The following is a 115,343-nucleotide window of genomic DNA, read 5'->3' as shown; positions in this document are numbered from 1 at the left end:
CTGCCGGTCGACGGTCGGGGTGGTCGGTGCGGCGATGCGGACGCCGAGTCCTTCCACTTGGGGACCGAGCCTGCGGCCGAGGGACCGGAGAATGGGTTCGCGCAGATCGCGTTCGATGGCCTCTTGAGCCAGCGACGAGGGCACGGAGAGCAGGGCGAATCCCTGTGCGACCGTCAGCGGCTTGACCAGCTTCAGCCAAGCCTGCTGTGCTCGGGTGACCGGAGGAATGGCGCCGTCCGGTGACCCGGTGGTGAGTTCGGTGACAACCTCGGGCCACACCGTGGCCAGCACGTTCTGCTCGTCGTCCATGCAGTTTCCTCCCCGGAGTAGGTCGATAGGAGCAGACGGCCGGGGCACGCGTGGAGTGTGCTGCTCGGGGGCGGTCCCGTGATCCTCTGCGTACGTCCGTAACCGGTTCGGACGCTGTCCGGGTCCCCCATCTGGACAGCGGCGTGGCACCGTCGGCCCTACGAATATGCCACTCCAGGGGTCTTTCCACACAATTATCCACAGATGTGGAGAACCCTGAAGAACTGTGGAACGCGCGCACGCGCGGAGAAGGCGACGCTGCGACCTGCGGTTCTGCAGCAATCAACTGGCTACGTACGTTACTGGTCCGCGGCGGACGATGGCTAGGGGTGTGGACGAACTCACGGTCATTGCCGGAACGCCTGATTGCGGGAGGCCGATTCTGCTGGTCGAAGCGTCCAGGCCGGACCGTGGGGCCGAGTTTGACCCGTCCCTGGACGATCAGTACCCTCGTACAGTCACCCCTTGGTGCGGTGGCGGTCTTGTGCTGACCGCGTTTAGGTCGTGATCGACCGACTGTGCGCCAGGACCGACGCGCGCCGATGATGACCAGACCTGCGATTCATTCGCGCAATACACGTATCACCGACAAGCTTCGGGCACTACCTGGTGCCCGCCTACTCGAGGAGTGTTGACCGTGGCCAAGGGCAAGCGGACGTTCCAGCCGAACAACCGTCGTCGGGCGCGGGTTCACGGCTTCCGCCTCCGGATGCGCACCCGTGCGGGCCGCGCCATCGTCTCGGCGCGTCGCCGCAAGGGCCGCGCTTCCCTCACTGCCTGACCCTCGCTCTCGGACGCTCGGGTGTTGCCTGAGCCGTATCGGTTGCATCATCGTGCCGACTTCTCCCGGACGGTGCGCCGCGGCCAGCGAATCGGGAGGCGTGATCTGGTCGTGCATGCGCTCGCGCACGGGTATGACGGAATCGTGGGCGCGAATGGACGACACGATCAGATCCCGGACGATGTGCTGGTCCGTGTAGGCGGACCGCGCTTCGGGTTGATCGTCAGCAAGGCGGTGGGCAACGCGGTGATTCGACATCGCGTGGCCCGCCGCCTGCGTCATATGTGCGCCCAGGTGGTCTGCGAGTTGCCGTCCGGGACCGATGTCGTGATCCGTGCGCTCCCTGGCGCCGCTACGGCCTCCTCGGAGGACTTGCTGCGGCAGCTGCGCACGGCACTGCGCAAGCTCGGCGTGGGCGCCGCGGGCGTGTCGACGGGCGGCCCGGTATGAGCCTTTGGGCGAAAATCGCCAGACTGCCCGTGAACGTGCTGATCTTTTCGATCGAGCTGTATCGGACCTACGTCTCCCCCACCCGCATGCCGGTGTGCCGATTCACCCCGACCTGCAGCGAGTACGCGGTCACCGCACTGCGCACCCGGGGCCTGTTCGTCGGGCTCGTACTGACGGTCGTGCGCTTGGCCAAATGCGCACCCTGGCACCCTGGTGGGTGGGACCCCGTCCCGGAGCGGAAGCGGAGCGGACTTCGCACCGACCCGGCAGGCGGGGCAGCGACCGACACGGCGACGCAGGAATCGAGCCTGCCCGCCGGTCCGCGGTCGGAGCCGAACGCTTGTAAAGGATCGCCGCACGCGGTGATCGGCGACACGAACGACGGGAGTGCATAGAGCCGTGCTCGACTTCATCTATTACCCGGTGTCCTGGATCCTCTGGTTCTGGCATCGGGTCTTCGGGTTCGCGTTCGGCGCGGACAACGGTCTCACCTGGGCGCTGGCCGTGGTGTTCCTGGTGTTCACCCTGCGCCTGGTGCTCTACAAGCCGTTCGTCAAGCAGGTGCGCACCACCAAGCAGATGCAGGAACTGCAGCCGCAGATCAAGGAGCTGCAGAAGAAGTACAAGAACGACCGCCAGAAGATGGCGCTCGAGATGCAGAAGCTGCAGAAGGATAACGGCTTCAACCCGCTGATGGGTTGCCTGCCGATCCTCGCTCAGGTGCCGGTGTTCCTCGGGTTGTTCCATGTGCTGCGCTCGTTCAACCGCACGGGGCACGGCCTCGGACAGCTCGGCATGACGCCGGAGCAGAACGCGAACACCGCGAACTACGTCTTCAGTGCGGCCGATGTCCAGTCGTTCTTGAGCGCCCGCATCTTCGGCGCGCCGATCTCGGCGTTCATCACCACGCCGGTCAACGAGTTGCAGGCCTTCGCCAACTACGGCGGCGTGCCGAGCAAGTTGAGCATCGCGCTCGTCGCCATCCCCCTGATGGTCATTGCCGGTCTGGCGACCCACTTCAACGCGCGCGCGTCGGTCGCGCGGCAGACGCCGGAAGCCGCGGCCAACCCGCAGGCCGCCATGATGAACAAGCTCGCGCTGTGGGTGTTCCCGCTCGGTGTGCTCGTCGGTGGTCCGTTCCTGCCGATCGCCATCCTGCTGTACTGGGTCTCGAACAACATCTGGACCTACGGGCAGCAGCACCTCGTGTTCGGTCGCATGGCGAAGGAAGAGGAAGCCAAAAAGCAGGCGAAGCTGGAGCAGCGCGCGCAGAACGCGCCCAAGCCCGGCGCTAAACCGGTCAACGTGAAAAAGAAGCCGGCATCCACCGCCGCTGCCGATACCGCCGCTGCCGATACCGCCTCGGACGAGGACACCCCGGTCGCGTCGTCGAACGGTACCGCGAAGCCGTCGAAGCAGTCCGCAGGCCAACGCCGCCCGGCTGGTCAGAAACGACCCGGCAACCGGGGTAGGGCGAATCAGAAGCGCAGGCGCTGATAGCACGAACGGTGGGCCGAGCCCACTTCTCTATCGCTGAGCAACCCTTGATCGCGAATACCGCCCGGCGGCGATTGCCCGGCGCGCGCGATGAGCAGATGAAGGAAATCAAATGACTGTTGAGACCGACGGAGGGGACGCCACCGTGGCGACGACGACGGCGAGCGCCGGAGCGGACACCGGCGATGTCGTGAACGATGCCGAGGAAGCGTTGATCGAGGAAGGCGAGATCGCAGGCGACTACCTCGAGCAGTTGCTCGACGTGCTGGATTTCGACGGCGACATCGATCTCGACGTGGAAGGCGATCGCGCCGTGGTGAGCATCGACGGTGGACGCGATCTGACAAAGCTGGTGGGTCGCAATGGCGAGGTGCTCGACGCGTTGCAGGAGCTGACTCGTCTCGCTGTCCAGCAGGCGACCGGGGTGCGTAGTCGGCTGATGCTGGATGTCGCGGGCTGGCGGGCCAAGCGGCGGTCCGAGCTGAGCGAGCTCGGCGCGGCCGCGGCGCAGCGGGTGCTGGAATCCGGTGAGCCGGAATCACTGGCTCCCATGACCCCGTTCGAGCGCAAGATCGTGCATGACGCGGTGGCCGCCGTCGAGGGCGTCAGCAGCGAGAGCGAAGGCGTCGAGCCGAACCGGCACGTGGTGGTCGTTCCCGGCTGAGTCGCGGCATTCCGAAGCCAGCGGCATGTTTCGCGGCCCGGACGGATAGTGGTTGGATAGGGCCTCTGGTCTTCGGACCGGGGGCCTTGTTCGTGTCCGGAGCCCGATTGCTCGCTCGTAGATCGACCCGAGTTCGGAAGGATGTTTCACGTGGAACGAGATCTCGGTGGAACCACCGCGGTACCCGCGGAGCTGGAACCACCCGCGTCGGCGGCCACCGTCTTCGGCGACCGACTCGATCTCGCGCGTCGATATTGCACAGCCCTCGCGACCGCGGGCGTGGAGCGCGGGTTGATCGGTCCGCGCGAGGTGCCCCGCCTGTGGGACCGCCACCTACTCAATTGCGCGGTGCTCGGAGAGTTGATCGCCGAGGGCGCGTCGGTGGTCGATATCGGCAGCGGCGCGGGACTGCCCGGCATCCCCCTCGCGATCGCTCGGCCTGATCTTCGGATCACCCTGGTCGAACCTCTGCTGCGCCGAACCATCTTCCTGAGCGAGTTCATCGAAGCGGCAGGGCTGGACGTGATCGTGGTCCGCGGGCGCGCCGAACAGTCCGGTGTGACGAAGGAGGCCGGTGGCGCGGACGTTGTCACGTCCCGTGCGGTAGCCCCTCTCGGGAAACTCGCGCAGTGGTCCCTCCCCCTCCTCCGCGATCATGGGCACATGCTCGCCCTCAAGGGCGCCAGTGCGGCAGAGGAGCTGGACCGTGACGGCGACGCACTGGCGAAAGCTGGAGCCGGTAATGCCATCGTGCTGGAATGCGGGGTCGGTTTAGTGGATACGCCCACCGTGGTGATCAGCGCCGAGCGGCTCCCCCGCGCGGAACGGACTTCCCGTCGGCGGGCCGAACGAGCCGTCGAACGTTCAGGCAAGACGGTTCGGAAGGCAGCGACAGAGCGTGGGCGCAAGCGTGCCGCACGCAAGGCCGAGTAGCAGCTTCGGGCGTGAAGGTTTCCGGCGTGAAGCGAGACCAACGGGCGTTTCGTCACCCTGACGGAATGGTGAATCCAACCGTTGCTTAAGTGGGTGGAGGAGAGTGCGGCGCCCGTCCGCCAAAGGGCGTACTGCCCTGCCGAGGTCACGCAGCGGGTGGGGTGGCGGCTCCGACCGCTGGTTGCAGTGGGCGCTGCCACGTTCGTGCACCGCGCGGATCGCTCGTTCGGACGCTTCACGTAAAACTGAGGGGTTCGATCGGATCCGTTCCACTGTCCTCGGCTGACCAGCGGCCCGGTGAGCATGTGGCGTTCGGTGAAATCAGTTCCTCGACCGCGGCCGTATCGGTGAGGTCTAAGAGCCGGCGCGGCGGAGCCGATGTTTCACGTGAATCAAGGTGGGCGCCTCGGCGGGGCGAGGGCTTCGCCGGAGCCTACGACGTGCATCCCGTGCGCCGTCCGGACGAATCAGCATCCTCAGGCAGCAGTCGAGGCATGGCGGGAGTTGTCCCCCAGCCGTGCGGGCTTCATAGCGACGACGGGCCGTGCAGGTTTCTCGCGGCTATGGCCGTAGCAAGATGCGGCTACTCGAATCCCTTTGTCTGGCCGCACTACGATCAATGTTCCACGTGAATCATGCTGGGCTCTCGACTTGCATCTGACACCCAGTGCCTCAAGGGATCGGACGTCGCGTTTACCGAAGCAGTCGCGTCACCGCCGCCACATCGAACTCTGGCGACTTGTGAGCGGCTCGATCGCCGCAACAGGCAGTCGCGTCGGTCTCGCATCCTATGTGTTTGTGCTTCCTGAGACGCGGTGGAGACTCGTGCGCTGCGATAGATGGCGAAGAAGTGCGGCCCGGACAAATTGTTCCAGACCACACGAAGCGGGTCGCCGGTTAGAGAAGGGCCACCCGACGATCGCGTATGGCCGCGAAGAACCATCGGCGAGACCCCGAGCGGCAGACGTGATTACCCAAGTATGACAAACGTGGTCGGAGGCCAAGCACCGTCGACGCAGGGGCAGACAGCGAACTCTCTCTATATATAGAACAGTGCCGACGAAGCCGCGCACGACAGACGGGAACTTCTGACGCGCATCGTGGTCGGCCACCGCGATGTCCAGCACACGCGACTCCCCTCGTCCGGCGGCAATCGCGCGGACAACGCGAAGCGCCGAGGAGCGCCTTGCCGAACGAGCTTCTATCCGAGACGATCCGGGACCTGCCCCGGCCAAACCACCCCTGCGGGTGATCATTCGGCATACGCAGCTCCGCGTTCGACCCGGCGTCAGCTGCTGACCACCTAAGGTGCGGTGCGGGGGCAATGTTTCATGTGAAACAGCCCGCGCGGCGTAGTGATTTCGTGCGGATTTGCGTGTCACTCTGCGCGTCGCCGCGATTCAGCTTTCTTAAACCGCTCAGTGCTGGCAAGCTAGTGGGCGTCGGGCGTGAGCGTAGGTGCCACGGAGGGATCTGGTTGTCACAGCGGCGAGAAGCTCCGCTCGGTCGATCGGGCGCCGCGGACCCGGTTGTGCATCGTGTTCGATCCGACAAAGGCTGTTGCAGACACGGCGCCGATCCGTCTCGTCGCGCGTACGTGTTCTGAAGTTTCTCGGGTTAGGAGCTGTCTATGTCGAGCGGTCCGGCGAATGTTTCACGGGAAACAACGTCGCGCGTGCCGGGGATGCTGGACTCCAGCAATTTCGACGCGGATGCATTCGGAAGTACACCGTTCGGGCACATCTCGCCCAGTGAGACCCCGATAGCTGCCGAAGCGCAACGTGCAAGTCAGGTCCTCCATCCAGGAAAGGTGACTGTGCCGAAACCGCACGAGCAACGGATCATCACGATCGCCAATCAGAAAGGCGGCGTCGGGAAGACGACCACCGCGGTCAATCTGGCGGCCGCTCTGGCGCATCAGGGTATGACGGTGCTCGTGATAGATCTCGATCCCCAGGGAAATGCCAGCACCGCCCTCGGCATCGAGCACCATTCAGGCGTCCCCTCCAGCTATGAGCTGCTCATCGGCGAGGTCTCGGTCCGGGATGCTATCCAGACGAGTCCGCACAGTGAGCGTCTCCTGTGCATCCCCGCGACCATCGATCTGGCGGGTGCCGAAATCGAACTCGTGTCGATGGTGGCCAGGGAGGGCCGGCTGAAAGCCGCAATCCAAGAGGCGAATATCGCCGGATACGACATCGATTATGTGATGATCGACTGCCCGCCGTCCCTGGGTCTACTGACGGTCAACGCACTCGTCGCGGCGAAGGAGGTGCTGATCCCGATTCAGTGCGAGTACTACGCGCTGGAGGGCGTCGGCCAGTTGCTGCGCAATATCGGCCTGGTGCAGGCACACCTGAACCCTGAACTGCACGTCTCCACCGTGATCCTCACGATGTACGACGGACGCACCAAGTTGGCCGATCAGGTCGCCGAGGAGGTCCGCGGACACTTCGGTGATGTCGTACTGCGATCGGTGATTCCGCGCAGTGTGAAGGTGTCGGAGGCGCCCGGTTACGGCATGACGGTGCTCGATTATGATCCAGGCTCCCGGGGCGCGATGAGCTACCTGGATGCCGGACGCGAGATGGCGGCCCGCGCGGTGGCTCCGCGCGTCGCCGCGACGAAGTCGGCGGAGTGACTCGGCCAGTGGTGTCGATGCTCGGCACAGTCCGGTTTGGTGGCGGAACGAGGAAGGGGTCGGTAGACCGATGAGTCAGGCGAAGAAGGGTGGGCTCGGGCGCGGTCTTGCCGCGCTGATCCCGACGACACCGACGGCATCACCGGGCCTCAGCAGTGCCGCTGCGAGCGTTATCGGTCTGGACCCGGTCGGGCCGCAGCCGCCCTCCACCTACCTGCATCGGGTGCCCGATCCCGCCGACAACGCCGAACTCGAGGCCGGCGGCGCCGTCTACCGGGAGATCCCGCCGGACCAGATCGAGCCGAACCCGAAGCAGCCGCGCACGGTTTTCGAAGAAGACGCACTGGCCGAGCTGGTGCATTCGATTCGCGAGTTCGGTCTGATGCAGCCGATCGTGGTGCGCCGGACCGAGCCGGGCGTTGACCGCTATCAGCTGGTCATGGGCGAGCGGCGCTGGCGGGCCTGCCAGGAGGCGGGGCTGGCCGCGATTCCCGCGATCGTCCGGGAGACCGCGGACGAGTCGATGTTGCGCGATGCCCTCTTGGAGAATATCCACCGGGTGCAGCTGAATCCGCTCGAAGAGGCGGCGGCCTATCAGCAGCTGCTGGAGGAATTCGACGTCACCCACGAGGAATTGGCTGCCCGAATCGGCCGCTCTCGCCCGGTTGTGACGAATATGATCCGTCTACTGAAGTTGCCGATCCCGGTGCAGCGCCGGGTCGCGGCGGGCGTACTGTCCGCCGGACACGCGCGAGCACTGCTCGGTCTCGAAGCGGGTGCGGACGCTCAAGAGGTGCTCGCCGCCCGAATCGTCGCCGAGGGACTCTCGGTCCGGGCTACCGAGGAAGCCGTCATGCTGGCGAACCGAGAGCAGGACGCGGCCGCGCCCTCTCCCGTCGTCCGCCGCAAGCCGATCGAGATGCCAGGCCTCCAAGCTGTGGCCGATCGGTTGTCCGGCTCCTTCGACACTCGGGTCCTGGTGAGCATGGGCAAGCGCAAAGGCAAGATCGTCGTCGAATTCGGGTCGGTCGAGGACCTCGAACGGATCGTCGCCCTGATGGAGCAGAACGCACCTACCGTGTGACAGAAGTGACCAAAATAGACTTGTGGTTTCCATAGGTGCGGGTTCCGGGCCGAAACGTCACTGTGACGGCAGGAATTCGCACGGCCGTGGAGCGCGCTTCGCTTCCCGGCGAAGCAACACAAGTTCTTCTGACCAACAGCACAGCGACATGGAATGAGGCAGGTCCCGTTGATCGCTTATTCTTGCTGGCGAGCAAACATTGATGCGACGTGAGCGTGGATGAATCGGACAGCTGGAGGCTGAGCAGAGCGGTGTCGACCAGCGTCACAGCACTAACCCTTGGCGGACTGGAGAAGCTTCCCGCGCATGCGCGGCGCTGTGTCTTCTGGGAAATGGATCCCGCGGTGGCCGAGGATTCGCGCAACTTCAGCGATCCGGTATTCGAGAAGGAAGCCTGGCTGTCCACAGTCATGCTGGAGTGGGGTTCGTGCGGGCAGGTGGCGAACGTCGACGGCAACGTCGTCGGTTGCGCCTTCTACGCACCGCCGAGCGCGGTGCCCCGGGCCGGCCTCTTCCCCACCTCCCCAGTCAGCCCGGATGCGATCCTGCTGACCACGCTGCGGTCCGAATTTCCCTATCATGACGCGGATGTCGCCCACCGGCTGATTCAAGCCGTGGTCGCGGACCTGGTTCGCCGTGGCGTGCGCGCTCTGGAAGCATTCGGAATCCGCACCCACCCGGCGACGCAGGCCCTCTCGGAGCGGTCCGGCTCGATGACATTGCTCGAGCGAATCGTCGCTCCGATCAAGAGCGCGAGCGCCACGACCGAGTGCTCACCCGAGAGCTGCATGATCGACGCCGACTTCCTGGAGGATGTCGGCTTCGAGATCGTGGCCCCGCATCACCGGTTCCCACGGTTACGGTTGGAGCTCGACTCGGACCACGGCTGGAAGGAAGACGTCGAACGGGCGTTGGATCAGCTGCTGGCCGCGGCGTCGATGACCGTGCCGACTCGCATCGGAGCACGCTGAGCGAAACATCGAAACGCCCCCTGGCCGATTGACAGGGCCAGGGGGCGCTTCGAAGGATAAAAGCCGACGCTACATCCGGTCCGCGGCGGCCAGTTCCTCGGCCAGCAATTCCGCGAAAGTGTACGTACCGGTCGGCTGGTCGTCCTGCCCGAGCAGGTACAGCCGCTTCACCGAGATCAGAATGGCTTCGGCGATCACGTCGCGCATGCGCGGGTTCGTGAGAACCGAGGCGTCGTATTCGTTGGTCAGATAGCCGATATCCACCTGCACCGTCGGCATCTTGGTGAGACGCAACAGATCCCAGGTGCGCGCGTGGGTACGGCAGTCCTGCAGGGAGGTTCGGGCGACGACCTCGCGCTGAATGAATCCGGCCAGCACCTGTCCGATCATGGACACAGAGCCGTGCGAGTTGCCGAAGTAGAACCCGGCTACGCCGTTGGCCAGCGGGCTCGGATTGGCGGCACAGCGCAGCGAGATCATCAGATCCGCGTCGAAGGCGTTGGACGTATCCGCGCGCTCGGCATCGGTGGGGTTGGCGCCCCACGGACGCGACAGGAAAGTCTCCATACCCGTGGCCGCCATCCGTCCCTCCAGACGGCTGGCCAAATCCCACAGGATCTCCGACTCATAGACGTCGCCGTACTCGGTGGGTACGGCGCATCCCTTGTCCGGCCCGCCGAGACCAGGATCGATGACAATCCGCTTGCCCGTCAGCTGCGGTCCCGCCCGGTGCACCACTTCTTCCTCGGCGATCCGGTGCGGATTACCTCCGGTCACCCTGGCGCCGAGCAGATCCAGCGAGCGCAGGGTGTCGGGACCGCAGATGCCGTCGGCCGATAGGCCGATCTCCCGCTGGAAGGCGGTCAGCGCGTCGTGGGTGTGCGGACCGAAGTAGCCGTCGACCCGGTGCACGTAGAAGCCGAGGTCCTGCAGCCTGCGCTGGAGGGTGGCCACGTCGTCGCCGTACAGCGGCGCGGACAGCTGATAGATCAGCGTGCGCGCGCCGAGCCGGTAGGACGCTTCCTTCAGTGCCCGGTAGGTCGCCGGACCGACCACACCGTCGACGAGCAGACCGCGATGCTGCTGGAACGCGCGAACCGCGGAATCGAGGTGGTGGTCGAAGGACACCTCCGTGTCTTTCCAATATTCGCGTGCGTCCGCCTGATCGGTACCGACGTGCGCGTGTAGGAACCCAAGGCTTGCCAGGGTGCTCCGAACCTCTGCTACGGCTGGACCGGAATCGCCGTGACGAAGTCGGTGCATGCGTGAGAGCCCTTTCCTTCCGTCAACCCGCGGGTACCCACTCATGCGATGGGATACACCTTCGCACGACAGGAGCGTCGGTCGATTGTCTCAGACCTGGACCGGGTTTCGACAATCCCGGGGTCCAGGGCATCCTACGGCGCGTCGTCGGATCGCGTCGTCAGATGACGTCTTCGAGTTCGCGCAGAAGAGCCGCCTTGCCCTTCGCCCCGACGATCTGCTTGACCGGCTTACCGCCGCGGAACAGCATCATAGTGGGCAGTGAGAGGATCTGATAATCGCGGGCGGTGCTCGGGTTGGCATCCACGTCCAGCTTCGCGATGGTCAGCTTGTCCGCGTGCGCACCGGCGATTTCCTCCAGGACGGGCGCGACCATCTTGCACGGTCCGCACCAGTCGGCCCAGAAATCGACGAGGACGGGCTTCTCACTCAACAGCACGTCGTCGGCGAAGGACGCGTCGGTGACGACAACCGTGTTGGCGGACTTGGACATGGGTGTTCTCCTAGCGATACAGCGAGATGAGAGATAGGTGACTTGTCCGGCGCGAGGCTCAGCTGGCGGGGACGGTCACCGATTCGCCCGCGTGGGCGAGGGTGTTCGAGGTGATGTCGCCCTGCTCGGCCAACCAGCGCTCGGCGTCGATGGCCGCCCGGCAGCCGGTGCCCGCGGCGGTGATCGCCTGGCGGTACGTGTGATCGACCAAATCGCCCGCGGCGAAGACGCCGGGGATGTCGGTCGCGGTCGTTGGGTCCTTGACCAGCACATATCCCTCGTCGTCCAAGGCGACCTGGCCCCGGACGAGCTCGCTGCGCGGGTCGTGGCCGATCGCGACGAACAGGCCGGTGGCGGCCAGCTCGGAGGTCTCGCCGGTTCGGGTATCCCGGACGGTCAGGTGGGTGACGCTGTTCTCCCCGTGCACCTCGACCACCTCGGCGTTGAGCACGAACTTGATCTTCTCGTTCGCCTTCGCGCGCTCCAGCATGATGCGGGAGGCGCGGAACTCCTCGCGGCGGTGGACGATGGTCACGCTGGAGGCGAACTTGGTCAGGAAGGTCGCCTCTTCCATGGCGGAGTCGCCGCCGCCGACCACCACGATGTCCTGGCCCTTGAAGAAGAAGCCGTCACAGGTGGCGCAGGCGCTGACGCCGCGGCCGAGCAACCGCTGTTCGCCCGGGACGTTCAGGTAGCGCGCGGCCGAGCCCATGGCGAGGATGACGGCGTAGGCCTCGAAGGTCTCGCCGCCGGCGACGACCTTCTTGATCGGGCCGGTCAAGTCGACGGCGTCCACGTCCTCGGTGCGGATGTCCGCGCCGAACCGCTTGGCCTGCTCGCGCATCTCCTCCATGAGATCCGGGCCCATGATGCCGCCACGGAAGCCGGGGAAATTCTCGACCTCGGTGGTGGTCATCAGCGCACCGCCGAACTGGGTCCCCTCGAATTGCAGCGGCTGGAGCTCGGCACGGCCTGCGTAGACGGCGGCCGTGTAGCCGGCAGGTCCGGAGCCGATGATGATCAGGTCGCGAACTGGCGCGCCGGTGTCGCTTCTTTGCTCGCTACGCTCGCTCATGGGGCCCTTCCGGGAGGATTCGATCGGACGTGTCGGTCAACAACAGGGTAATGGCTGTTGTTCCCGCGTCGGCGGGGTCACACCGCGCGGGTGGTCCAGATCGCACAGTCAGCCGATGTCCTGCAGCGCTTTGCGTTGGGGATCGCCCGTACCGCAACCGGTTCCGACGACCAGTGCGGTGATCTTGGGCGGCTGTGGACCGTTGAGCAGGATGAGCACCGCGTTCCCGCCCTGGAATCTGATGTCGGTGGAACCGAGCACAGTGCGGTCGAGACCGTTGGCCCGGACACAACGCTCGAGGGCGTCCCGGCCGGCCAGCGAGCCGGTGACCGTGTGACGGCCGAGCGCGCTGAGGGCCGCGGTGGCGGTGAGATCCTCACCCCATTCGTCGTTCCCCGTGGTCGGCTGCGCGGTGGGCGTGGGAGCGTCACCGCCGCGCCACGTCGACACCCAGACGCCCGCACCCGCCACCGTGACGATCGTCGCGGCCGCCGCGGCGAACCAGCGCCATCTGCCACGGCGACGCTCGTCCAGATCCGTACGCGGGGAACCGGAAAACTCTGCTCCGCTATCGGATTCGCCTGCCCACGCGCGCGGAAGCTCGTGAACCGTAGCGTCGGGTGCGTCCTCCGATGGCTCGAGGTCGTCGACGAACAGAGCGAGCCGGGCCAGCACGTCCTCCGGCATCGGGTGAACGATGCGCTCATCCGCGCCGAGGGCGCGCAGGTCGGCGGTGACCTCGTCCAAGGCGCGCAGGTACCGCATGGCCTCCTGGTCGCGCGAGACCACAGGCCACAACTGCTCGCGCTGCTCCGGTGTCACGTTGTCGGCGTGCAGGTCAGCCAGCAATTCGGACGTGAACGGGGGCTGCGGCACGGACCGGGTAGCCATCGCACCTCCGTTGTTCGCATCTGACATCGCGGGGATCCCCTCGCCGCCGGGGCCTGCCTCTGAATCGTTCAGAGGTTCGTCACTATTAATGACGCATCCCAACTACCTCCGGTTCCCCGGATCACGCAGATAATCCAATCGCTCTTTCAACCGCTGCCGCGCGCGGGCGCACCGGCTCTTGATCGTTCCCTCGGGCACGCCGAGCAATGCGGCCGCCTCGGCCACGCTATACCCCTCCACGTCGACCGCGACGAGCGCGGTCCGCTGATCCGGCGGCAACGAGAACAGCGCGCGATCGATGTCCATGGACATCTCCACCCGGGCCATCTCGTCGCGGTCGTCCTTGGGCTCGGGCATCGACTCCGGCGACAGCGACAGCGCGTATCTGGTCTTGTTGCGGCGGATCCGGTCCAGACAGGCGTTCACCACGATCGCATGCAGCCAGCTGCGTACCTCGGCCTCCGCGCGAAATGAAGCAGCCGTGCGATGCGCCGACAACAGTGCGTCCTGCAGCGAATCGGCCGCGTCCTCGCGCGTGTAGGACGTCCGCAACGCGGTCTGCCACAGGTGGTCGTTGTGCCTGCGCAGCAACTCGGCGAACGCGTGGCGCTGACCCCGCACATGCGCTCGCAGCAGTTGCACGTCGGTGGCTTCACCGAGTACGAGGGAACGCTCGTGACACATCACCGGTCGCGACGCCCCCCTGCCGAGCTCCTCGTTCACTTCGGACGACAAATGCCAACCCCTTGGACGGCCCTCACGGCGGCAACGGGCCCGATCGACCATCACCGAGACTTCGCAGCATCCAGGAACGAAACGCCAGAACCTGGGAAGCTCCCCTGCTGAGAGCGCCCGAAGATCATATCGCCCGTAACGTTTTGGCAGCAACCAAGTGCTCGGGCCGGGTACGGAGGAACGCGCGACGTTCGATGGGTGCGCTATGCGCTGTGAATGACCCACACGATCGACGGTGCGGGGGGAAATGGCCGGGCTACGGCGCGGCGTCGAAACGAATATCGGAAATCGCGGTCTGGAACTGTCCTCCGGAGTTCCCCAGCCCGGTGATCCAGACGAGAACGTAGCGGGCGGCCTGGTCGGCACGCACCGGGATGTCGGTGACGCCGTCGTCCAGCCGGGCGGACCCGATCAGCTGGGTCTGATCCAGCGTCGGCGAGCCGGTGGGCGAGGTGCGGATCTCCACCGACGTGCCCGCGCTGGGCGAGTTGATCGAGACGTTCGTGAGCTTGGCCGGGGCAGGCAGTGTCGCCAGCAGCCCGACGCCCTTCTTGAGCGCCGGGAACTGCTGGAAGTACTGATCGGTGCGCCACTGCGTGCCCGGATCGTTGTCCAGCACCGCATGGACGTTGGAGACGCCGTCGGCGGTGCCCTCCGGCGAGAACACCGACACACCGGTCACCGGGACCGGCGCACCGGTCGAGGTGAGGTTCGGGCCCGCGGCGGCGGGCGTCGGCACCGGCTGGTTGTTCGTCGTCAGGCCGATATTGCGCTGCTCGTTGAGCGGGGCCTCCGAAGCGCTCGGCGCGAACACGCTGACCATCCACCAGATCACGATGCCGACCACCAGCGCGGCGAGAATGCCGAGGCCGACCATGATCCACATCATCCGCTGCGAGCGTTCGCGTTCGGCCGCGAGGAGTTCCGGATCGGCGAGCGAGTCGTCCATGTTGGCCGGCGCGCGCTGGCCCAGGCGCAGCACCGGGATGAAATCGGTCTTCTGATCGACCACCGACGCCTGCTCCAGCACGTGCTGGACCGTCGCCGCCGTCCGCACGCCCTTGTTCGACTCCAGCGAGCGCACGGCGACCGCGGAGATCTCGAACGGCACCTCCGGACGGATCTGGCGTGGCTCCACCGGAGTGCCGTCCGGGCCGAAGTCCGCGAGCCGAAGCCCGCCGACCGTCGCCGCCGTGCCGGTGACGCCACCCGAGCGGATCGGCCAGCGGGCGGTGATGAGCGCGTAGAGCATCGCACCGAGGCCCCGTACGTCGGACTGCGCGTCGGAGTCCGACAGCGTGCCGGGGAAGGCGAGCACCGCATCGCCCGAGGCGCTGATGCGCACCCGGTCGGGATGATCGATGGACAGCGATCCGCCGCCGCGGTGCGCGAGCTCGGCCGCGGAGGCGAGGGCGCGGATGGCGCGCGCCGCGCCGATCGGCGAAGGCACCGTCTCGGCCATCTCGCGCAGCGAACGACCCGGCGTCCACTCCGCCACCACGATGCCACCGGAGCTGCCGCGCACCACGTCCAAGACGCGGGCGAGGCCGGGCGAGTTGATCCGGCCCAGGCGCAGCGTCCGGGACAGAATCGCCTGCGGGCCGTCCTGCCCGGAGTTCTCCGTCGCCTTCTGGTCGGCGTCGACGAAGGTCAGCGCGACCTCGCGATCGAGTTTGATGTCCAGCGCCTGCCAGAACTTCAGGCCGCGGGCGCCGCCATGGCTGGCGAGCAGACGGTAGCGGCCGCCTGCCACCGAAGCGCCCGGGATCAGCTTGGGGCCGCGCGGGATTCGCCGGGCGCCCAGATTCTCGCCGCCCATCGGCGGCATCTCCGGCGAGCCGATGGGGATCATCCCGGTGTCGTACATCGGATCGCGCGGCGGCAGCTGATTCTCCTGCGATCTCGGCGCGTCCTGATCCGGTGCGGCCGTGCCCGGCTGCTTGTTCGCGTACGCGGGATCCGACGGCTCCCCCGCGGTCGGCGGTACATCGGTGGACAGTCCGCCGGGCGTGGTCGCAGAAGAATCGGCGGCCGGGACGCCGCCCACCGCGTCGTCGCTCACCCTCGGTCCTCCTTCGCCCTGGTATGTCGAGGTTCCGGCGAATTCGCCACTTGTGCTTCTCTGCCGAACAGGGTACGGGAACTCACCCATGCCGGTGCGGTCAACGGCATCGGGTCTGATCACAGGGAGCACCATGGTCTGGGCGTCCATGTACGGATCGAACCGCGGGTATGCCAGGTAGGGATCGGGCCTGCGCAGGACCTGCGTGACGTAGGGATCCTCGGCCGGGCTCTCCAGGTCGAGATCCGGCGCGGGCGGAGTCCAGCCGAGGCGCCGCGAGATGGCCACGGTGATGGCGACGATCTCCGGAATCCCGGCGAGTCGCATCAAGCCGAAGGCCACCGCGAACATGACGATCGCGGTGATCGCCACCCGGATCAGTGAACCGGGGCCACCGAAGGACGCGGTGAGCCGATCCAGACCGAGTACCCGGTCCACGATCCACATCACCGCGCCGCCCGCGAGTGACGCAAGCACGACACGGGTCACTGTGCGGCCGACATTGGCCATCCGGAGATCGCCGAGACTGCGGTGTAGCAGGTAACCGCCCACCACGGCGCCGACCGCGAAGCCGAGGCCGTTCGCGACGCCGAGCGCGATCACCACGTGCTCGGCGTCGGTGACGACCGGGGCCAGCGCGGAGAAAATGATCTTGGCGGTGGTGATGCCGAGGATGATCCAGGTGGGCGTCCACGCCTGCTCGCGGGCATAGAACACGCGCAGGTGGATCAGCACAAGCGAGTACGGGATGAGCGTGAACGCGGACCAGCTCACCGCCTGACCCAAACGCTCGGCGTCCTCGGCGAAGCGCGCATATCCGAACAATGCCTCGCCGACCTGCGGCCCCGCCAGTGTCAGAAAGGTGATGACGGGGACCAGCGCGATCATGGTCAACCGGGTGGCGACCGACAGATCGTCCACGACGGCAGGGGTGTCGTCCGCTGCGGCATTCCGGCTCAACCGCGGCATGATCGCGGTGAGCACAGTGACGCCGAGCACTCCGTACGGAAGTTGCAGCAGCAGCCAGGCATTCTGATAGATCGCAGGCCCGGCCGCGTCGGTGTGCGACGAGATGTTGTTGGCGAAAACCAGACCCGCCTGGCTGATCAGTACATACAGAATGATGGCGGCGCCCATCCTGCCGAATTGCTTCAGACGGGCATCGATTCCCCAGAGCGGCCGCAGGTCGATCCCTTGTCGGCGAATGGCGGGCATCAGGCTGAGCGCTTGTGTCACCACACCGAAAGTGATGCCGATACCGAGTACCAGAAGCTTCGGATCGCTCATACGAACGGGATCGAGGGTGATCTCGCCGGGCGTCAGTGCGTAGAGACCGAGCACCGTCAGGACGACGAGATTGTTGAGCACGGGAGCCCAAGCACCTGGCTTGAAAACCTGTCGCGTATTCAGGATTGCGGTGAGCAGTGCCGACATGCCGTAGAACAGGATGGCGGGCACTAGCAGAAACGTGAGCGCTGTGGTCAGCGCCGTATTCACCTGCCCGTCGGACGATACGAAGACATGGGTCGCCAACAGAGGCGCCGCCGCGACGGCGAACAGCGTCGCTACCGCCAGCACCGTGAACGCTGCGGTGACCAGACGCCGCACGAACATGGCGCCACCGTCGGCATCCTCTTGCTCGGCCCGAACCAGCGTCGGCACGACGATCGCGGTCAGTACCGCACCGAGCACTAGTTCCGAGATCATGTTCGGAATCAGGCTGGCTGACGCGAAGGCGCTGGCAATCGCCGGCCCGAGCACGGTGAGCAGCATCAACTGCTTACCGAACCCGGTGATTCGGCTGACCAGCGTCGCGAACGCGATGGACCCGGTGTCGCTCAGCAGCCGAGAGTTGGAGTTCTGCTTCGGCTTGTCGGGCTTCGGCGCCACCTGGGCGGCGGGCCACTCCTTCGTCCGCGGGCGATCCGGTTCCACGGGCTCGTGCCGGACCGGGGCGGCCGGACGTTGGCGCGGCGGCGGGAACTGCTGTGGCTGCGGCGGAGCGTAGCGCGGCGGTGGCACCCGCTCGGATTCCGGCGCGACGGCAGGCATCGGCCCGGACCGGGGTGGACGCGGCGCTGCGGGAATCGGGCCCGACTGCGGGGGCCGCGGCACCGCCGGTATGGCGCCGGACCGCGGTGGACGCGGGGTGGCCGGGATCCCGCCGGACTGCGGGCCACGCGGTGCGATCGGCGGCGGCGCCTGCCGGGCGGCGCCTGCGGGCGCAGGACCGGGACGAGCGAGCCCGGGCGGAACCGGTCGCGGTTGTCCCGGACCGGCGGCAGGCGGCGGAACGGGATACGGCCGTGGGTTCGGCACGGGACCGGGGCGCGGCGGCGGTGGTACGGGCGGCCTGGGCTGCGCGGGTGGCGGCGGCGGTGCCATGCGCTGGTCCGGCCGCTGCGGCGCCGCCGGAGGACGACTGATCTGCGGCACCCGCGGGGGCTGACCATCGGGATGAGCGCCGCCGTTCAGGCCGGGCTGCTCGGCTTCGTGCGGGGCTGGGTTGCGTTCCCACGGAGCGACCGGCGCCCGACGAACCGGCGGGCCGTCGAGTCGGTCGTTTGGTCGAGGGCGATGAGCCGATATGTCATCGTCGCTCATCATGCCTCCTGTACCAGCCGGGATGTCCGCACCCCCATCGGTGCGGTGAGCCGCGACTCGCCGCAACGGTCCGCCGTGGTCGGCGAACATTCTGTCCATGGCCCCCCTCCGGATCCAACCGGCCCGGGGACACTGTGATTGTCCTCCACCGTGCCACACGACACCCCGGTACCCCACATCGACGCAGGTAGCAGGCGTTCACGTGGCCCCGGCGAAGCGGGACCGGTCACCGTGTCTCCTGCAGCCGCTCCTGCTCGCGCTCTTGTTCCTGCGCGCGCAGAACGCGCAGGCGCGCTCGCCGGTACCGGTTGACCCGCCGCCTGGTCCCCGGATCGAAGCCCTCGTCGGCCGGATCGGGCTGCCCGCGGAACCGGCGCCACAAACGGCGACCGGCCAGCAGGAGCAGCAGGAGTGCGGCGCATCCGGTAATTATCGCCAACGCCTTGCCGTAGGCATTCGAACGCACCGAGACCTGGGTGGGATTGCCGAGCGCGACGCCTTCCGGCGTCGCGAGCGAGATCGGAATGACCAGGTTCCGGCTGTCACTGACCTCCGTCGGGATCTGGAACGATCGGGACCCGTTCGCCGGGAGCTGTTGTTCGCCGGGGTCGGTGATCTCCGTCTCGGCCGGCGCCTCGATCCGGAATTTGACCCGGATCGCCACCGGCAGGTCGTTGCGCGCGACCAGCAGCAGAGGGCTCTGCTCGGATGCGAGCGTGTACACACCGCCGGGCGGAAGCACGGTGACGGAGCGATAGAGCTTGTCCATCGTGCGCGTGTTCTGGTCAAGCCGCCGCTGGGCGAACGTGTCCGGCGGCGCGGCGTCGCCCGCGCGCCGATCCGAGAGGCTGAGCACGCGCAGCAGGTCGTCACGCAGCGGCGTCAGGAAATCGTGGGGGGTCGGTTCGGCCTCCGGCACGTCCACCAGCGCGCGCATCATCTCGGTGATCCGACGGCTCTGCTCCCGCACGGGCGGCAGGAACCGGTCCGGCACCGCGTCCTGCGCCGCCTGGGACAGATAGTCCAGCTCGTAGGGCTGCGGGTCCGGTGGCAGCGCCACCAGATCGTGGAAGGGACGGGCGGTGGCCAGGTTGCCGCGCAGCAGCTGGTCGACTTGGCGCAGCAGTGCGGTCGCCTCGTCCCGGTTCGCACCCCACTGCTGCGGCGGGACGAGCAACAGCGAACGTGACCGGTTCGCTCCTGGGTGCAGCGCGCTCCAGGAGATCGCTCCGAGAGCATCCTGCAAGCGTGCTGCCCGCGAGTCGTTGGTGACGTCGTAGCGCACCCGGGACGGGGTGAACGGCGGGGTGGGCGGATTCGAGCCCACCGCGGCGAGCGCCGTCGCCGACCAGATGTCGAACGTCACCGCGTGCAGGGCGGGGTCGGCAGCGGGTGCGGGTGAACTCGCGACGGGTGGCGCCGGAGTACCCGTGGCCTGGGGTGCGGGCGCCGGTATGGCCGGCTGGCTCGCGGTGATCTCGGGCAGCCGCACCACTTCCGGGGTCGTCGGCTCCGCGGTGGTGGCGACCTCGTTCGCGCTGGTCGTGGCCTGGCCGCTTTCGCTGCTCGACTGCGCCCAGTCCACGCTGCCCTGCGCAACAGCCGCCGTCGAGGCGAGTACAGCGGTGCCGAAACCGTGACTGCGCAACAGGATGCCCGCGCCCTGGTCGACACTGCCGGAATCCGGCAGGCTGACCCCGCGCACCGACCGGGTGGACAGGATCGAGTCGATGATCTCGGCCGGTTCGTTGATCGCGCGCGCCGACAGCGCCGGATCGTTGACCGCGGCCAGCGCGGTGAGATCGACCTGCGCGAACGGCAGCGCGACGGTGCACATCGAGCCGGCCAGCGCACGCAACCGGTCCAGCCAGGTCTGCGCCTGTTCGGCGCCCGCGCCCGCTCTGGTCGCGCCGTCGGGATCGGAGGGGCTGGCCAGCACCCGATAACCCTTGGTCATCGCGCGTACGGTCAGCAGCAGGTCGGGGTCGACGGCCAGGCACACGGCCGAGGCCAGATCGGCGTTGCCGCGGCCCGCGCCCGGGTTCAACGTCCCCTCCAGCGCGGCCAGCAGCTGATCGAGACGACCGCCCTTGCCGAGCGAAGCGGCCAATTCGTCGTCGGTGAGTTCCACCTTGCCGTCCACGCTGCCCGGACGACCCCCGACCTGCCTCGGCCGATCGGCCAGCGGCCACAGCAGCGTCGTCGCCACGGGAGCATCGGTGGGCGCGGGCACCGACGGAGCCTCATCACCGGGGGCGGGCGGCACGCCGAGCACCGGGAGCAGGAACCTGGCGTCGTCGAGCCTGGCCTGCGTGCCGTAAGCCGGTTCGCCGTTGACGTTCAGCAGCAGCGGGTAGACGCCCGGTTCCGTGATGCGCAACGACGTGGCGCCGCTCTCCGAGCGCAACGGGATGCTCAGCGTGAATTGCTTGCGCTGGCCGGGATTCAGCCGCTGCGCGATGTCCTCGAAGTCGCCGTTCACATCGTAATTGACCTCGTCGAGGCGCAACGTGGCGCGCAACCCGGCCGGCGCGGTGATCGCCGCCGCCCGCTGGAGGCGGATGCTGACGTCGTCCACCACGCGGTCGCCGATATTGGTGACCGTGCCCGCGACCGTGAGCTGCGAGTCGCTGCTGGTGGTCACTGTGGTCGGCGTCACCGAATCGAGGGACAGCTTCAAGAATTTGGGATTCGTCGAAGTGCCGGATCCTACGGGTTGCGCCACGGACGACGCGGAATCGAGCAGTGGCAGCGTCGTCACCGGGCCGAGGATGGTCAGGACCGCTACGAAGATCCGGAACAGTCCACGCGTCATCGCTTGCCGGTCTCCATCCGGTCGATCAGCTTGTTCGCCATCTCCGCCAGCCGCCGCTCATCGGCGTAGGCCAGCCGAGAATCCAGTTCACTCAACGGGACCCAGGCGACCTGGGTCACTTCCACGTCGGCGTCGGACAGTTCACCACCGACCGAACGCAGCAGATAATGATGCACCGTTTTGTGTACCCGCCGACCGTCGGTCACGAACCAGTAATCGATGCTGCCGAGTTCGGCGACCACGACACCGTTGATGCCGGTCTCCTCGGCGACCTCGCGGATCGCGGTCTGCTCGGCGGTCTCACCTTCTTCGATATGTCCTTTGGGCAGCGACCACAGTAACCGCCCGCGGCGATCGGTGCGTCCGATGAGCGCCGCGCTCCGTGATTCCCGAGGGCCGTCCAGGCCGTCGACGACCAGCCCACCCGCCGAGGTTTCCCGCACCGTGCGCATCCGCGGCTTCGCGGCATTGGCGGCCGAACCGCGGCGCCGAGGCTGGCGGCGTCGACTGTTCGCGCGATCGGCCGGAGACACCTGGCAATCCTACTGTGTTTGTTTTCCAGCGCCTGCGGCGCTGGGTGTTCGCGGCCCCCTGGTGGCTCGCGTCAGAGCGACCACCGCTGGCGACTTCGTCGCGGACGCGGCGGTCGCTCGGACGTGAGCCGGGCCGCGAACGGCGCATGCTCGGTCGCGTTTCGCTCGGAACACGTGGTCGGGGTGAGCTGGGTGCGCGGGTGTGCGAGGTCGCGATATCGGGGTATCGGCGCACAGTGGCGGACAGTGCGTCGGCCGTTACGCGCAGTCCGCCTGGCGGCCGGCGTGCTCTGGGCCTCGAGGTTGCGAGCGATATCCGGGGATCTGGTGGCTGCTGGTCGGTACGGGTGGTGCGCGCTGTGCGGACCTCGCTGGCTGGGCTCATGTCGCTGTCCTTATATATCTGGACTGCTGCGGGGGCCTGGGCTGCGATAACCGTTGTCCCGGCTCGGTAAGCTGCTCATTCGTGGTTTCGCCGAAGTCCAAGGACGCTGCGCTGGATAGACGTACCCGATTGCTGGCCGCCGCGGCGGTGACGCTCGGGGGGCTGGCGGATGTGCTGACGCCGCTCGGTGAGATGTTCGCGGCGCGCGGGCACGAGCTGTACCTGGTCGGCGGGAGCGTGCGGGACGCGGTGCTCGGCCGGTTGGGGACCGATCTGGACTTCACCACCGACGCGCGGCCGGAGGTGGTGCAGGACATCCTGCGCGGGTGGGCCGACCATCTGTGGGACACCGGCGGCCTGGCGTTCGGCACGGTCAGCGCGGCCAAGGACGGCCAGCAGCTGGAGATCACCACGTTCCGCGCGGACAGCTACGACCGGGTGTCCCGCAATCCGCAGGTGACCTTCGGCGACACGCTCGACGGAGACCTGGTGCGCCGCGACTTCACCGTGAACGCGATGGCCGTGAAGATCGGCGCCGACGGTGCGCTGGAGTTCATCGATCCGCTCGACGGTATGACCGCCCTGCTCGACGGCGTGCTGGACACCCCTGCCGCGCCGGAGGATTCGTTCAACGACGATCCGTTGCGGATGCTGCGCGCCGCGCGGTTCGTCTCGCAGTTGGGGTTCGAGCCGCATCCGCGGGTGCGGACCGCGATCTCCGCGATGGCCGACCAGATCGACCGCATCACCGCCGAGCGGGTGCGGGTGGAACTGGACAAGTTGATCGGAGGCGCGCACCCGATCGACGGCATCAACGTCATGTGCGAGACCGGGCTGGCGCAGCGGGTGTTGCCCGAGGTGCCCGCGATGAAACTGGAGATCGACGAGCACCACCAGCACAAGGACGTCTACTGGCATTCGCTCACCGTGCTCGAGCAGGCCATCGACCAGGAGGAAGGCGACCCCGACCTGGTGTTGCGCTGGGCCGCGCTGCTACACGACATCGGCAAGCCCGACACCAAGCGCAACGAGCCGGGCGGCGGCGTCAGCTTCCACCACCACGAGGTGGTCGGCGCGAAGATGGTGCGCAAGCGGATGCGGGCGCTGAAGTACCCGAAGCAGTTCACCGAGGACGTCGCCCGGCTGGTGTTCCTGCACCTGCGCTTCCACGGCTACGGCAAAGGCCAGTGGACCGACTCGGCGGTCCGCCGCTACGTCACCGACGCCGCTGACCTGCTCCCCCGTCTCCACAAACTCGTCCGCGCCGACTGCACCACGCGCAACAAGCGCCGGGCCGCCGCGCTGCGCGCCACCTACGACGAACTCGAGGTGCGGATCGAGCGGTTGCGCGAGCAGGAGGATCTGGCCAAGGTCCGCCCCGATCTGGACGGCAACGCGATCATGGAGCTGCTCGGCCTGCCCCCGGGGCCCGAGGTCGGGCGGGCATGGCGCCACCTGAAGGAACTGCGTTTGGACCACGGCCCGCTCACCCGGGACGAAGCCGAGGCAGCGCTGCTCGAATGGTGGAAGACGCAGAGCTGATCGGGTCAGAAGACGATCAGGGTGGTGCCGGCCAGGATCGCCGAGCGCATCTGGGCGAGATCGAACGACCCGGCGATGTCCGGCAGTTCGACGCGGAAACGGATCAGGTCGCCCTCCCGCACGGCGCGCACGATCCGCGCGTTTTTGGGCAGGTGCTCGAGCGGCACGGCGGGAACGTCGATCATGCGTCGCGGAATGCGGACGCCGAACCAGGTCACCCGGCGGACGGCGATATCCAGCCGGTTGTCTGTGACGGACGCCTCCACCAGGGCGGTGACCAGCCGGCGTCGGTGCCTGGCGCGGATCAGTCCGCTCGGGTGCACGTCCAGGTCCCAGTCCAGCGGCTGGGTGTTGAGCCACCCGACCAGCGCCGCCGTGGTGACGGTGCCGATCAGATCGAGCCGGGCGGAGCGCACCTTGGTCGGTACGCCCGGGATCAAGCGGACGCCGTGGGCGATCACGGTCACGGCCTCGATCGGGTGATCGTCCCAGCGCAATCGCGACAGCACCGTCTTGGTCTGGAAGTGCGCGCCGCGGCGGCGCACCTTCAGCACCTGCAAGGTGGCGTGCAGGTCGTGGCCGAGCAGGGTCGCGCTGACCTCCTGTCCCCCGAACCGGCTCAGGATGCCCTCGCTGAGCATGGTCATCAGAACGTCCGGCAGCAGCGCCGTGACGGTGCCCGCGCCGAGGTCGGCGACCGGATCCATCCACGCCGTGCTGAGCGCGACCCATTGCTCCAGCCAGGATTGATCGAACAGGCGTTTGCCGAGATCGACGGCCCGCAGCGGCGACCAGGACTTCGGATCGAAATACGTGGCCATGATTGGATCGAGCGTACTTGGCGCGGGCGCCCGAGCTCGCGCGCTGTGACCCAGGTCGCGCGGACCGGACGTCCTTGCCCAGGGGAACGCCCGGGCAGGAGAATCGGAAGGCCTGTCACACACTGCTGGGAGGACGCACATGGCGCTGGATCTGAACAGTGACCTCGGCGAGGGATTCGGGCCGTGGACGATGGGCGACGACGCCGCCATGCTCGACATCGTCACGAGTGCGAACATCGCTTGCGGATTCCATGCCGGCGACCCTTCGATCATGCGCAGGACCTGCGCTCTCGCGGTGGCGAAAGGGGTGCGGATCGGCGCCCACGTCGGGTATCGCGATCTGGCCGGTTTCGGTAGGCGAGAGATCGCCGTGGCGCCGGCCGCACTGCGTGACGAGGTGCTGTATCAGATCGGCGGCCTGGACGCTTTCGCGAAGGCCGCCGGGGATCGCGTGCGCTACGTGAAACCGCATGGCGCGCTGTACCACTCGGCCGCGCGCGATCGCAGCCTGGCCGACGCGGTGCTGGCCGCGATGGTGGAGTACGACCCGCGGCTGGCGATGCTCGGCCCGGCCGGCACCGAGCTGGAGGCGGCCGCGGAGGCCACCGGAGTACGGTTCTTCGGGGAAGGCTTCGCCGACCGTGCCTACACGCCGGACGGATCGCTGGCTCCGCGTGGCACGCCCGGAGCGGTATTGGGGCCGCGGGAGGCGGTCGCCCAGGCGATTTCGATCGCGAAGTCCGGGGCCACGCGGACGCCCGACGGCTCAGGGGAGGTTGCCGTGCGTGCCGCCAGCATCTGTGTGCACGGTGATTCCCCGGCGGCGGTGGAGATGGCCCGGCACATCCGCACCGCGCTGGATGAAGTCGGCGTGCCGGTGGAGCCGTTCGGCTGAGGTCGGGTCATGCGGGCAAAGGACGCGGTGACGCGCGCGCAGCGGCGAGCGGCCGAGCAGGCGATCCGCGCGGCGGGCGATCGGGCGCTGTTGATCACCCCGCAGCGGCGGGACATGGTCGCGGAACTCGTAGCGGCGCTGCGGGCTCGCCCGGTCCCCGGCGTGCAGGACCTGCTGCCCGCTGCGGAAACGGTACTCCTGACGCTCGATTCTCCCGGTGACGCGGAAGCGGTCCGCCGGGCGCTGACGACGCTGCTGGTCGCACTGCACGCGGAGCGGCCTGTTTCCCGTGGAACATTGCCCGACAGCGCCTTCCGAGCCGATCCGGTGTCGATCCCGGTGCGCTACGACGGCGCCGACCTCGACGAGGTGGCCCGGATGCTGGAGGTCACGCCCGCGGAGGTGATCGCCGCGCACACCGGCACCGTGTGGCGATGTGCCTTCGTCGGTTTCGCGCCGGGCTTCGGCTACCTGGAATCGCCCGACGGCCGGTTGTCGGTTCCGCGCAGAGCGCAGGCGCGCACGTCGATTCCGGCGGGCGCGGTCGCGCTCGCCGGTGGATACAGCGCCGTGTACCCGCGCAGCACACCCGGTGGATGGCAGCTGATCGGCACCACCGACCTCAGGATGTGGGATGCGGAGCGCGACCCGCCCGCGCTGATCCGCGCGGGCGCCACGGTGCGATTCATCGATGCGGGTGACGGTCGATGATCGTCGTGGAAAAGGTCGGACCCCTCGCCACCATCCAGGATCTCGGACGGCCCGGGTGGTTCGATTCCGGTGTCGGCGCCGCGGGGGCAGCGGACCGCGGGTCGCTGCGGCTGGCCAATCGCCTGGTCGGCAACCCGGAGGGACATGCGGCCGTCGAAGTGCTGCTCGGAGGACTCGCGCTGCGCGTGGAGGAACACGTCATGCTGGCGGTCACGGGCGCGCCGGCGCCCGTGACCGTGGACGGCAGACCGGTGGGTCACGCGAGCGTGCTGGAACTCGAACCCGGGCAGACGCTCCGGCTCGGCTACGCGTCCGTCGGGCTGCGCAGTTACGTCGCGGTGCGCGGCGGCATCGATGTGCCGGAGACGCTCGGCTCCCGCAGCCGCGACACCATGTCGGGCCTGGGGCCGGAGCCTTTGGTGAAGGGTGATCGCCTGCCGGTCGGGCCTTCTCCGCGAACGATCCCGGTCGTGGATGTCGCCCCGGTCGCGGAGCTGCCCGCCGGCGTCGTCACCGTGCGGGCCGTGCCCGGACCGCGCGACGACTGGTTCACCGACGCCGCTGCCCTGTTCGTGGGCGAGTGGGAGGTTTCCGCCGACACCGACCGGGTCGGCGCCCGATTGGCCCGCCGCACCGGCCCGCCTTTGTCGCGCAAGGTCACTCGCGAACTGCCGACCGAAGGCATGGCCCTCGGCTCCATCCAGGTGCCGCCGAGCGGACAGCCGGTTGTGTTCCTCGCCGATCACCCCGTCACGGGTGGCTATCCGGTGATCGGGGTGGTGGTGGACGCGGACGTCGACGCGATCGCGCAGACTCGGCCCGGTCAGCCGGTGCGGTTCGTGCGTGCGGGCTGACCCTGGTTCGCGCTCGGCTCCAGCCGGGCGTGCATGAGGTACACGTTGTAGGTGTCCCACGCCGAGAGCATGAAGTACAGGTCGTCGCCGGTCGACCACGGATGGATGAATCCGCCGTAGGACTTCGGGTAGTCGGCGGTGGACACCAGTGGGACCGCGTCCGTCCACGCGCCTTGCGGGCTCGCCGCAGTGCGCAACACGATCGCGCCGCGCGCCGAATCGAGGTAGACCATCTGCCACTGCCCGGTCTCCCGGTCGTAGCGCACCGACAGTTCGCTGGCCATGCCGAGCACCAACGGGGTGGCCTGGTTCTCGGCGGCGGGCGCCCAGGCGCCGCCCACCCAATACTGGTAGGCGGACTTGTTGAGGATCTCGTTCTGGGGCACACGGGCCAGTGCGATCGTGCCGATGCGCCCGTTGGGTGTGCCGAACATGTAGACGTAGCCGCCCTGTGGCACCATCGCCGCGACCTGGAACTTGCCGAGACCGAACAGGTTCTCCCACTTGGCATGCTGGTCTTTGCGCCAGGTACGCCCGTGGTCGTCGGAATAGGCGATTCCGCCGTAGTTCGTCCACCACAGGCCGGGGATGCGGCTCCACCTGTTCACCGACATGTAGCTGAGGTACTGCCGGTTTCCGACGGCGAACCCGGAGGTCGGGATGGTGGTGGTCTCCCAGTTCTTGATCTTGCGGCTGCCCAGGATCTCCGCGGCGTGGCAGCGGCTGTCCTGGGCGAAGGTGTCCAGCGTCAGACCGTCGGACAGCTCGCGGTCGGTGCTGAAACCGATGACATTGCTGCGCCAGTCCTGGTCGTCGTTGCCCGCGCCTCCGACGCCCCAGCCTTCGCCGAAGGTGTCGCCGAAGACGACGGCGACCTCACCAGGCGCCGTCTCCCACATCAACCCGAGATCGGTGCCGTCGACCTGCCAGCGCATGTCGGTGCGGTTCTCCGAGCCGTGCCCGGTCACCTGTCCGACCAGCCGGACCGACTCGACGACGGGCGCGGCCACCGGGGCGGTGAGCGGTCCCGGTTCGGCCGGATGCACCACCTGCGGTGGGGCGGGCTGCGGCTCCTCGCCTTGGCCGCCGGGCACCGGAACGGGAATCGGCTCGACCTCCGGCTTGAACTCGACGCGCGGAAGTTTCACGGGCGCACCGGAACCCGAACCGCTACCCGAGCCGGAGCCGGAAGCGCTGCCCGAGGCCGAGCCGGAGGAGCCGGTCCCCTCATCCGCGCCGGTCTCGGGCGTCGGGCTGGGATCCGGATCGGGCTCGGGGTGCTCGGGATAGTCCCTGATGTCCGGGCATGGGTTGTCGCACGGATTCTCGGGCAGCGGATCTGGAACGATCCGTGTGTTGTCCTGCGGCGGGTCGGGCACCGGAACGGGGGTGAGTTCCGGGATCGGGACGGGGATGTCGATCTGCGGCGGCAGCGGGGGCGGAGGCGGTTGCGCGGGATCGGGCTCGCGATTCAGCGGATCGAACCCGACTTCACCGCAGCTGTTCACCGGCGGCGGCGCCCACGGAAGCGGTGCGGCCTGCGCGGCGGGCATCGGCACGGTGAGGGCGGCGACGAGCAGTGCGCCGAACAGGGCCGGTGCACGAGGTGAGGTGATCGCGGAGGTGCGCATCAGGTCGGCCCGGCCGCGGTCGTCAAGCGATCGGATGCACGGTGGCGGATCGAGTTTCACACGCGCCCAGCAGTTCTCGTACCACATCGGGGTTGTGCACCGGAAAACCCATGTCGTATCGACTCCTGTCGGTCGGCCGCTGACAGGCCAACTTACCGGAACAACGGCCGCGATCGGGGGACGGCGAATCGAAAAAGCCCGCGTGATGGAACCGCCGCCGCACCGCGTGCGTCCAAGGACGTATGGACGAGATCGAGTACGTGTTCGGTACCGGTGACGGCTCCGTGCACGTCTGGACCAGCGAGGCCGACCTGGAACTCGGCGGCACGGGCGCGGCCGACGCGGTGCGGCTGGACTTCGACGGGGACGGTATCGCCGACGACGCGCTATGGGATCCGGCCGGTTCGGGCCGGGCCGGCGTCGCGGCGCTGGATCTCGACGACGACGGTGTGCTCGACCATTTCTTCACCGATCCCACCGACCTCGGCACATGGAACCACGAGATCACCGGTCTGCCCGCGGATGTCGCGAGCGAGCCGCTGGACTGGATCGTGCGCACGGACGCGGACGCGCCGGATCGACTGCTCGGCGACTCGCGACTACCGGATTCGCAGGCGGGATACGAGCACGCGGACGCCGGCGCGCTGCCCGAGCATCTCGCGGACTGGCTCTACCGTGCCCGGCGTGACGCCGGCGACGATTTGTTCCTCAATTGACCGCGCGGCGGCGCGTGTTCACCGCAATGGCCGCGATGCCCGTGGCGTAGACGCCGGCGCCGGTCAGCACCACGACCGCGGATCGGCCGTCGTCCGGGATGATCGCCGCCGCGGCCGCGATCGCCAGCACGAACGTGATGTTGAAAACGGTGTCCTGCAGAGCGAACACCTGGCCGCGGCGAGCGTCGTCGATATCGATCTGCATGGTGGCGTCACCGGTCAGCTTGATCGTCTGTCCGGCCAGACCCAGCAGGAACGCACCCGCCAAGAGCAGTTCGTGCGCACGCTGCACCGCGGCTCCCGCGTCGGCGAACGCGATCGGCGTCACCAGGGTCAGTTGCACCAGCATGGCGGTGACCAGCCCGGCGACGACGGTGCGTGCCCGCCCGAGCCGGGGAATGAGCAGCGGCGCGACGACGGCGGCCACCAGCATGCCCCCGGCGGTGGCGCCGATCGCGACGCCGAAACCGACCAGGCCGCCACTGAGTCCGGTGCCGTCCACCGGGGTCTGGCGCAGAACCAGCACCATGATCAGCGTATTCACCCCGAAGACGATCCGATGGGTACCGATGCCCAGCATCGCCGTCGTGACCGCCCGTGACTCCCACACCGCCATGGCGCCGGTACGCAGACCGGTGGCGATCGCGTGGACCGTGTTCTCGCCCTTCGCCGCATCCGGCGCCGGGCCCAGCACGTGCCGCGGGAACCCCGCCGCCAGCGCCGCGCCGAGCAGCGACCCGGCGCCACTGATCGCGACCGCGACCGCCGACGCGAAGTCGCCCGCTCCGATCAGGCCGATCACGCCCACCGCGATGGCCGCGCCCGCGCCCGCGCACCCGGAGGCGACCGTGGCCAGCACCGAGTTCATCGGCACCAGCCATGTCTGCGCCAGCACCCGTGGCAGCGCGGCCGAGACGCCCGCCAGGACGAATCTGCTGACACCCACCACCGCCAAGGCCAGCAACAGCAGCGGCGTCTCGCCGACTCCGGCGAGCAGCCCTACGCTGACCAGCGCGATCAGCGCGGCGCGCAGTACGTTGGCCGCCAGCAGCACGGCGCGCCGGTCCCAGCGATCCAGCAGTGCGCCCGCATAGGGGCCGATCAGCGAATACGGCAGCAGCAGCACCGCGAATCCCGCGGCGATGGCCAGCGGATCGGTCTGCCGCTCGGGGTTGAACAGAATCGCGCCCGACAGCGCCGCCTGGAACATCCCGTCGCCGAACTGCCCGGCGAAACGCACCACCGCCAGTCGCGCCACGCCTGGGCTTCGCCGAAGTGTGGCGAGCAGTCCTTCCGGCCGTTGCTCCGCGGGAGTGAGGCCTTCGGCGTGACCAGTCGACACGTCCGCGAGACTACTGTGTGCGCCGACGCCGTCGCACGCTCGCGCGTCGGCAGGGCCGGCGGATCAGACCCGGTCGACCAGCGCGCTCACCGTCGCCCGCATATCCGGCGCCATCGGCAGTTCGTCGAGTGCGCTCGCGTCGATCCAGGCGAACGCGTCGTGCTCCCCCGGGGCGAGGGCGACATCGCCCGGTTCGGCCTCCGCGACGAAGCTGTATTTCCGCACTTTCGCCTTCGTCCGCGTGGCGTAATCGAATCCACCGAGGAAGTCGATGACCGCGCGCAGCCGCAGTCCCGTTTCCTCCAGCAATTCGCGCGCGACGCACTCGGCGAATGATTCCCCCGATTCGACCCCCCCGCCGGGCAGTTCGTACATGCCGCCGTGATAGTCGTCGGCGACCCGGCGCACCACCAGAAGCCGACCCTCGCGGAACACCGCGACGCCGATCACGAAATGCGCGATGCCGTCGACGCGCGCTTCGCTGCGGAGTTGCTGCTCCAGCCGAGCGAGGTCATCGGGGTCCAGCACGTCATTACCTCCGGTTGGCGTTGGGGCGCTGGGCAATCGGGGTCGGGCCGCGATATCCGACGAGGTGGCCCGACGTTTCGACGTACCGGTTGGTTCTGCTCGCCTCCCGTTCACCTTCCGGTCGCTCGCGTAAAATGCCGAGTGCGGCACAATTTACTAGGAATGCGGAGTACCGCGGCGGAAGAACTCCTACCCTGAATGGCGATCGGTGCACGGTCCCGAGAGGAGGACCATGATGTCCACACTCACGACACCACACATCGATGTCCACCGTGGCGGCGACCGCATGAAGACGCGGGTCTCCTGGCTGGATTCGAAGCATTCGTTCTCCTTCGGGGAACATTACGATCCCGACAACACCCACCACGGCCTGCTGCTGGTCAACAACGAAGACGTCGTCTCCCCCGGCCAGGGTTTCGACACCCACCCGCATCGCGACATGGAGATCGTCACCTGGGTGCTCGGCGGCAGTCTGGTACACCAGGATTCTCTGGGCCACAGCGGCGTCATCTATCCCGGGCTGGCCCAGCGCATGAGCGCGGGCACCGGCATCCTGCACTCGGAGAAGAACGACTCGTGGCGCCTGGACGGGCACCTCCCCGAACACGAGGAGCCCGTGCATTTCGTGCAGATGTGGGTGGTGCCCGACGAGCCGGGGCTGACCCCGGGCTACGAACAGCTGGAGATCGACGACGAACTCGCGGGCGGAGGTCTGGTCACGGTCGCCTCGGGGCTGCCCCGCTACCGTGATCGGACCGCCATCGCCATCAACAGCAGCCATTCGGCGCTGCACGTGGCGCGCATGGCGAGCGCGGAGCCGGGCGCCGAGCAGGCCGTCGACCTGCCCGATGCCCCGTACCTGCACTTGTTCGTGGCGCGCGGTGAGGTGGACATGGAGGGAGTCGGGCCGCTCTACGAGGGCGACGCTGTGCGTTTGACCAGGTCGGGCGGCCAACGTGTGGTGGCGCGGCAGCCTTCGGAGATCCTGGTGTGGGAGATGCATGCTCGGCTGGGCGCCCAGTAGCCGGTTCGTATTAACAAACGTCCGTTGGGCGGGCGATCAGTAGGCGACGCCGCGCACCCTCGGACCACCTCGTCCGGACCGAGCAACGCGAGGCACCGACGGAGAGGAAGTCCATGTCGCAATATCCGCCCCCGCCGCCCGGCCAGTATCCGCCGCCGGGTCAGTATCCCCCGCCGCCCGGCGGCCAATACCCAGGCCAGCCGACCTATTGGCAGGAATCGCCGAAGGGCAGGGGCCTGGCGATCACGGCGCTGGTGCTCGGCATCCTCGCGTTGCTGTTCTTCTGGACGATCATCGGCGGCTATGTCTGCGGCATCTTCGCCGTCATCCTCGGCATCGTCGCGGTGTTCAAAGCCCGCGCGGGCACCGCGGGGGGCATGGGCATGGCGATCACCGGCGTCGTCCTCGGCGTGCTGGGCATCGTGGGAGCCGTCCTGCTCACCATCGTGGGCTACAACTTCTTCGTCGACTCGGGTGGCAAGGACTTCGTGGACTGCGTGAACAAAGCGGGCGACGACCAGGCCAAGATCGAGCAGTGCGAGCGCGACTGGAACGAGAAGCTGCAGGACAAATACAGCATCACGCTTACTCCGGCGCCCGCGCCGACGCCCCGCTAGCCGCCGCGCACGCCCGGGTCGTGGCGATCACCTCGGCGAATTCGCGCCGGAAGTCCCCGTCCGGCGCCACGACCCAGGTACGGTAGCCGCCGTGTTCGTCGGTGGGTGACGGCAGCACGATGTGGCTGCCGGGCAGGCCGATCGAGGCGCAGACCCGGAACAGGTCGGCGAACAGCCCGGTGTCCAGATACGAGTTGTCGGTGGGGCCGGTCAGGAAGGTCCAGCGATCCGCGCGCGGATGCGCGATGATCGGCCCCGGGCGAGGCTCCGGCCCGGAGGTCAAGCGCTCGCGTACCCGCCTGCCGACCTCGGCGGGCATCACGACCGCGCCGACCGAGCCGACCTCCAGCATGATGCGACCCAGGATCGGGTCTACGAGACCGTACAGGCCGTTGCTCTCGCGATAGCGACGGCAGCGAGCGAACGCGTCCTGGATCGAGGGGAAGTCCGTGGACGCGAGATGTCTGGCCGATTCGATGCGCGATGTACTCATGTCGAACAACCTCGCCTCGCTGTGGTGGACGCGTGCTCGGAAGAATCGATCGCTGCCTCGACCCTAGTCCTGGCCAAGTCGCTTGACAATAGTCACTCACAGCGGGCGCCGAGGTGGGCGTAGCATCCCCACCCATGGCGCCCGTCTCCCCCACCGTTGCCCGCTGGGAGCTGGTGCTTCGACTGCGTGAACTGCGCGAACAGCGCGGGTTCGACTCCGCGGGTTTCGCCCGGCGAGTGGGCTTCACCCCGGCCAACTGGTCGCACGTGGAGAAGGGCCGCCGAGTGCTCACCACCAAGACCATCGGCCCGGTGCTCGAACTGCTCGACGTGGAGACCGAGGAGCGCGCGGAGCTGCTGGCCTTGCTCGAGGCCAGCAAGCAGCGCGGCTGGTGGGCGAAATCCTCGGCGCTGATCGGCCCGGAGCTGCAGCGGCTCTACGGCATGGAATACGGCGCGCAGAGCATTCGCAGCTACGACAGCCTCGTCGTGCCGGGCCTGCTCCAGACCGAGGACTACGCGCGCGCGTTGATCAGCGCGGACGTGATGATCCGGCCGGTCCAGGTCGAGCAGCTGGTGGCGATCCGGATGCGGCGCCAGGAGCGGTTGCGCGGCGCGGAGCCGGTGGAGCTCACCGCGGTATTCGGCGAGGGCACGCTGCTGCAGCAGACCGGCGGCCCGGACGTGCTGCGCGGGCAGTTGACCTATCTGGCCGAGTTGATCGAGGAACTGGACACCGTGGAAGTGCGCGTCATTCCGTTCGCGGCCACCGCGGGCGCGGTGCTCGGCGGCTCCAGTTTTCACCTCATCGACTTCGCCGGCGAGCAACTGCCCACCTTCGGCTGGGTGGAGAGCGCGGTGTTCGGCGGGGCAGTGGAGGACCCGGATCTGGTCCGCGATCTGCGCTTCGCATACCTGCGCGCGGTAGAGCAATCCCTGTCACGAGCGGAGTCATTAGCCCTGATCAGGCGCTATTCCCGCGTGTAAAATCCTGCCCATGGCCACCACCGCACAGCCGGTACGCACCGGCTGGTTCACATCGACCAGATCGAACAACGGCAACCAATGCGTCGAGGTCAGGTTCGCTGGTGACGCGGTGCTCATCCGTGACAGCAAATTTCGCCGCAACCCGGCAAACCGCCCCGCCGAAGAGCCCGTCATCACCGTCACCGGAGCCGAATGGACCGCCTTCCTGGACGCGGTGCGCACCCGCGGGCGATCGAACGGCGAATTGAGCGCGCATCCCGCAGCCGACGGCCACATCGCACTGCGCCACGGCGGAACCACTCTCACCTACACCCCGGCGGAGTGGGACGCGTTCTTACTCGGCGCGCACGACGGCGAGTTCGATCGCGTCGTCTCGCCTGCCTGATCTCCCTGCTCGCTACCCCCGGGCCCGCCGCGCCCGGGGGCCGGTCGGCGCGCTTGTCGGCATACTGGACACCGTGACTTCCGAACTGACCCGACCTTCCGGTATCGATCTGTCCTACCTCGACGAGGACGTGCGGGTGCAGGACGACTTGTTCGCGCGCGTCAACGGCAAATGGCTGGCCGAGCACCAGATCCCTGCCGACCGGGCCGTGGACGGCGCCTTCCGCGCGCTCTACGACCAGGCCGAGCTGGACGTGCAGGCAATCATCCAGAATGCCGCGGCCGCCGGCGCCGAGCCGGGCAGCGAGGCCCGCAAGATCGGTGACCTGTACTCCAGCTTCATGGACACCGACGCGGTGGCCGCCGCCGGTCTCGACCCCATCGCGGCCGAACTAGCGGCCATCGCCGAGGTCGCCGACAAGGGGGCTTTCGCGGCGTTGCTCGGCCGGTTGCAGCGCACCGGTGTCGGAGGCGCCGTCGCCGTTTTCGTCGACACCGACGACAAGGACTCCAACCGCTATCTGGCGCACGTCAGCCAGTCCGGCATCGGCCTGCCCGACGAGTCGTACTACCGGCAGGACGAGTTCGCCGAGATCCGCGCGAAGTACATCGCGCACATCGGCCGCATGTTCGCCCTCGCCGCCACGGATCCGCACGTTGCCGGGCTGCTGCCGGACGATCTCGACACCGTCGGCGAACGCGTCTTCGCGCTGGAACGGAAGCTGGCCGCCGGGCACTGGGACGTGGTGCGCCGCCGAGACGCGGAACTCCGGTACAACCTGACCACCTTCGCCGCGCTGGCCGGAGACCATCCCGAATTCGACTGGGCAGCTTGGACTTCCGCGCTGGCCGAGGGTGTAGACGGGGCCGGACCGGAGCTGTTCGCCGAGTCGGTGGTGCGTCAGCCGGACTATCTGCGCACGTTCGCGCGGCTCTGGGCCGAGGAGCCGCTCGCGGACTGGCAGGCGTGGGCGGCTTGGCGGGTGCTGCGCTCGCGTGCGCCATATCTGACCGAGGCGGTGGTCGAGGAGAACTTCGACTTCTACGGCCGCACGCTCACCGGAGCCGAGGAGAACCGGGAGCGCTGGAAGCGCGGGGTCACGCTGGTGCAGGACCTGCTCGGCGAGGCGGTGGGCAAACTGTATGTGGCCGAGCACTTCCCGCCGGCAGCCAAGGCCCGCATGGTCGAGCTGGTGGCCAATCTCCAGGAGGCCTACCGCCGCAATATCGCCGAGCTGGAGTGGATGGGTCAGGACACCAGGGTCGCCGCGCTGGCCAAGCTGGAGAAGTTCACCCCGAAGATCGGCTACCCGGACAAGTGGCGAGACTATTCCGGCGTGGTGATCGACCCGGCCGATCTGGTCGGCAACTACCGCAGGGGTTACGCGGCCGAGCACGATCGCGATCTACGCAAGCTCGGCGGTCCGGTCGACCGCGACGAGTGGTTCATGACTCCCCAGACGGTGAACGCTTACTACAACCCGGGCATGAACGAAATCGTCTTCCCGGCCGCCATCCTGCGGCCGCCGTTCTTCGACATGGACGCCGACGACGCGGCCAACTACGGCGGGATCGGCGCGGTGATCGGCCACGAGATCGGGCACGGCTTCGACGACCAGGGCGCGAAGTACGACGGCGACGGCAACATGGTGGACTGGTGGACCGACGAGGACCGCGCCGAATTCGGCAAACGCACCAAGGCGCTGATCGACCAGTACGACGTGCTCTCCCCCAAGGACCTCCCGGACGAGCACACCGTGAACGGCCAGTTCACCATCGGCGAGAACATCGGTGACCTCGGCGGTCTCTCCATCGCGCTGGCCGCCTACCAGATCTCGCTGGGCGGCGCGGACGCGCCGGAGATCGATGGGCTCACCGGCCTGCAACGGGTGTTCTACGGCTGGGCGCAGGTGTGGCGCACGAAGGCCCGCGCGGAGGAGGCAATCCGCCGGCTCGCCACCGACCCGCATTCGCCGCCGGAATTCCGGTGCAACGCGGTTGTGCGCAATATCGACAGCTTCCATGAGGCGTTCGGCGTCGAACCCGGCGATGCGCTGTACCTGGAACCCGCCGAGCGCGTGAAGATCTGGTGACGAAGGTGTTCACCGGGTCGTCGTAGAGCACGCGCGGCAGGCGATCTGCTGCAGTTCGCCTTCGCCCGGCGCCGCCACCCGATCACCCATGGTCATCGCTTCGACCTGGTCGCTGGTGACATACAACGTGGTGGCGCCCAGCCGCTTCGGCAGGGCCGCGATCTGCGAGCGCGTGCTCACCCGCAGTTTCGCGTCCGGGTTGGACAGCGCCTCTCGGAGCGCCGGTCGGGAGTTACCGGATGTCAGTTCCAGTCCCCGAGGCCGTCACTCGCGCTGAGCGTGCCGCCCTGGGTGTTCTGCACGATCACCGGGTCGCCGCGGCGCGCGTTCTCGAAGAACCACTTGGCGTCCTCCGTGCTGACGTTCAGGCAGCCGTGGCTGGCGTTGGAGACGCCCTGCTGGGCGACCGACCACGGAGCCGCGTGTACGAAGATGCCGCTGTTGGAGATGCGGGTGGCGTACTCGACCTCGAGCTTGTAGCCCTCGGGGTCGGTGACCGGGACGCCGTAGGTCGACGAGTCCATGGTCATCTTGCGCAGCTGCTCGCCGACGATGTAGGTGCCGTTCGGCGTCTCGTGCTTGGGCTTGCCCATCGAGGTGGGCATCTCCTTCACCACCTCGCCGTTGCGGGTGATGGTGATGGTGTGAGTCGTGTCGTCGGCGGTGGTCACGAAGGCGTCGCCGATGCGGAACGAGCTGGTGGTGCCGCCCGCCTGCACCTGCACGTCGGTGTTGTCCGGCCAGAACTCGTCCGGCCGCCAGCGGACCTGCTTGTCGCCGCGCCAGTAGAAGTGGCCGGGAGCGGCGTTCGACGAGGTGATCTTGATGGCCTTCTCGGCGGTGGCGTGGTCGGCCACCGGCTCCTTGAAGGTGATGATGATCGGCTGCGCGACACCGACGACCTCGCCGTCGGCGATGTTGATCGAGGGCGGGGCGAAGTTCGCCTGCGGCTCGGGCTCGGTGGCCGCGGCGGCCGAGCCGGTGCCGATCCCTGGAATCGGTTCGGCGTGTGCGGGCGCGACGAGCAGAACACCGGCTGCCGCGATCGCGGCCGACAGCAGGACGCCCTCGCGCATCCGGCGGGTCAGCCGAGCTCCCTTACGGCGAGCAGGCAACGACCCGGTGTGCAAAGCGGCATGCATAGGTTTCTCGTCCATTCCATCTCTCGCGCGCACGCGTAGGCGCGCGTAGCGAGATTTTTCATTTCAGCGTGGAGCCAGAAGAGCGCCCCACGGGTATCGACGGCCCGACCCGTCGTCCATTCCTACCGTCCCGGCGCGGCCGGAAGCTACCGGCGTTTCAGAGTGATGCGCATACCGCATCAACTGTGGCATGAGTCACAATCACTCCGGTTGGGTATCGGTGCGGGCAAACCTCCCGGTCACGACGGATCGTGCGGTGGCCGACCGGTGCGATGAGATGGGCGAAAGTTGGTTCACCCCAAACCAGTTAGTGATGAAGCTCACTGATCACGTCGAACGAAATCGGGCGACGCGGACCGGTCGCGATGTTGTGCGGCACCGAGCGCGGGACGCTCCCACGCGCGTACCGCGGCGCCGGTCGCAGGTGTACCCGCCCGAGGATCGTGGCCAGCGCGACCCGTAGTTCGTAGTCCGCGAGTGCCGCGCCCACACAGCGCCGATGGCCGCCGCCGAACGGGGCGAACTCGAACGGCCGGTAGCGGCGCCCGGTGAAGCGGCCGGGATCGAAGCGCCGCGGATCCGGCCACACCTCAGGGTCGGAGTGCAGCAACGGCACCGCGATCCCCATCGTGTCCCCCGGCGCGAGCGCCACGCCGCGCAGCGCGAAGGGCTCGGTCAGGCGGCGCAGCACGATCGGCACCGGCGGATGCAGCCGCAGCGTCTCCTGGCAGACCGCGTCCAGATACGGCAGTGCGGCCAACTCCGCAGGGCTCGCGTCCCGGCCCGCGGCGCGCAGTTCCCGCCGCAGGCGGGCCAAGGCCTCCGGTGCGCGGTGCAGCCGGAACAGCGCCCAGACCAGCGTGGTCGCGGTGGTCTCGTGCCCGGCGACCAGCAAGGTGCGGATCTGCTCGCACAGTTCGTCGTCGGTGTCGCCCCGATCCGCCGACAGCAACACGTCGAGCACGTCGGCGGGTTCCGCGGCGATGTGACCGCGCCTGCGCGCGATGTCGGCTCGGATCAACCGATCCAGCCGGTCGCGGGCGGCGCGGAACCGGTCCCACGGGCCGTGTCCGCGCAGTCCGCGGCGCAGCGCGGGCAGCAGGAGCAACGGTCCGGAGAACGCGGTGATGAAGTCCGTCACCGCGGCGGTGTACTGCGCTTGCCGCTCCTGGTCGCGCACGCCGAACACCGCCGTCGTGATCACCCGCAGCGTGAGCGCGCGTGCCGCCGCTCGCGCATCGACGCGCGCGCCCGTCACCCACGCCTGGCCGCTTTCCCCCGCCATCTCGCGGAGGGTGGCTTCCCGGATCAGCGCGCCGTACTCCCGTATCCGGGCGCTGTGGAAGGCGGGCGCGAGCAGCGCGCGGTCGCGACGGTGGCGCTCGCCCGAAACCAGGATCAACGACGCGGCGCCGACCATCGGCTCGATCGGATTCGGTCGTGGCGGTTCGGAGAACTCCACCGGCGACCGGAACATCTCGCGGGCGCCGGCGGCCGTCCCGGTGAACAACACCGCGCCGAAGCCGGGAAAGCGCACGTAGAACGGGTCGCCCTCGCGCGCCCTTCGCCACCGGAAATACCGGTCGAAATCGATGCCGGCGGCTGCGGCGTGCAGTGCCGTCGAGCGCGGCACACGAGGTCCGGCGCCCGCCTGGGCTTCCAGCATCCGCAGGTTCATACCGAGAAACACGAAGTCGCCCCCGGAGCGGTTCGACGCTAACTCGCCGCCTGCTTGTGTTTGCGCACCGTGGCCTGCGCGGTCGCGGCCAGCCGCGCCAGCCTCGCGTCGCCGAGCGCGGTCACCATGCTGCCGAGGCCATTGGTCACGAACGCGATCGACATGCCGAGATCCGGGTCGGCGTACGCACCGGAGCCGCCGACGCCGTAATGGCCGAACGCGTTTCGCGGCTGCTGCTTGGACATCAGCACCGGGCGGTGATAGCCGAGGGTGAAGTGGATCGGCAGACCGAGTACGTAGTCGCGACTGTGGGTGGGCTGGACCTCGGCGATGGTCGCGATCGTCGCGGGCTCGAGGAGCCGCACGGCCTGCTCGGGTCCGGGCGCGCCGAAACCGTGCACGTCCTGTCTCGACCCGGCCGCGTAGACCACCCCGCCGTTGGCCAGCGCGCCGTACATCCGCGCGAGGGCGCGGGCCGAGAACACTCCGTTCCAGCCCGGCATCACCGAGTCGTGCACCCGGGGATCGCGGACCAGCTCGTCGAAACTCTCGGGCATGCCCGCCTCGGCGAGCCCGCGCACCGGCCGCACCCAGGACAGCACGGAGGAGGCGGTGTTCCAGCGGACGCCGGGCGGACCGAGCGGCCGGAAGATCTTGGCGATCCGATGTCGTTCGGTTTCCGGGACGCGGAACCAGTACTCGTCCAGACCGAGCGGCTCGGCGATCTCGGTGCGCAGCACCTCGGTGAACGACCTGCCCGTCGCCCGCTGCACGAGTTCGGCGACCAGCCAGCCGAAGGTGATCGCGTGATAGCCGGAGGTGCGGATGCGCCGGGGGTCCGGCGGGCTGTCGGCCAGCGCCCGGACCACGGCCTCGTAGTTCAGGATGCCTTCGCGGCCGGGGACCAGGCCGCGCACCCGGTGCAAGCCGGCGCGGTGGCAGAGCACGTCGCGGACCGTGATGTCGTCCTTGCCGTGCGCGGCGAACTCCGGCCAGTACTCGGCCATCGGCGTGTCGTAGGAGATCAGACCCTGTTCGGCCACGCGGTGCACGACGGTCGAGGCCACGCCCTTGCCGGTGGAGAAGGTCAGCGCGACGGTGTCGCCGTTCCAGCGCCGCTCCTTGTCCGCCCAGCCGGCCCAGATGTCGACCACGGGCTTACCGTCGAGGTAGACCGCGAGCGCGCCGCCACCGCGCGCGGGCTGCGCGAACAGGCCGAAGAACTGATCGGCAAGCCGGATGAAACGCGGGTCGACCAGCATCTCGTGCGGTGCCGACAGTTTCTCGCGGGCCGAATCGGCAGGCTCGAAGTCGTCCGCCGCCATTGCCGAAACCATGGGGTCACCTCCTGACCGCCGTATCCGGGCTGGTCAACCAGGGTAACCCGTTCAGTGGGTCTGCCAGAGCCCAAAAGGGGTGGCCAAGCACGCTTCGCCGCTGTCGGCGTTCCACGCGAAGGCTGCCACGCCCAGGCAGACCACCGCCTGTTCGGCGGTTTCCACTCCCGCCCTCGACCCTTCGAGCGCGATGGAGATCGCGAACGTCCGCGTCCCCGGCTCGTCGGCGGTCGAGGTCAGCGCGACGGCGTCGGGGCCGAAGCCGACCGCCACCGGAACTCCGCCCGCGCCCTCGCTCGCGCCGACGCCTCCCGCCGCGCCGATGCCGATGGCTGTCGCGCCCGAGGTCGCGTTGGCGTAGCCGACGCCATCGATCCCACTGGCCCTGGCCACGCCGAGGCCCTCGGTCGCCGCGCGGCAGGCCGTCTCCCCGTCGATGACGGTGACGTCGGTCCCGTGTTCGGATCGGCAGTGCACTTCGGTGGCGGAAGCCACCCCCGGGACGACGAGAGAGCCTCCGATCGCGGCGGTCGAACACACGATTGCGCTGATCAGCTTCACCCGGGGGCTCCTCTCACACCAGAAAACCCACCATACCCAGACCCGTTGGCGTCGGTCGTTTTCCGTCTCCGGCTCGACGCGCGCTCGCTCCATGGTGTATTCATGGCGTGATATTTCAAGCGCAGCCATGGCAACTTCGGATTACGGGGGCGTGAGTTCGCCGGCGTTACAGCTCGGGAGGACTGTACGTGTCTCGTCAACTGGCCTGGGGGCGTCTCGCCTTCGCCGGATTCGCCATCGCGGCAGGGTTGTCGCTGGTCGGCTGCAGTTCCACGGTCAGCGGTACGGCCCAGCCCGCCGTGGACGGGACGATCGACGCGATATCGGTGACCAGCACGCCGAAGCCCTCCTCCGGCAGGCCGACGCCGAGCACCAGCAAGCCGACCACGAGCAAGCCGAGCGGCAGCACCGACTTCGACGCGAACGTCAACGATTGCGTGAAACTCGGCGGCACCACCACCAACGCCACCATCGAGAAGGCGTCGTGTGGCAGCCGCGAGTCGAACTACAAGGTGATCGACAAGAAGTCCAAGAGCTCGCAGTGCAGCAGCGACGCCGACAACTACTACGCGGAGACCATCAACGGCATCGAACAGGGCGCGCTGTGCCTGGACATCGACTGGGTGGTCGGCGGCTGCATGGATGTCGGCGGTGACGACCCCAAGCGCATCGACTGCGCCGGTTCGTCCCCCTCGAAGGGCGTGAAGGTGGTCAAGATCCAGCAGGGGGCCGATGACGTCAGCGTCTGCGGCAGCGGCACCGGATACGTCTACGACAAGCGCCGCTTCGTCGTCTGCGTACAGGAACTCTGACCGGGACTTCCCACCACCTGCGGCCAGCTAGGTTGGGCTGGTGAGTACCACCGAGCTACCGCGGCTGCGCTCCGGCACCGGGCGCTGGATCCTGCTGGCCACCATCCTCGGCTCGTCGGTCGCCTCGCTCGACGCGACGGTCGTGAACATCGCGCTGCCGCGTATCGGTGAATCGCTGGAGACGGACGTCGCCGGGCTGCAATGGACGCTGAACGGCTACACCCTGACTCTCGCCTCGTTCATCCTGCTCGGCGGCTCGCTCGGCGACAAACTCGGCCGGCGACGGGTGTTCGTCTGGGGAACCGTGGCCTTCGCGCTCGCCTCGGTGCTGTGCGGCGTCGCGACGACGATCGAGATGCTGGTCGCGGCCCGGATCCTGCAGGGCGTAGCGGGCGCGATGCTCACGCCGGGCAGCTTGGCCCTGATCTCCTCGTCCATCGATCGGCGCGATCAAGGCGCGGCGATCGGCCTGTGGTCCGGTTTCGGTGGTGTGGCGGGCGCGCTCGGGCCGTTCCTCGGCGGCTGGCTGATCGAGTTCGCGGGCTGGCGGTCCATCTTCTTCCTCAATGTTCCGCTGACCCTCGTCGTCGTGCTGGTCGCGCTGCGGCACGTGCCGGAGAGCCGCGATCCCGACGCCGCCGCCCAGCTCGACGTGCCCGGCGCACTGGTGGTGGCGCTGGCGCTCGGTGCGCTGACCCTCGGACTGATCGACGGCATGCCTTCGCTCGTCGTGGCCGGTGTCGTGCTGCTCGGGGCCTTCGTCGTGATCGAGCTGCGCAGCGACCACCCGCTGGTACCGCCCGCGCTGTTCGCCTCGCGGGTGTTCACCGCCGCGAATCTCGTGACGCTCGCGGTCTACGCCGCGCTCGGTGGCGTCTTCTTCTTGCTGGTGCTGGAACTGCAATTGGTAGCGGGGTACTCGCCGCTGATGTCCGGCGTCGCCACCGTGCCGGTCACGCTGATCATGCTGGCGTTTTCGGCGCCCGCCGGGCGCTGGGCGCAGAAGCACGGGCCGCGCATCCCGATGACCGCCGGACCGCTGCTGGCGGCGGCGGGTCTGGTGCTGCTGCTGCGCATCGGCCCGGACACCGTGTATCTGACCGACGTGCTGCCGGGTGTCGTGATCTTCGGGCTGGGGCTCGCGGCGCTGGTCGCGCCGCTCACCGGTGCGGTGCTCGGCGCGGTGCCGGCGAGCGAGGCGGGCATCGCCTCGGGCGTCAACAACGCCGTCGCGCGCACCGCGCAACTGCTCGCGGTGGCGACGCTGCCCGGGCTCGTCGGCATCTCGGGTGCGCTGGGCGACCCGGCGGCGTTCGACGACGGCTTCGGCACCGCGATGTGGCTGTGTGCCGGATTGCTGGTGACCGGCGCGGCGCTCGCCGCCGTGCTGCTGCGTCCGGTGCGGCGGGCACCCAGGTTGGACAGCGTCGACTGCATGCCGCAGTGCGGCGTCGCGGGGCCCGCGGTCGCACCGGCCCTGAACGAACAATGAGCGGCCCGGATGGATCGCTTCCCTCCGGGCCGCTCGTCGCGGGCGTCGTCCGATCAGATCGGGATGTAGCCCGCGCCGACGCCGCCGCGCGCGTTGATGTCGGCCACGATCGAGCTCATGTTGGTACCGACCTCAGGGCCGAAGCATGCGATGGCCAGGTAGGCGTTCACCATGCCGACCAGCGTCGTCCCGACGACCACCGGTGCGCCGGAGTCGCCTTCCACCACGCACATCTGGCTCCAGGTCTCGACGTTCGTCCTGAAGACGTCACCCCAGGCGATACCGCAGGTGTTGCCGGTGGTGCGCCCTTCCTTGCACACGATCTGCGGGAAGTTGGCCGGCGCCCCGAGACCGGTGATGGTGACGTTGCCGACCCGGTTCACCGGCGTGATCTTGCCCGGATCGAACTGGATGACGGCGTAGTCGAGGTCGTGGTTGGAGTAGGCGAACCGGCCGATCACGCCCGCGCCCCGATCGGCTTCGGCGTAGACCTGTGCGCCCGGGTCGCCGCAGTGGCCCGCGGTCAGGCCGACCAGACGTCCCGCGTTGTCGTGGCCGACAGTCGTGACCGTGCACTCGAATTGGTTGTCGATGATGATGCCGGATCCACCGCCCAAGACCGGCGGGCCCGGGTCGGCATTAGCGGCCCCTGCGCCCGTGCCGAGCAGCGCCGCGCCCAGGGCGACGGCGAAGGCGGCGTTGGCCACCTTGGCGAGTTTGCTGAACATGTCCCTCCAGACGTCGGAAGCCCGCACGATATCAATCTGTCGCACCCATCGTGTCAGTAAACGACCTCGGGCGCGTCACCACTACGGGGTTGTCCCCACTGCTCCGCGCTTCAACCCCATTTCATACAACTGAGATGAAATGTATCTTACAAGGCTAATAGCATTCCGCTATCACAATTGTGAAAATCTCGTGACCGTTAGTGTCACGGTGATAGTAAGGAGGCGCGGTGTTGGTCTCCGGAAACAAATCTGATTTTCGATGATAATTATCCGAAGTAATTCGCCGTTCCGCCGCCGCGGATCGTGGATTCACGCAGTTGGGCTGTAGCTTGTGCCAGAGGTAAGGGCGCTGCGTTTGGGCTCGTTCCCAATGTTCTACGGCTTAAGCATTGCTTTCCGGCAACGGTGAGCGACATCTATGACTGCGATCACAAGTGGATGGTGTGTTCTGCACTACTCCGTAGTAAGGTGCGTCAAGCAAACGAGTCGCCGGGGCAGCCAACCGGCGTCGAGGAGGATTAGCCAGTGCAGTCGACCGAGAGTCCACCATCAGGGTCACGGTTCAGTGGTGCGGTCGATTGGACGAGGTCTTACTGGCAGGATCATCCGAAGCGTTCGCTGGAGACCTTCGGCAGGCAGATCACGATGGGCTTCGCGGCCGTCGCCGAACTGTTCGTCTCGATTTTCCGCAGGCGCTTCCCGTTCGGCGAGTTCGTCCGGCAGTGCGCGTTCATGGCCAGCGTCTCCGCGGCGCCGACGCTGCTGGTCGCCATCCCGATCGGCGTCATCGTCTCCATCCAGGTCGGATCGGTCGCAGGCCAGGTCGGCGCCACCTCGTTCATCGGCGCGGCCAATGGCCTCGGCATCATCCAGCAGGGCGCCCCGCTGGTCACCTCGCTGATGATCGCGGGCGCCGTCGGCTCCGCGGTCTGCGCCGACCTCGGCTCGCGCACCATCCGCGAGGAGATCGACGCCATGAAGGTCATGGGCGTCGACCCGATGCGCAGGCTGGTCGCCCCTCGGCTCGGCGCCGCGATGCTGGTGAGTGTGCTGCTGTGCGGCTTCGTCGTCTTCGTAGGCTTCTTGACCGGCTACATCTTCAATATCTTCGCGCAGAACGGAACGCCGGGCTCCTACGTCGGCACCTTCTCGTCGTTCGCCGTGACCACCGATCTTCTTGTCGCACTGGCGAAATCGCTGATATTCGGTCTGCTGGCGGCGATCATCGCCTGCGATACCGGATTGAACACCCGTGGCGGTCCGGGCGGCGTCGCGAACTCGGTGAATTCCGCGGTGGTGAGCTCCGCGATCATGCTGTTCGGGGTGAACCTCATCATCACCCAGGTTTACAACGCACTATTCCCGTCACAGGTGGTCTGAGCCGGTGTCATCAACCTATGTACCGCCGCTGCTGCGGCCTCTCCAGGCGTTCCGGAAATCCGCGCAGGCGCCGGTCGATCTTCTCGCCAGGCTCGGCCACCAGGTGTTCTTCCTGTTGCGCTCGATCGGCTCGATTCCGCTGGCGCTCAAGCACTACCCCAAGGAAGTGTGGCGTCTGCTCTCGGACGTCACCTGGGGCAACGGCAATCTCGTCGTCGGCGGCGGCACCATCGGCGTCGTCGTCATTCTGAGCGCCTTCGGCGGCATGACCGTCGGCATCCAGGGCTACAACTCGCTCAACCTGCTCGGCCTGAGCCCGATCACCGGAGCGATCTCGGCGTTCGCGACCACTCGCGAACTCGGCCCGCTGCTCGCGACGCTGGCCTTCGCCGCGCAGGCGGGCTGCCGGTTCACCGCGCAGCTCGGCGCCATGCGCATCTCCGAGGAGATCGACGCGCTCGAATCCATCGCCATCCGGCCGCTGCCCTACCTGATCAGCACCAGGATGTTCGCGGCGATGATCGCCATCATCCCGCTCTACTGCCTCGGCCTGACCATGGCCTACATCTCCTGCTCGCTGACCGTGCAGCTGATCGGCGGCACCGCCACAGGCACCTACCAGCACTACTTCTATCAGTTCCTCATCCCGACCGACGTCATCTATTCGCTGATCAAGGCGATCCTGTTCGTCGCGATCACCACGTTCATCCAGTGCTACTACGGCTTCTTCGCCTCCGGTGGCCCCGAGGGCGTCGGCGTGGCCGCGGGCCGCGCGATCAAGATGTGCATCATCGCGGTCGTTTTCGCGAACCTGTTCATGACATTGGCGATCTGGGGTGTCAACCCCGGCATCCGAATCTCGGGGTAGACCAGATGATCATCGATCCCAGTGGGCGCGGGCCCACGATGCGGCAGCTGCTCATCGCAGGCGTGTGTGGTCTGGTCGTGTTCGCTTTGGTGCTCAGCTTCCTGATGCTGCGCTACAAGGGGTTCTTCCAGGAGAAGGTGAACGTCACCGCGAACCTGACCACCACGGGTGACGGTCTGCCCGAGCAGGCCGACGTCAAGTTCCGCGGCGTGCTCGTCGGCGCGGTGAAGACCGTCGACGTCGCGGCCAAGGGCGAGCTGCAGAAGGTTCGCATCGAGATGAAGCCGGAGTTCGCCGGCGACATTCCGTCCAACGTGACCGCTCGCGTGGTGCCGAGCAACCTGTTCGCCGTCACCTCCGTCGAACTCGTCTTCAACGGCCCCGCCGACCAGTACCTGCACGAGGGTTCGGTCATCGAGGAGGACCGCAGCAAGGGCACCATCGCGCTGCAGGACACGCTCACCACGGTCCGCAACATCCTCGACAAGATCGATCCGGTGCAGTTCGGCCGGGTGCTGGGCACCCTGTCGCAAGCGCTGGACGGCAGTGGCCGCATGCCCGGCTCCACCGTCGAGCGGCTGGACCGCTGGCTGCTGGCCGTCGACGAGTCGATTCCGGATCTCGGGGTGCTGCTGGGCGACTTCTCCGCGTCGTTCAACGCGCTCAACCAGTCCGCGCCCGAACTCGTCGACGTGCTCGGCAGCTCGGTGCAGACCGCGCGCACCATTGCCGACCGTCGCAGCCAGCTGGTCTCCCTGATCACCGGGACCAGCGGGACCATCGACACGGTCAACGACCTGTTCGCCCGCAACCCCAACGTGGGCATCGAGGTCACCGCGGGGACCAACGACATGTTCGGCGCTCTCGCCGCGGACCCGGACGCGATCACCAGGAGCCTGCTGAACCTCAGCGAGACGATGCGCCGGATGGACACCACATTCAAGTGGGGTCCGCAGAAGCAGCAGGTCTGGGACGCGGGCATCACGCTCACCCCGTACCGGCCCTACACCGTGGCCGACTGCCCGCGCTACGGCGACATGGTCGGCCCGAGCTGCTACACCGCTCCCGCTGTCGCCGATGTCGGCGAAATGCCGGAACAGCTGAAGCCGCGCGCGCTCGCGTCGGCCGCCGGGCTTCCGCCGGTGGTGCCGATGCCCGGCCTGCCGCTGATCCCCGGTGTCACCACCCCCGATCCGAACCGCGCGACCGCGGCCGCCCCCACCGGGGGTGCACCCGTTCCCTTCGCGGGCACTCCGCTCGAGGGACTGTTCCCCATGCTGCCGGGTCTGCTTCCGCCGGCCGCGCCCGCGGCGCCCGCGGCTCCCGTGGCTCCGGCCGCCGCGCCCGAAGGCACTCCCTCGGCGGCGCCGATCTCCTACCGGGGTGACGCCGCGATCACCGCGCTGCTCGGCCGCACGCCGACCACCGCCGAATATCTGCTGCTGAGCTCGATTCTGAAGGGCGGAACCATGCAGGTGTCCGACAACGGTGCCCGACGATGAGCATTCGCAAACCGCTGATCGGATTCAGCATCTTCGCGATCGTGTCGATCCTGGTCACGGTGGTGGTGTGGAACACGCTGGCGCGCATCGTCAGCGGTGACACCTACACCTACTCCGCGACGTTCTCCGACGTGCTCGGCTTGCACGAGGGCGACGACGTCCGCATGGCGGGCGTGCGGGTGGGCAAGGTCGAGAAGATCGAGCTGGGCCGGGACGCGAATCTGAAGAAGTCGGTCGCCAAGGTGACCTTCATCGTGCAGCGCGACCAGACGATCTACAACGACACCAAAGCGCTGGTCCGCTACCAGAACCTGATCGGTCAGCGGTACGTGGCGCTGGCTCCCGGCAAGTCGTCGAGCCCGGCGCCGCTGAAGAACAACGGTTCCATCCCGATCGATCGGACCGAGCCGTCGTTCGACGTATCGGGTCTGCTCAACGGATTCCAGCCGCTGTTCCAGGTGTTGCAGCCCGAACAGGTCAACCGGCTGTCGGAGACCTTCATCCAGGCATTGCAAGGTGACGGCGTCTCGTTGAGCGCGTTCATCGTGCAGGCCGCACAGCTGGCCACCGACTTCCAGCGCAGGGACGCGATCCTGTCCGATGTGATCACCAACCTGTCGGGCGTGATGTCGGGGTTGGCGAAACGAGGTGATGAATTGGAGACCCTGGTGACCCAGACCCGGGCCTTGATCGGCGGCCTGTACGAACAAGGGCAGTCGTTGCTCGGCTCGACCGAGCAGATCGCGACCGCGACCACGGCGCTGGTCGGCATGATGGACCGGATCCAGCCGAGCCTGCGTGAGGCGCAGAACTCCACCAGCGCCGCGCTGACGCTGTTGCTGGACAACGGCGCCAAGCTCGATCAAGCGGCGATCGACCTGCCGAACGTCCTGTCGGCGGCGGGCAGGCACACCTCGGAGGGCGGTTACGCCAACGCCTACCTGTGTGGGCTGGACCTGTCGCTCTACGGTGTCCTCTTCCCGCGCGGTCTGTTCTCCCAGATCGGTGGCACCTCGCACTCGGCGGTGTGCCGCCCATGATGACGAAGCTCAGGTCCAGGTTCGAGAGCAACCGGTACTTCTGGTTGGGCATCATCGGCGGTGCCCTCATCGTGGTGCTGCTGCTGGTGTCCAGCGTCTACAAGCTCGTCGGCGTCGGCGAACAGTCGATCAAGGCAGAGTTCGTGCAGGCCGCGGGCATCAGGGTCGGCGACAAGGTGAACGTCGCCGGAGTGTCCTCCGGGCGCGTGGTCGACGCCGAGCTCGAGGGCAGCCATGTGCTGCTGACGCTGAGCGTCAGCAACGACGTCAAGCTGGGCCCGGACGCGCGTGCCTCGATCAAGATGGCCACGCTGCTCGGCGCAAGGTACGTGGATCTCGAGCCGGGTGACGGTTCGGGCCTGAAGGGCAAGCGGATCCCGGTGTCCAACACCACGGTCCCGTACAACCTGGCCGACGTGGTGCAGGTCGGCACCCCGAAGTTCGAAGCGCTCGACACCAAGAAACTGGCCGACTCGCTGAACCTGATCAACGAGCAGATGAACGGCTCGCCGCAGCTCACCGCGCAGGCGCTGGACAGCGTCGGCGCGCTGGCGAAGGTGATCGACAGCCGCAAGGCCGAGGTCGACACCTTGCTGAAGGACTTGGACCGGGTCACCCGGATCCTCGGCGACAACCGCAACAGCATCCTGCTGGTGATCACCCAGGGCGAGGCCATCGCCAACCGGGTGATGGAGCGCCAGGCGCTGCTGCGCCAGCTGCTGGACAACGTCGCGACGCTGACCAAGCAGCTGGAGGCGATCGGCGCGGAGAACAACGATCAGCTCGGCCCGACCATTCAGCAGCTGAACACCATGGCCGAAGGCCTGCAGAAGAACAAGGACAACCTGGATCGGATGCTGTCGATCATGCCGCCGACCCTGCGCTACCTGGCGAACTCCTGGGGTGGCAGCGGTCCGTACGGCGATGTCGGCCTGCCGTGGCTGTTCCCGGACAACTGGTTGTGCTTTGCCCAAGTCATCGAGGGGTGCCAGGGATGAGATTCCGCACGGGCTTTCCGCTGAGGACCGTCGCGAAGGCGCTGATGATCAGCGCCGCCGCCATGACGGTCGGCAGTTGCTCGCTGCTGCCGAGTTCGGTGAACGACGCGCTGGGCAACACCCTGCAGATCACCGCGGACTTCGACAACATCGCGGGCATCTACGAGGGCAACCCGATCACGGTGCTCGGGCTCGATGTCGGCAAGGTCGACAAGATCGTGCCCAAGGGCACCCTGGTCGAGGTGCACATGTCCATCGACAAGGACGTGAAGATCCCGAAGGACGCCATCGCCGCGATCGTCTCGCCGTCCATCGTCACCGACCGGCACGTCGAGCTGACCCCGGTCTACACCGGCGGCGCTACCTTGTCCGACGGCGATCATCTGCCCAAGGCACGCACCAAGACGCCGGTCGAGCTGGACACGATGATCAAGACCATCGACCAGTTCGCCGCCGCGCTGAAGCCGGAGCCGGGTCAGGAGGGCATCGGCCCGCTGTCGGGCCGGGTGCTCTACCCGATGCTCAACGGCAACGGCGAGAAGATCCGCGACACCCTCAACGCGCTGTCCAGCGCACTGAAGGTCGGTGTGGACAACAAGGATGCGATCTCCAGCATCATCATCAAGCTGAACGACCTCACAACCATGCTGGCCGAGAACGACCAGTCGGTGCGCGATTTCAGCAACCGGGTGACCCAGATGACCGGTCTGCTCGCCGACCAGGCCCCCGGCCTGCAGGCCACGCTGGATCAGCTGCTCGCCTTCCTGCAGAACACGAGCACCACGCTGACGCAGTACCAGGATCAGTTGCAGGGTTCCATGACCGGCCTGACCAACGTCACCCGGCAGCTGCGCGACAACGCCTACGGACTCACCGAGGTCGCCGACCTGGCGCCGATGGTCATGCAGAACGTCGACAACATCATCAACCGCGAGCACGGCTACGTCCGGCTGCACGCGGTGATCGGCACCGCGCTGTCGGGTGAGATCGTCAGCCTGTTCTGCGAACGCATCCAGATGAAGGCCGACGGCTGCCGCACCGGAAACATGCAGGACTTCGGACCCGACTACGGCCTCACCGCGGCACTGCTCGGACTGACGAAATGACGTACCGAATGACGATCAAGGCACGCAGGGCGCTGGTCGCTTTCGCCGCGGTGGCCGGCGTGGCGGTCACCTCCGGCTGCGGGCTCACCGTGGAGAAGCTGCCGCTGCCGAAACCGGGCCAGGGCGGGGAGACCTACACGATCCACGCGGTCTTCGAGAACGCGCTGAATCTGCCTGATCAGGCGAAGGTGAAGATCGGCGGTTCGGATGTCGGCGTGGTCACCGACATCAAGACCAAGAACTTCCAGGCCATCGTGGACCTGACCATCCGCAAGGACATCGAGTTGCCCAAGGGCAGCACGGCGGAACTGCGTCAGGCCACGCCGCTGGGTGACGTTTTCGTTGCGGTGTCCAAGCCCAAGGCCGAGCCCGGCGCGGCGATGCTGCACGACGGCGACACGCTCACCATCGACAGCACCTCGGCCGGCGCCACCGTCGAGCAGCTGCTCATCTCGGTCTCCATGCTGTTCAACGGCGGCGGCATCGCCAGCCTCTCCAAGCTCGGCTCGGAACTCGACTCCATCGTCGGCGGTCGCGGTGAGCAACTCGCCCACCTGATCACCGAGATGACCGGCGTCGTCGGCAGCCTGAATGCCAACTCCGCCCGGGTGGACAGTGTGCTCGGAGAATTCAGCACCCTGGCCACCACCATCGAGGGACGGCGGTCGGAGCTCGGCGAGGTGGCCGACACACTGCCGCAGATGATCGGCGCCATCGCCGAGAACAACCGGGCCCTCGGCGACCTGCTCACCAGGTTGTCCACCGCCAGCGCCGCGCTGGGCGATTACGCGAACACCTCGACCGAGAATCTGAACGGGTTGCTGGAGAACACCCGCCAGCTGATGGACGCGATCGCCAGGACCGGTGACGGTTTCGGCGTCCTGCTGGATCGGCTGCGGGTGATCCGGCCGAAGGTCGACGCGACCTTCCGGGGCAGCAGCTTCGCGGTGTACGCGACCGCGACCAACCTGGACATCAGCGCGCTCACCGACCCGGAGCACGGCAAGCTCCAAGACCTCAACGACCTGCAGGACTTCGCGGGCAGCCTGATCCAGGTGCTGCAACTGGTCCAGAATCGAGTGGGGGGCGGACACCGATGACCTCCGCGCGCAAATTGTTCGGAAGCAAGATCTTCCTGTCGAACGTGGGCCTGGTGCTCGTGCTGCTGATCGGCGCCACGTACCTGATGCTGAACGTGATGCGGGTGAACCCGTTGCGGTCCGACTACACCGTCACGGTGAATCTGGACCGTTCCGGCGGTCTGCAGCCCGGCAACGACGTGACGCTGCGCGGGTGGCGCATCGGCAAGGTGACATCGATCGAGCTGATCGACCGCGGCCAAGCCATCGCCGCCACCGCGCAGATCGAGTCGAAGTACAAGATCCCGGTGGACACCCAGATCGCGGTGCAGGCATTGTCCGGCGCGGGTGAGCAGTACATCGACTTCCGGCCGAACGCCGAGCAGGGGCCGTATCTGGCCAACGGCGCGGTGATCAAGTTCGATCCGGACAAGATCCACACGCCGACGCCGGTGTGGTCGGTCCTGGACAACTCCAGCGCCCTGATCGCGCAGATCGATCCGGATCACTTCCAGGTGATCCTGAACGAGCTGGACATCGCGCTGAGCGGGGGTCCGGATCAGCTGCGGGGCCTGGTCAACGGCATCAGCTTGGCGATGGCCGGGCTGGATTCGCTGTTGCCGCAGACCACGAATCTGATCACCAACCTGCGCACCATCGCGAACACCACGTCCATGGCGCAGCCCGATCTGGCCACGCTGACCCGCAACTCCGGAGTGTTGTTCGAGCAGTTCAACAAGGCGAACGCGGAACTGCAACGGGTGCTGGAGACCGCGCCCGGACAGCTCACCAGCCTGGGCGCGGTGGTGGACAAGACGGCCGATCCGATCACCAGCCTGGCGACCAACTTCCAGGCGATCACGAAGGCCGCGCAGCTGCGGCTGCCCGCACTGCGCGCGCTGTTCCCCTCGCTCGCGCTCGGCGGCGAAGCGCTCGGCGTCCCGGCGCACGACGGCGAATTCCACGCGATGATCGACATCTGGCCGCGGCCGTTCTGCACCTACAACACTCCGAAGATTCGCAACGAGGTCGTGCAGGACGGCACGATCCCGAAGTGGAACTACTGTGAGAACCCGCCGCCGGGTCAGCAGATCCGCGGCGCCGCCAACGCGCCGCGGCCCGATGTGCCCAACAACGGCGCGCACATGCCGCCGGGTGTGGATCCGAACGAACGGACCCTGCCTCCGGTGCGGTGAGTCGTACCCGGCCCGGCGGTCATCCCGTCGGGCGGGCATACTCGCCGGTGGAACGCTTGAGGCTCGCTGTCGCGGGCCGCTGAAGCCAATCGGTGCGCGCCGAGGCGCGCCGGGAAAGTGCAGGTTTTATCGATGTCTACCGACGACGCCGAGACCGACAAGGACGCCGAGAAGACGGCCGCCGCCTCCGACAAGGACACCGACGCGGTGACCGCGAAGTCGGGGGACGCCGCCGGCGCGGCGAAGCCCGAGCTGTCCGAGGCGGAGAAGGCAGACAAGACCGCCGAGACCGGCGCGAAACCGGCCGCGAAGAAGGCCGCGCCCAAGGCCGCCCCAGCACCGTCCGGGAAATCCACCTCGCTTCCGCTGGTGGCCGCGTTCGCGGCCGGTGTGCTCGCGGTCGCGGCCATCACCGCGGTGGTGGTGTTCTTCCTGCAGGGCGCCGATCGCGGCGACAAGCTCGACGCGATCCGCGACTCGACCGACGCCGCGTGCAAATTCGGCAAGGACGTCTCGGTCTACGACTACTCGAAGAACCTCGACGACTACTTCACCACGGTGAAGGCCGGCTCGACGGGCGAGTTCCTCAAGGAGTTCGACGACGCGACCAAGGCGCTGAAAGACGCCATGGTGCAGGCACAGGTCAAGTCTTGGGCCGACGACGTGCAGTGTGGCTACCAGGCCGGTGACAAGACCTCGGCCAAGGTGCTGGTGACCCTCACGCAGTATCGGACCAACTTCACCCAGGCCAACCCCGAGCGGCAGTTCGTGGTGGTGATCGCCCAGCTGCAGAAGTCCGGCGACAAATGGCTGGTCGAGAAGCTCGATTCGCCGATGTTGAAGGGCGCGGGCACCGGCCTGCCCGGAGCTCCCGCGCCGGGCGGCGCTCCGGCTCCGCAGCCGGCACCGTCTGGTCAGCCCGCACCGCAGCCGGGCAACTAGCCGAGCGCCTCCGGCGGTGGGCCGAGCCACCACCGCCGGAGGTCATTCGGGCAGCCTGCGGTGATTCGCCCGGTGAATCAGAACAGCGTCAAAGTCTGTGGCGCCGACGGCGCGGCCGCCTTCCCCGCGGCCTTGCTCTTCGGCGCTTCCGGCGCCGTCGGCGTTTCCTCCACAGTCACCGCGAGCATCTCCACGGTGTTCGCCTCGGCGACAGCCGCGGTGACCGCGGCCTGCCGAGCCGCTTCTCCGGCCAATGCGTCGGCCTGCTCGTTGAAGTAGTTGCCGACATGTCCACGGACCCAACGGAAACGGACCGGTCCCGGCCTGCTCGCGATGGCTCGATCGATCTGCCGGACGAGTTCGACGTTCTTCACCGCGCCACCGGTGGACGTGCGCCAGCCGTTGAGCCGCCACCCCGCCACCCATTCCGATGCGCATTTGATCGCGTAGAGCGAATCGCTCTCGATGAGCAGGGGTTCGGATCCGGGGTGGGCGACGATCGCCTCCAGCACCGCGCGCAACTCCGCGACCTGGTTGGTTCCGGACGCGGCTCCCCCGCTGGCCGAGGAGCCCTGATGATTGACCCAAGCCCAGCCGATGGCGCCGCCGGGATTGCGGAGGCAGGATCCGTCGGTGCTCACGATGATCATGGCTGGCACCCTACGCAATCCGACCGACAAGATCCGTACCGTGGAATTCCTCTATCTCCCTCCGTAACCGCGACTCCGTCCGCCGTAGCGCCGATTTGACCGCGGCGTCCACCAGGCCCGCGCCCAAGCGCCCGACCGGTCCGCGGGGTGGACTGTACTCCGCCTCGGAGGTCAGCACCGAGCGTCCGTAACCGAGCGGGTCGAAGCGCAGCCGCAGCGTGCCGGAGACGCGCCCGCGCAGCGTGTAGCCGATCACGGCGTTGGGGCGGTATTCGGTGATCTCGCAGGTCGACGTCGGCTGCCAGAGCGCGAGGCGGGTGGTGGTGGCGAAGACCGCGCCTAGTCCGCGATCCTGTTCGCCGGTCGGTGCGAAGTCCGCGATGCCGAACATCCAATCCGGTACGAACAGATGGTTGTCCGTGTAGTGGAAAGCGACCTCGACGGGCGCTCCGACGTCACTCGCGTACTTGATGTGGCCCATCAGGCCCTCCCTGTCCCACGACTGGCGTTAAAAGTACTACAGCTCTCCTCTTTATTGGAGAGCTCTGGGCGATTTGGTCGGCCCAATTCGCAAGGTTGCGACCGACTGGTTGCTTGGGAAGGGGATGGTGCGCGGCGAGGTTCAGAGTTGGTCGACGAGGTGCTCCGCGATCGGCATGGCCGAGGTCGCCGCGGGTGAGGGCGCGTTGAGCAGATGGACCGAGCGCTCCGTGCGCTCGATCATGAAGTCGTGCACCAAGGTTCCGTCCCGCATGACCGCCTGCGCGCGAATGCCCGCCTCCCGCGGCAGCAGATCGGCGAGCGTCAGCTCCGGACAGTAGCGGCGGCACTGCGCCAGGTATCCGCGCTTGAACAGCGAGTTGCGCAGTTCACGCAAGCCGGTGCGCACGTTCGCCTTGGCGACGCGGTGAAAACCGGGGAATCCGAGCACCTCTCGCGCATCGGCCAGGTCCACGCTCCCTTTGCGGTAGCCCTCCCTGGCCAGTCCGAGCACCGCGTTCGGCCCCACCGTCAGCGAACCGTCGATCATGGGGCTCAAATGCACGCCGAGGAACGGCAATTCCGGATCGGGAATCGGATAGATCAAGGTGCGCACCAGCCCGTTGCGCTCCTGCGGCAGTTGGTAGTACTCACCGCGGAATGGGACGATGCGGAAGTCGGTGCGCAGTCCGGCCGCCCTGGCCAGCCGGTCGGCTTGCAGCCCCGCGCAGACCACCAGGCGGCGAGCCGTCCACGAGCCGACCGGCCCCGCGGCGGTCACCGCGTCCGTCGTCTCCGTGAGCGTGGCCACCTCGACGCCGAGCACGAATTCACCACCCGCGCCGCGAACTTCTTCGGCGAGCGCTTCGGTCACCCGGGTGAAGTCGATGATGCCGGTGTCCGGGACGAAGAGGGCGCCGACGCCGGTGACGCGCGGTTCGCGCCGCGTGAGTTCCGCGGCGTCGATCAGTTCGACGGCCACGCCATTGGTGATCGAACGTTCGTGCAGCGCGAGCATCCGCCCGTATTCGGCGTCGTCGGTGGCGACCAGCAATTTGCCGCAGACCCGATGCGGAATGTCTTGTGCCGCCGCGAAATCCTTGGTCCAGCGCGCGCCACGGCGGCACAGCGTGGCCTTCAGGCTGTCCGGCGGGTAGTAGATGCCGGAGTGGATGACTCCGCTGTTGTGCCCGGTCTGATGCGCGGCCAGATGCTGGGCTTTCTCCAGCAGGACCAGGCTCGCGCCGGGGTTGCGCGCCAGGATCCGGTGCGCGGTCGCCACGCCGACGATGCCGCCGCCGATGACGCAGAAGTCGTAGGCGCTCATGCCGAGCAGGGTAGGCGGTCGGTCACGCCGCGGTGGAATCCGCCGCGTCGTGCGCGGTCGCGGGCGTACGTTCGGCCTTCGCCTGCCCCGGGTCGCCGGTGGGTGCGGGCCTCGCGTGGCGATTCAGGCGCAGGTCGTGCTCGCCCAGGCCAGGGTCGGAAAGCCCCAGCCGCACCTCACCGCTGCGGGTGTCCAGGTCGGTGCGCATCGTGGTCACGCCGGAATTCTCCCGCTCTGAATCGGAGCGGAGGAAACTCGTCAGGATCGTCAAGGCATTCGTGTCCACGCTGACCGAGACGGTGTCGGCCTCGGTAGTCGCGACTTGCGCACCGACGTAGGCCTCGCCGAGGCGGACCCGGCCTGCGAGTGGTGCGGGAGAGGGCGGCGCGCTGGGCGAATCGACCTGCGGCGCGGCAATTTCCGGCTCCCGGGCGGTGGGTGCGGAGATGGCCACGGGCAGAACGAAACTGCTGCTGGTCAGTGCCGGATAGGAGACGTACGCGCGCCTGCGGTCCGGCTGATCCGGAGCGGCCGGGACGATCGGCGCGGCGATCCGTGTATCCGGGCGCTGCGTATCGGCGATCTGATGGACGATATAGGCGCCGGCCGCGGCGGTCAGGCTCACACTGGCCGCACCGGCGAGCACGATGGCGGCATGCCGCGCGACCTGGCCAGGTCGGTGTGCTGTCACGATGCGTTCCTTTCCCTGCGACGCTGCTCCCCACAGGCGATCAGCACCATGGAAAGCTGTACGCCCGTCCAGATTACCCGGGGGGTGGCGCGGGATGCCCCATCGAAGAGAGCAGGATCACAACTCGTCCCCATCCGGGCAGATCAGTCCGGCCGGAAACGCAAACCGCGGCTTACGTGGCGGCGATGTTTCCGTGAACACACGGACGGGTAAATATTCGTGTAGCTGGCGAGCGCCATTCTCGACTGCCATCTAGAGACACCCGGCCAACGGCGTCCGGCCGTCGACATGAACACGGCGCACCCAAGTGTGGCGCTCGCCCGCTCCCGAATCGTCATCGATCGGGTCGGGTGTGGGGCGGGTCAGGTGAACTGGCCCGCTGTCCTTCCATCACCCGTCGGACCGGCGAAAGCCTGTGCGATCGTGAGCCATTCCGCGGCGTCCTCGCCGTGCGCGCGGATCGCCAGGTCGTCCGGATGGCGGCGCTGGGTCACCAGCAGGCAGAAGTCGAGGGCGGGTCCGGTCACCCGCTGGTCGGCGTCCTCGGGGCCCCAGGCCCAGATCGTACGATCGGGCGCGATCAGTTCCACCCGGAATTCCGCTGCGGGCGGGGTCTTTCCGTGCACGGTGTAGGCGAAGTTCCTGGTGCGCACGCCGATATGCGCCACGGTGCGCAGCCGCGCCGTCGGCGTGCGGTGCACGCCGACGGCGTCGGCCACATCCTGCCCGTGCGCCCAGGTCTCCATGATGCGAGCGGTGATCATCGACGCGGCGCTCATCGGCGGACCGAACCACGGCAGCTTGACGCCCGGAGGCGTCGCGCGCAGCGCTGCGGCGAGTCCCGCGCGCCCACGCCGCCATCGATCGAGCAGTTCGGCCGGCGGTTCGGTCGCGGCCTTCTCGGCGGCCTCGTCGACGAAGGTGAGCGCACGCGGCCCCGCTTCGGCCAGCAGCTGCTGGAAGCGGGCGGGATCCGCGGTGGCGATCGTGGCGATCTCGTCGGTCCAGGCCAGATGGCCGATCTGATGGGCGATGGTCCAGCCGGGCGCGGGGGTGGCGCGCGCCCATTCCTCCGGCGCCAACGGGGCGACGAGTCGTTCCAGGTCCGCGCATTCGTCGGCGAAGTCGCCGAGCAGCGCCTCTAGGTCAGCCATCAATTCCCCTGCCGGTTCCGGGCACACTGCTTCGTGTGCCGCCGTGGTCCAGCATCGCAGTGGGGTCAAAAAAAGGCAAGCATGCTTGTTTTATCTTGTGCTACGCCCCTGCTACCAGCCGAAGACCATCAGGTGGGCGGCTCCAACGGCGACGCCGAGGACCGCGCCGTGCAGATAGAGCAGCCAGGCGTCCTGTTCGACGGACGCGTAGAACATCTCCATGAACTCCCCCGGCGTGAGCCGCCGCAACTTGCGCGCCGCGAATTCATCGATGGTCTTGGCCTGCGCCAGAGTGAACTCCTCGTCCTCGGCCAGGGTCGGGGCCAGTCCGACCGCGGCCCCCGCCGCGCCCACCGTGAGGTTGTCGAACTGGCGGCGGCCGAGAGCCGCTCGCACCAGTGCAGTCGTCGGACCGAGCTGACGATGGATCTCGTCGGCGATCAAGCGCTCCAGCAACTGCCTGGTCTTGTCCCCGTTCGGGCCCTCCAGCAGCTCCTTGGACAAGTTCGGCAGGGTCAGCACCTGGTAGGCCAGGATGTGCGCCAGATCGGTGGCCGCCTGCGGCTGCCGTTTCGCCAGCAGCGCCTGCTTCCACAGATACTTGTACCTCGGTTGCGGGTCGCCCGGCTCGAACACCATCTTCACCGCGATGACGTTCACGATCACGCCGATCGCCGCCGAGACGAGCAGGACGATCACCCAGCCCGGCACCCAGCCCAGCACCGGAATCTCCTGGTGTACATGCATGTACAGGGCCAGCAGCACGCCGAAGGGCGCGCCGAGCAAGCCGATGCGCACCATGAAGCGCAGCTCGGGCGCCGCGATGGTGGTGGTCAGGTCCTCGAGAATGGTCGGGTTGTCCTGCAGATAGCGGATCACGAAGCCCTTGATGCCGATCAGCTGATCGACGTTGTCGCCGAGCGAGGCGAACGCGCGGCGCGACAAGGCGGGCAGTTCGCGATCCACCCTCTGGTAGATCAGCTGCTTGGCCGCGCGCGGCACGGTGCGCCACAGGTCCGGGTTCTCCCGGTACATCAGCTCGTCCACCAGCGGGCGCACCTGCTCGCGCGCGAGCATCGCGATGTAGTCGGCGATGCCGTCGAGATCGAGTTCGTGGATGAAATCCTTCGGGCTGCCGATCCGCATCAAGGCCTTGTCCACGCAGATGCTGGCCATCTTCTCCGCACGCGCCGGGATGAAGCCCTGGAAGCCGAGGCGGCGACCGTCACCGGAGAATGTCGGTAGCACTTGGACCCGGCGCGGGAAGTAGGGGTAGAGCACGTGCAAGCCCGGGATGCGGACGCCGCGAAAAACAACCGGCCAGAACAGCATCAGCACACCGGTCCAGTTGGTCAGCCAGCCCGCCAGCGCGCTGAAGATCGGGAACGTGATCAGGTCGACGACGAACTTGGGCTGCCCGGTCAAACCTTCCCAGTCGATGAACACGCCGGCGGCGAGCGACGACATCGATGGGACTCCTCAAGCCGATCCGGCGGTACCGCCGGTATGAGATATCAAGGTCCCCACGTTCTCATTGCCTTGGACGGGGTGTCAACGCGAAGTGGGTCTTCGCCGTGAGCGAACGGACCGGTCGGGGCGGAACAAAGCCGCGCACCTCGGGGTTGAGTAGGCATCGCTCAACTTTTGGAAGGGTCGAAGACGTGACTACACCACAGAACCTGCCGGTGCTGTTCCTGACCGATCCGATCGTGCTGCCGGGCATGGTCGTGCCCATCGAACTGGACGAATCCGCGCAGGCCGCGATCGATGCCGCGCGCGCCGCCGAGACCGACGCCGTGCTGCTCGCGCCGCGGCTGAACGAGGGCTACGCCACCTACGGTGTGGTCGCCACCATCGAACAGGTCGGCCGGATGCGCGGCGGAGCCCCGGCGGCCGTCCTCAAGGCCGAACGGCGCGCCAAGATCGGGCACGGGGTCACCGGCCCGGGCGCCGCGCTCTGGGTCGAGGCCGAACCGGTCGAGAGTTCCACTCCCGACGGCCGCACCAAGGAACTGGCCGCGGAGTACAAGAAGCTGGTCGTCTCGGTGCTGCAACGCCGCGAGGCGTGGCAGATCATCGACGCGGTCGGTCAGCTGACCGACCCGTCGGCCATCGCCGACACGGCGGGCTACGCGCCGTACCTGACCTTCGAGCAGAAGCGTGAACTGCTCGAGACCCCCGACGTCGCCAAGCGGCTGACCACGCTGATCGAGTGGACCAAAGCGCACATCGCCGAGGCCGAGATCAGCGAGAAGATCAGCGAAGACGTGCGCGAGGGCATGGAGAAGAGCCAGCGCGAATTCCTGCTGCGCCAGCAGCTCAACGCCATCCGCAAGGAACTCGGCGAGGACGAGCCGGACGGCGCCGATGATTACCGCACCCGCGTCGAACAGGCAGATCTGCCCGACCCGGTCCGCGAGGCGGCGCTGCGCGAAGTCGGCAGGCTGGAACGGGCCAGCGATCAAAGCCCGGAATCCGGATGGATCCGGACCTGGCTGGACACCGTGCTCGAGCTGCCGTGGACGGTGAAGACCACCGACAGCGCCGACGTCTCGGCCGCCCGCGCGGTCCTGGACGCCGACCACCACGGCTTGGAAGAGGTCAAGGACCGCATGGTCGAGTACCTGGCCGTCCGCGCTCGCCGCGCCGCCCGCGGCCTGGAGGTCGTCGGCGGACGCGGGTCCGGCGCGGTGCTGGTGCTGGTCGGCCCGCCCGGCGTCGGCAAGACTTCGCTGGGTGAGTCCGTGGCGCGTGCGCTGGGCCGCAAGTTCGTCCGCGTCGCCCTCGGCGGTGTGCGCGACGAGGCCGAGATCCGCGGCCACCGCCGTACCTACGTCGGCGCGCTACCCGGCCGCATCGTCCGGGCCATGAAGGAAGCCGGTTCGATGAACCCGGTCGTCCTGCTGGACGAGATCGACAAGGTCGGCTCCGATTTCCGCGGCGACCCGGCGGCCGCCCTGCTCGAGGTGCTGGACCCGGCGCAGAACCACACCTTCCGCGACCACTACCTGGATCTGGACCTCGACCTGTCCGACGTGCTGTTCATCGCCACGGCGAACGTCATGGAGACCATCCCCGGCCCGCTGCTGGACCGGATGGAACTGATCACCGTCGACGGCTACACCGAGGACGACAAGGTGGCCATCGCGCGCGACTTCCTGGTGCCCAGGCAACTGGAGCGCAACGCGCTGACCGCCGACGAGGTGACGATCAGCGAGGAAGCGCTGCGCGAGATCGCCGCCGACTACACCAGGGAAGCCGGCGTCCGGCAGCTGGAGCGGCTGATCGCCAAGGCGCTGCGCAAGGCGGCCACCAGGCTGTCCGGGCGCGAAACCGCGCCTGCCACATCGGGTTACGATCCCGAACTGGGCTACGAGGTCGACACCGCCCTGACGATCGGTCTGGACGATTTGAAGGACTACCTGGGTCGTCCGCGCTTCACCCCCGATTCGGTCGAACGCACGGCCGTCCCGGGCGTGGCGACCGGCCTCGCGGTGACCGGCGCGGGTGGCGATGTCCTCTACATCGAGGCGAATGCCGCCGAGGGCGAGCGCTCGCTGACCCTCACCGGTCAACTCGGCGACGTCATGAAGGAGTCCGCGCAGATCGCGCTGACCTACGTGCGCTCGCACCTGGAGGAGATCGGCATCGAGCCGTCGGTGCTGGACCGCAACATCCACATCCACTTCCCGGCCGGCGCGGTGCCGAAGGACGGGCCGTCCGCGGGCGTCACGATGGTCACCGCCCTGGTGTCGCTCGCCCTGGGCCGCCAGGTGCGGTCGGATGTCGGCATGACCGGTGAGGTCACGCTGAACGGCCGGGTGCTGCCGATCGGCGGCGTGAAGCAGAAGCTGCTCGCCGCCCAGCGGGCCGGGTTGAAGACGGTGTTCATCCCGGCGCGCAACGAGCCGGATCTGGACGACGTCCCGGCGGAGGTGCTGGCCGCGCTGGATGTGCGCCCCGTCGCCGACGTGGCCGAGATCCTGGCCTACGCGATCGAGCCGGTCGCCGAACCGGCGCTGGGCTCCGCCTTCGCGGCGACCGCCTGACCCGGGCTGCCACGGCCGGGCACGGACACTCCGTGCCCGGCCGTTCGCATGCCTGCACTCGGGGGACGCACGCCGATCAGGCCGGTACCCGCCCGGCTCCACTACGGAGCGGGCAGCGCTTCCAGTACGCGGTCCCGTTGGCCGGGCCGAGGTCAGGCGCCGGTATTCGCGCCGGTCAAGTCGGCTTCCGCGAGCCGGGTCGTGCCCTGACCCACCGCGCACAGGACAGGTTCGCGGTCCGGGCTTTCCGCGTAGATCTGGCAGTGCGCGACCGCCTGGCGGCGCGTCGCCCCGGTGACGGCCGCCTCGACGCGCAGTCGGTCCCCAGCGGCGGGGCGCAGGTAGGTGAGGGTGACACCGCCGGTGAGCACGTTCGCGCCGAGAACCGTTCCGGCGGCGAAGGTGAGGGCATTGTCGGCGGCGTAGGCGAGCACGCCGCCGTGCACATAGCCGAACTGCTGGGTCAGTTCCCGGCGCAGCGGGATGACGAGGGTGGCCGCGCCGTCGCCGAACGCGGTGATCTCGGTGCCCACCAGGGCGGCGAACGGCTGTGCGGCCAATATCCTCTTGGCGCCGACGAGGTCGAGCGTCACGCTGGTCGTCATCCGGCGACCTCCGTCGCGGCCCGGGCGCGATCGGCGGCGAGCGCGAGCCAGGCGGTGGCGGCGAGTTCGCCCGCGACTTCGGCCGGGGCGATGCGCATTTCGCCGCCCAGCCATTGCCGCGTGTATTCCTGCGCCGGGCCCAGCCACAGCGCGTAGACCAGATCGATCGGAAGATCGCGCACCGTCCCGTATCCCGCGTGCGTGCGCCACCATCGCGTCACATCGGACAGGAAGCGGCGGTTGCTCTCGCTCTCCCGCACGCCCGGCGGCCGTGCGGAGGTGAGCACGGTTGCGCGGTACTGGTTTTCGCTCACCCATCGTAGGTGCTCGCGCACTCCGGCGGTGACGCCTTCGTGTGCGTCGGTGCTGTCGCCGACCACCGCCCAGAAGTGCTCTTGGTAGTCCGTCAGCGCGTTCGCCCATACCTGCCGGTACAGGTCGGCCTTGTCGGGGAAGTGGTGGTAGAGCGCGCCGACGCTGGCGCCCGCCGCGTCCCGGATCTGGGCCAGCGTCGCGTCGAGGGCTCCGTGCTCGGCGAACTGGCGCTCGGCCGCCAACAGCAACCGATCTCGAATCTTCATATCCAGAATTTAGTTCTGTTCTGCGCGTGGCGCAATGCGGGATGTCGCAGCCCTGCGGTAAGAACGGAAGGTGGCCAGATGGCTGTTGCACGTCGATCTCGACCAGTTCCAGGCGGCGGTGGAATACCGCCGTCATCCGGAACTGCGGGGGCTGCCGGTCATCGTCGGCGGGCACGGCGATCCCGCCGAACTGCGCAAGGTGGTGACCTGCGCGTCCTATCCCGCGCGCGCGTTCGGCGTGCGGGCCGGGATGCCGCTGCGCAGCGCCCAGCGCAAGTGCCCGGAGGGCGTGTTCCTGCCCTTGGACATGGCCGCCTACGAGGACGCCTCCGACGAGGTCATGGCGCTGCTGCGGACGTTTCCCGGACGGGTCGAGGTGTGGGGATGGGACGAGGCGTTCCTCGCCGCCGACACCGACGACCCGGAGGCCCTCGCGCAGCAGGTGCGCGCCGCCATCGCCGGACTCGAGCTGACCTGCTCGATCGGCGTCGGGGACAACAAACTCACCGCCAAGCTCGCGACCGGCTTCGCCAAGTCGGCGGGCAAGTCGTCGGCCGAGCCCGTCGCGGGGCCCGGCGCCGCCGCGGGCGTCTTCCGGCTCACCGCCGCGAACTGGGCCGAAGTGATGGCACACCGCCCGACGAACGCGCTGTGGGGTGTCGGCAATCGGATCGCCGCGCGGCTGGCCGAACTCGGTATCCGAACCGTCGGCGACTTGATGGCGGCCGACCGGCATCGTCTCGCCGCCGAGTTCGGGCCGAACACCGGGCCGTATCTCTGGGTGCTCGGCCATGGCAAAGGCGATACGGACGTCACCACGCAGCCGCGAATCCCCGTCGGCCGCAGTAAGTCGGAGACCTTCCCGCATGATCTGACCGATCCCGGCGAGATCCGCGCCCAGGTCGCGCGGCTGGCCACCGAGGTCGCGGAGGAGATGGCCGCGGCGGGCCGGATCGCCACCCGCGTCGCCGTGACCGTGCGGACCAGCACCTTCTACACGCGCAGCAAACAGGAGAAACTGCCCGAACCGACGATCGACGTGGCGTGGATCGCCGAGACGGCACTGCGCATCGTCGAACGGTTCGACCTCGACCGCCCGGTTCGCCTGCTCGGCGTGCGGCTGGAACTCCTGCCGCAGTAGCTCCCGGAGCCGTCCGGACACTCGTATGCTCGTCCGCATGGAGTTCTGGGCGATGGTGGCACACGAATCGGATAGCGGGATCGTCCTGACCCGGCAGCAGGTCGGCGAGGATTTCCTCGGGCCGGGCGACGTGACGATCAAAGTGCACTACTCGAGCGCGAACTACAAAGACGGCTTGGCGATCACCAAGGGCGGCGGGGTCGTGCGCAACTACCCGATCGTGCCCGGGATCGATCTGGTCGGCGAAGTGGTCGAGTCCGCCGACGACGATTTCGCCCCGGGCGACCCGGTGATCGCGCACGGATACGACATCGGCGTCTCGCACAACGGCGGCTTCGCCGAGTACGCCAGGGTGCCGGCCGAATGGGTGGTCAAGCTGGAAGACCTGAGCCTTCGTGACGCGGCGGCGCTCGGCACCGCGGGTTTCACCGCGGCTCTGAGCGTGCAGGCGCTGCTCGATCGCGGGCTCACCCCGGACGCGGGCCCGGTGCTGGTCACGGGCGCGACCGGCGGGGTCGGCAGCGTGAGCATCGACATCCTCTCCGGACTCGGTTTCGAGGTCATCGCGTCCACCGGCAAGACCGACGCGGACGATCTGCTCAGCGAGATCGGCGCGAACGAGGTGATCGGCAGGCTGCCGGAGCCGGATGCCAAACCCCGGCCGTTGACCAAGGCCCGGTGGGCCGCTGCCGTGGACAGCGTCGGCGGAGCCTCGCTCGCCTACATACTGAGCGCCATCGGGTACGGCGGCGTGGTCGCGGCGAGCGGGCTCACCGGCGGGTCCGAACTGCCCACCACGGTGATGCCGTTCATCCTGCGCGGTGTCGCGCTGGAGGGCATCGACTCGGTCAACCTTCCGATCGAGCGTCGCCGCGAAATGTGGTCCCAGCTCGGCAAAGAGCTACGCCCGCAGCATCTTTCGAATCTGGAGAACTACGCCCCGATCACCGATGTGGAGCGGGTGCTGCACGCCATCCGCAACGGCACCCACCGCGGGCGCACCGTGATCGGAGTGATGGGCGAATTCTGACCGCCGGTTCGCGGCATGCTCCGATAGGGCTCGGCCGGAATCCGTCCCCGAGACCGCCGTGCCGTACGACCGACCAGCGAAGCCCGGCTCGACTCGTTCGGGCCGGGCTTCGTCTGTCCGGACCGGCCTCGATCGGATCGCGCCGCGCGGGGGAAGACGCTGCCGCCGCCGAGAGCCGTGATCCGATACGGTTCTTCCGCATCCATCCCCCTGCTCGCTCCGGCCGAGAGGCGAACTTCGTTGTCCGCGAATCTGTTCTGGCGTTCGATGTCGATAGTGGCGGTGTCCGCGCTGCTCGCCGCCCCCACTTACAGCCGGGCCGATCCGGCGGCCGACTCGCAGCCGAACGGCCTGGACCGGTTCTATCACCAGACACTCGAGTGGAAGCCGTGCGGAGTCGAGAATCTGGACAAGGCCGGTGGTGAGTGCGCGAACGTTCTGGTGCCGCTCGACTACGGGCGGCCCGGCGATCGCACGATCACCGTCGCGATCTCCCGGGTGAAGGCAACCGATCCGGCTCGGCGGCGGGGCATTCTGCTGTCGAATCCGGGCGGCCCCGGCGGCCCGGGACTGGACAGCGTGGATCTGCTCGGTGATGTGCTGTCGCCGGATGTGCTGGCGAGTTACGACCTGATCGGCATGGATCCGCGCGGGATCGGCGAATCGAGCCGGAGCCCGCGCTGCGGGTGGCCGGTCGGCGAGATGATCCGGTCGGCGGGCCTGGATCCGCTGGGGTTCGTGCACGACACCGTTCAGTCCGCGGGCATGGCCGCGACCTGCGTTGTCCGTGATCCGGAGCTGGTGCGGCAGTTCACCACCCGCAACACGGCGAGGGACATGGACGTCGTCCGAGCCGCCCTGGGTGAGCAGAAGGTCAACTTCTACGGCCTGTCCTACGGCACGTACCTCGGGGCGGTGTTCACCCAGATGTTCCCCGAGCGCAGTGATCGGGTCGTGCTCGACAGCTCGATCGACCCGGACCGGTACTGGACCGGTTTGGTCCAGGATTGGGGGCCCGCCGACGAGATCGCCTTGGACGATTGGGCGGTGTGGGCCGCCGCCCGGGACGAGGAGTACCAGCTGGGGGCGACGCCGCAGCAGGTGCGAGCGAAGGTCGAGGAGCTGGTGCGCGTCGTCAACCGCCGGCCGATCGTCATCGACGGATTCGCGATCGACGACCACTGGCTGCCGTTCGTCCTGCACGCCTTGCTGTGGAACTTCCGGCTGAACGAACCGCTGGCCGCGACGGTGCGCGAGATCGCAGACGACGCGGGCGGTCCGCCCACGACCTCGCGCACGCCGCGGCTGCGCGCCATCGTGGCGGCGCTGCGGGACAACGAGAACTCCGTTCTGGCGCAGATCGCGTGCGGCGATGTCGGCGCGCCCATCGATCCCACCTGGTATTGGCGCAACATCGAGGAGAGCCGGGCCACGCAACCGGTGTTCGGAGCGCTGGCGGGCAATATCCAGCCCTGCGCCTTCTGGCCTCGACCGGTCGAACCGCCGACGGTGGTCCGGAACGCGGTGCCCGTGCTCCTCGTGCAGGCGTCGGGCGATCCGCGCACTCCCTACGCCCACGCCGTCCGGCTGCACGAGTATCTGTCGGCGTCGCGGATGGTCACCCTGGAAGGCGTCCGCATCCACATGACATTCCGGCCCGAGCTGAGCAGTTGCGTGAACAACGCGATCAACACCTACTTCGGCGCGGGAACTTTGCCGGACACCGACACCACCTGCACCGCGGACCAGACGGCGAGTTAGCCGGACGACGGATCACGCCGCGGCCGTGACGGGCTCCTCGGCGAACTGGGTGCGGTACAGCTCCGCGTAACGGCCGTCGGCGTTCAGCAGCTGAGTGTGCGTGCCGCGTTCCACGATCCGGCCTTCCTCCACCACCAGAATCTGGTCGGCGGCGCGAATCGTGGACAACCGGTGCGCGATCACCAGCGCGGTGCGGCCCTCCAGCGCTTCGGACAGGGCCTCCTGCACGGCGGCCTCCGAGGTGGAGTCCAGCGACGCCGTCGCCTCGTCCAGGATCACCACGCGCGGCTGCTTGAGCAGCAGGCGCGCGATGGTCAGGCGCTGGCGTTCACCGCCGGAGAGCCGGTAGCCGCGCTCGCCGACCACGGTCTCCAGCCCGTCCGGCAACGACGCGACCAGCTCGCGCAGCCGGGCGCGCTCGAGCGCGTCCCAGAGCTCGTCCTCGGTGGCCTCCGGCCGCGCGAGCAGCAGATTGGCGCGGATGGTGTCGTGGAACAGGTGCCCGTCCTGGGTGACGAGCCCCACCGATTCGCGGATCGACCGGGTGGTCAGCTCACGCACGTCCACGCCGTTCAACCGCACCGCGCCGCCGTCGACGTCGTAGAGCCGCGAAACCAGCTGCGCGATGGTGGACTTGCCCGCGCCGGACGAGCCGACCAGCGCGATCAGCTGACCCGGCTCGGCGCGCAGCGACACGTCGTGCAGCACCTCCACCCCGCCGCGAGTGTCCAGATTCGCCACGTCCTCCAGCGAGGCCAGCGACACCTTGTCGGCCGAGGGGTAACCGAAGTTCACGGCGTCCAGCTCCACCGCGACCGGGCCCGCCGGAACCGGCTGCGCTCCCGGCGCGTCCTCGATCAGCGGCTTCAGATCCAGCACTTCGAAGACGCGCTCGAAACTCACCAGCGCCGCCATGATCTCCATCCGCGCGCTGGCCAGCGCGGTCAGCGGCGTGTAGAGCCTGGTCAGCAGCAGCGACAGCGACACCACCGCGCCCGCGTCGAGCTGTCCGCGCAGTGCGTACCAGCCGCCGAGCCCGTACACCAGGGCGATCGCCAGCGCCGACACCAGCGTGAGCGAGGTGACGAAGACGGTCTGCAGCATCGCGGTGCGCACGCCGATGTCGCGCACCCGGCGGGCCCGCAGCGCGAACTCGTCGGACTCCTGCTCCGGACGGCCGAAGAGCTTGACCAGCGTCGCGCCCGGCGCGGAGAACCGCTCGGTCATCTGGGTGCTCATCGCCGCGTTCAACCGGGCCGCCTCCCGCTGCATGTCCGCCAGGCGGTTGCCCATCCGGCGCGCCGGGAGCACGAACACCGGCAGCAAGACCAGCGCGAGCAACGTGATCTGCCACGAGATGCTGAGCATTACTCCGAGCGTCAGCGCGAGGGTCACCAGGTTGGCCACCACGCCGGACAGGGTGTCGCTGAACGCGCGCTGGGCGCCGATGACGTCGTTGTTCAAGCGGCTGACCAGCGCGCCGGTCCTGGTCCGCGTGAAGAAGGCGACGGGCATCTTCTGCACGTGGTCGAACACGGCGGTGCGCAGGTCGAGGATCAGCCCTTCACCGATCCGCGCCGACATCCATCGGATCGCCAGCCCGAGCCCCGCGTCGAACACGGCGAGCACTCCGATCACCAGCGCCAGCACGACCACCACCCGGGGCGCCGCGCCGCCGACGATGTTGTCGACCACCCGGCCCGCCAGCACCGGCGTCGCCACGGCGAGCATGGCGGAGACCACGCTGAACAGCAGGAACGCGCCGATCCTCCGGCGGTGCGGCGTGGCGAACCGGATGATGCGCCTTGCGGTGGCGAAGCGGAACGGCCGCTGTTCTTGCGGCGCGTTCGCCCGCCGATACATCTGGCTCCACGCCACGGATTCGATGCTCACGTTGCTCTCCCTCTCGCTGCCCACCCCATCCAAGACCTGGCCACCGACATTAGGACCTCAACAATGGTTGAGTTCAAGTCGATTCCCGGCACAGCCGTTTTCCGCCGACGGCGAAACCGGCACCGGCTCGACCGCATCCCAGCGCGCATCGCGCTCGCGACGGGTCATGAGTTCCGTTCGACTCGACGGTCACTCGCCCGGGCCATTCGCACCAGGATCCCGGGCTCGACCCCCTGCGCGCACCGCAACCACGAGAGCGAAACCGAGCATTCCATTCGCGCCATGACACCCGCGAACACCAAGCGCCGCGGGCGCTGGAAAATAACACCGTGACCGAGAACCGGATGGCGGCACTGCGGGGCAGGATCGCGGGTGCGGTCGACACCTCCGAGCGGCGGCGGGCCGAGTACTCCTCGGACGCGTCGAACTACCGGATTCTCCCGGCCGCGGTCGTCTTCCCTAGGACCGACGAGGACGTCGCCCGCATCCTGGAATTCGCGCGCGGCGAAGGACTTCCGGTGACCGCACGAGGCGCGGGCACCTCGGTCGCGGGCAACGCGATCGGTCCCGGACTGGTGCTCGATTTCAGCAGGCACATGAACCGGATCCTGGCGATCGATCCGGACGCGCGCGTGGCCACCGTGCAGCCGGGCGTCGTGCTGTCGGAGTTGCAGCGGGCGGCGCGCCCGCACGGTCTGCGCTTCGGACCGGATCCTTCCACGCAGAATCGCTGCACCCTCGGCGGCATGATCGGCAACAACGCCTGCGGACCGCGCGCCGTCGCGTGGGGCCGCACCTCCGACACCGTGCGCGAACTGCGCATCCTGGACGGCACCGGCACCGAACGCGAGCTGGCCGCCGACCTTTCGGCGGTGCCTGGTCTCGCGGGATTCAGCCGGTCGCATCTCGCGGTGTTCCGCACCGATCTCGGGCGCTTCGAGCGGCAGGCGTCCGGATACGGCTTGGAGCATCTGCTCCCCGAGCGGGGCGCGTCGGCGGCCAAGGCGTTCGTCGGCAGCGAGGGCACCTGCGGCCTATTGCTGGAGGCGACCGTCGACCTGGTCGCGCTTCCGGCGGCCACCGTGCTCACCGTGCTCGGCTACCCGGACATGGCCACCGCGGCCGACGACGTCGCCGCTGTGCTGTCCTGCGCGCCGATCGCGGTCGAAGGAATCGACGCGCGGCTGGTCGACGTAGTCCGCGCGCACCGGGGCGTGGTCCCCGACCTGCCGCGCGGCGGCGGTTGGCTCTTCGTGGAGACCGCGGGCGAGACCCAGGCCGACGCGCTGGCCGTCGCACAGCAGCTGTGCCGGACCACGGGCGCGATGGACACTCGGATCGTCACCGATCCCGGGACCGCGGCGGCGCTCTGGCGGATCCGGGCCGACGGCGCGGGCCTGGCTGGTCGCACGCCCGACGGGCGGCCGGCGTGGCCCGGCTGGGAGGATGCGGCCGTCCCACCCGCTCGACTCGGCGCCTACCTGCGCGATTTCGCCGCGTTGACCCGCGATCACGGCGTCGACGGGCTGTTGTACGGGCACATCGGCGACGGCTGTATCCATGTCCGCCTCGACCTTCCGATCGCCGACGCGCCCCGTCGTTTCCGCGCTTTCCTCTTCGATGCGGCGGAGCTGGTCGTGCGGCACGGCGGTTCGCTCTCCGGTGAGCACGGCGACGGCAGGGCCCGCTCGGAGTTGCTCTCGGTGATGTACTCCCCCGCGGTGCTCGACGTCTTCGCCGGATACAAGGCGTTGTTCGATCCCGGCGACGTCCTGAATCCCGGTGTGCTCGTCGCACCGCGTCCGATCGACGCCGACCTGCGGCTGGCCGGGCTCGCGGGCGCCCGGCCGTCGCTCGGTTACCCGCTGCCCGACGACGACGGTGATGTGGCCGTCGCGGTTCATCGCTGCGTCGGCGTCGGCAAATGTCGCGCCGACGGCGGCTTCATGTGCCCGTCCTACCAGGCCACCCGGGACGAGAAGGACAGCACGCGCGGGCGGGCGAGGGTGCTGCAGGAGGTGGTGCGCGGCGCGCTGCCCTGGTCGTCGGTGGCCGTGGCCGAGTCGCTGGACCTGTGCCTGTCCTGCCGAGCGTGCCGGACGGACTGTCCGGCGGGTGTCGACATGGCCACCTACAAGTCGGAAACGCTGTATCGGCGCTACCGCCATCGGTTGCGTCCGGTCGACCACTACTCGCTGGGCCTGCTACCCCGGTGGCTGTCGGCCGCGAGCCGGATGCCGCGGATCGTCAACGCGCTGGCCGGCCGGACCGCGCTGCGTCGGGTCGGTCTGCGCGCGGCGGGCATCGACCCGCGTCGTGCGGTGCCGCGCCTGGCCGTGCGCGGTTTCCGCCGGATCTGGCGCGATCTGGACGCGGGCGCCGCACTGGCCGAGTCGTCCTATGCGCCCGAGGAGCGCAGCGGCGGTGGCGGGGAGGTGATGCTGTGGATCGATACCTTCACCGACGCGTTCGATCCGGAGATCGCGCTGGCGGCGGCCCGCTTGCTGACCACCCTGGGCTACCGGGTCCGGATCCCCGAGCGACGCGTCTGCTGCGGATTGACCTGGATCAGCACCGGGCAGCTCGACGGCGCCCGCGCGCGTCTGCGGGCCACCTTGGCCGCGCTGGAGGAGCACGTGGGTGCGGGCGGTGTGATCGTCGGACTGGAACCGTCCTGCACCGCGGTCCTGCGCGCGGACCTGACCGAACTGCTACCGGACGATCCGCGCTCCGCGGTGACCGCCGCGGCGGTGCGCACCCTCGCCGAGTTCCTCGCCGAACAGCCGACCTGGCGCCCGCCGCAGCGAACCGGGCAGTCGGTGGTGGTCCAGCCGCATTGTCACCAGCACGCGATCCTCGGATTCGATGCCGAACGCCGACTATTAGCCAGTATGGGTGTGCAGGTGACGGAAATCTCCGGCTGCTGTGGTCTGGCGGGAAATTTCGGAATGCAGCGTGGCCATTACGACATTTCGGTCGCGGTGGCGGAGAACGGCCTGCTTCCCGCGCTGCGCGCCGCGGGCGAGGACGCGATCTTCCTCGCCGACGGCTTCTCCTGCCGCACCCAGGCCACTGCCCTGGCCGGGCGACAGGCGCGGCACCTCGCGCAATTTCTCCTGGAGGAGTAGCCCTTTCGCAGACCCGACTGCGATCAGGGCGGGGTGCGCCGCGGTCAGCTGCCGAACGGCAGGGTGCCCGGCGGAATCTGGTAGCCCGAGCTGCCCGCGAAAACTCCACCCCAGGCGTTGAGCAACCAGTTGAGCAGATTGGTGATCATCAGAGAACCTCCGTCATTGCTACAGCCAGCTATTTGCCGAACGGAATCAATATCGTCGTGAATCTCGTTTCGTTACAACCGATTGCGAAACTATAATCATGCGGGATCGATATGAAAAGCCTTATGGGCTGTGATGATAATCTGTCGCGCCGAGCGGAGGGCGGTGCGGCGCCGCGCGCCGCACCGGGCAGAATGAGGCCGTGCGCAGCGTGACGGTCGAGCCGGGGGCGAGCCGGACCCTCATAACGGATCGGCCGATCGATCTGGCGTGCACCCTCGCTCCTCTCGGCCGCGGCACCGGCGATCCGTGTCACCGGGTGACCGCCGACGGCGCGCATTGGCATGTCTCCCGCCTGCCGACCGGGCCGGTCACCTATCGATTGACGCAGTCCGACCCGGGTGCGGTGCAGGCCCGTGCTTGGGGGCCGGGCGCGGAGGAATTCCTCGCGGGTCTCGAGCGCATGCTCTGCCTGGACGAGGACGTCTCGGCGTTCCTCCCGGATCATCCGAAGCTCGTCGATGCCTACCGCCGGTTCCCCGGCCTGCGCATGTTGCGCACGGGCCTGGTGTTCGAAGCTCTGGTTCCGGCCGTGCTGGAGCAGAAGGTGCACACCGTCTCCGCGCGGGCATCGTGGCGGAAACTGGTGCGGCAGTACGGCGAGCCCGCGCCCGGCCCCGCACCGGAAGGAATGCGGCTGCCGCCGGATGCCGACACCTGGCGGCGGATTCCGTCCTGGGTCTACCACCGGGCCAACGTCGGACCGCAGCGCGCGCAGACCATCGTGCGCGCCGCGCGGATCGCCGAGTCGCTGGAGCGCGCCGCGCGGGTCGATCCGGCCGAGGCGGCACGCATGCTGCGCAGCGTTCCCGGAATCGGCGAATGGACCGCCGCGGAGATCGCGCAGCGAGCTTTCGGCGACGCGGACGCGCTGTCGGTCGGCGATTATCATCTCGCCGCCACGGTCGGCTGGACCTTGCTCGGTCGCCCGATCGATGACGAGGCGATGGTCGAATATCTCGAACCACTGCGTCCGCACCGCTATCGGGCGATCCGGCTGCTGGAAATCAGCGGCCATTTCCACAAACCGAAGTTCGGCCCCCGCACCGCGCTGACCGATCACAGCCGGCACTGAGTCACAGCAGTTAACAGAAGTCCCGTAGGCGACTACTTTTCCGCAGTTTTGCCCAATCTTTATCCGTCGTTCCCGCCCTGGTCCGGGCAAAACTAGGGGTAGTCGCGTCACACTCGGCCATCGCCGCATTCATATCGGTACGCGAGCGGTCGCCGCAGTCGGAGAGCAGGGCTTCGGTGTGGCGCGCACCTAATCGTCGAACGAACCACACAATTGCAGGGGGTTGTCCGTGGAGCAGAGGCCACTCGGAGATACACCACGGTCCAGATGCCAGTTCTACCGGCGCGAATGTGATCTGCCAGCCGTGGTCGACCCACCGGAACTGGGCCGGATCGTGCTGCGAGCCGGGTCGGTGTGGGCGTTGACCATGCCGAGCAGTCTGGGCCAGGCGGTCAAAGCGCACATGCAGAGCAAGAGCGTCCGGCTCGGGCCGATCCTGGCGCACCCGCGCTCGAACCGATGGACTTTCCTGATCACGCCGGACCTGCCGGAAAACGATACGCGCCTGTTCGCGGAATTGTTCCGGCTGAATGTGTCGGTCTCCCGCACCGGATCGACGATCGCGCTGCCATCCCCGACCGCTTCGGTCGGCGCGATCCGGTCCTGGATCGTGCCGCCGCGGAGTCGCTTTCGCCCCTCCGGCCGGGTGGTGGTGGCGGCCATCCGCGCGTGGGCGGAGCCTGCGCCGCGCCGCCGCTGAGCGCGGCGGTCCCGGTGGCGACCGCCGACCGGAATCTCCCTGTACCGGGCCGAATTCGCCTGGTAGTTCGCCCGACAGCGCCGGTCGGCGGCGGTACTATCGGGCGCGCGTGAATGCGTCCGGCGACAGCGCTGGGTTCTCGGTCCGTACACGTCTGCCACGGCAGACAGCGAAGGAGTCCAATTCGTGAGCATTCAAGGCAACGCCAACATCGACTTGACCGGCGCCACGTGGCGAAGGGCCGGGGAAGGGGCGGGCAACGACAGCGTCGAGGTGGCGCTGCTCGCCGACGGACATGTGGGAATGCGCAACGGGAAGGACCCCGACGGGCCGGTGCTGATCTTCACGCCCGCGGAGTGGGCCGCCTTCACCGCGGGCGTGCAGGACGGTGAGTTCGACCGGCCGCGATAAGGCACGGCGGCCGTCGTATATCACGGAATGACACATATTCGGCAACGAAAAGACGTTTGCCGAGGCCGGATGCGGGTAGCCCGTATTCGTGGACCGTGGGCTCAAGAGTTCCCATCCCCGGTACCGGAAATTACGGCCGGACGATTGGGTGGAATGGCTGATCGTCGTGCTGTTGTTCGCGGTGTCGGCGGTCGGAGTCTTCGTCCTCACCAGTTCGCTGCTGTCGGCGCTGCTCGTCGGCCTGCTGGTGTGGATCGTGGCCCTCGGGGTCGTGGCCATGTTGTAAGGGTGCGCCGACCGGCCGGGGACATCCCCGGCCGGTGGTCCGGCGCTACCGGCGGAAAAGCTTGTTACCCAGCCAAACCAGTGGATCGTACTTGCGGTCGGCCACTCGCTCCTTCATCGGGATCAACGCGTTGTCGGTGATCTTGATATGTTCCGGGCAGACCTCGGTGCAGCATTTGGTGATGTTGCACAGACCGAGCCCCTGCTCGTCCTGGGCGAGTTCGGTACGGTCGCCGACATCGAGCGGATGCATCTCCAATTCCGAGATCCGCATCAGATAGCGCGGCCCCGCGAACGCTTTCTTGTTCTCCTCGTGGTCACGCACCACATGACAGGTGTTCTGGCACAGGAAGCACTCGATGCACTTGCGGAATTCCTGAGAACGCTCCACGTCGACCTGCTTCATCCGGTACTCGCCCGGTTTCAGATCGGCGGGCGGCGTGAAAGACGGGATCTCGCGCGCCTTCTCGTAATTGAACGACACGTCCGTCACGAGATCTTTGATCACGGGGAAGGTGCGCATCGGCGTCACCGTGATCACCTCGTCCTCGGTGAAGGTCGACATCCGCGTCATGCACAGCAGCCGCGGACGCCCGTTCACCTCGGCCGAACAGGAACCGCACTTGCCCGCCTTGCAGTTCCAGCGCACGGCGAGGTCGGGCGCCTGGGTGGCCTGTAGCCGGTGGATGATGTCGAGCACCACCTCACCCTCGTTCACCAGCACGGTGAAATCCTGCAGTTCTCCGCCGTCGAGATCGCCGCGCCATACGCGGAATTTGGCGTCGTAACCCATCGTTACGCCTCTCGCTCCGTCGAATGCCCGGCCGCGGCCGGGTGCCCGGCGAGTTCATCCGGGGTGTAGTACTTCTCGAGCTCGCCGAGATCGAAAAGGGCGAGCAGATCCGATCGCATCGGTTGCTGGTCCTTGCGCGTCACGGTGACGCCGGGGATCGGGTCGCCGGCCGTCTCCGAATCGACCGCGCAGACCAGCAGCTTGTTGCGCCAGTCCGGATCCATCGACGGGTGGTCGTCCCGGGTGTGCCCGCCGCGGCTCTCGGTGCGCAGCAGCGCCGCGTGCGCAACGCATTCACTGACCAGCAGCATGTTCTGCAAGTCGAGCGCGAGATGCCAGCCGGGATTGAACTGGCGGTGGCCCTCCACGGTCACCTGACGGAACCGGGTTCGCAGCTGGGCGAGCTTGTCGATCGCCTCGCGCACCTCGTGTTCCTTGCGGATGATGCCGACCAGGTCGTTCATCGTCTGCTGCAGATCGGTGTGCAAGGTGTAGGGGTTCTCGCCCTTGCCGTCGGCGGGCGGGTCGAACGGCGCTACGGCGGCCTTCGCGGCCTTCGTGACATCGTCCTCCGCGACCGACGGACGCTCGCCGAGCTGTTCCACGTAGGCCGCCGCCCCGAGCCCGGCCCGGCGGCCGAAAACCAGCAGGTCGGACAGCGAATTGCCGCCCAGGCGATTCGATCCGTGCATGCCGCCGGAGCACTCGCCCGCGGCGAACAGGCCGGGCACCGTGGCCGCACCGGTGTCCGGATCGACCTCGACCCCGCCCATCACGTAATGGCAGGTCGGCCCGACCTCCATCGGCTCTTTGGTGATGTCCACGTCCGCGAGTTCTTTGAACTGGTGGTGCATCGAGGGAAGCCGTCGCACGATCTCCTCGGCGGGCATCCGCGAAGCGATGTCGAGGAAGACGCCGCCGTGCTCGGTGCCGCGCCCGGCCTTCACTTCTTCATTGATGGCGCGGGCCACTTCGTCGCGCGGCAGCAGGTCCGGCGTGCGGCGCGCGGAGTCGTTGTCGCGCAGCCATTGATCGGCCTCTTCCTCGGTCTCCGCGTATTGACCCTTGAAGACCGGCGGAATGTAGTCGAACATGAACCGCTTGCCCTCGGTGTTCTTCAGCACCCCGCCGTCGCCGCGCACGCCCTCGGTGACGAGGATGCCCTTCACGCTGGGCGGCCAGACCATGCCGGTCGGATGGAACTGCAGGAATTCCATGTTGATCAGCGTCGCACCCGCACGCAGCGCCAGCGCGTGCCCGTCGCCGGTGTACTCCCAGGAGTTCGAGGTCACCTTGTACGACTTGCCGATGCCACCGGTGGCCAGCACCACCGCGGGGGTCTCGAACAGGATGAAGCGTCCGGATTCGCGCCAGTAGCCGAAGGCGCCGGAGATGCGGTCACCGTCCTTGAGCAATTCAGTGATGGTGCATTCGGCGAACACCTTGATGCGCTTCTCGTAGTCCCCGGTCTCGGCGAAATCCTCCTGCTGCAGCGAGACGATCTTCTGCTGCATCGTGCGGATGATCTCCAGGCCGGTCCGGTCGCCGACGTGGGCGAGCCGCGGGTAGGTGTGGCCGCCGAAGTTGCGCTGGCTGATGCGGCCGTCCGGGGTCCGGTCGAACAGCGCCCCGTAGGTCTCCAGTTCCCACACCCGATCGGGCGCCTCCTGGGCATGCAGTTCGGCCATGCGCCAGTTGTTCAGGAACTTGCCGCCGCGCATCGTGTCCTGGAAATGGACCTGCCAATTGTCCTTCTCGTTGGCATTGCCCATCGAGGCCGCGCAGCCGCCTTCGGCCATCACCGTGTGGGCCTTGCCGAACAGTGACTTGCACACCACCGCGACGGACAGTCCGTGCTCCCTGGCTTCGATGACCGCTCGCAATCCGGCGCCGCCCGCTCCGATCACGACGACGTCGTACTTGTGCCGTTCCACTTCTGCCATGCAGAGAAACTCCTCGATGAGGCGGTCAGTCGATGAACCGCAAATCCGAAATCGTTTGGCTGGCAACCAACATGACGTAGAAGTCGGTCAGCACGAGCGTGCCGAGGGTGGTCCAGGCCAGTGCCATGTGCCGGGTGTTCAGCTTGGAGACCTGCGTCCAGAACCAGTAGCGCACCGGATGCGCGGAGAAGTGCTTGAGCCGTCCGCCGGCGATATGCCTGCACGAGTGGCACGACAGCGTGTAGGCCCACAGCAGGATCACGTTGACCAGCAGCACGATATTGCCGAGGCCGAAGCCGAAGCCTCCGGACTTGCCGTGGAACGCGACGATGGCGTCGTAGGTGTTGATCACCGAAACCACCAGGGCCACATAGAAGAAGTAGCGATGGGCGTTCTGGATGATCAGCGGCAGCTTGGTCTCACCGGTGTACTTGCCGTGCGGCTCGGCCACCGCGCAGGCCGGCGGCGAGAACCACACCGACCGGTAGTAGGCCTTGCGGTAGTAGTAGCAGGTCAGCCGGAATCCGAGTAGGAAGGGCAACACGACGAAGCCCAGCGGCAGAATCACCGGCAGCTCGCCGAAGGGGGTGCCGAAATGGCTGGAGCCCTCGACGCAGGAGGTGCTCAGGCACGGCGAGTAGAACGGGGTCAGATAGTGATAGTCCGGAACCCAATACGCCGTGCGCACATACGATCTGATCGTCGCGTAGATGACGAACGCGGCGAGTCCGAGCACCGTGACGAGTGGGGGGATCCACCATCGGTCGGTGCGCAATGTGCGTTCCGAGATTCGGGCCCTTGTTCTGCTGAATACGCCGGTACCCGCTTCCGGGGCGGCGGTCGGTGCGGCACTCACAGGTGGATGCCTCGCTGATCTTGTGTGCGGGTGGTCATCGTTACCTCCGCAATCGAATGTGATGCTGAGCACCATACGACACGTCCGCTATTGATCGAGCGGGGTCTCGACAAACCCGCCCCGCCGTCAACCGTATGATTTGCGCCACATTTGGGGTGCCGCTTGATTGCTTACGCCGAGTAGCGGGCTAACCGGACTTTTCGAACTCGACTCGAGCGGAACAAGATTCGAACGGGGTGTCTCCCGCTGCCCGGCGGGGGCGATACGAGTGCGCGGCAATGGCCCATTCGGATGTCTGGTATGGGAGCACTCGGCCCTCTTCGAGGGCCCTCGCGGTCTGTGGGCGGGGTGTGTTTCCGCCACCGGAACCGGGTGGTCCGACCGCATCGGATTCGCCATCGACGATGACTTTCGGGGGCGGTGAAGGCAATGCGGTGAGCCGACGCACGGAGTGAATAGGAGACCGGATCGGTGCGCCCGGATGGGCATGATGTCCGCGGGCATCTCGGCCGCCGGGCGACGACTGGCTGACGGGCATGCGCTCACACGGGTCGCCACCTCGCGAATTCCTACGTCGAGTTCGGCAACCGATGCTCGTGCCCGGTTGCCGCACGACCCGGGGTTCCGCTGAGGCGTCGACGCGGAGACCAGGGCGCTCGGCCCTGGTGGCGTGCGGATGCCGCGGGGGTCGGTCGGCGCACTGCGTCGGATCGCGCGTTCGCCGACCAGCGATGGGCGGCTCGCGCCGCCCATCCCGGGTCTACTTCGTCCGCGGACGAGAGTGGAAGCCGAGCCCCTCGTCCTGCGCGCCCATCCAGGCGGCCTCGTCGGACTTGCTGTCCGGCACGTAGATGACGTCCTGAGCGCCGCGCCGCACCTCTGGCGGCGGTGACTTCTCGAGCTCGTCGGCGTCGATGACGAGCCGCTCGAGGTCGTTCTCCAGCCTGCGGACCGTGCTGGCATCGCCGTACTGGTTGCGCAGTACGCCGATGGATTGCCGGAGTTGGCCGACCGCGTAGCGTAGTTCCGCAATTTCGCTGCGAGTCATCGATACCTCCTGAATTCCCTGGCGGACATGCGAACTCGGTGCCATGGCGCGCGGTTGCCCTTCTGCCTTGGACCGCGCGGCACCGAGTTGTGTGACCCACCGCACAACGTGATCTACAACACAGTACCGAAAGAATCCGCTCCTGGCTCGTACCGGGGGAAATTCGCTGATCGCCGGGTGGTTGCGGAGGATCAGCCCGCGGCGGCGTACCCGGTGCAGGCGCGCGCCGCGGCGACGGCGCGTTCGGTGAGTCCGGCGATGGACAGCGCGACCTCTTCGGCCCGTTCCAGCATCACGCTGTGGCCGGCGCCTTCCAGGCGGACCAGCTCGGCGCCGGCCAGCTGGGAAGCCAGAGCCACCGAGTGCGCGAACGGGAAGATGATGTCCGCCGAGCCGGCCAGCACCAGCGCGGGGACGGCGCCGAGGCGGTACAGGGTGGCCGTCTCGTCGAACGTGATCAGCGAGTGCAGAAAGCCGGTCATGGTGACCAGCGGCGTGTCGTTCAACATCGCGGTGGCCAGCGCGGCCATTCGCGGGTTCACCCTCCTGGTGCCGAATTCGGCTTCGCGCAGGAGCGGCGCGAACAGGCGGCGGGTCAGGCGCCTGGACGCGTGCATCACGCGCGGGGCGCGGGTGACGGCGGCTTGCAGCGAGCTCACCGTCCGTCGATGGAGCAGGCGCGCCAGCCCGACCTCGGTAATCCCGGCGGCCGCGGCGGCGAGCAGCCCGACACCGGCGATTCGCGCGCCGATCGCCTCCGGGTAGAGCCGGGCGTAGGCGAGCACGACCATCGCGCCCATCGAGTGGCCGACCAGAACAACCGGACCGGTCGGCGCGACCGTCCGCAGGACGGTGTCCAGGTCGTGGCCGAGCTGCTCGATGGTGTAGGTCGACGGATGGGCCGCCCCGGATTCGCCGTGTCCGCGATGGTCGTAGAACACCATCCTGGTGTCCTCGCCCCACCGGTGCCGCAGGTGCTCGCGCAGGTAGAACCAGGACTCGGCGCGCAAGCAGTGCCCGTGGACGAAGACGACGGTCGCGAGGGCGTCGTCGGCGCCGAAGACGCGGACCGCGAGGGGGACACCGTCCCCGGCCGACACCGTGACGCGGTGGCCGTCGTGATCGGCGGCGCGGCGGGCGATGGTGGTGGACATGGCACTCTCCTGTGGGCGAGGCGCATGATCGGCGCTTCCTGCCCACTTGTCGGACTGGATTTCCGCGCCGTTAACGGCGCACACCTGCCGTTATGCACACGTTGTCCAACCGAGGCTGCCGGTCGATCGAGTCGTCCCCGGCTGCCTGCACAGGAAAACCTACGGAGCGATAGTCCGAAGACCAGATTCCTTTAGATTCTGGGTGCCGAGGGGAATCTGCCTCTATCTAGGAGAAACCCGATACCGATCAATAGTGCGCGAGCAAGGGTCCGTCGTCGCCCGGCCGCGACGACGGACCCGTTGCTCGATCAGGCCTGCGCGCGTGGACGTGTGGAGGGCAGGAAGGGACGCAGTAGGTTCTCCTCGGTCGACGCACCGATCTGCCACTCCGCGATCCACGGCCCGGTCCCCTCGCTCGGGTCGAGCACGCCGCCCTCCAGCCACTCGTAACGGCCGTCCAGCACGCCGCGGGTGAGGGTGCGATCGTCGTCGTCGGTGTTCTCCCACAGTGCGTCGAACAACCGGCGCACGCGCAGCCGCGACTGCCTGCAGAAGGCGTCCGCCAGTTCCTCGGCCGCCTTGCCCTCCGGCGCGTCCGCGGCGCGCAATGCCTGTGCCCGCATACAGGCGGCGGACATGGCGAACAGCTCGGCGCCGATATCGACGATCCGGCCGAGGAAGTTCTGCCGGTACTCCAGGCCCGCCTGCCAGCGGCCCATCGCGTACATCAGCGACCTCGCCTGCTTGCGCGCGCTGCGCTCGACGAACCGCAGGTGCCGGGCCAGCACGCCGAATTCGGTGTAGGCCGCGGGCACCGTCCCGGCGCCGACCGCCAGCTGCGGGAACCACTTGGCGTAGAAGCCGGTCGCGCCGACCGCAGCCTTCGCCTTGTCCTTGAACTCGGCCTTGCGGTCGACCAGCGCGCCCGCGGCCGCCATGTGCGCGTCGGCCATTTCCCTGGCGATCAGCAGCCGCATGATCTCGCTGGAGCCTTCGAAGATGCGGTTGATCCGCAGATCGCGCACCAGCTGCTCGGCGGGGACGGCTCGCTCGCCCCGCGCGGCGAGCGAAGCCGCGGTCTCGTAGCCGCGGCCGCCGCGGATCTGCACGAGTTCGTCGGCGATCTGACAACTCATCTCGCTGGCCCAAAGCTTGGCCAGCGCAGCCTCGATCCGGATGTCGTTGCGGCCCTCGTCGGCCATGGTGGCCGACAGATCGAGTGCCGCTTCCAGGGCGAACGTGGTCGCGGCGATGAACGCGATTTTCTGGCCCACGGCCGCGTGTTCGCCGACCGGCCTGCCCCACTGCACACGCTGGGTGCTCCACTCCCGCGCGATCTTCAACGACCACTTGGCCGCCGCGGTGCACAGCGCGGGGATGGCGAGCCTGCCCGCGTTCAGGGTGGTGAGCGCGATCTTGAGACCGTCACCCTCCCGGCCGATCAGGTTGCGCTTCGGCACCCGTACGTCGTGCATCCGGGTCAAGCCGTTCTCGATGCCGCGCAGGCCCATGAACGAATTGCGCCGCTCCACGGTGATGCCCGGGGAATCGGCTTCGACCACGAACGCCGAGATGCCGCCGCGATGCCCTTCGCTCTTGGGCACCCGCGCCATCACCACCAGCAGTTCGGCGACCACGCCGTTGGTGGTCCACAGCTTCACGCCATTGAGCAGGTAGGCCTCACCGTCCTCGGTGGGCGTCGCGGTACTGGCCATCCTGGCCGGGTCCGAGCCGACATCGGGCTCGGTGAGCAGGAACGCGCTGACCGCCCCGGCCGCGCAGCGCGGCAGGAATTCGGCCTTCTGTTCGTCGGTGCCCGCCAGTTTGAGCGGTTCGGGCACCCCGATGGACTGGTGCGCCGACAGCAGGACGCCGAGGCTCGGATGCGTCGAGCCGACCAGCATCAGCGCGCGGTTGTAACCGACCTGGGAAAGCCCCTGGCCGCCATACGATTGCGGAATCTTCAGGCCGAAGCAGCCGAGTTCGGCCAGGCCCTTGACGTACTCGTCCGGGATACGGCCCTCCGCCTCGATCACCGATCCGTCCATGGACTCGCACAGGGTCCGCAGCCGCGACAGGAACGCCTCGGTGCGCTCGGCGTCCTCGGGACCGGGCTGCGGATACGGATGAATCAGGTCGAGCCGGAACCGTCCCAGGAACATCTCCTTGGCGAAGGACGGCTTGACCCAGCTCGTTTCGCGGGATTCCTCGACCAGTGCGCGGGCCTGCTCTTCGGTGGCGTCGACTTTCGCGGATGTCGCCATGATGGTCCTCCCTCGGACGTGATCAGGATCACATCCGAGTGTAGGAGGGTTTGTTACCCATCGGTAGGGCTGCTGGTCGAGATAAATCTACGAATATCTAGCGATCTTGAAAGACGGGCGAATAGCGGGCAATCGGCCGCTGTGCCGTGACCTGGCGCTCACACCGAGCGCAGATAGCGGCCGAAGTGCGGGACGGTGAAGCCGATCGTGCCGCGCTCGGCGGAGTAGATGAGGCCCTTCTTGATCAGGCCATCGCGCGCGGGCGACAGTGATGCCGGTTTGCGGCCGAGTTCGTTGGCCACCGCCGCCGTCGCCACCGGTCCGTCGTCGCCGGACAGGTCGGCCATGGCGCGCATGTATTCGCGTTCGGCCGGTGTGGCTCGCTCGTAACGGGAACCGAAGAAACCGACCGCGAGTTCTTCCTCCGCGGCGGGCGAGGCCACCTCGACGTCCTCGGCCGTGATCGGGCTCTCCGGCGCCTGATCCCAGGCGGCCTTGCCGTACGCCTGCACGAAATACGGGTAGCCATCGGCTTTCCGGTACAGCGCGTCCAGCGCTTCGTCGGTGAACTTCACGTCTTCGCGCTGGGCGGGCGCGATCAGCGCTTGGTCCGCGGACTCGCGGTCGAGTCGGTCGATGCGGTGATAGCTGAATAGTCGCTCCGAGTAGCTCTTCGACGCGGACAGCACTGCGGGCAGATGCGGGAGGCCCGCGCCGACCACGATCAGCGGCGCGGCGTCCTGGCTCAGTTCATGGCACGCGCCGCAGATCGCGGAGATGTCGGCCGGCCCGAGATCCTGCATTTCGTCGATGAAGATCGCGATGCCGACGCCGATGTCGCCGGCCAGCGCCGCCGCCTCGACGAGCAACTCCACCAGATCGATTTCGATATCGCCGGAATCGGCCCGGCCGCTCACCGCCGGCACGTCGATGCCGGGTTGCCAGCGTTCCCGCATGCCCTTGTCCGCGGCGGATCGCAATGCGAAAGCCTTGAGGATGCCGAGGAAGTCGTCCACTCGCTCCGGATTGCGGTGTGCCGTGGCGATCGCCCGCGCGGCCATGTGCAACGCCGAGGACAGCGGGCGGCGCAGTTCCTGGTCCGGCCGCGCTTCGATCTTGCCGGTGCCCCAGCCGCGCGAAATCGCTGCCGAGCGAAGTTGGTTGAGCAGCACCGTTTTCCCGACGCCGCGCAATCCGGTGAGCATGACGCTGCGTTCCGGGCGGCCACGCGCGACGCGCTCGAGCACGATGTCGAAAGCCGTGAGTTGCTTGTCGCGCCCGGCCAATTCGGGTGGGCGCTGACCGGCGCCGGGGGCATACGGATTCCGCACGGGGTCCATGCCCCGACACCGTAGCGCGTTTCGTCCGGATAATCTGGGCACATCTACGGCGTGTCCTAGAGAGCCTTAGCGGCCGGTATTGCACTATTGCTCTCGCCGCCGGTTCCCTAGGCTGGTGGCGGGTTCGCCAGAATGGTCGCGCGGCACGGCGCGTGGAACGGAGGGGCATGTCCGACGAACCGAGTCCCGCCGGCCTGGCCGAAGTGGTCGGGTCCTGGAACGTTCCGGCGGGCGCCACGGTGGCCCAGCGCATCCGGTCGAACATCCTCGTCGCGATCGAACGGGGCTACGACGATCCCCAACTGGTCGCCGATCTCGCCGTCGGGCCGCTGGTCATGGCGCTCGGCAAGCTCGAGGTGGAACTGGCCGAGGCGCGCCGCAGGATCGACGAACTAGAGCGCGCGGTGCACCGCGGGCAATACTGAGCCCGGTTGTCCTCTCTGTGACCTCGATCGAGCGGTGAGATCTCCTCGTGACCCGAACCGCTACGACCGTTTCCCGCCAAGGGAGCAGCGATACCCGCGGTGATGGAAAAGATGCTGCTCTGTGCGCTGGACAACATCGCGTCTGCACCGTAATCTCTTCGTGACTTAGTGGAACAAGTCGCTTCGGAAGAGAAACGGCGCCACTAGTTACCGCCTAAACGGCTGTCGGGGCCAACCAGTCTCGGCTGTCGTGCCGGGGACCCACAGGTTCGTCTGGGGTGAATCCTCGAGACCGTTTCGGTCACGAGGTAGGGCCGCTCTCCCGGCCCGAACCCGTCAGCTAACCCGGTCGGCGGGAGAGCAGCAAGATCGGAGACGTAGCTCGGTGGGTAAACACAGCTTGCAACGGGATTCTCGGGTTCCGAATTCCGTCAAGGGTGCGATTGTCATGGGTGCGGTGGCCGCGACCGGCGCCATGCCTGCGATTCCGGCCATGGCCGCGACCATCAACGTTCCCGGTGTCGGCAATTTCGACGTTCCGCAAGAATGGGAACAGCCGGTCCAGCAGCTCAACCAGCAGATCCAGCAGGCGCTCGCGGCGGTTCCCGCCGCCCCTGCCCAGGCGCCGCAAGAGGTCGCTCCCCAGGCTCCCAATTTCGCGCCCATGCTGCCGGGCCTGTTCGGTCAGCAGCAGAACAACTCCCCCGGCGACGTCGCGCTCGACGCCGCCAGGACCAAGGTCGGCGCCCAGTACTCCTGGGGCGCGGCGGGTCCCCGGTCCTTCGACTGCTCCGGCCTCGTCCAGTGGGCCTTCCGCCAGGCGGGCATCGAACTCCCCCGCACCAGCTTCGAGCAGTCGCACGTCGGCGCTCCGGTCGCCTACCACGACCTGAAGCCGGGTGACATCGTCATCACCAACGGCGGCGGTCACGTCGGCATCTACGCGGGCGACAACAAGCTCCTGAACGCGGTGCAGACGGGTACGCCGGTGTCCTACACGCCGCTGCGCCCCGACATGGTGGTCACCGCACGCCGTATCGTCTGACGAGTGGCCCGCGCCGAATCCGGCATCCAGAGCACCGCTGGCCAGGCCCGCGTTGATTCGTGGACCTGGGCGGTGCGCCTGTTCAAAACCAGATCCGCTGCCGCCGAGGCATGCCGCGGTGGGCACGTCCGGGTGAACGGCGCGACGGCCAAGCCCGCGCAGCCCGTGCGCCCCGGTGACGAGGTGCGCATCCGGGCGGGCGGTATCGAACGCATCGTCATCGTGGAGCGGATCGTCACCAAGCGCGTCGGCGCTCCGATCGCCGCGCAATGCCTGATCGATCGCAGTCCGCCTCCTCCCCCGCGGGAAATAGTGGCGAGCATGCCGCGTCGCGATCGCGGTGCGGGGCGGCCCACCAAGCGGGAGCGTCGCGAGACCGATCGGCTCATGGGCCGAGCCGACGACTGAAAAACCAGTCAGATCATGGCCACCGGACTCAGATTCCCCGCCAGATAACGCGCCCTGCACTCGCCGCGCCGCAGCTTCCCGCTGCTGGTCTTGGGAATCCGTCCCGCCTCCACGAGCAGCACCGCCCCCGGCCGAACCTCGTGCGCGGACGCGACCGCGGTGCGGATGCGCCGGGCGAGGGCGAAGAGTTCGATGGGCTCGCGGCCGCCGATCGTGACCAGTTCCGCCACCACGACCAGGTCTTCCCGGAGCCCGTCGTCGTGCCCGAACGCCGTCACATGGCCCGATCGAACCTCCGGCGCGCATGCCTGCACCGTCGCCTCGATGTCGGCGGGATAGTGATTGCGTCCGTCGACCACGATGACGTCTTTGCGGCGGCCCGCGATGTACAGCTGCCCCTCGTGCTGGAACCCGAGATCCCCGGTGCGCAGCCAGCGGACGCCACTTCCCGGCACGGTGGCGCCGAACGTCTCGCAGGTGGCGTCCGGCCTGCCGAAGTATCCGTCGCAGACATTGTCTCCGGCCACCCAGATCTCGCCGACGCGTCCCGCGGGCAGGACGGTCCCCGCCACCGGATCGACGATGCGCAACTCCTGTCCGACGGGTGCACCGCAACCGACCAGCGGCACGCCGTCGTCGGCTTCCGGCGCGGTCTCGGGCAGCGCGACCGCGCGACCGTCAGCGAGTGCGGCCCGGTCGAAGCGGTGCCACACCGGGGACTGGTACTGATCGCAGACGGTGACCGTCAGGGTGGCTTCGGCCAAACCGAAGCCGGGGGTGTGCGCGTGATGGCGGAAGCCGTACGGGCCGAAGGTCTCGGTGAACGCGTCGAGCGCGTCGGCGCGGACCGGCTCCGAGCCGTTGAGCACGAGGTCCAGTCCGGACAGATCCAGGCCCGCCCGCTCGGCGGGAGTTGTGCCGGACACCGCGAGCGTCAATCCGAAATTGGGGCATCCCGTGGTGCCCGCGCCATAGTCGGCGATCGCGCGCAGCCACCGGACGGGACGCTTCACGAACTCCGCCGGGGCCAGCGTGATGCCGTGCACGCCCAGGAACAGCGGCAGCGCGAGGCCGAGGATCAAACCCATGTCGTGGAAGAACGGCAGCCAGGTGACGACGGGCCGATCGTGCGCGGCCGACACGGCGTGCCTGAGCTGCGCCAACGCCGTGGCGAGGTTCTCATGGGTGACCCGGACGCCCGCGGGAGATTTGGTCGAACCGGAGGTGTACTGCAGATAGGCCGGCTCGCCGGATACCGGATCTATGACCGGTGCGGCGGCCATCGGCGAGGACGACCCCGTCACCGACGCGACCGGTTGTGTGCCCGGCGTGCCGAAACGCGTCTTCGGTGATCCCGCGTATCGTGCCGCACCCACCGGGTACGCGGTGCTCTCCTCAACCGAATCCCATTCGGGAACAGACGAAGTCGACGCCACGGCGAGTACCCGGCCCAGTGCGAGCCCGAGCGTCGGCGCGGTGGTCTCGTCGTGCGCCGAGATCAGGCCGAGCGTGGGCCTGGCGTCGGCCAGCACGGCTTGCAGACGGTCGCGGTTGCGCGTGCCCACGGCCGGGAACAGCGGCACCGCGACCCGATTGCTGTACAGGCAGGCGAGAAACGCCACCGCGTAATCGATTCCATGGGCGCAGAGGATGGCCACCCGGTCACCGGGTGCGCTCTCCCGCCGCAATCGTGCCGCCAGCGCACCCGCCGCCGCGTGCAAGCCGGCGTAGGTGAGCGTGACGGGCACGCGTTCCTGGACGCGGAAGCGCAGCTCGGTGAAGGCGGGCTCGTCCGGCCGCGTGGCGGCCCACGCGGCCACCGAAGTCGCGAGCCCATTGCCCGCCTGTCCGGCGCCGGTCAAGAGGTCTCTCCGGGGTTCGCGGCCACCCGGTCCAGCAGGGCCGCGCCGAGGGCGGTGATGGTGGGGTGCTTGAACAACTCCGCGGTGGCGATCCGGACGCGCAGGCGCGTTTCCAGGTTCCGTCGCATCTCGATCGCGAGCAGCGAGCTGAGCCCGAGGTCGTTGAAGTCGGCCGCGGGGTCGATGCGTTCGACCGGCAGATCGAGTGTGCTCGCCAGGACGCGGCGGATGGTCGTGGTCAGTGTGTCCGCCGGCTCGGGCGCGTGGCCGGTCGCGGTGACCCGGGTGGGAGCGGGACGCGCGTCGAGGGTCGGCGCGAGCAGAGTCGCCAAGCGCACCGCGATCGGGGAGGCGTCGGCCGTCGGCGTGTATTCCAGCGCCAGCAGATACGGGCCGTCATAGCGCAGGGCCTGGGACAGTACGGCGCTTCCGTGCCGCACGTCGAACGCGCCGACGCCCGCGCGCCGCAGATGACCCGCTCCGCCGGCAGCCGCGGCGAGGCCCGCATCCCACAGTCCCCAGCCGATGCTCAGGATCCGTCTGGCCGGATCACGCTGTGCGAGGGCGTCCATGGCCGCGTTGGCGGCGGCGTAGGCGGCCTGCCCCGGCGCTCCGAGCGCTCCGGTGGCCGAGGAGAACAGCAGGACGAAGTCGGTGGCGTCGGTCGCGGTGAGTTCGACCAGATTGCCCGCCGCGGTGGACTTGGGCAGGAACACCCTGGCCAGCTGGCCCGCGGTGACCGCGTCGAACACGGCGTCCTCCAGCACCCCCGCCGCGTGCACGACGCCACGGATCACCGAGTCGGAGGCTCGGATATCGCTGAGCGCGTTGGCCAGATCGAGCCGGTCGGCGGCGTCGCAGCGCACCACGACGATGCGGTCCTCCAAGCCGTCGAGCAGTGCGGGCACCGGGCGCGGCGCCCGGGTGAGCACCACGACGTCACGCGCGCCCGCCTCGAGCAACCAGCGCACGGCGACCGAGCCGAGCGCGCCCAGCCCGCCGGTGACGACGTAGGTGCCGCTCGCGTCGATGCCGGCGACCGGCAGGGCGCGCGCTCGCGCGGGTATGAAGCGCCGCACCGCGACCTCGCCCGCCGAGAGGCGCAGCTCGCCGGGAATCGCACGGTCGGCAGTCGTCGCCAGGCGGGTGAGCAGCGGCACGTTCGCGAGGTCCGGTTCGGTCCAGACCAGCCGCACCGGGCGGTCCGTCTCGAGCTGGAGCGAGCGCACCAGCCCGGCGATCGCCGCCGGGACGACCGGGGCCACCGCACCGGACTCGTCGGGCCGGGAGACCGGCAGTACGACCGTCATGGAGGCGGTGCCGTCGTGGTCGGAGATCAGTTGCAGCAGTTCGAGAACGCGACCGGTCGTGGCAGCGGCGCTCGCACCGTCGCACACGCCGGAGCCGGCGGGCCACACGGCCACCACGGCGTGGCCGCCGCCGCGCCCGGTCAGCACCGCGGGGACGAACGGGCTCGCGTCGTCCGGATCGCGCGCGATCCGTTCGGTCGGCAACTCGTCGTCCAGGGCGCGGGCGAGCCGGTCCGCGAGGTCGGATGCGCCCACCACCAGCGCACGCCGCACGACCGTTTCGGCCGGGTCGCCGAGCCCGAGCGAGCCGGGATCGCGCGACTGCCAGACCTCTTGGCGGAAGGACGCGGTCTGCGTCGCCTGCTCGGCACGGGCCGCGCCGAGCCCGCCGGAGTTTTCCTCGGCCGCCGCGTCGGCGTAACGGATGTGCACGCCGGAGAAGGCGAGACAGGGCACGCCGTGCTGATCGGTCGCGACGACGTCGCCGACCAGCCCGGTGTCGCCGCGCTCCCGGATCACGGCGTGCACCTCGAGCACGTGGCGATTCGGCTCCTGCGACAACCAGGCCGCATCGATGCCGATCGGCAGCGGAATCGACGTCGTGGGCAATTCGTCGAAGACCGCCGCCGCGAGCACGTGCAGACAGCCGTCCAGCGTTGCGGTGCGATGCAATTCGGCGGAGTCGAACAATCCCAGCGCACGTCCGGTGCCCGCGGCTATGCCGCGCAGCGTGCGGAACCGGGGCCCGTACTCCAGCCGCCTGCGCCGCAATTCCTGGTAGAACGCCCCGGTGGTGACCACGCGCATGTGATGCCGGGCGGCCCGATTTGCGTCGACCACCCGCATCCATGCGACGATATCCGCGGGTGTGGGGTCACCGGCGGGCCGGGCCGAAGCCAGCGTCTCGGTGCCCGTGACCTCCGCCCGTACGCTTTGCTCCGGCCCCGGCCCGCGATAGACGACCTCGGGCAGAACGCTCGGATCGGTCCTCTCGTGCACGGCGAAGTCGGCCACGGCGGCCGTCCCCGCGGTCTCCCGGGCGAGATGCAGCAGCCTCCGCAGCCAGAAGACGGCCGGGACGATGTTGTCGCCCTGCACCACGTGATCGGTGAGATCCTCGACGGGGAAGATCGTTTCGGGCACGTGCGCGCTCGCGGGCCCGGCCACCAGCAGCGGGAACTTCCGCCTGCGCCACCGCCGCGGCGCGGGCGCGGTGAAGGGGCCGAGCGCCGACCAGTCGACCGGACGTCCCTCCAGGTACAGCCCGGCCAAACCGGTGAGGAAACCGCTCGCCTCGTCCGCGCGCTGCGCCACGGAATGCGCGCCGTCGCGGAAGTCCGCGTACTCGCGCACCGCGGAGAGCAGCACCGGATGCGGGCCGACCTCGAGCACGGTCGAGAACCCGTCTTCGGCCGCGCGCTCCAGCGCGGCCGCCAATTCCACCGTGTGGGCGGCATTCTCGGCCCAGTAGTCGCGATCCATGGCCGCGGTGGTGAGCTTCACGCCCCGCCGAGTCGTCGAGTACACCGGCTGGCGCGGGGCGCGCGGGGTGATCTCGGTCAACCCCGCGACGAACGGGGCGAGCACGGTCGCGACCTGCGGGCTGTGCGCGGCGAAGTCGACCGCGAGCCTGCGCGCGAACATGGTGCGACGGGTGGCCCGCCGCACCAGCGCGTCGACATAGCGCGGCGTCCCGGACACGACCACCGATCGTGGGCCGTTGACCGCGGCGATGGCCACCTCCGCCCGCATGGGCTCCACGAGTTTGGCGGCTTCGCCCGGGTCCGCCTCCAGCACCGCCATCGCGCCGTGGCCGTCCAGATGCGCCAGGGTGGCGCTGCGCAACACCACCACGCGCGCGGCGTCCGCGAGCGACAGCGCACCGCTCACCGCCGCCGCCGCGATCTCGCCCAAGCTGTGCCCGGCCACGGCGTCAGGACGAATTCCCCAAGCCGCCAGCAGTTTCGCCAGGGCGATCTGGAACGCGAACAAGGCGGGCTGCACCAGATCGGTGGGTTGCGTCTCGCCCGCGGAGGTGAAGCCGTGGCGCGGCGTCCACACCCGCGGCCCGCCCGCCGTCACGACAGCGTCGGTCGCCTCCGCGAGCGCGGCGGCGAAGACCGGATAGCGCGCCGCCAGCGCTCGGCCCATCTTCGGATGCTGACCGCCTTGTCCGGAGAACAGGAACAGCAGTCCGCCGCGGCGGCGGCTCGCCACCGGGCCGAGCGCCGCGTCGGCATCGCCGCGGCCGAACGCGCGCAGCCGGTGCACCGCGTCCGGATGGTCGTGCGCGAGCACCGCGGCACGGGCCGGCTCGGGGATCGAGCGCGCCGCCGCTGAGACGAACTCGGGCAACGACGGCCGCGCCCCGTCCAGTTCATCGGCCAGCCGCAGGGCGCGTTCGCGCAGCTCCTCGTCGTCGCGTGCGGTGAGCGGCAGCAGAATCGGGAAGTGGTCACCACGATCGGGCCCGGTCGGCGGGACACCGCGCAGCACGATGTGCGCGATCGTGCCGCCGAATCCGAACGAGCTGACCCCCGCCACACGCTCCGGCGCGGCCACCCGGTCCCACTCCACCGGCTCGGTCGGCACGCGCAACCCTCGCTCGGCCAAGTGCAGCAGAGGGTGTTCGGTGTGCAGGTTGATCGTCGGAGCGATCACCCCGTGGTGGATGGACAGCGCGGTCTTCACCATCCCGGTGACTCCGGCGGCGGCTTCCAGATGTCCGATGTTCGACTTCACCGATCCGATCCAGACCGGGTCGCCCGCGCCGTCGCCGAGCGCGGCCGCGAGCGCGCCGACTTCCACCGCGTCGCCCAGAGGCGTTCCGGTGCCGTGGCATTCGATGTAGCCGGCGCTGCTCGGCGCACGCCCGGCGCGCGACCACGCGGTGCGCAGCGTCTCCTGCTGCGCGCGGCCGTTCGGCGCGTGGAGGCCGTTCGAGCGCCCGTCCGATCCGACGGCGGTCCCGATGATCTCGGCGTACACCCGGTTGCCCTCGCGTACCGCGTCCGCGCTGCGCTGCAACACCACGACAGCGCAGCCGTCCCCGCGGGCATAGCCGTCGGCCGCGGCGTCGAACGGCGCCGACCTGCCGCCCGGTGACAGGAAACCACCCTCGGCCAGGTAATTCGAGGTGTGCTCCAGCAACACCAGATTGACGCCGCCCACGATGGCGAACGGGACCGTGCCGTCGGCGAGCAGCCGGACGGCGAGGTCCACCGCGGCGAGCGAGGACGAGCAGGCGCTGTCGAGCACCAGGCTCGGCCCGTGCAGATCGAGCACGTACGACAACCGGTTGGCGATGATGCTCAGCGCGGAGCCGGTCACCGCGTAGGGTGCGTCGTGGCCGGCGCGGCCGAGCACCGCGATGCCGTGGTCGTACCCCGACGCGCCGAAGACGACGGCGGCGCCGGAACCCCGCGCGCGATACCCGATTCCCGCGTCGTCGAGCGCCTCGACCGCGACCTCCAGCGCGAGCCGCTGCTGCGGGTCCATGACCGCGGCCTCGCGGTCGGAGATGGCGAACCAATCGTTGTCGAAGGACTCGACGTCGTCGAGGTAGCCGCCCCGCCGGGAACCCAGCCGACCGGCGGGCGGGGTGGACGTGGCGTCGCGGCCCTCGACCAGCAGCCGCCAGAACTCGGCGGCGCCCGCCGCTCCGGGCAGTCGGCAGCCGATGCCGATGATGGAGACGGGGGGATGCGAGCCTGCGGGATCGGTCTGCGCGCCGCTCATCGCATCGCGAGGAACTCGACAAGCTGTTCGATATCCGGATGGTCATAGATCGCGGTCAGCGGAACCTCGACTCCCATGGCGTCCTCGAGCTGAGCGGTCAGCCTCGCGAGCTGGGTGGAACCGAGGCCGAGATCGGTGAAGGGCGAGGTGGTCGACACCGCGGCGGCGTCGACGCCCAATAGGTCTGCGACAGCCAGGACGGCGGCGCAGGTGAGCGCCGTGCGCTGGCTACGACTCAGCGAACCATCGTTCTCCGGTGCACCGCGGTGCCCGTCCGGAAGACTGGGCCGCATCGCGTTCTCCCTCCCCGTCGCCCCGGCTGCTGTCCCTCACTCGAGAACGGTACCCCCGCGATTATGCCGCAGAAATCGCCCTGAGCAAGGTCGCATATCCGCTGCCAGCCCGGCTCTTTCGCGAACCGGCGGTGATCGCATACCGTGGCAGCGTGACCGAACCGGACAGCGGTGCCGACACCCGCGCCGAGCGCACGCCGACTCTGCCCGTCCTGCTGCGCTGCTGCGCCGCCTTGGCTGCCACGCCGGGCCGGTTACTGCGGCCGCGCCGCCCCGACAAGGGCCTGCTGGCGAACCTCGAGGTGCTGCCGCCGCCCCCCGCGAGCGCGACCGTGCGGCTGACCGTGCTGACCCAGGCCACCATGTCCGCACCGACCACCATCGTGGCCGAGGGCGTGCGCAGCCTGCGGGAGATGCGGCTGTCGATGGCGGCGTTCCTGGTCGAGCATCCGAAGGCGCGCTTCCTGGTCGATCCCGCCCTGTGCGCGGACGTGCACGAGCGCGTGCTGCCCGAACTGCCGTTCCCGGTTCCGTTGCTCGTCGCGCCGGACAAGCCGGTGCTCGGCCTGTCCGGCGCGCTGGCCGCGCACGACGTCGCGGGCGACGACATCGATTTCGTGGTGCCCACCCACCTGCACTGGGACCATGTGTCGGGCTTGCTGGAGCTGCCCGACTCGGTCGAGATCCGCCTGCCCGGCGCGGAATACGACTGGGCGCTCGGCGGTCCGCACGCTCCGGCCGGTGTGGCGCGCGGCCCGCTGCGGGGACGCAGATTCGACCGCTTCGAGCTGGACGGACCACCGGTGCTGACCTTTCCGCGCAGCAAGGACCTGTTCGGCGACGGGTCGGTGCTGCTGGTCGATCTCGCGGGCCACACGCCGGGCAGCATCGGTGTGCTGCTCGCGGTGGACGACGGCAGCCGCGTGCTGTTCGCCGGCGACGCCGTCTGGAGCAAGTTGCAGGTGGACCTGCTGCGGGAGAAGGCGCCGATGCCGGGCAAGCTGTTCGACGCCGACCGGGACGCCGCCTTCACCACGATCCACCGTCTGCACGCGCTGCCCGACGGCATCGAACTCATCGCGAGCCACGACTACGCTGCGGTCACCGCCCGCGCGGCCAAGTGATTCCGGTCAGCCGACCACCACGGTTTCGGCCAGGCGGGCCGTGATCAGCTCCTCGGCCTCGGTGACCATCCGGCCGATCAGCTCGGCACAGGTCGGGATGTCGTGGATCAGGCCCTGGCACAGACCGACCGACCAGATGCCCGCGTCCAGATCGCCGTCCTCGAACACCCGGCGGCCGCGCGCTCCCGCGACCAGATCCCGCACGTCGTCGAAGGTGCCGCCGGCCTTCTCGATCTCGACGACCTTGCGGCTGATCTCGTTGTCCGCCACCCGCGCGGTGTTGTGCATGGTGCGGAAGATGAGCTGGGTGTCGCGCTCGGAGTTCGCGACGATCTTCTCCTTGACCTTCTGATCGATCGAGGACTCCTGGGTGCACAGGAACCGGGTGCCCATATTGACGCCGTCAGCGCCGAGGGCGAGTGCGGCGACCAAGCCGCGGGCGTCGGCGATGCCGCCGGAAGCGATCATCGGGATGCTCAGTTCGCGGGCGGCGGCCGGGATGAGCACGAGGCCGGGCACGTCGTCCTCACCGGGATGGCCCGCGCACTCGAAGCCGTCGATGCTGACCCCGTCCACGCCGATCCGCTCGGCTTTCAGCGCGTGCCGCACGCTGGTGCACTTGTGCAGCACCTTGATGCCCGCGTCCTTGTAGTAGGGCAGGAACGGCTCGGGGTTGCTGCCCGCCGTCTCGACGATCTTGACGCCGCTGTCGATGATCGCCTGCACGTATTCCGCGTAGGGCGGCGGGTTGATCGAAGGCAGGATGGTGACGTTCACGCCGAACGGCTTGTCGGTGAGTTCCCTGGTGCGCGCGATCTCCCGGCGCAGGTCGTCCGGGGTCGGCTGGGTCAGGGCCGTGATGAAGCCGAGCCCGCCCGCGTTGGCGACGGCGGCGACGAGTTCGGCCCGCCCGACCCACATCATGCCGCCCTGCACGATCGGATGTTCCACCCCGAACTTCTCGGTGAACCTGGTCCGCAGCATTGCGCTTCTCCTATGTCTCGCGCGGGCGTGCCGGTTCGCCCGTTGGCGTCGATGGTGACACGAGAATCGGCCTGCATTCAACTCATAAGTGAGCCGAGGTTCGCATATTTGATGATCTTAACCGGTAGGCTTTCGGTTGGCTTACCGGTCCTGAGGAGATCAAATGGCCTGCTAGAAGCGGCGCTGCCGAATGAGGTGACGCGGTCGGGCTGATTAACCCGGATTCATTGCGCGATATCTTGCCGGGCGTTTAAGTTAGTTGCTATTCTGCACGCGATTCAGCCCGTCGCCGCCGTCGGACAACCCGGCGGGCCGATGACGGTCCGAGAGGAGTTCGTGGCAATGACCACCGGGGCAGCAGCGCTCGACGAGCCGATCAGGTCGCGGCGCAACCACTGGAACAACCAGATCGCCGTGCACGCGCAGATGCGCCCGGACGCGGTCGCGATCCGGTTCCGCGGCGTGGACACCACCTGGCGGCAGCTGCACGAGCGGTCGCTGAAGTTCGCCGACGGGTTGGCGCGCCGCGGTGTCGGATTCGGTGACCGAGTGCTGATCCTGGCGCTGAACTACCCGGAATACCTGGAAGCGGTGTTCGGCATCAACGCGCTGGGCGCGATCGCGGTCCCGGTCAACTTCCGCCTCACCCCACCGGAGGTCGCCTACATCGTCAGCGACAGCGGAGCCAAGGCGGTCGTCACCGACACCGTGCTGCAGCCGCTCGCCGCCGCCGTGCAGGCGCAGGCGCCCGCGCTGGAGATCCTCGTGGTGATCGGCGGCGCGTCCGCCGAGGGCGCGATCGGCTTCGACGACCTGCTCGCCGAACCGGGTGAGCCGCACATCCCCTTGGACATCCCCGAGGACACCCCCAGCCTCATCATGTACACCTCGGGCACCACGGGCAGCCCGAAGGGCGCGGTGCTGACCCACGCCAACATGAACGCTCAGGCGCTGACCTGCATCCGGGCGCTGGCACTGCAGCCGGAATCGATCGGCCTGTGCACTTCACCGCTGTTCCACATCGCGGGCCTGGGCAGTCTGGCACCGGCATTCCTGCTCGGCTCGAAGACGGTGCTGCATCCGCTGGGCGCCTTCGACGCCGGTGAATTCTTGGACGCGCTGGAGCGCGAGCAGGCCACGTCCGCTTTCTGCGTGCCCGCGCAGTGGCAGCTGGTCTGCGACCACCCGTCGGTGAAAGACCGCAAGCTCGCGCTGGAGGTGCTCAGCTGGGGCGCCGCGCCCGCCTCGGACACCGTGCTGCGCGCGATGGCCGAATGCTTCCCGAACTCGTTCAACGTCGCGGTGTTCGGCCAGACGGAGATGTCGCCGATCACCTGCGTGCTGGAGGGCAAGGACGCCATCCGCAAACTCGGCTCGGTCGGCAAAGTGATTCCCACGATCCAGGCCCGCATCGTCGACGACGAGATGAACGACGTCGCGCCCGGTGAGGTGGGCGAGATCGTCTACCGTGGCCCGACGCTCATGCAGGGCTACTGGAACAAGCCCGAGGCCACCGCCGAGGCGTTCGCGGGCGGCTGGTTCCACTCCGGCGACCTGGTTCGCCAGGACGAAGAGGGCTTCGTCTACGTGGTGGACCGCAAGAAGGACATGATCATTTCCGGCGGCGAGAACATCTACTGCGCCGAGGTGGAGAACGTCCTGTTCGCCCACCCGAAGATCCGCGAGGCGGCGGTGGTGGGCCGGGCGCACGAGAAGTGGGGCGAGGTGCCGGTCGCGGTGGTCGCGCTGCACAACCCGGACGACGAGCTGACCCTCGACGAGCTGGAGCCGTTCCTCAACGAGAACCTGGCGCGCTACAAGCACCCCAAGGACCTGGTGCTGCTGCCCGAGCTGCCGCGTAACGCGAGCGGCAAGGTGGTGAAAGTCCAGCTGCGCAAGGACTACTCGTCCTGATCGGGCGACGCGTTCGTTTCACGTGAATCGGACACCGCGCGTGCGCGCGGATGCGTAAGGTCGTCGCATGGCGATCCGACGCATCCGCGCCGCCGTGCTGGCGCTGCATTGGCAGGTGAATGTCATTCGGCCGGAAGGGTTTTTCGGTCCCATGCTGGCCGCGCCCGTGGCGGCCTCCGGTGTGGTGGCGCGGGCGGCGGAGTTCCACGCGGCGGCGCTGGCGGCAGCGGTGCCGGTGATCTTCACCCGGTTCACCATTCCGGTGGGCGAGGGTGAGCTGGTGCGCAACACCGGATTCATGCGCTCGGTCGGCGCGGCGCAGACGGAGTTCCGGCCGGATTCGCCCGGGGCCGCGATCATCCCGGAGATGGCGGCGCAGCCGACGGAGGTCTTCGACAACCAGAAACTGTCCGGTCTGGCGGGCAGCAAACTGCCGGAGTGGCTGGCGGATCAGGGCATCGAGACGCTCTTGCTCACCGGCGTCGCGACCAACCTCACCGTCGAGCAGACGGCGCGGCACGGCACCGATCTCGGCTTCACCGTGCACGCCGTGGCCGACTGCGTGGCCGCCGCGGGCGCGGAGGCGCACGAAGCCGCGCTGGCCAACCTCGAACTCGTCACCGCGGGCAGCGTCCGCGCCGCGGACGCGCTGGAACTGGTCGGCCGCTGAGCGAAACGCGCCCCGCGCGCTCGTAGCACCGGCCGAGTGCCGGATATTGACGAAACCTTGTCGAGCAGGGCAATTCTCGTTGACGGGATCCATACAGCCGCACTCCTAGGCTCCGACTCGTGCGCCCTACTCCTTGGCAGAACAGAGAAGTTCGACGCGAGCGGACCGGCTCGGCCGACGGGGCGGTACGGCGTCGACGGAATGAAACGCGGCGCAGCGCCGCGCTCCGCCGAAAGCGGCCGGCAGCCGTGCTCGGCGGGAACTGGGTTCACCTGTTCGTCGCGGTCGGCTGCCTGGTCACCTTGGTTCTGCTGTTCCAGCCGTGGCTGAGCACAGGCACCGGCGGGACGGATGGCGTGATCCGCGCGAATGCCTTCGGCCGCATCCACGTGGCCACGTCCTTGGTCGATCTGTGGGCGCGAGCATCGGTGCCCGGTCCGAAAGCCAGTGGCGCCTGGGGCATCCTCACCGGCGTCGTGATCGTGATCGCCGTGTGCAGTGTGGCGGCCCACATCGTGGCCCGCGCCGAAGTGTTCGCGCATCTGACGCTCGTCGCCACGGTTCTCGTCCCGATCTGCACCATCGCCACCGCGCTCTACCTCAACAGCAAAGGCGACGAACTGACGCGCGTGGTCTCGTATGGGACGGCGCGAGATCCCGGCACTCAGATCGGATTGCTGATCCGCTGGGCCAAGGGGCACGACAACTATCCGGCCCCCGGGTTCCGTCAGGTTTCGTACGCGACTTACAGCCTCACCTGGTCCGCCCTCTGCGCCGTCGTGATCTCACTGCTGTGCGCGATGGCCGTCATCGCGCAGTGGATCCTCCGGTACAAGAGGCGCGTGCGTGCAGGCGACTGAAGTCACGGGGTCCGTGACTCCGCTCAGTCCCGAGCTCGATCGGCCAATCCGGGCCCGACCAGGCGCACCAAACGGTGGTACGCCTCCTCGGCCGAGAGCGGTGGATGCGGCTCCGCGATGGCGCCGAGCAGGCCGACGACACCCCAGGACAGGAACGTCACGGTGGTCGCGAACTCGTCCTCCGGCATCGCCAGCCGATCGCCCAACCGCTCGGCGAGGATCTGCGCGACCATCACCCGCGTGGTGCGCAGCAGCACGGTGCCGCTCTTGCGGCCGAGTAGCGCTCGGTAGATCTCGGGATGCGCGGCGGCCAGCTCGAACAGCGTGCGCACGGGCGCGAGCAGGTCGGGAGCGTCGGCGTCCGGCTCGGCCACGGCCACGCGCAGGTAGTCGGTGCTGCTGCGCAACAGCAGGTCGTCCTTGTCGCGGTAGTGCGCGTAGAACGTCGACCGGCCGACATCGGCGCGAGCCAGAATGTCGCGGACGGTGATCCGGTCGTAGGAGCGTTCGACCATCAGCTCGATCAGCGCCCGGTGCAGCAGGGCCCTGGTGCGGCGGACCCGGCGATCAGCGGTGTCTTGTTCTTCCGGCACGGTGCCTCCCGCACAGATGTCTCGGATGCGTCCGGTTCCGGACGGATTCCGGGATCTTGTCCCTGGTCGGCGGCGCATGCCAGGCCGATCCTGAACTCATGTCCGGAAACGAACTCCAGTCTGCCAGCAATTCGCACGGCGAGGTCGGCGTGCTGCTCACCCAACCGCGCCGCTACCGCTTGCTCAAAGCCGCTTTTCTGCTCGGCCGGGAAGATCGCCTGAACACCCGGCTCGCGGGGCTCGCCCGACCCGGTCCCGGCGCCGACGTGGTCGACATCGGTTGCGGCCCCGGTGATCTCGCGCGTGTGCTGGCCCGCCGCGTCGGCAAAGTCACCGGCGTAGACCCGTCGCCCCAGATGATCGACTACGCGACCGCGCGTAGCCGCGATCTGGCGAACTGCCGATGGGTGCTCGGTGCGGCGCAGTCGCTGCCCCTGCCCGACGCCTCCGCCGACCTGGTGACCTGCACCTTCGCGATGCACCACATCCCCGCGCCGCACCGAGCCGATGCCGTCGCGCAGATGTTCCGGGTGCTGCGACCGGGCGGCCGGTTGTTGCTCGCCGACACCCATCCGACCGACCCGGTCCGCTCCGCCGCTGTGCGCGTCATGGCGCGCTTCGCGGCCCACCGCACCCACGACCACGGTGCTTCTTCGCCGGGCGTCGATATTCGTCAGTATCGAGATCTGCTGCGCGCGAACGGCTTCGAGGCCGTCGAATTCGTCGGGGTACGGCCGGCGACCGGCGTTCTGCTGGCCACCAAGCCATAAGACCGCGCGCGGTTCTCCTGGGTGCGGACAGGACTCCTAGATCAGGTCCTTTTTCGTCATCCAGCGCATGGTCCACCAGCCGCAGAACACCGGAAGCCAGCAGGTGAGCACCCGGTAGAGCAGCACCGAGGGCACCGCGATGTTCGCGGGCAAGCCGAAGGCGGCCAGGCCGCCGATGAGCGCGGCCTCGACCGCGCCGACACCACCCGGGGTCGGCGCGGCCGAGGCCAGGGTGCCGCCGATCATGGTGACGATGGTGACGGTGATGAAGGTGGTGCCGCCGCCGAACGCCTCGACGCTGGCCCACAGCGCGCCGGCGAGGCCGAGGGTGATCGCCGCGCAACCGAGGATGATCACCGCCGAGCGCTTGGGGTCGCGGGCGAGATCGGCGAGCTCACCGAGGACCTCCTGCAGTTGCGGGCGGACCGCGTTGTTCAGCCAGCGGCGCAGTTTCGGCACGAACATGAACGTGCCGACTATGCCGACGCCGACGCCTGCGAGCAGATACAGCACCGTGGCGTCCGGGACGAAGTGGGACAGATCGGTCGAGGTGCCTGCCAGGATGCTGAACGCGAGCAGCAGGCTGAGGTGCGTGATCACCTGCACCGCCTGTTGCAGCGCTACCGCCGCCGTGGCCCGCACCGCGCCGACGCCGCCCTTTTGCAGAAAGCGCACGCTGAGCGCGAGACCACCGACCCGCGCGGGCGTGGTGGTCGCGGCGAAAGTGTTGGCGATCTGCATGATCACCAGGTTGCGGAAGCTCACCGCACCGGATGCGCAGGCCCACAGCGCCGCCGCCGCGCCGATGTAGGTCAGCAGCGAGACCAGGAGACCGAACAGCGCCCACCACCAGTTGGCCGTGCGCAGCTGGGTGAAGAAGGTCGGCACGGCGCTGATGAACGGGTATGCGACGTACACCAAGCCGATCAGCAGCACCAGCTGGATGATCTGGTTGCGGGAGAACCGGGTGATCTGCTCGGCTTCGATCCGGTCCTGCCCGGTCTGTTTGCGCACCTCGTCGCGGGCGGAGGAGAGCGCGGCCTTCCATCCCGGAACCGCTTTGCGGATCCCGGTCGGTATCGCTGATTTGGTCAACCGGCTCGCGGCCGCGAGCACCCGAGTCTCGCCGATCGTTTCGATCGCCGCCCGCACCGCGGGCTCCTTGCCGAAGGTCGCGGTGGTCGTGACCAGCAATTGGGCGATGTCGGATTGCAGTTGCGCGTCCGATGCCCCGTACTCGGCGTTGCCGAAGCCGCCGAACAGCGTGACGCCGTCGGCGACGCGGATATCGATCGGCCGCAGGTCGCCGTGCGAGATCTGTTTCCGCTGCAAGGCGTCGAGCGCCCGCCACACTCCGGGCAGCACGTCGGCGGATTGTTCGGTCAGAGCGGTGCCGCAGGTCTGGGTGCGCGCGTACAACATCCAGCCGCGCGACAGCGCCACCACCGCGACCGGCGTGCAGCTGCCGAGCCCCAGGTCGGCGACGGCGATCGCCATGAGCGCCCGGTGCTCGACCGCCCGATGCATGGAACCGTGAATGGCCGCGGTCTCACTGGAGCGGAACGTGAGCCAGCGCCACAGCTGCCGCAGCGCACCGAAACTACGCTGGTTCTTGCCGAACATCTCGACGACGAGCTCGCGTTCGGGCCCCTCCACGGCCGCGGCGAGCACCAGCGGGCCGCGCCCTGCCGGATGCACCACGGTGAATCCGGTGACCGTGTGTCCACGTCTGGCGAGCACCCGGACGGCCGCGTCGAGGGGCACCTCCAGCGCGGGCGTGCCGACCACGAGCACGATCACGGCGCCGACCAGCCAGCCGACCGCGAGCCCGAACATCGCCCGCGCGGGCACCACGGTGCTGACCACGAGGTGGATCGGCGCGAACGCCAGCAGCAGGAACCACAGCCAGCGCCGCGGACGGACGGGCAACCACGGGCTGGCGACGGTGAGCATCGCGGCGATCATCGCGATCCAGCGGGGATCGTCGAGGAACTGGGACAGGAAGGTGTCCAACCGATCCGGCACTTGCAGATGCCATTTCGGCGCGGACAGCCCGGTGCCGGTGATGGACAACAGCAGCCCGGCGACGGCCCCGGCCGCGGCGTAGCCCGCGAGCAGTTTCCATTGCCTGCCGATGATCAGCTCGATCAGGATCGCGAACGGCAGCGCGAGGATCGCCATGCCGTAGACGAGGTACACCAGGTTCGACTGGTCCGGGTTCAGGAAGCCGACGATATTGGAGACCGAGCGTTCCAGGGCCAGCCATTCCGGGCGGGTGATCAACGACGCCGCGATGACGACCGCCACCCACAGGCTCGCGAGGACGACGCGGATGATGTCGCTCGTGCGCCGGATCAGCGGCTGTAGCAGGCTGCCCGTGACCGGGATCTCTCGCCCGTCCACTCGCATGCTCGCCCGCCTCTCCGGGTACTCAGGCCGTACTGGTTGGGAGCCGCGAGACCCGCGTCGAGGTCTTGCGTCGAGCGCCACTCCTCTTTTGGGCGTACCCGATGAGTTACCCATGTGCGTACGAGATCGGTTGTTACGTTCGCTGCACGATACCGTTCGGCACGCTCGCGGATTCGGCGGTGGTGGCGTGCGGCGACTGTCTGTTGTGTCCTATATCACCATTCTCGATGTTGATCCTCACATTAGTGTCAAGTTCCAGCATGGGGCCATGGACAACGAACTCTTCGGCTACAGCCCGATCGTCGACCGCCCGCCGCTGCGCTGGCCCGGTGACGCCAGGGTCGCGTTCTATGTCGGACTCAATGTCGAGCACTATCAGGTGGACCGTCCGTCCACGAGCATCTTCCCCGGCACCGCGGGGCTCGCGCCCGACCCGTTGAACTACGGCTGGCGCGACTACGGACCGCGGGTGGGCATCTGGCGGTTGATCGAGGTGCTCGACCGGCACGGTATCCGCGCGAGCGCGCTGCTCAACTCGGATGTGGCCGAACACTATCCACAGATCGTGGCGGCGGGGGTGCGACGGGACTGGGCGTGGCTCGCGCACGGGAAGAACAACTCGATCCTCCAGGCGGAGCTTCCGGCGGACGAGGAGCGCGCCTATCTCGCCGACGTGGTCGCCACCATCGAACGAGCCACCGGACGCAAGCCGCGCGGCTGGATGGGGCCCGCCCTCACCGAGTCGTTCCGGACCCCCGCGCTGCTGGCCGAACTCGGCCTCGGATACGTCCTCGACTGGACCAACGACGACCAGCCCTATCCGCTGTCGGTACCCGGCCTGCTCAGCGTCCCCTACTCGGTCGAACTCAACGACAACACGCTGTTTCTGGGAAAAGCCACCAGCGGACCGGACTTCGTGCGGATCGTCCGCGATCAGCTCGACCAGCTCTACGCCGAATCGGCCGACAGCGGGCGCGTCATGGCGCTGGCGCTGCACCCGTTCGTGATCGGGCAGGCGTTCCGGATCAAGTACCTCGACCAGGCGCTCGAGTACGTGGCGACCCACCCGGGAGTGTGGCTGACCACCAGCGACGAGATCGCCGAGCACTACGCCGGTGCGTCGGAGCTTGCCGTATCCGCGCGAGCCGAAGACGATCGGGTCAGGTAACCGATGCTCGGGAGGCGGAGATGGCTGCGCAGGACCAGGGACGAGAACAGGACCTCACCGGAAAGACAGTGGTGGTGACCGGCGCGAGCTCGGGCATCGGCGCCGCCGCGGCGCAGCGGCTCGCCGCGCGCGGCGCCACCGTCGCGGTGGTCGGCCGGTCACCGGAGCGGACCGCCGAGGTGGCGGCGAAAGCAGGCGCGACGCCGTTCGTCGCCGATTTCGCTCGCCTCGACGACGTGCGCAAGCTGGCAGGCCGGCTGCTCGACCGGTACCCCACGATCGACGTGCTGGCCAACAACGCGGGCGGCGCGTGGCCCGAGCGGACCGTGACCGAGGACGGCAACGAACTCACCTTCCAGGTCAATCACCTGTCGCCGTTCCTGCTGACGAACCTGCTGCTGGAGCGCTTGACCCAGGCCGAGGCCAGGGTGGTGAACACCGCGAGCACGACCTACCGGATGGCGAAACTCGACCTGGACACGGCCAACGCGGCGAAGGGCTCGTTCAACCAGCTCGGCGCGTACGGTACGTCGAAACTGGCGAACATCCTGTTCACCCGGGAATTGGCCCGCCGCACCGAGGGCACCGGGATCACCACCGTGGCCTTTCATCCCGGCGCGGTCGCCACCCACGTCTACGACAACGCCCCGTTCGGCCTCGGCCGGTTCATCCGGTCTCCGCTGGGGCGCCCGTTCTTCATCCAGCCGGACAAGGGCGCCGAGCCGCTGATTCACCTGGCCACCCGCGCCGACGGCGCGGCGATCAACGGGCAGTACTTCCACCGGTTCGAGCTGGAGCAACCGCGCAACAAGCAGGCGGTCGACGCCGAACTCGCGCGCCGGCTCTGGACGCTTTCCGAGCAGGCCACCGGGCTCGCGATCAGCGAATAGTCCGGCCGTTCACGGCTCGGCGTCGGCGAGCCGGAGGGAGCTGCCGTCCATCCGGTCCGGTTCGACGCCGACCCCGTACACCCCGCCGGACACCTCGCCCGCGTCCAACTCGACGATCGCCCGCGCGACTCGCTCGGTGGGGACCAGCACGGGAAATGTGGTGGGCGCGATGGCGTTCACGCGCACCCCGAACTCGGCGAACTCGGCCGCGAGATTGCGCGTCAGCTGATCGAGCGCGGCCTTCGACGCGGAGTACAGGGTCTGTCCCGGGTAGACCTTCGAGCCGGAGATGCTGGAGACATTGACGATGTTGCGGTTGCGCGTGCGATTCTCGGGGCCCGCGTGCAGCCACGACCGCTGTGCCAGGCGTGCCGAAAGGCGCAGCGGCACCGCCACGTTGAGCGAGAAATGGGGATCGAAGTCGTCCAGCGCCGCATCGCCGTCGACGATGCCGCGCGGGTGCAGCCGGACGTGCGCAGCGTTGTTCACCAGCAGGTCGACCCGGCCGAACCGGGCCAGCGCGAGGTCGACCACCCGTTCCACCTCGCCCGGCTGGGTGAGATCGGACCGGACCACGAAGACCCGGGAATCGTTCTCCGGCACCGCCGCGTCCGGCGCCAGCGGATCGACATACCACTCCAGCTGCGACGGCGCCGCGGGCGTGCGCGTACGGCACACGGCGACGATGTCGTAGTCGCGATAGTAGGCCTGGCAGAACGCGTCGCCCAGCGTGCCGCCGGCCCCGGTGAGCAGGCAGACGCGGCGGTCACCACTGGACAATGCGGTCTCCTCCCCAGCGCCGTTCGGCGTCGGCTCTGGTGCGATGCACCCACATCACCACGCTGCTGCGACCTCTGGCGTTGTTGCCCGCGAACGTGTGCCAGCTGCGCGGGGTGACCTCGAACAGCACGAGCGAATTGTCCAGCGGGGGAACGAGCGCCACCGACGGCAGCGCGGCTGCGTCGGCGACGTGGTCATACAGCGCGGTCTCGCCGCCGTCGCCGGGTTCCCAGCCGGAATTGCCCAGATAGAACAGCACCGCGACGGCGCGGACGGTCTCGCGGGCGACGACGCCGGGGGCGCGTGCTCCGGTCTTGGTGTGGACGGCGCCGTCGGGCAACCGGACTTCGCCGGGACGGGGCGGGGGCCCTGGGAACCAGGCCGGGTCGAGGTCGTTGTGCGGCCGGCCGAACGGGCTGCCCGGCCCGTGATGGTGGATCGACCCTTCGACGTCACCGGTCGCTTCGACGCCGCCGAGCCGGGCCACCAGGTCGTGCCATTCGCGCGTGGCGAACACCGCGAGCGGACCGTCGAGCAGGTCGGCGAATCGGATCCCGTCGGCGCTGTAGCCGTCGGCGACGGTGACGAACAGGTCGGGGCGCTCCCTCCGCACCCGTTCCAGCTGTTCGGCCAGCCGCTGGTAGAACTCGGGGACGAAGACGTCGCGGGCGTACACGTGCGGGAACGGCCTGCTGCGCCGGACCCAGCGCCGATGGGCGAACAACTGCGCGAACCACTGCGGAACCGGTGGTGTCGCGAGCTCCGGCTCGGTCGTCACCATTACTCCCTCCCGGTCGAACCTCCGTGATCATATTGCCCGCACCCCGCGGCCCGGTCGCCGCGCTGCGAGGATCACCGGGTGAGCCGTGATCTGCGTGTGTGTTTCGTCGGAGATTCGTTCGTCGCCGGTGTCGGTGACCCTGGTTTTCTCGGATGGGCAGGCAGGCTCGCGGCCGCGGCGCACGCGTCGGGCGTCCCGCTGACCGCCTACAACCTCGGGGTGCGCAGGCAGACCTCGACCGCGATCCTGCGGCGCTTCCGCGCCGAATGCGCACCCCGCCTGCCCGAGGGTGTGGACGCCAGGGTCGTCCTGTCGTTCGGCGTGAACGACACCATGCACGAGAACGGCGGCCCGCGGGTGGCCCCGGACGAGTCGGTCGCCAATCTGAGCGCTCTGCTGGCCCAGGCCGCGGAGCAGGGCTGGCCGGTGCTGATGGTCGCCCCGCCGCCGATCGTGGAGGCGGGGCACAACGCCCGCACCGCCGCGCTCGACGAGCGGTTCGCGCGGGTCTGCGCCGAGTCCGGGGTCCCGTACGTGCGCGTGCATCTGCCATTGCGCGACAACGCGGTGTGGGCTGCCGAGGTTCGCGCGGGCGACGGGGCTCATCCCGGCGCCGCGGGTTACGAGGAGATCGCCGCACTCATCGCGCCCGAGTGGCGCGCGTGGCTGGCGAGGTGATGCGTTGTTTCGCGAACGGCTGACAGAGGGGTACCGACAATTTCCGTACTGTCTGAGACGATGGTGGCGAATTGTCGCTTTCGAACCAACCCGGTCGCAGCTTCAGCGAATCCTATTGTGGTGCAATGCGGGTGAATTCAACCGATCGGTAGGCCGCGCTTACCCGTCCCTTCACGCCGCCTCCGCGCGGTGTCCAGGTCGACCGTCGCCGAAACGATTTCCGACGGTGTCTCCGGAGTGAACGCTTCGCTCAATTCCGGCACCCATCGGACGATTTCGTCACGATAAGGCCCTTCGGTCTCCAGCTGACCGAGCACGCCCACCAGTGTGAGAAACGAGCGGGCGAACGGCGTGAAATAGGCGGGCATGGTCATCTGGCGCACCACGTTGGTCAGCCGAGGATTCGTGGTGCGCAGCACTTGCCGACGCAACCAGCCCGTGGTCAGGCGATACGTGTTGTGCCGCAACGGCTCGCCGCACGGGGTGATCGCCGCGTAGAGCGCCTCGCTGTCGACAGCCCGTCCGTTCTCGACGAAACCGTGCCTGCGCGTAGCCGCGGCCAGATCGCCCGGCCCGCCGCGGAAGATCGCCTTGCAGCAGTCGAGCGTGAGATCGCCGAAACCCGCGGGCGGCCAAGCGCAGCACGCGCCGAAATCCACCACGCCGAGCCGCCCGTCGGGCAGTACCCGGAAGTTGCCGGGATGCGGGTCGGCGTACAGCAGGCCGTGCCGGCCCCAGCCGCGCGTCACGAAGCGGACCATCAACATGCCCACCCGGTCGCGTTCGGCTTGCGTGCCGGAGGCGACGACGCGCGGGACCGGTGTGCCGTCGATCCATTCGCTGATCAGCACGTCACCTTGCTGGGCGACGACATTCGGCACGTAGAAGTCCGGATCGCCGGCATAGGCCGCGGCGAAAGCCCTCTGGTGGTTCGCCTCCGCCGCGTAGTCGAGTTCCCCGGTGACCGATACGCAGATCGCTTCGGTCACCGCGTCCACGTCCGCGCCGGGCAGGAATACGGTTGCGAGGTAGGAGATCCGGCGCAGGTGGTCGAGATCGCGAGCCACCGCCTGCCTGCCGCCGGGATACATCACTTTGACCGCGACCGGCCTGCCGTCGTGCCAGACCGCGCGGTGCACCTGCCCGAGCGAGGCCGCCGCGGCGCGTCGGTCGTCGAATTCGCGGAAGTTCGCACGCCACTGCGCGCCAAGGCTTTCGGCCATGGCGGCGTGCACCGCGGGCGGGAGCATCGCGGGCGCGGCGTCCTGGAGCCTGCCGAGCGCGATCCGGTACGGCTCGGCCACCTCCGGCGGCAGCGCCAGCTCGTAGATGGCCAGCAGCTGCCCCAGTTTCGCGGCGCAACCTTTGAGTTCGCCGAGCACCTCGAAGATGTGCTGCGCGGTGCGCAGCTGGATGTCGCGATTGACTTCTTCGGCCGATCTGCCCAATGCGCGCTTGCCGAGCCCCGCGGCATGCCGCCCGGCGAACGCCATCGGAAGCGCGGCGAGTTTCGCACCGCGAACAGCGCCGTGAACAGGAGGTTTACCATGGGACCGCGATGCGAAAAGCCGGGATCGCTTGCCCGCGGCCCCCTCCTCGGGGCGCTCTCCGATGGGCCGGATGGTCATGCCTCACCTCACAGTCGCGCGCACAAGTGTGACACAGGTGCAGTACCGCACAGTAGGGCTTAGACTGTCTGGGACGTGTTCGAAACCAGTCGAAAGGTGACTTCGATGGGATCCCAGACGGTGGTCGCCGACGTTGCCGACGAGCTGGCGCGCCGGGTTGCCGCGGGGGAATATCAGCCGGGGGATCTCATGCCGTCGGTGCGTCAGGTCGCCGAGGAATTCAATATGAACCGCGCGACCGCGCAGCTGACCCTGGGTCGGCTGGAGTCGTACGGCTTCGTCGAAGCCCGGCGCGGCAAGGGATTCACGATCCGCGATGTCCGGGAAGCGGGCGGGGTGGACGTGTACCGCCAGCTGTTCCGCTTCTCGATTCCCATGCCCGACATCGCGATGGAGATGTTCCGCGACATCGTCGACGTCGAGCGCAATCTCGTACTCGAAGCACTGCTCGCCTACACCGGTGGCGCACAGCGGATCGATTCCGCCGAACTGAAATCCACCATCGATGAACTCGAAGCCATAGCGCGTCAGCATGATCCGGATCTGCGCCGGCTCTTGGCGCTCGAGGTGGCGTTGGTACGCAGGTTGCTGACCGCGCTCGGGCTCCCCATGCAGCGCGCGATCTTGAACTCGATCGGCGAGACGGTGCTCGAGGTGCCGGAGGCGGTCGAGGCGTACTTCGCCGGCGCGCCGGATCTCCATGTCCTGGTGTGGCGTGCGCTGGCCGCGGTGTGGGATTCCGGCTCCGGGCCGAGCGAGGCGCAGCTGGCGCTGTTCGAGGATCTCTTCGGCATGTACCACGAGAAGGTGATCGCGCGCTTCGAGGAATTGGTGGTCGGCGTCGAGGAGGGCGCCGACGAGAACCGGGCCGTCACCGCTTAGTCGTTTCGTACACCGCACGACCCGTCTGAGACGATTTTGTGCGACCTCGCGAAACCGATCCGCTCACCGGGTGGAAATCGATCAGCTCGCTCGGTGCTCCGCTCAAATCTGTCCCAGACGGTGGTCGGTGCAAAGGGGATGAAACGGTCCTGTCAGGCGCGGGTCCGGACTGCCGCGAACGACGGCGCCCGCGACGAAATCGTCTCCGCCGCAGACCATCACCGGCGTGGCGCCGAGTCCTTCTGTGCCCGGGTTCGGTTCGGCGGCCGCACCGGCGTAGAGGTGGCCGTCTCTGCGCCGGTGCGATCGTCCCGGACTCGACCGGATGGATGCCGCGGCCCTGCCGCGGGCATCGCAGTCCCGGTGGTGATGCCCGGACTCAGGCCCCGCCGTTGAGCTTGTTGAGGCGCTCGCACGCCTCGACGTACTCCTGGATCAGGCGGTTGACCACGTCGGCGGAACGCTCCACGCGGTTCATCATGCCGACGATCTGGCCGACCGGGTTGAAGTTGACGTCCTTGGCGGCCTCCGGGTAGCGGTGTCCGCGCTTGACGCCATCCAGCGCGACCATCATCTGCAGCGGCATCGGCAGCGGGTCCGGGGTGTCGGCCTGCTCCCACGCGGCGGTCCAATCGTTGCGCAGCATGCGGGCGGGCTTGCCGGTCCAGGCGCGCGATCGGACGGTGTCGTGGCTGGTTGCGTCGATGTAGGTCTGCATCTGGGCGGGCGGCACGTTGGCTTCCTCGACGGTCAGCCACACCGAGCCGGTCCACGCGCCCGCGGCGCCCATTGCCATCGCGGCGGCCACCTGGCGGCCGTTGCCGATGCCGCCCGCGGCCAGCACCGGCAGGTCACCGACGGCGTCGATCACCTGCGGCCACAGCACCATCGAGGACACCTCGCCGCAGTGGCCGCCGCCCTCGGTGCCCTGGCAGACCACGAAGTCGAGACCCGCCCGCTTGTGGTTGAGGGCGTGCTTGACCGAACCGCACAGCGCGCCGATCAGCCTGCCGGAGTCCTGCACCTGCTTGATCACGTCCTCGGGCGGGGTGCCGAGGGCGTTGGCGACCAGCTTGGCCTTCGGATGCCGCAGAATCACCTCCACCTGCGGGCCCGCGGTGGTGGCGGTCCAGCCGAGCAGCTGGTTGTGGTGCTCGTCCTCGGGCAGCTTGGGCACGCCGTGGTCGGCGAGGATCTTCTCGGCGAAGTCGCGGTGCTCCTGCGGGACGAGCTCGGCCAGCTTGGCTTCCAGCTCCTCCGGGCTCAGGCCGTCGATGCCCTTGCCTTCGTACTTGGACGGAATCACCAGGTCGACGCCGTATACGCCCTGCACGTGCTCGTCCAGCCAGGCCAGCTCGACCTCGAGCTGCTCGGCGGTGAAGCCCACGGCGCCGAGCACGCCGAGTCCGCCCGCGTTGCTGACCGCGGCCGCCACATCGCGGCAGTGGGTGAAGGCGAAGATGGGAAATTCGATCCCGAGCCGTTCGCAGATTTCGGTACGCATGGCGTGCTGGTCTCCCTAACTGCTCCGCCGCGAACGGCGCGGCGCAGATGTACTAGAACGAGTTGCATAAGAAGCACCGAGTGCGGCCTGGTCGCCGCGCGTCGAGTCGGCCGCGAGCCGCTGATATCGCCATGAAGCGACCGCGGCGTCCTCGACTGGCCGGTGCACCATGCATCGACAGTAACACGTTCTAGTTTTCTGGGAAATGCGCTTCCGCGTCAGGCGATGGCCCGCTCCAGTTCGGCGAGCGACTCCTCCAGGTGATCGAGCAGGCGGGGCAATTGCGGCACACTGCGGCGGCAGCCGACCACGCCGAAATCGAGGTTGCCCGCGTTGGAGGTGAGCGTGATGTTCACCGCCTGGCCGTCGAACGGGATCGACAACGGATAACTCGCGTCCAGACGCGCCCCGTTCCAGTACATGGGCTCGCGCGGTCCCGGGACGTTCGAGATGACGATGTTGAAGGTCGGATTGGTCCACGGGATCAGCGCGGGCACCAGGTTGAGGGCCAGCGGGCTCAGCATCAGCGCCGACAGCGCCATCGTCTGGTTGCACGACAGCGTGCGGTAGACATCCTTGCCGTCGCGCATCGACGCGGCGACCACCTGGAGGCGATCCAGCGCGTCGGCGATGTCAGTGCCGAGGTTGCACAGCACCGCGCCGACCTTCACCCCATTGGTCTCGTCGTCGTCCTCGGCGCGCAGCGACATCGGCACCATCGCGACCAATGGCTTGTCCGGCAGCGCGTCTCGCTCGAGCAGGTAGCGCCGCAGCGCGCCCGCCGACATGGTGAGCACCACGTCGTTGAGCGTCGACCCGGTCGCCTTCTTGACCTGCTGCAACCGTTCCAGCGGCCAGGACCGGACCACCGCACGGCGCGCGCCGCCGATCGGAACGTTGAACATGGTGCGCGGGGCCGCGAACGGCAGGGTCAGCTGCTGCCGCGTCAGGGCGGTGCGGGCCGCGCGCAGCACGGATGCGCCGGACGTGGCCGCCGAGATCAGATTTCGCGCGGTGCCCCCCGCGCCGGATGCCGAGCTGCGCCTGCCCCGCGGCAGGTGCCACGGCACCCGCGTGGAGCCGGAGGACGGATCGCTGGTCAACGTGCGCCGCAGCAGGCGCTGGGCGGAGACGCCGTCGATCAACGCGTGATGCATCTTCGAGTACAGCGCGAACCTGCCGTCGGCGAGCCCCTCGATCAGATGGAACTCCCACAGCGGCCGATGCCGGTCCAGCAAACTGCTGTGCAGCCCGGAGGCCAGCTCGACGAGCTGGTCCATGCGTCCGGGGCCGGGCACCGCCAGTCGTCGTACGTGATAATCGAGTTCCACGTGCTCGGCCCGCGTCCATGCCATCTGCGGGGAGCCGAAGATCGTCGCGGGATGTTTGCGGAAGGTCGGGTCGACGTCGGTGTTCCGTAAGAGTTTGTCGTGGACCTGCGCGGCGAAGTCATCCCCCGCGCCTTCCGGTGGCTCGAACAGTTGCAGCGAACCGACATGCATCGGCTGTTCCCGGGATTCGGCGAGCAAGAAGACGGCATCGACCGGCGCGATGAATTCCATGATGAGTCGCCCCCTGACGACATGGTGAAGATGTTCGGAGTTCGAATCGACCACGTTGTCGGCGGGCCCGCGCAGCCATGAAACCGCCGCGACATGACAAACCTACCCGGACGGGATGGACCGCGTTCGGCGAATCACCGAACCTTCGAAGCCAGCAGGTAGGCCTGCCCGAACCGCTCGTCGGGACCGGGCTCGCGCACCATGCGGGCGATCATCGCGAACCCGGCGGCGCCGAGCAGACGCGCCAGGCGTTTCGGCGCCCACCGGTAGGCCCGAGTCACCTTGTGGTCGAAGGCTTCCACCGCATCGGGCAGGTCGGCCGTCTGGAAAGCCAGCAACACGTGCCCTTTACTCGCGAGTACCCGATGAAACTCGTTCAACACGTGGGGCACGCGATCCGGTGGCGTGTGAATCAACGAATACCACGCCACGACACCGCCGAGCGCCTCGTTGCCGATCGGTAGCTCCTCCACGGAACCTTGCGCGAAGGACAGCTGTGGATATTCCGAGCGGGCCAGTTCCACCATGCGCGGCGACAGATCGATGCCGAACACCCGCGCCCCCAACGACGCGAGGTGGCCGGTGATCCGTCCCGGCCCGCAGCCGAGATCGGCGATCGGTCCGGAGCCGTTGCCCGCCACCGATTCCACGAACGCGCCGAGCATCGCCCGGTCGAGCACCGCACCGGCGAGGTGGTTGCGGAAGAGCTCGGTGTAGAGCTCGGCGATCTCGTCGTAGGCGGCGCGGGTGGTCGCCACATCGGAGCGTTCGTCTGCGAAGTCGTCGGTCGGATCCAGCACCCCGAAGAGCGTATTACCTACTCACTCCCCCGGTTCGAAGGCCTGGGCGACGGCGAGACTGTCCTCGTAGACGTGATGCCGGGTGATCAGACCGTTCCGCACCGTCAGATGCAGAGCGAACCGGGCGCGATAGGCGCGGCCGGTGGGGCGCGCGGTCTGCCGGATCTCGCCGAGCACCACGGCGTCCGCACCGTCGACGAGCACCCGTTCGACACGCGTGGCCACCTCCTCGGGCACATGGTGTTCGGCGATCGAGCGGTAATGATCGGCGGCGTCGGCGCGGGTGTGACGGTGCCGGATCCATGGCGTCGCCGCGCGGCCGTGCTCCGCCTCCGGCCAATCGAGCCGCCAATCGGCGTCCTCGGCGTACAACTCGGCGACGGCTTCCGGATCCCCGGAACCGATCCGCCGCAACAACTCTTCGACCACCGTTCGAGTGGCGGGCACGGTGCTTGACACAAGAGGTCCTTTCGGAGCGACACCGCGCGATCGCAACGGCGCATACCCGATTCTCGGCGAGCTCGCGCCCCGTGGCGATTACCTCTCGGGTAATGGAGCGGCTGCCTCGGGCGCGGCGGGCATCGCCGATCCCTCCCGCGCCGCCTTGTCGCGACTGCCCGCGGTTCCGAGCACCGAACCGATGATGACCAGCGGAAAGCCGATCGCCATGCCCGCGGTCAGCGGCTCGTCTAGCGCCGTGACGCCGAGCAGGATCGCCACCGCCGGATTGATGTAGGTGATCACCGTCGCACGGGCGGGACCGATCTCGGCGATCAGCGCGAAGAAGAACAGGAACGCCGCGGCCGTGCAGATCACCGCGAGACCGAGCACCGACCAGGCCGCGTCGGCGGGGATCCGCACCGGCCACAGGAAGCCGGCGAACGGCGCGTAGATCGCCGCCGCGAGCAGCAGCGACCCGGTCACCACGCCGAGCGGAGGCAGATCGGCCAGCGCGCGGTTGATTACGATCGGGCCCACCGCGTAGCCGATCGTGGTCAAGCCGATCGCCGCGATC

The 115,343-nt window shown here is 68.4% G+C and carries 100 protein-coding genes, 1 pseudogene and 1 riboswitch (1 of these 102 running past the window's edge); of the genes and pseudogenes, 51 read left to right on the top strand and 50 right to left on the bottom strand.

The genetic code is table 11. The annotated features are described in order from the left end of the window. A protein-coding gene (dnaA, locus tag NNI01S_RS02410; RefSeq protein ID WP_063017015.1) for a chromosomal replication initiator protein DnaA crosses the window boundary here: on the bottom strand, window positions 1-309 show its start. 1,644 nt of this gene lie to the left of the window's left edge; only the first 309 of its 1,953 coding nucleotides appear in the window; it begins with the start codon at window positions 307-309; its stop codon lies off the left edge, out of view. A 637-nt stretch (window positions 310-946) separates the two neighbouring features. Here dnaA and rpmH point away from each other — a divergent pair. From rpmH to NNI01S_RS02370, 9 genes are all read left to right on the top strand, one after another. Then, a complete protein-coding gene (rpmH, locus tag NNI01S_RS33185; RefSeq protein ID WP_006550910.1) occupies window positions 947-1,090 on the top strand; it encodes a 50S ribosomal protein L34 in 144 nt (47 codons plus the stop codon). A 21-nt stretch (window positions 1,091-1,111) separates the two neighbouring features. After that, window positions 1,112-1,540: a ribonuclease P protein component gene (rnpA, locus tag NNI01S_RS02405; protein WP_063017013.1), complete on the top strand. Its 429-nt coding sequence runs from the start codon at window positions 1,112-1,114 to the stop codon at window positions 1,538-1,540. Between the two features lie 29 nt (window positions 1,541-1,569). Then, window positions 1,570-1,935, top strand: coding sequence for a membrane protein insertion efficiency factor YidD (gene yidD / locus NNI01S_RS02400; protein WP_435825418.1), 366 nt, complete (start codon window positions 1,570-1,572; stop codon window positions 1,933-1,935). A gap of 4 nt (window positions 1,936-1,939) precedes the next feature. Further along, on the top strand, window positions 1,940-3,037 hold the full coding sequence (gene yidC / locus NNI01S_RS02395; RefSeq protein WP_063017009.1) for a membrane protein insertase YidC: 1,098 nt from the start codon (window positions 1,940-1,942) through the stop codon (window positions 3,035-3,037). A gap of 112 nt (window positions 3,038-3,149) precedes the next feature. Then, window positions 3,150-3,701, top strand: coding sequence for a Jag family protein (locus NNI01S_RS02390; protein WP_063017007.1), 552 nt, complete (start codon window positions 3,150-3,152; stop codon window positions 3,699-3,701). 141 nt (window positions 3,702-3,842) lie between these two features. After that, window positions 3,843-4,634, top strand: a complete 792-nt coding sequence (rsmG, locus tag NNI01S_RS02385; protein WP_084488376.1) for a 16S rRNA (guanine(527)-N(7))-methyltransferase RsmG — start codon at window positions 3,843-3,845, stop codon at window positions 4,632-4,634. A gap of 1,684 nt (window positions 4,635-6,318) precedes the next feature. After that, complete coding sequence (locus tag NNI01S_RS02380; RefSeq protein WP_245675946.1) at window positions 6,319-7,275, top strand: ParA family protein; 957 nt, start codon at window positions 6,319-6,321, stop codon at window positions 7,273-7,275. A 70-nt stretch (window positions 7,276-7,345) separates the two neighbouring features. Then, window positions 7,346-8,359 (top strand): ParB/RepB/Spo0J family partition protein, encoded by a 1,014-nt coding sequence (locus NNI01S_RS02375; RefSeq protein ID WP_063017003.1) that lies wholly within the window; start codon window positions 7,346-7,348, stop codon window positions 8,357-8,359. A gap of 251 nt (window positions 8,360-8,610) precedes the next feature. After that, the gene (locus NNI01S_RS02370; RefSeq protein WP_063017001.1) at window positions 8,611-9,330 is read left to right on the top strand and encodes a hypothetical protein; all 720 of its coding nucleotides are present in this window, start codon (window positions 8,611-8,613) and stop codon (window positions 9,328-9,330) included. 69 nt (window positions 9,331-9,399) lie between these two features. Here the strand turns inward: NNI01S_RS02370 and NNI01S_RS02365 are convergent, their stop codons facing one another. The 8 genes from NNI01S_RS02365 to NNI01S_RS02330 form a co-directional block, all read right to left on the bottom strand. Beyond that, window positions 9,400-10,593, bottom strand: a complete 1,194-nt coding sequence (locus tag NNI01S_RS02365) for an N-acetylmuramoyl-L-alanine amidase (protein WP_063016999.1) — start codon at window positions 10,591-10,593, stop codon at window positions 9,400-9,402. A 160-nt stretch (window positions 10,594-10,753) separates the two neighbouring features. Next, complete coding sequence (gene trxA, locus NNI01S_RS02360) at window positions 10,754-11,086, bottom strand: thioredoxin (RefSeq protein ID WP_063016997.1); 333 nt, start codon at window positions 11,084-11,086, stop codon at window positions 10,754-10,756. Window positions 11,087-11,144: 58 nt separating this feature from the next. Continuing rightward, on the bottom strand, window positions 11,145-12,161 hold the full coding sequence (gene trxB, locus NNI01S_RS02355) for a thioredoxin-disulfide reductase (protein ID WP_063016995.1): 1,017 nt from the start codon (window positions 12,159-12,161) through the stop codon (window positions 11,145-11,147). A gap of 108 nt (window positions 12,162-12,269) precedes the next feature. Further along, on the bottom strand, window positions 12,270-13,052 hold the full coding sequence (locus tag NNI01S_RS02350; protein WP_063016992.1) for an RsmA family anti-sigma factor: 783 nt from the start codon (window positions 13,050-13,052) through the stop codon (window positions 12,270-12,272). 102 nt (window positions 13,053-13,154) lie between these two features. Beyond that, window positions 13,155-13,736 (bottom strand): RNA polymerase sigma factor SigM, encoded by a 582-nt coding sequence (gene sigM, locus NNI01S_RS02345; protein ID WP_063017123.1) that lies wholly within the window; start codon window positions 13,734-13,736, stop codon window positions 13,155-13,157. A gap of 307 nt (window positions 13,737-14,043) precedes the next feature. After that, window positions 14,044-17,901: a lipid II flippase MurJ gene (locus NNI01S_RS02340; protein ID WP_084488375.1), complete on the bottom strand. Its 3,858-nt coding sequence runs from the start codon at window positions 17,899-17,901 to the stop codon at window positions 14,044-14,046. 778 nt (window positions 17,902-18,679) lie between these two features. After that, entirely contained in the window at window positions 18,680-21,268 is a 2,589-nt protein-coding gene (locus NNI01S_RS02335) for a DUF6049 family protein (protein WP_063016990.1), read from the bottom strand. Next, complete coding sequence (locus tag NNI01S_RS02330; protein ID WP_043734587.1) at window positions 21,265-21,801, bottom strand: NUDIX hydrolase; 537 nt, start codon at window positions 21,799-21,801, stop codon at window positions 21,265-21,267. Before NNI01S_RS02330 ends, NNI01S_RS02335 begins: the two co-directional genes overlap by 4 nt. 466 nt (window positions 21,802-22,267) lie before the next feature. Between NNI01S_RS02330 and NNI01S_RS02325 the strand changes: the two genes are divergently transcribed. Beyond that, window positions 22,268-23,728, top strand: a complete 1,461-nt coding sequence (locus NNI01S_RS02325) for a CCA tRNA nucleotidyltransferase (RefSeq protein WP_063016988.1) — start codon at window positions 22,268-22,270, stop codon at window positions 23,726-23,728. Window positions 23,729-23,733: 5 nt separating this feature from the next. Here the strand turns inward: NNI01S_RS02325 and NNI01S_RS02320 are convergent, their stop codons facing one another. Next, window positions 23,734-24,549: a hypothetical protein gene (locus tag NNI01S_RS02320; protein WP_063016986.1), complete on the bottom strand. Its 816-nt coding sequence runs from the start codon at window positions 24,547-24,549 to the stop codon at window positions 23,734-23,736. A 139-nt stretch (window positions 24,550-24,688) separates the two neighbouring features. Here NNI01S_RS02320 and NNI01S_RS02315 point away from each other — a divergent pair, with 139 nt between their 5' ends. The 3 genes from NNI01S_RS02315 to NNI01S_RS02305 are packed head-to-tail and all read left to right on the top strand — an operon-like array spanning window position 24,689 to window position 27,009. Further along, window positions 24,689-25,444, top strand: coding sequence for a LamB/YcsF family protein (locus NNI01S_RS02315; protein WP_157114556.1), 756 nt, complete (start codon window positions 24,689-24,691; stop codon window positions 25,442-25,444). A gap of 9 nt (window positions 25,445-25,453) precedes the next feature. After that, complete coding sequence (locus NNI01S_RS02310; RefSeq protein ID WP_084488374.1) at window positions 25,454-26,155, top strand: 5-oxoprolinase subunit B family protein; 702 nt, start codon at window positions 25,454-25,456, stop codon at window positions 26,153-26,155. Beyond that, on the top strand, window positions 26,152-27,009 hold the full coding sequence (locus tag NNI01S_RS02305) for a 5-oxoprolinase subunit C family protein (RefSeq protein ID WP_063016984.1): 858 nt from the start codon (window positions 26,152-26,154) through the stop codon (window positions 27,007-27,009). Before NNI01S_RS02310 ends, NNI01S_RS02305 begins: the two co-directional genes overlap by 4 nt. Here NNI01S_RS02305 and NNI01S_RS02300 read toward each other — a convergent pair. Then, window positions 26,979-28,640 (bottom strand): glycoside hydrolase family 183 protein, encoded by a 1,662-nt coding sequence (locus tag NNI01S_RS02300; RefSeq protein ID WP_063017115.1) that lies wholly within the window; start codon window positions 28,638-28,640, stop codon window positions 26,979-26,981. The genes NNI01S_RS02305 and NNI01S_RS02300 overlap by 31 nt on opposite strands. Window positions 28,641-28,882: 242 nt before the next feature. Here NNI01S_RS02300 and NNI01S_RS02295 point away from each other — a divergent pair, with 242 nt between their 5' ends. Continuing rightward, window positions 28,883-29,356, top strand: coding sequence for a hypothetical protein (locus NNI01S_RS02295; protein WP_063016982.1), 474 nt, complete (start codon window positions 28,883-28,885; stop codon window positions 29,354-29,356). On the opposite strand, the gene NNI01S_RS02290 is transcribed toward NNI01S_RS02295, so the two are convergent. Both NNI01S_RS02290 and NNI01S_RS02285 read right to left on the bottom strand, forming a co-directional pair. Beyond that, window positions 29,349-30,644, bottom strand: coding sequence for an MFS transporter (locus NNI01S_RS02290; protein ID WP_063017113.1), 1,296 nt, complete (start codon window positions 30,642-30,644; stop codon window positions 29,349-29,351). The two genes, NNI01S_RS02295 and NNI01S_RS02290, sit on opposite strands and share 8 nt — an antisense overlap. A 117-nt stretch (window positions 30,645-30,761) precedes the next feature. Further along, complete coding sequence (locus NNI01S_RS02285; protein WP_245675945.1) at window positions 30,762-31,226, bottom strand: NUDIX hydrolase; 465 nt, start codon at window positions 31,224-31,226, stop codon at window positions 30,762-30,764. Between the two features lie 235 nt (window positions 31,227-31,461). On the opposite strand from NNI01S_RS02285, the gene NNI01S_RS02280 reads away from it, so the two are divergent. Both NNI01S_RS02280 and NNI01S_RS02275 read left to right on the top strand, forming a co-directional pair. After that, entirely contained in the window at window positions 31,462-32,250 is a 789-nt protein-coding gene (locus NNI01S_RS02280) for a pirin family protein (protein WP_063017109.1), read from the top strand. Between the two features lie 113 nt (window positions 32,251-32,363). Next, window positions 32,364-32,867 (top strand): DUF4190 domain-containing protein, encoded by a 504-nt coding sequence (locus tag NNI01S_RS02275; RefSeq protein ID WP_063016980.1) that lies wholly within the window; start codon window positions 32,364-32,366, stop codon window positions 32,865-32,867. On the opposite strand, the gene NNI01S_RS02270 is transcribed toward NNI01S_RS02275, so the two are convergent. Next, window positions 32,836-33,360, bottom strand: coding sequence for a hypothetical protein (locus NNI01S_RS02270; protein ID WP_063016978.1), 525 nt, complete (start codon window positions 33,358-33,360; stop codon window positions 32,836-32,838). The genes NNI01S_RS02275 and NNI01S_RS02270 overlap by 32 nt on opposite strands. Window positions 33,361-33,494: 134 nt before the next feature. Here NNI01S_RS02270 and NNI01S_RS02265 point away from each other — a divergent pair, with 134 nt between their 5' ends. The 3 genes from NNI01S_RS02265 (at window position 33,495) to NNI01S_RS02255 (ending at window position 36,823) form a co-directional block, all read left to right on the top strand. After that, window positions 33,495-34,346, top strand: a complete 852-nt coding sequence (locus NNI01S_RS02265) for a helix-turn-helix domain-containing protein (protein WP_063016976.1) — start codon at window positions 33,495-33,497, stop codon at window positions 34,344-34,346. Between the two features lie 10 nt (window positions 34,347-34,356). Then, the gene (locus NNI01S_RS02260) at window positions 34,357-34,731 is read left to right on the top strand and encodes a DUF397 domain-containing protein (RefSeq protein WP_063016975.1); all 375 of its coding nucleotides are present in this window, start codon (window positions 34,357-34,359) and stop codon (window positions 34,729-34,731) included. Between the two features lie 73 nt (window positions 34,732-34,804). Further along, window positions 34,805-36,823, top strand: a complete 2,019-nt coding sequence (locus NNI01S_RS02255; protein WP_063016973.1) for a M13 family metallopeptidase — start codon at window positions 34,805-34,807, stop codon at window positions 36,821-36,823. On the opposite strand, the pseudogene NNI01S_RS33180 reads toward NNI01S_RS02255, so the two are convergent. The 5 genes and pseudogenes from NNI01S_RS33180 to NNI01S_RS02235 all read right to left on the bottom strand — a co-directional run. Beyond that, window positions 36,822-37,036, bottom strand: a pseudogene (locus NNI01S_RS33180) (ABC transporter ATP-binding protein); the annotation flags it as partial. The gene NNI01S_RS02255 and the pseudogene NNI01S_RS33180 sit on opposite strands and share 2 nt — an antisense overlap. Before the next feature lie 29 nt (window positions 37,037-37,065). Then, window positions 37,066-37,965, bottom strand: coding sequence for a L,D-transpeptidase (locus NNI01S_RS02250; RefSeq protein WP_245675944.1), 900 nt, complete (start codon window positions 37,963-37,965; stop codon window positions 37,066-37,068). Between the two features lie 307 nt (window positions 37,966-38,272). Further along, complete coding sequence (locus NNI01S_RS02245) at window positions 38,273-39,631, bottom strand: cytochrome P450 (protein WP_063017107.1); 1,359 nt, start codon at window positions 39,629-39,631, stop codon at window positions 38,273-38,275. Between the two features lie 50 nt (window positions 39,632-39,681). Further along, the gene (locus NNI01S_RS02240; RefSeq protein WP_157114558.1) at window positions 39,682-40,905 is read right to left on the bottom strand and encodes a serine hydrolase domain-containing protein; all 1,224 of its coding nucleotides are present in this window, start codon (window positions 40,903-40,905) and stop codon (window positions 39,682-39,684) included. A 126-nt stretch (window positions 40,906-41,031) separates the two neighbouring features. Beyond that, window positions 41,032-41,541 carry a DUF6764 family protein gene (locus NNI01S_RS02235; RefSeq protein ID WP_063016967.1) on the bottom strand — a complete coding sequence of 170 codons (510 nt, stop codon included), beginning with the start codon at window positions 41,539-41,541 and terminating at the stop codon, window positions 41,032-41,034. Between the two features lie 188 nt (window positions 41,542-41,729). On the opposite strand from NNI01S_RS02235, the gene lppU reads away from it, so the two are divergent. Together lppU and NNI01S_RS02225 are read left to right on the top strand one after the other, a co-directional pair. Further along, a complete protein-coding gene (gene lppU / locus NNI01S_RS02230; protein WP_063016965.1) occupies window positions 41,730-42,353 on the top strand; it encodes an LppU family putative lipoprotein in 624 nt (207 codons plus the stop codon). 40 nt (window positions 42,354-42,393) lie between these two features. Then, window positions 42,394-43,845, top strand: a complete 1,452-nt coding sequence (locus NNI01S_RS02225) for an MFS transporter (protein WP_063016963.1) — start codon at window positions 42,394-42,396, stop codon at window positions 43,843-43,845. A 53-nt stretch (window positions 43,846-43,898) separates the two neighbouring features. On the opposite strand, the gene NNI01S_RS02220 is transcribed toward NNI01S_RS02225, so the two are convergent. Continuing rightward, window positions 43,899-44,573, bottom strand: a complete 675-nt coding sequence (locus NNI01S_RS02220) for a S1 family peptidase (protein WP_063016951.1) — start codon at window positions 44,571-44,573, stop codon at window positions 43,899-43,901. 525 nt (window positions 44,574-45,098) lie between these two features. Here NNI01S_RS02220 and NNI01S_RS02215 point away from each other — a divergent pair. The 9 genes from NNI01S_RS02215 (at window position 45,099) to NNI01S_RS02175 (ending at window position 54,684) form a co-directional block, all read left to right on the top strand. Then, window positions 45,099-45,953, top strand: a complete 855-nt coding sequence (locus NNI01S_RS02215) for an MlaE family ABC transporter permease (RefSeq protein WP_063016949.1) — start codon at window positions 45,099-45,101, stop codon at window positions 45,951-45,953. A gap of 4 nt (window positions 45,954-45,957) precedes the next feature. Beyond that, window positions 45,958-46,821: an ABC transporter permease gene (locus NNI01S_RS02210; RefSeq protein WP_063016947.1), complete on the top strand. Its 864-nt coding sequence runs from the start codon at window positions 45,958-45,960 to the stop codon at window positions 46,819-46,821. A 5-nt stretch (window positions 46,822-46,826) separates the two neighbouring features. After that, entirely contained in the window at window positions 46,827-48,323 is a 1,497-nt protein-coding gene (locus tag NNI01S_RS02205; RefSeq protein ID WP_063016945.1) for an MCE family protein, read from the top strand. Then, window positions 48,320-49,363: an MCE family protein gene (locus NNI01S_RS02200; RefSeq protein WP_063016943.1), complete on the top strand. Its 1,044-nt coding sequence runs from the start codon at window positions 48,320-48,322 to the stop codon at window positions 49,361-49,363. The genes NNI01S_RS02205 and NNI01S_RS02200 overlap by 4 nt, the downstream gene beginning before the upstream one ends. Continuing rightward, complete coding sequence (locus tag NNI01S_RS02195; protein ID WP_439956110.1) at window positions 49,360-50,361, top strand: MCE family protein; 1,002 nt, start codon at window positions 49,360-49,362, stop codon at window positions 50,359-50,361. Before NNI01S_RS02200 ends, NNI01S_RS02195 begins: the two co-directional genes overlap by 4 nt. Beyond that, window positions 50,358-51,467 (top strand): MlaD family protein, encoded by a 1,110-nt coding sequence (locus NNI01S_RS02190; protein ID WP_063016939.1) that lies wholly within the window; start codon window positions 50,358-50,360, stop codon window positions 51,465-51,467. Before NNI01S_RS02195 ends, NNI01S_RS02190 begins: the two co-directional genes overlap by 4 nt. 8 nt (window positions 51,468-51,475) lie before the next feature. Beyond that, window positions 51,476-52,567, top strand: a complete 1,092-nt coding sequence (locus NNI01S_RS02185) for an MCE family protein (protein WP_063016937.1) — start codon at window positions 51,476-51,478, stop codon at window positions 52,565-52,567. Then, window positions 52,564-53,742 carry an MlaD family protein gene (locus NNI01S_RS02180; protein ID WP_063016936.1) on the top strand — a complete coding sequence of 393 codons (1,179 nt, stop codon included), beginning with the start codon at window positions 52,564-52,566 and terminating at the stop codon, window positions 53,740-53,742. Before NNI01S_RS02185 ends, NNI01S_RS02180 begins: the two co-directional genes overlap by 4 nt. 132 nt (window positions 53,743-53,874) lie before the next feature. Next, window positions 53,875-54,684, top strand: a complete 810-nt coding sequence (locus NNI01S_RS02175; protein ID WP_063016934.1) for a hypothetical protein — start codon at window positions 53,875-53,877, stop codon at window positions 54,682-54,684. A gap of 77 nt (window positions 54,685-54,761) precedes the next feature. Here NNI01S_RS02175 and NNI01S_RS02170 read toward each other — a convergent pair whose 3' ends face one another. The 6 genes from NNI01S_RS02170 to NNI01S_RS02145 form a co-directional block, all read right to left on the bottom strand. Next, a complete protein-coding gene (locus tag NNI01S_RS02170) occupies window positions 54,762-55,334 on the bottom strand; it encodes a ribonuclease H family protein (RefSeq protein WP_063016932.1) in 573 nt (190 codons plus the stop codon). Between the two features lie 10 nt (window positions 55,335-55,344). After that, on the bottom strand, window positions 55,345-55,815 hold the full coding sequence (locus NNI01S_RS02165; RefSeq protein ID WP_063016930.1) for an SRPBCC family protein: 471 nt from the start codon (window positions 55,813-55,815) through the stop codon (window positions 55,345-55,347). A 141-nt stretch (window positions 55,816-55,956) separates the two neighbouring features. After that, a complete protein-coding gene (gene lhgD, locus NNI01S_RS02160) occupies window positions 55,957-57,141 on the bottom strand; it encodes an L-2-hydroxyglutarate dehydrogenase (protein WP_063016927.1) in 1,185 nt (394 codons plus the stop codon). Window positions 57,142-57,163: 22 nt separating this feature from the next. Continuing rightward, the gene (locus NNI01S_RS02155; protein ID WP_157114554.1) at window positions 57,164-57,832 is read right to left on the bottom strand and encodes a hypothetical protein; all 669 of its coding nucleotides are present in this window, start codon (window positions 57,830-57,832) and stop codon (window positions 57,164-57,166) included. A 362-nt stretch (window positions 57,833-58,194) separates the two neighbouring features. Continuing rightward, on the bottom strand, window positions 58,195-58,986 hold the full coding sequence (locus tag NNI01S_RS02150; protein WP_063016923.1) for a TIGR03084 family metal-binding protein: 792 nt from the start codon (window positions 58,984-58,986) through the stop codon (window positions 58,195-58,197). 111 nt (window positions 58,987-59,097) lie between these two features. Further along, window positions 59,098-60,453: a DUF445 domain-containing protein gene (locus NNI01S_RS02145; protein WP_063016921.1), complete on the bottom strand. Its 1,356-nt coding sequence runs from the start codon at window positions 60,451-60,453 to the stop codon at window positions 59,098-59,100. Between the two features lie 254 nt (window positions 60,454-60,707). Here NNI01S_RS02145 and lon point away from each other — a divergent pair, with 254 nt between their 5' ends. Continuing rightward, on the top strand, window positions 60,708-63,035 hold the full coding sequence (lon, locus tag NNI01S_RS02140; protein ID WP_063017105.1) for an endopeptidase La: 2,328 nt from the start codon (window positions 60,708-60,710) through the stop codon (window positions 63,033-63,035). Window positions 63,036-63,187: 152 nt separating this feature from the next. Here the strand turns inward: lon and NNI01S_RS02135 are convergent, their stop codons facing one another. Further along, the gene (locus NNI01S_RS02135) at window positions 63,188-63,640 is read right to left on the bottom strand and encodes a PaaI family thioesterase (RefSeq protein ID WP_063016919.1); all 453 of its coding nucleotides are present in this window, start codon (window positions 63,638-63,640) and stop codon (window positions 63,188-63,190) included. Next, the gene (locus tag NNI01S_RS02130; RefSeq protein ID WP_063016917.1) at window positions 63,637-64,221 is read right to left on the bottom strand and encodes a TetR/AcrR family transcriptional regulator; all 585 of its coding nucleotides are present in this window, start codon (window positions 64,219-64,221) and stop codon (window positions 63,637-63,639) included. The genes NNI01S_RS02135 and NNI01S_RS02130 overlap by 4 nt, the downstream gene beginning before the upstream one ends. 70 nt (window positions 64,222-64,291) lie before the next feature. Between NNI01S_RS02130 and NNI01S_RS02125 the strand changes: the two genes are divergently transcribed. From NNI01S_RS02125 to NNI01S_RS02115, 3 genes are all read left to right on the top strand, one after another. Then, window positions 64,292-65,362, top strand: a complete 1,071-nt coding sequence (locus NNI01S_RS02125; RefSeq protein WP_063016915.1) for a DNA polymerase IV — start codon at window positions 64,292-64,294, stop codon at window positions 65,360-65,362. A gap of 37 nt (window positions 65,363-65,399) precedes the next feature. After that, window positions 65,400-66,392 carry an oxidoreductase gene (locus NNI01S_RS02120; protein ID WP_084488386.1) on the top strand — a complete coding sequence of 331 codons (993 nt, stop codon included), beginning with the start codon at window positions 65,400-65,402 and terminating at the stop codon, window positions 66,390-66,392. 240 nt (window positions 66,393-66,632) lie between these two features. Continuing rightward, entirely contained in the window at window positions 66,633-68,153 is a 1,521-nt protein-coding gene (locus tag NNI01S_RS02115; RefSeq protein ID WP_218019151.1) for an alpha/beta hydrolase, read from the top strand. A 12-nt stretch (window positions 68,154-68,165) separates the two neighbouring features. Here NNI01S_RS02115 and NNI01S_RS02110 read toward each other — a convergent pair whose 3' ends face one another. After that, the gene (locus NNI01S_RS02110) at window positions 68,166-70,046 is read right to left on the bottom strand and encodes an ABC transporter ATP-binding protein (RefSeq protein WP_063017101.1); all 1,881 of its coding nucleotides are present in this window, start codon (window positions 70,044-70,046) and stop codon (window positions 68,166-68,168) included. Window positions 70,047-70,390: 344 nt separating this feature from the next. Between NNI01S_RS02110 and NNI01S_RS02105 the strand changes: the two genes are divergently transcribed. The 5 genes from NNI01S_RS02105 (at window position 70,391) to NNI01S_RS02085 (ending at window position 75,853) form a co-directional block, all read left to right on the top strand. After that, window positions 70,391-73,174, top strand: a complete 2,784-nt coding sequence (locus tag NNI01S_RS02105) for an FAD-binding and (Fe-S)-binding domain-containing protein (protein WP_063017099.1) — start codon at window positions 70,391-70,393, stop codon at window positions 73,172-73,174. Window positions 73,175-73,523: 349 nt separating this feature from the next. Next, complete coding sequence (locus tag NNI01S_RS02100) at window positions 73,524-74,456, top strand: DNA-3-methyladenine glycosylase family protein (RefSeq protein WP_063016911.1); 933 nt, start codon at window positions 73,524-73,526, stop codon at window positions 74,454-74,456. Between the two features lie 304 nt (window positions 74,457-74,760). Continuing rightward, window positions 74,761-75,156: a DNA-directed RNA polymerase subunit beta gene (locus NNI01S_RS02095; protein WP_245675943.1), complete on the top strand. Its 396-nt coding sequence runs from the start codon at window positions 74,761-74,763 to the stop codon at window positions 75,154-75,156. Window positions 75,157-75,342: 186 nt separating this feature from the next. Continuing rightward, a complete protein-coding gene (locus tag NNI01S_RS02090; RefSeq protein ID WP_063016907.1) occupies window positions 75,343-75,567 on the top strand; it encodes a DUF397 domain-containing protein in 225 nt (74 codons plus the stop codon). A gap of 88 nt (window positions 75,568-75,655) precedes the next feature. Continuing rightward, window positions 75,656-75,853, top strand: a complete 198-nt coding sequence (locus NNI01S_RS02085; protein WP_063016905.1) for a hypothetical protein — start codon at window positions 75,656-75,658, stop codon at window positions 75,851-75,853. 45 nt (window positions 75,854-75,898) lie between these two features. Here NNI01S_RS02085 and NNI01S_RS02080 read toward each other — a convergent pair whose 3' ends face one another. The 7 genes from NNI01S_RS02080 to NNI01S_RS02050 form a co-directional block, all read right to left on the bottom strand. Next, on the bottom strand, window positions 75,899-76,645 hold the full coding sequence (locus NNI01S_RS02080; protein WP_063016903.1) for a succinate dehydrogenase/fumarate reductase iron-sulfur subunit: 747 nt from the start codon (window positions 76,643-76,645) through the stop codon (window positions 75,899-75,901). A 2-nt stretch (window positions 76,646-76,647) separates the two neighbouring features. After that, window positions 76,648-78,588, bottom strand: coding sequence for a fumarate reductase/succinate dehydrogenase flavoprotein subunit (locus NNI01S_RS02075; protein WP_063016900.1), 1,941 nt, complete (start codon window positions 78,586-78,588; stop codon window positions 76,648-76,650). A gap of 25 nt (window positions 78,589-78,613) precedes the next feature. After that, the gene (gene sdhC / locus NNI01S_RS02070) at window positions 78,614-79,444 is read right to left on the bottom strand and encodes a succinate dehydrogenase subunit SdhC (RefSeq protein ID WP_063016898.1); all 831 of its coding nucleotides are present in this window, start codon (window positions 79,442-79,444) and stop codon (window positions 78,614-78,616) included. Window positions 79,445-80,204: 760 nt separating this feature from the next. Then, complete coding sequence (locus NNI01S_RS02065) at window positions 80,205-80,492, bottom strand: Rv0250c family protein (RefSeq protein ID WP_063016896.1); 288 nt, start codon at window positions 80,490-80,492, stop codon at window positions 80,205-80,207. 191 nt (window positions 80,493-80,683) lie between these two features. Beyond that, the gene (locus NNI01S_RS02060; protein ID WP_063016894.1) at window positions 80,684-81,646 is read right to left on the bottom strand and encodes an alpha/beta fold hydrolase; all 963 of its coding nucleotides are present in this window, start codon (window positions 81,644-81,646) and stop codon (window positions 80,684-80,686) included. 308 nt (window positions 81,647-81,954) lie between these two features. Continuing rightward, on the bottom strand, window positions 81,955-83,910 hold the full coding sequence (locus NNI01S_RS02055) for an acyl-CoA dehydrogenase family protein (protein ID WP_063016892.1): 1,956 nt from the start codon (window positions 83,908-83,910) through the stop codon (window positions 81,955-81,957). A gap of 158 nt (window positions 83,911-84,068) precedes the next feature. Further along, complete coding sequence (locus NNI01S_RS02050; protein WP_063016890.1) at window positions 84,069-85,250, bottom strand: ATP-binding protein; 1,182 nt, start codon at window positions 85,248-85,250, stop codon at window positions 84,069-84,071. Between the two features lie 167 nt (window positions 85,251-85,417). Between NNI01S_RS02050 and NNI01S_RS02045 the strand changes: the two genes are divergently transcribed. The 3 genes from NNI01S_RS02045 (at window position 85,418) to NNI01S_RS02035 (ending at window position 87,128) form a co-directional block, all read left to right on the top strand. Continuing rightward, complete coding sequence (locus NNI01S_RS02045; RefSeq protein WP_063016889.1) at window positions 85,418-85,675, top strand: hypothetical protein; 258 nt, start codon at window positions 85,418-85,420, stop codon at window positions 85,673-85,675. Window positions 85,676-85,876: 201 nt separating this feature from the next. Continuing rightward, window positions 85,877-86,045: riboswitch (cyclic di-AMP (ydaO/yuaA leader) on the top strand. Window positions 86,046-86,123: 78 nt separating this feature from the next. Then, window positions 86,124-86,720, top strand: coding sequence for a C40 family peptidase (locus NNI01S_RS02040; protein WP_063016888.1), 597 nt, complete (start codon window positions 86,124-86,126; stop codon window positions 86,718-86,720). A 3-nt stretch (window positions 86,721-86,723) separates the two neighbouring features. Next, on the top strand, window positions 86,724-87,128 hold the full coding sequence (locus tag NNI01S_RS02035) for an RNA-binding S4 domain-containing protein (protein WP_245675942.1): 405 nt from the start codon (window positions 86,724-86,726) through the stop codon (window positions 87,126-87,128). Between the two features lie 8 nt (window positions 87,129-87,136). Here the strand turns inward: NNI01S_RS02035 and NNI01S_RS02030 are convergent, their stop codons facing one another. The 3 genes from NNI01S_RS02030 to NNI01S_RS02020 are packed head-to-tail and all read right to left on the bottom strand — an operon-like array spanning window position 87,137 to window position 94,331. Then, the gene (locus NNI01S_RS02030) at window positions 87,137-88,990 is read right to left on the bottom strand and encodes a fatty acyl-AMP ligase (protein ID WP_063016887.1); all 1,854 of its coding nucleotides are present in this window, start codon (window positions 88,988-88,990) and stop codon (window positions 87,137-87,139) included. Beyond that, entirely contained in the window at window positions 88,987-94,038 is a 5,052-nt protein-coding gene (locus tag NNI01S_RS02025; RefSeq protein WP_063016886.1) for a type I polyketide synthase, read from the bottom strand. The genes NNI01S_RS02030 and NNI01S_RS02025 overlap by 4 nt, the downstream gene beginning before the upstream one ends. Continuing rightward, a complete protein-coding gene (locus NNI01S_RS02020) occupies window positions 94,035-94,331 on the bottom strand; it encodes an acyl carrier protein (RefSeq protein WP_084488372.1) in 297 nt (98 codons plus the stop codon). The genes NNI01S_RS02025 and NNI01S_RS02020 overlap by 4 nt, the downstream gene beginning before the upstream one ends. A 152-nt stretch (window positions 94,332-94,483) precedes the next feature. On the opposite strand from NNI01S_RS02020, the gene NNI01S_RS02015 reads away from it, so the two are divergent. Next, a complete protein-coding gene (locus NNI01S_RS02015; RefSeq protein ID WP_174554347.1) occupies window positions 94,484-95,455 on the top strand; it encodes an MBL fold metallo-hydrolase in 972 nt (323 codons plus the stop codon). Window positions 95,456-95,461: 6 nt separating this feature from the next. Here the strand turns inward: NNI01S_RS02015 and NNI01S_RS02010 are convergent, their stop codons facing one another. Continuing rightward, window positions 95,462-96,439, bottom strand: coding sequence for an NAD(P)H-dependent flavin oxidoreductase (locus NNI01S_RS02010; protein WP_174554346.1), 978 nt, complete (start codon window positions 96,437-96,439; stop codon window positions 95,462-95,464). A gap of 342 nt (window positions 96,440-96,781) precedes the next feature. Here NNI01S_RS02010 and fadD5 point away from each other — a divergent pair, with 342 nt between their 5' ends. The 3 genes from fadD5 to NNI01S_RS01995 all read left to right on the top strand — a co-directional run bounded on the left by fadD5 (window position 96,782) and on the right by NNI01S_RS01995 (window position 99,883). Beyond that, window positions 96,782-98,353 carry a fatty-acid--CoA ligase FadD5 gene (gene fadD5, locus NNI01S_RS02005; protein WP_063017089.1) on the top strand — a complete coding sequence of 524 codons (1,572 nt, stop codon included), beginning with the start codon at window positions 96,782-96,784 and terminating at the stop codon, window positions 98,351-98,353. A 67-nt stretch (window positions 98,354-98,420) separates the two neighbouring features. After that, window positions 98,421-99,023 carry a cysteine hydrolase family protein gene (locus NNI01S_RS02000; protein ID WP_063016885.1) on the top strand — a complete coding sequence of 201 codons (603 nt, stop codon included), beginning with the start codon at window positions 98,421-98,423 and terminating at the stop codon, window positions 99,021-99,023. 248 nt (window positions 99,024-99,271) lie between these two features. Further along, window positions 99,272-99,883, top strand: a complete 612-nt coding sequence (locus NNI01S_RS01995; RefSeq protein WP_063016883.1) for a hypothetical protein — start codon at window positions 99,272-99,274, stop codon at window positions 99,881-99,883. A 23-nt stretch (window positions 99,884-99,906) separates the two neighbouring features. On the opposite strand, the gene NNI01S_RS01990 is transcribed toward NNI01S_RS01995, so the two are convergent. Further along, on the bottom strand, window positions 99,907-100,476 hold the full coding sequence (locus tag NNI01S_RS01990) for a TetR/AcrR family transcriptional regulator (RefSeq protein ID WP_063016881.1): 570 nt from the start codon (window positions 100,474-100,476) through the stop codon (window positions 99,907-99,909). A 98-nt stretch (window positions 100,477-100,574) separates the two neighbouring features. On the opposite strand from NNI01S_RS01990, the gene NNI01S_RS01985 reads away from it, so the two are divergent. Further along, window positions 100,575-101,246, top strand: a complete 672-nt coding sequence (locus NNI01S_RS01985) for a class I SAM-dependent methyltransferase (protein ID WP_063016879.1) — start codon at window positions 100,575-100,577, stop codon at window positions 101,244-101,246. Between the two features lie 36 nt (window positions 101,247-101,282). On the opposite strand, the gene NNI01S_RS01980 is transcribed toward NNI01S_RS01985, so the two are convergent. Continuing rightward, entirely contained in the window at window positions 101,283-103,655 is a 2,373-nt protein-coding gene (locus NNI01S_RS01980; protein ID WP_063016877.1) for a lysylphosphatidylglycerol synthase transmembrane domain-containing protein, read from the bottom strand. Window positions 103,656-103,923: 268 nt separating this feature from the next. Here NNI01S_RS01980 and NNI01S_RS01975 point away from each other — a divergent pair, with 268 nt between their 5' ends. Both NNI01S_RS01975 and NNI01S_RS01970 read left to right on the top strand, forming a co-directional pair. After that, the gene (locus NNI01S_RS01975; protein WP_063016875.1) at window positions 103,924-104,823 is read left to right on the top strand and encodes a polysaccharide deacetylase family protein; all 900 of its coding nucleotides are present in this window, start codon (window positions 103,924-103,926) and stop codon (window positions 104,821-104,823) included. A 20-nt stretch (window positions 104,824-104,843) separates the two neighbouring features. Beyond that, complete coding sequence (locus NNI01S_RS01970; protein ID WP_063016873.1) at window positions 104,844-105,713, top strand: SDR family NAD(P)-dependent oxidoreductase; 870 nt, start codon at window positions 104,844-104,846, stop codon at window positions 105,711-105,713. 9 nt (window positions 105,714-105,722) lie between these two features. On the opposite strand, the gene NNI01S_RS01965 is transcribed toward NNI01S_RS01970, so the two are convergent. Together NNI01S_RS01965 and NNI01S_RS01960 are read right to left on the bottom strand one after the other, a co-directional pair. Beyond that, complete coding sequence (locus NNI01S_RS01965) at window positions 105,723-106,493, bottom strand: SDR family NAD(P)-dependent oxidoreductase (protein ID WP_063016871.1); 771 nt, start codon at window positions 106,491-106,493, stop codon at window positions 105,723-105,725. Further along, the gene (locus NNI01S_RS01960) at window positions 106,480-107,274 is read right to left on the bottom strand and encodes a 2OG-Fe(II) oxygenase family protein (RefSeq protein ID WP_063016869.1); all 795 of its coding nucleotides are present in this window, start codon (window positions 107,272-107,274) and stop codon (window positions 106,480-106,482) included. The genes NNI01S_RS01965 and NNI01S_RS01960 overlap by 14 nt, the downstream gene beginning before the upstream one ends. Window positions 107,275-107,352: 78 nt before the next feature. On the opposite strand from NNI01S_RS01960, the gene NNI01S_RS01955 reads away from it, so the two are divergent. Next, complete coding sequence (locus tag NNI01S_RS01955) at window positions 107,353-107,952, top strand: GDSL-type esterase/lipase family protein (protein ID WP_063016867.1); 600 nt, start codon at window positions 107,353-107,355, stop codon at window positions 107,950-107,952. 137 nt (window positions 107,953-108,089) lie between these two features. Here the strand turns inward: NNI01S_RS01955 and NNI01S_RS01950 are convergent, their stop codons facing one another. Continuing rightward, window positions 108,090-109,580 carry an ABC1 kinase family protein gene (locus NNI01S_RS01950; RefSeq protein ID WP_245675941.1) on the bottom strand — a complete coding sequence of 497 codons (1,491 nt, stop codon included), beginning with the start codon at window positions 109,578-109,580 and terminating at the stop codon, window positions 108,090-108,092. A gap of 105 nt (window positions 109,581-109,685) precedes the next feature. Between NNI01S_RS01950 and NNI01S_RS01945 the strand changes: the two genes are divergently transcribed. Continuing rightward, window positions 109,686-110,462 carry a FadR/GntR family transcriptional regulator gene (locus tag NNI01S_RS01945; RefSeq protein WP_063016865.1) on the top strand — a complete coding sequence of 259 codons (777 nt, stop codon included), beginning with the start codon at window positions 109,686-109,688 and terminating at the stop codon, window positions 110,460-110,462. A gap of 379 nt (window positions 110,463-110,841) precedes the next feature. Here the strand turns inward: NNI01S_RS01945 and NNI01S_RS01940 are convergent, their stop codons facing one another. The 5 genes from NNI01S_RS01940 to NNI01S_RS01920 all read right to left on the bottom strand — a co-directional run. Continuing rightward, window positions 110,842-111,966: an NAD(P)H-dependent flavin oxidoreductase gene (locus NNI01S_RS01940; RefSeq protein ID WP_063016864.1), complete on the bottom strand. Its 1,125-nt coding sequence runs from the start codon at window positions 111,964-111,966 to the stop codon at window positions 110,842-110,844. 218 nt (window positions 111,967-112,184) lie between these two features. Beyond that, the gene (locus NNI01S_RS01935; RefSeq protein ID WP_063016863.1) at window positions 112,185-113,528 is read right to left on the bottom strand and encodes a WS/DGAT/MGAT family O-acyltransferase; all 1,344 of its coding nucleotides are present in this window, start codon (window positions 113,526-113,528) and stop codon (window positions 112,185-112,187) included. 134 nt (window positions 113,529-113,662) lie between these two features. Continuing rightward, window positions 113,663-114,328, bottom strand: a complete 666-nt coding sequence (locus NNI01S_RS01930; RefSeq protein WP_218019150.1) for a class I SAM-dependent DNA methyltransferase — start codon at window positions 114,326-114,328, stop codon at window positions 113,663-113,665. 21 nt (window positions 114,329-114,349) lie between these two features. Continuing rightward, on the bottom strand, window positions 114,350-114,787 hold the full coding sequence (locus NNI01S_RS01925) for a nuclear transport factor 2 family protein (RefSeq protein WP_063016862.1): 438 nt from the start codon (window positions 114,785-114,787) through the stop codon (window positions 114,350-114,352). 78 nt (window positions 114,788-114,865) lie between these two features. After that, the coding region (locus tag NNI01S_RS01920) for an EamA family transporter (protein ID WP_157114553.1) at window positions 114,866-115,343 on the bottom strand (478 nt) is incomplete at its 5' end.

It is taken from the genome of Nocardia niwae NBRC 108934 = DSM 45340, assembly GCF_001613465.1.
GTDB lineage: Bacteria > Actinomycetota > Actinomycetes > Mycobacteriales > Mycobacteriaceae > Nocardia > Nocardia niwae.
Note: the sequence above shows the minus strand (reverse complement) of the source record. Positions and strands in the feature narration are given on the sequence as shown.

Excerpts from the sequence above, each read along its gene's own strand:
- NNI01S_RS02390 (WP_063017007.1), top strand. The coding sequence starts at position 3,150 with ATGACTGTTGAGACCGACGGAGGGGACGCCACCGTGGCGACGACGACG.
- rsmG (WP_084488376.1), top strand. The coding sequence starts at position 3,843 with ATGTTTCACGTGGAACGAGATCTCGGTGGAACCACCGCGGTACCCGCG.
- NNI01S_RS02380 (WP_245675946.1), top strand. The coding sequence starts at position 6,319 with ATGCTGGACTCCAGCAATTTCGACGCGGATGCATTCGGAAGTACACCG.
- NNI01S_RS02375 (WP_063017003.1), top strand. The coding sequence starts at position 7,346 with ATGAGTCAGGCGAAGAAGGGTGGGCTCGGGCGCGGTCTTGCCGCGCTG.
- NNI01S_RS02365 (WP_063016999.1), bottom strand. The coding sequence starts at position 10,593 with ATGCACCGACTTCGTCACGGCGATTCCGGTCCAGCCGTAGCAGAGGTT.
- trxA (WP_063016997.1), bottom strand. The coding sequence starts at position 11,086 with ATGTCCAAGTCCGCCAACACGGTTGTCGTCACCGACGCGTCCTTCGCC.
- trxB (WP_063016995.1), bottom strand. The coding sequence starts at position 12,161 with ATGAGCGAGCGTAGCGAGCAAAGAAGCGACACCGGCGCGCCAGTTCGC.
- NNI01S_RS02350 (WP_063016992.1), bottom strand. The coding sequence starts at position 13,052 with ATGGCTACCCGGTCCGTGCCGCAGCCCCCGTTCACGTCCGAATTGCTG.
- sigM (WP_063017123.1), bottom strand. The coding sequence starts at position 13,736 with ATGTGTCACGAGCGTTCCCTCGTACTCGGTGAAGCCACCGACGTGCAA.
- NNI01S_RS02340 (WP_084488375.1), bottom strand. The coding sequence starts at position 17,901 with ATGCCTGCCGTCGCGCCGGAATCCGAGCGGGTGCCACCGCCGCGCTAC.
- NNI01S_RS02335 (WP_063016990.1), bottom strand. The coding sequence starts at position 21,268 with ATGACGCGTGGACTGTTCCGGATCTTCGTAGCGGTCCTGACCATCCTC.
- NNI01S_RS02320 (WP_063016986.1), bottom strand. The coding sequence starts at position 24,549 with ATGGCCACGTATTTCGATCCGAAGTCCTGGTCGCCGCTGCGGGCCGTC.
- NNI01S_RS02315 (WP_157114556.1), top strand. The coding sequence starts at position 24,689 with ATGGCGCTGGATCTGAACAGTGACCTCGGCGAGGGATTCGGGCCGTGG.
- NNI01S_RS02310 (WP_084488374.1), top strand. The coding sequence starts at position 25,454 with ATGCGGGCAAAGGACGCGGTGACGCGCGCGCAGCGGCGAGCGGCCGAG.
- NNI01S_RS02305 (WP_063016984.1), top strand. The coding sequence starts at position 26,152 with ATGATCGTCGTGGAAAAGGTCGGACCCCTCGCCACCATCCAGGATCTC.
- NNI01S_RS02300 (WP_063017115.1), bottom strand. The coding sequence starts at position 28,640 with ATGCGCACCTCCGCGATCACCTCACCTCGTGCACCGGCCCTGTTCGGC.
- NNI01S_RS02295 (WP_063016982.1), top strand. The coding sequence starts at position 28,883 with ATGGACGAGATCGAGTACGTGTTCGGTACCGGTGACGGCTCCGTGCAC.
- NNI01S_RS02280 (WP_063017109.1), top strand. The coding sequence starts at position 31,462 with ATGTCCACACTCACGACACCACACATCGATGTCCACCGTGGCGGCGAC.
- NNI01S_RS02275 (WP_063016980.1), top strand. The coding sequence starts at position 32,364 with ATGTCGCAATATCCGCCCCCGCCGCCCGGCCAGTATCCGCCGCCGGGT.
- NNI01S_RS02270 (WP_063016978.1), bottom strand. The coding sequence starts at position 33,360 with ATGAGTACATCGCGCATCGAATCGGCCAGACATCTCGCGTCCACGGAC.
- NNI01S_RS02265 (WP_063016976.1), top strand. The coding sequence starts at position 33,495 with ATGGCGCCCGTCTCCCCCACCGTTGCCCGCTGGGAGCTGGTGCTTCGA.
- NNI01S_RS02260 (WP_063016975.1), top strand. The coding sequence starts at position 34,357 with ATGGCCACCACCGCACAGCCGGTACGCACCGGCTGGTTCACATCGACC.
- NNI01S_RS02250 (WP_245675944.1), bottom strand. The coding sequence starts at position 37,965 with ATGCATGCCGCTTTGCACACCGGGTCGTTGCCTGCTCGCCGTAAGGGA.
- NNI01S_RS02245 (WP_063017107.1), bottom strand. The coding sequence starts at position 39,631 with ATGCTGGAAGCCCAGGCGGGCGCCGGACCTCGTGTGCCGCGCTCGACG.
- NNI01S_RS02240 (WP_157114558.1), bottom strand. The coding sequence starts at position 40,905 with ATGCTGGTCGACCCGCGTTTCATCCGGCTTGCCGATCAGTTCTTCGGC.
- NNI01S_RS02220 (WP_063016951.1), bottom strand. The coding sequence starts at position 44,573 with ATGTTCAGCAAACTCGCCAAGGTGGCCAACGCCGCCTTCGCCGTCGCC.
- NNI01S_RS02205 (WP_063016945.1), top strand. The coding sequence starts at position 46,827 with ATGATCATCGATCCCAGTGGGCGCGGGCCCACGATGCGGCAGCTGCTC.
- NNI01S_RS02200 (WP_063016943.1), top strand. The coding sequence starts at position 48,320 with ATGAGCATTCGCAAACCGCTGATCGGATTCAGCATCTTCGCGATCGTG.
- NNI01S_RS02195 (WP_439956110.1), top strand. The coding sequence starts at position 49,360 with ATGATGACGAAGCTCAGGTCCAGGTTCGAGAGCAACCGGTACTTCTGG.
- NNI01S_RS02190 (WP_063016939.1), top strand. The coding sequence starts at position 50,358 with ATGAGATTCCGCACGGGCTTTCCGCTGAGGACCGTCGCGAAGGCGCTG.
- NNI01S_RS02185 (WP_063016937.1), top strand. The coding sequence starts at position 51,476 with ATGACGATCAAGGCACGCAGGGCGCTGGTCGCTTTCGCCGCGGTGGCC.
- NNI01S_RS02180 (WP_063016936.1), top strand. The coding sequence starts at position 52,564 with ATGACCTCCGCGCGCAAATTGTTCGGAAGCAAGATCTTCCTGTCGAAC.
- NNI01S_RS02175 (WP_063016934.1), top strand. The coding sequence starts at position 53,875 with ATGTCTACCGACGACGCCGAGACCGACAAGGACGCCGAGAAGACGGCC.
- NNI01S_RS02170 (WP_063016932.1), bottom strand. The coding sequence starts at position 55,334 with ATGATCATCGTGAGCACCGACGGATCCTGCCTCCGCAATCCCGGCGGC.
- NNI01S_RS02165 (WP_063016930.1), bottom strand. The coding sequence starts at position 55,815 with ATGGGCCACATCAAGTACGCGAGTGACGTCGGAGCGCCCGTCGAGGTC.
- lhgD (WP_063016927.1), bottom strand. The coding sequence starts at position 57,141 with ATGAGCGCCTACGACTTCTGCGTCATCGGCGGCGGCATCGTCGGCGTG.
- NNI01S_RS02150 (WP_063016923.1), bottom strand. The coding sequence starts at position 58,986 with ATGGCTGACCTAGAGGCGCTGCTCGGCGACTTCGCCGACGAATGCGCG.
- NNI01S_RS02145 (WP_063016921.1), bottom strand. The coding sequence starts at position 60,453 with ATGTCGTCGCTCGCCGCCGGCGTGTTCATCGACTGGGAAGGTTTGACC.
- lon (WP_063017105.1), top strand. The coding sequence starts at position 60,708 with ATGGTCGTGCCCATCGAACTGGACGAATCCGCGCAGGCCGCGATCGAT.
- NNI01S_RS02135 (WP_063016919.1), bottom strand. The coding sequence starts at position 63,640 with ATGACGACCAGCGTGACGCTCGACCTCGTCGGCGCCAAGAGGATATTG.
- NNI01S_RS02130 (WP_063016917.1), bottom strand. The coding sequence starts at position 64,221 with ATGAAGATTCGAGATCGGTTGCTGTTGGCGGCCGAGCGCCAGTTCGCC.
- NNI01S_RS02120 (WP_084488386.1), top strand. The coding sequence starts at position 65,400 with ATGGAGTTCTGGGCGATGGTGGCACACGAATCGGATAGCGGGATCGTC.
- NNI01S_RS02105 (WP_063017099.1), top strand. The coding sequence starts at position 70,391 with ATGGCGGCACTGCGGGGCAGGATCGCGGGTGCGGTCGACACCTCCGAG.
- NNI01S_RS02080 (WP_063016903.1), bottom strand. The coding sequence starts at position 76,645 with ATGGGTTACGACGCCAAATTCCGCGTATGGCGCGGCGATCTCGACGGC.
- NNI01S_RS02075 (WP_063016900.1), bottom strand. The coding sequence starts at position 78,588 with ATGGCAGAAGTGGAACGGCACAAGTACGACGTCGTCGTGATCGGAGCG.
- NNI01S_RS02065 (WP_063016896.1), bottom strand. The coding sequence starts at position 80,492 with ATGACTCGCAGCGAAATTGCGGAACTACGCTACGCGGTCGGCCAACTC.
- NNI01S_RS02060 (WP_063016894.1), bottom strand. The coding sequence starts at position 81,646 with ATGTCCACCACCATCGCCCGCCGCGCCGCCGATCACGACGGCCACCGC.
- NNI01S_RS02055 (WP_063016892.1), bottom strand. The coding sequence starts at position 83,910 with ATGGCGACATCCGCGAAAGTCGACGCCACCGAAGAGCAGGCCCGCGCA.
- NNI01S_RS02050 (WP_063016890.1), bottom strand. The coding sequence starts at position 85,250 with ATGGACCCCGTGCGGAATCCGTATGCCCCCGGCGCCGGTCAGCGCCCA.
- NNI01S_RS02045 (WP_063016889.1), top strand. The coding sequence starts at position 85,418 with ATGTCCGACGAACCGAGTCCCGCCGGCCTGGCCGAAGTGGTCGGGTCC.
- NNI01S_RS02040 (WP_063016888.1), top strand. The coding sequence starts at position 86,124 with ATGGGTGCGGTGGCCGCGACCGGCGCCATGCCTGCGATTCCGGCCATG.
- NNI01S_RS02025 (WP_063016886.1), bottom strand. The coding sequence starts at position 94,038 with ATGAGCGGCGCGCAGACCGATCCCGCAGGCTCGCATCCCCCCGTCTCC.
- NNI01S_RS02020 (WP_084488372.1), bottom strand. The coding sequence starts at position 94,331 with ATGCGGCCCAGTCTTCCGGACGGGCACCGCGGTGCACCGGAGAACGAT.
- NNI01S_RS02010 (WP_174554346.1), bottom strand. The coding sequence starts at position 96,439 with ATGCTGCGGACCAGGTTCACCGAGAAGTTCGGGGTGGAACATCCGATC.
- fadD5 (WP_063017089.1), top strand. The coding sequence starts at position 96,782 with ATGACCACCGGGGCAGCAGCGCTCGACGAGCCGATCAGGTCGCGGCGC.
- NNI01S_RS02000 (WP_063016885.1), top strand. The coding sequence starts at position 98,421 with ATGGCGATCCGACGCATCCGCGCCGCCGTGCTGGCGCTGCATTGGCAG.
- NNI01S_RS01985 (WP_063016879.1), top strand. The coding sequence starts at position 100,575 with ATGTCCGGAAACGAACTCCAGTCTGCCAGCAATTCGCACGGCGAGGTC.
- NNI01S_RS01980 (WP_063016877.1), bottom strand. The coding sequence starts at position 103,655 with ATGCGAGTGGACGGGCGAGAGATCCCGGTCACGGGCAGCCTGCTACAG.
- NNI01S_RS01975 (WP_063016875.1), top strand. The coding sequence starts at position 103,924 with ATGGACAACGAACTCTTCGGCTACAGCCCGATCGTCGACCGCCCGCCG.
- NNI01S_RS01970 (WP_063016873.1), top strand. The coding sequence starts at position 104,844 with ATGGCTGCGCAGGACCAGGGACGAGAACAGGACCTCACCGGAAAGACA.
- NNI01S_RS01960 (WP_063016869.1), bottom strand. The coding sequence starts at position 107,274 with ATGGTGACGACCGAGCCGGAGCTCGCGACACCACCGGTTCCGCAGTGG.
- NNI01S_RS01950 (WP_245675941.1), bottom strand. The coding sequence starts at position 109,580 with ATGACCATCCGGCCCATCGGAGAGCGCCCCGAGGAGGGGGCCGCGGGC.
- NNI01S_RS01945 (WP_063016865.1), top strand. The coding sequence starts at position 109,686 with ATGGGATCCCAGACGGTGGTCGCCGACGTTGCCGACGAGCTGGCGCGC.
- NNI01S_RS01940 (WP_063016864.1), bottom strand. The coding sequence starts at position 111,966 with ATGCGTACCGAAATCTGCGAACGGCTCGGGATCGAATTTCCCATCTTC.
- NNI01S_RS01935 (WP_063016863.1), bottom strand. The coding sequence starts at position 113,528 with ATGGAATTCATCGCGCCGGTCGATGCCGTCTTCTTGCTCGCCGAATCC.